Source organism: Pseudomonas sp. PDM02, assembly GCF_014852285.1.
Classification (GTDB): Bacteria; Pseudomonadota; Gammaproteobacteria; order Pseudomonadales; family Pseudomonadaceae; genus Aquipseudomonas; species Aquipseudomonas migulae.
Window position 1 is genome coordinate 519,045 of record NZ_JACVBL010000001.1, and the last position, 112,270, is coordinate 631,314.

Here is a 112,270-nt window from a genome sequence, read left to right on the forward strand (position 1 = left end):
CAGAATCTCACAGCCATAGCTTGCCGCGACTTTCAACGGGTCGAGCCAGGCGTACTCGGCTACCAATCCGCGGGACACGTCCGGCACCAGGTCCAGCGCGGCTTTCAGTACTTCGCGCGAGCTTGAAGTGATGGTCACCTTGTCGAGCAGGCCATGACGCACGGCCATTTCACGAATCGCCAGGACGGTGGTTGCGGCTCGGGTGCGTGAAGCGCTTTTGACTTCCAGTTGCCAGTGTTCGAAATCGCATTTCTCGAACAGCTCTTCCAGCGTAGGAATAGGGCACGGCTTGATCCAGCCCGGTCCACCCTTGCGCGCGTCGTAGGTCACCAGCTCGGCGGCCGTGTGCTCGACCACCTTGCCGCGTCGGTCGGTAGTGCGCTTGAGCGTCGGGTCGTGGATGACCATCAGCTCGCCGTCCATGGACAGGTGCAGGTCCAGTTCGCAACGGCGCACGCCGTGCTTGAGGCATTGCTGAAAGCTGTTCAGCGTGTTTTCCGGTGCTTCGCCCTTGGCGCCGCGATGGCCGTAGATGAGGGTCACGGTTCTTCCTTAAATTAATTGCCTGATTCGTTTTCGCGGGCCAGGCGTCGTTCCTGGGCCTGCTTTTGCAGAATGTAGCGGGCCAGCAGTTGGCGCTGGGCATCGGTCGGGCGTTCGAACTCGGTGCCGATGTCGAAGCCGCCGCCCTTGCGGTCGCAATGGGTGACGCGCGCCCGAAGCAACAGGCCGAGGGCTTGTGGCATCAACACCAGTTTCACCGACAAGTGAGTGCCTTCAGCGATAGCGGTCGGATTCTGGAAGTCGATGCCGCCTTCCGAGATGATCACTGGCTGCGGCTCGCCGATCTGCCCAAGCACGGTGATGGCGATCACCTGGCTGAGCAGATCGATGCGTTTGTTCTGGGATTTCAGGAACGCCGCGAGGGTGCGGTCGCGTTCGCTGATCTGGCGCAGCAGGTGTTGCGACTCGAATTCGCTCAGGTGCAATTCGCTGAGCAGGTTGAAGAGTGGGGAAGCATCCTGCAACACTTCCTGGCCTGCGGCTTCGGGAGCGGACAGGGGCCGAATTTCCAGTGCGATCGTGTCCTCGATACGGTAGTATTCGCGGCGATCTTCTTCATCTAATGTCGACATGGCGAACCCATGGTAGCGGCGGTGGTCTGAGTGTAAAGCTGGTTATCGACCCCCGCCACAAGGACGTTCCTTTTCCCTCCGAACAAGCCCCGACATGTTCAGACCTCTCTTCGTATTTATTGGCACGCGTTATACCCGTGCAAAGCGTCGCAATCATTTTGTGTCGTTCATTTCCCTGACTTCGATCATCGGTCTTGCCCTCGGCGTGATCGTGATGATCGTCGTGCTGTCGGTCATGAACGGCTTCGATCATGAGATGCGCACGCGCGTGTTGGGCATGGTGCCCCACGCGACCATCGAGTCCGGTGAGCCGATCAGCGACTGGCAAGGCCTCGCCGCCAAGGTCAAGCAGAACCCGCAAGTGACGGCCGTGGCGCCGTTTACCCAGATGCAGGGGTTGCTGACCAACAACGGCAAGGTCTCCAAGGTGCTGCTCAATGCCATCGACCCGGCGCTGGAACGTCAGGTGTCGATCATTGACAAGTTCATGCTGCAGGGCAAACTCGACGACCTCGCGCCCGGCAGTTTCGGCATCGTCATCGGCGACAAGGCGGCCGCCAAGCTCGGCGCGGCCATCGGCGACAAGCTGACCTTTGTGGCGCCGGAAGTCACCGTGACCCCGGCCGGCATGTTTCCGCGCATGAAACGCTTTACCGTGGTCGGCATCTTCCATGTTGGCGCCGGTGAAATCGACGGTTACCTGGGCGTCACCAATCTGCAGGATCTGGCGAAGCTGCACCGCTGGAAGCCGGATCAGGTGCAGGGCATCCGCCTGAAGTTCGACGACCTGTTCCAGGCACCACGCACCGCGTGGAACATCGCCCAGCAGCTCGGTGAAGACCATTTCTACGCCCGCGACTGGACCCGCACCCACGGCAATCTGTATCAGGCTATCCGCATGGAAAAAGCCATGATCGGTCTGCTGTTGCTGCTGATCGTTGCCGTGGCCGCGTTCAACATCATTTCCACGCTGGTGATGGTGGTGAACGACAAGAAGGGCGACATCGCCATTCTGCGTACCCTCGGCGCCACGCCGGGTTCGATCATGGCGATCTTCATGGTGCAGGGCACGGTCATCGGTGTGGTCGGTACGCTGATCGGCGCCGTGGTCGGGATCTTCGCCGCGCTGAACGTCAGCGCCGCGATCTCGGTGCTCGAAGGCCTGATTGGACACAAGTTCCTCAACGCCGACGTGTACTTCATCGATTACCTGCCGTCGCAAGTGCAGAGCCAGGATGTGTTGATGGTCTGCGCCGCCGCGTTGGTCCTGAGTTTCCTCGCCACCCTGTATCCAGCCTGGCGTGCCGCGCGCACCCAGCCTGCGGAGGCGCTACGTTATGAGTGAGTCGGGCATGAGTGATAAAGCAATCTTGAGCTGCCGCAACCTGGGCAAATCCTACGAGGAAGGCCCGGAATCGGTAGAAGTGTTGGCCGGTCTGCAACTGGAGCTGCATCCGGGTGAGCGCGTGGCGATTGTCGGCACCTCGGGTTCAGGCAAAAGTACTTTGCTCAACCTGCTGGGCGGTCTCGATACGCCGACCAAGGGCAGCGTCTGGCTCGACGGCGAAGAGCTGTCGGCACTCAGTGAGAAGAATCGCGGCCTGTTGCGCAATCGGTCGCTGGGTTTCGTTTACCAGTTCCACCATTTGCTGCCGGAATTCACCGCGCTGGAAAACGTCTGCATGCCGCTGCTGATCGGCAAGACCGCGATCCCGGAAGCGCGTCAGCGTGCGACGGCGTTGCTGGAGCGGGTAGGGCTGGGCCATCGCCTGGAACACAAGCCGGCGGAATTGTCCGGTGGCGAACGTCAACGCGTGGCCATCGCCCGCGCGCTGGTGAACAAGCCAGGGCTGGTGATGCTCGACGAGCCGACCGGCAACCTCGACTCCCACACCGCCCAGGGTATTCAGGATTTGATGCTGGAACTCAGCACCTCGATGCGCACGGCGTTCCTGGTGGTGACTCACGACATGAACCTGGCTCGCCAGATGGATCGCGTCCTGCACTTGCAGGAAGGTTGCCTGACGCCTATCTGATTGGCCGAAACCCGATGTCTGAAAAAACATCGGGTCTTTTTGTTTTTATACGGTGCCCCAGCGAATGTTCAGACCGTTATCGATCTTTATCGGCACGCGCTATACCCGCGCCAAGCGCCGCAATCGCTTTGTTTCGTTCATCTCGATGACCTCGATGATTGGCCTCGCCCTCGGTGTGCTGGCGATGATCGTGGTGTTGTCGGTCATGAACGGCTTCCAGCGCGAAATGAGCTCGCGCATCCTCGGCATGGTGCCTCACGCGACCATCGTCGGCGTGAACCCGATCGACGATTGGCAGCCGGTGGCCGACGCCGCGATGAAAAACCCGGAAGTGACCGCCGCCGTGCCGTTCACCGAGATGGAAGGCATGCTTTCCTATAAAGGCACGATGCAGCCGATTCAGGTCAGTGGTGTCGATCCGGCGCTGGAAGGCAAGGTCTCGATCGTTGCCCAGCACATCGTCCAGGGGCGTCTCGATGCCTTGAAACCGGGCGAGTTCGGTGTGGTGATCGGTGAGATCACGGCACGACGTTTCCGCTTGAATGTCGGCGACAAGATCACCCTGATCGTGCCGGAAGTCAGCACTGCACCGGGCGGGATCACCCCGCGCATGCAGCGGCTTAACGTGGTGGGCGTGTTCAAGGTCGGCGCAGAACTGGACGGCTCCATGGCGCTGATCCACGTTGCAGATGCCGCGCAGATGCAGCATTGGGAACCGAATCAGGTGCAGAGCGTGCGTCTGGCGGTGAAGGATTTGTACGCGGCGCCGAAGGTCTCCAGCGATATCGCTGGCGGCTTGGGCACGGCGTACAAGGCTGACGACTGGACTCACACCCAGGGCAGCCTGTTCAGCGCGATGAAGATGGAAAAAACCATGATCGGCCTGCTGTTGCTGATGATCGTTGCAGTGGCAGCGTTCAACATCATCGCGACCTTGATCATGGTGGTGAACGACAAGGGCGCGGACATCGCGATCCTGCGTACCATCGGTGCCACGCCACGGCAGATCATGGCGATCTTCATGGTCCAGGGCACGGTGATCGGCGTGGTCGGCACCTTGATCGGTGGCGTGCTCGGCGTGATTGCCGCGCTGAACGTCAGTGAGCTGGTGGGCTGGGTGGAGCGGGTCAGTGGGCAGCACATCTTCAGTTCCGATGTGTATTTCGTCAGCAACCTGCCTTCGGAGTTGCAGGGTGGGGATGTGCTGTTGATTTGCTCGGCCGGGTTTGTGTTGAGCTTCCTTGCCACGGTTTACCCGGCGTGGCGGGCGGCGAAGATCGAGCCGGCTCACGCGTTGCGGTATTCGTAAGCCGTTACACCGCTTTCGCGGGCAAGCCTCGCTCCTACACGATCGCGTAGGAGCGAGGCTTGCCCGCGAAGGGGCCGGACCTGCTGGCCTCAATCCCCCTTCGGCAACTCAATCACAAACCGCGTCCACCCATTCTCCGATTCGCAACGAATCTGCCCGCCATGGGCCCGAATGATCGACTGGGTAATCGCCAACCCCAACCCCGCATGTTCACTGCTGCCTTCCTGACGCGCCGGATCTGCGCGGTAGAAGCGATCAAACAAACGCGGCAGTAATGCCCCGTCAATGCCGTCGCCGCTGTTCTCGACCGTCAGACTCAAACCTTCAGGCCGCTCGATAATCCGCACCTGAACCTCGCCATCGGCCGGCGTGAATCGCAGCGCGTTATCCAGCAAATTCGAAAGTGCCCGACGCAACATGCTCCGGTCGCCCTCCAGGTGCGCGTTGCCTTCGCGACTCAACGTCACCTGGGCGTCTTCGGCCAATGGCGCAAAAAACTCCAGCAACACATCCGCTTCTTCCGCCAATTCCAGGGGTTCACGTTTGGGCATCAGCAACCCGTGATCAGCCTTGGCCAGGTACAACATGTCGTTGACCAGTTGCGCCATCCATTGCAGTTCTTCGAGGTTGCTGTGCAGTGCTTCGCGGTAATCCTCAAGGGGGCGTGGGCGGGTGAGGGTGACTTGGGTGTGGGTCAGCAAATTTGACAGGGGGGTGCGCAGTTCATGGGCAATGTCGGCAGAAAACGCCGAGAGTCGCTGAAATGAGTCGTCGAGGCGTCCGAGCATGGCGTTGAAGTTGTGGGCCATTTCCGCAAGTTCGGGCGGCATGTTCTCTTCGGGTAGTCGGGCGTTCAGCGACTGCGCGGAAACGCCACTGGCGATTGCACTCATGCGCCGTAACGGACGCAACCCGCTACGCGCCGCCCAGGCACCCAGCAGAGCGGTGGCCAGGGCCGACAAGCCGACGGTCAGCCAGATCAAGTGCTGCATGCGCTGCAGAAAGTGCTGGTGGTGGGTGATGTCCAGCAGCAGGGTCAATTGCGGTGAGTCAGGCTTGTCGACAAACAACGGCGCATTGAGGACGCGGTAGTCGGTGCCGTTGTCGTTCATGGTCGACAAACCCGGTCTCTGCGGAAGTTCATCGGGCAGGCTCGCGGCGCTGTCGTACCAGCGCTTGCCGTCGCTGCCGGAAATGCGCAGGGACAAATCAGCCTGGCGGTTTAATTCATCCGCCAGTCTGACTTCGCTTTCACTGGACTGAAGATCGTGAAGCGCTCGACGCAAACCAATGAGCTTGCCGTCCAGCAATTGCTGGTCCAGTTCAACGAAATGCGCCTCGCTGGCTCGACTGAACAACACGCCCGCGAACAACGAAACCACGGCGGTGCAAGCTGCAAACAGCAGCGCCAGACGGCTGCTCAATGAAAGTCGGCGCATCAGGCCGGGCGCTCTTCGAGGACGTAACCCATGCCGCGCACGGTATGGATCAATTTGTTTGGAAACTCGTCGTCGATTTTCAGGCGCAAACGGCGGATGGCGACTTCGATGACATTGGTGTCGCTGTCGAAATTCATGTCCCAGACCTGGGAAGCGATCAGCGATTTGGGCAGCACTTCGCCCTGACGGCGCAGGAGCATTTCGAGCAGGGCGAACTCCTTGGCGGTCAGGTCGATGCGTTGGCCACTGCGTTCGACGCGCCGGCGGATCAGATCCAGGCGCAAATCGGCCAGTTGCAGGCTGGTTTCCTGCGGCGTGGTGCTGCCGCGACGCAACAGGCTGCGAACCCGGGCCAGCAGTTCGGAGAAGGCGAACGGCTTGACCAGATAATCGTCGGCGCCCAGTTCGAGGCCGTGAACCCGGTCTTCCACCGCGTCTCGCGCGGTCAGAAACAGGACTGGCGTGTCGAGGCCTGCGCTGCGCACTGCCTGGAGGATTTGCCAGCCGTCGCGACCGGGCAACATCACATCGAGGATCAACAGCGCGTAGTCACCGCTCAATGCCAATTGCTGGCCAGTGTCGCCGTCGGCCACCAGTTCGGTGTTGAACCCGGCTTCGGTCAGGCCCTGACGCAGGTAATGGCCGGTTTTCGGTTGGTCTTCGACGATCAGCAGTTTCATGGGCGACTCGAGGCAAATGGAACGAACGCTTTATACCGTGGGCAGCGGTTGTGCAGGTCAACCTGACAAAGTTGTAATCTGGCTGTCAGGTTACGGGCAGTGGCAGCAGTTTAGTGTTTTCCACAGGCTGAACTTTATCTTGTTGGAGTACGACTATGTTTTTGCGCAAACCCCTGGTGCTGGCTGCATGTCTGCTGGTGCTGAGTTCGCCGGTGTGGGCATCGCCGGCGCACACCTACGACTTCGGGCAGCCGGCCCCGGCTGCCAAGGCGACCCGCAGCGTTGAGGTGGTGATGGGCGACATGTCGTTCACCCCAAAGACCATCGATATCAAGGCCGGTGAGACAGTTCGCTTTGTGCTGGTGAATAAAGGCCAGTTGCTGCACGAATTCAACCTCGGTGACGCGGCGATGCATGCAAAACATCAGCAGGAAATGATGAAGATGCAGCAGAGCGGCATGCTTACGCCTACAGGGATGAAGGAAATGGACCACGGCGCGATGGCGGGAATGGATCATGGTATGAAACACGATGACCCCAATAGCGTGCTGGTCGAGCCGGGCAAAACCGCCGAACTGACCTGGACCTTCACCAAGGCCACCAACCTGGAATTTGCCTGCAATATTCCAGGTCACTATCAGGCTGGCATGGTCGGTAAACTGACAGTCAGTCAGTAAGCACTCTAAGGCGCGAGCAAAGGCTGGTAGAATCCGCTGATTCTTCAGTCAGGTTTCCGCCATGCATCCCGCAGCCGAACACTCGCCGCTGGGTAAATCCAGCGAATACATCGCCACTTACACGCCGTCCTTGCTGTTTCCGATCCCGCGCACCGCGAAATGGGCCGAGTTGGGGCTGACGGCTGAAACCCTGCCGTATAAAGGCGTGGATTTCTGGAACTGCTTCGAGCTGTCGTGGCTGTTGCCGTCCGGTAAACCCGTGGTGGCGATCGGCGAATTCTGCATCCCGGCGGATTCGCCGAACATCATCGAATCCAAGTCGTTCAAGTTGTATTTGAACTCGTTGAATCAGACTCCGTTTGCCGATATCGCAAGCCTTGAAGCGACGCTGGTGAACGACCTGTCCGCTGCGGCAGGCAAGCCGGTCGGCGTGCGGGTTCGCCGCCTGAAAGACGTTGAAGCCGAAGGCGTCGTGGCGTTGCCGGGTGTGTGCATCGATGACCTGGACATCAGCGTCAGCAACTATGAGCATCCGCGTCCGGAGCTGCTGCGTTGTGATGATTCGCGCATCGTCGAGGAGAGCGTGCACAGCCATTTGCTCAAATCCAACTGCCCGGTGACCAGTCAGCCGGACTGGGGCAGCGTGGTGGTGGAATACCGTGGCGCGGCGCTGGATCACGCGAGTCTGCTGGAGTACATCGTGAGCTTCCGTCAGCACTCGGACTTCCATGAGCAATGCGTGGAGCGGATCTTCCTCGACCTGCAACGCTTGCTGAAGCCGGAGAAATTGACGGTGTACGCGCGGTATGTGCGTCGCGGCGGGTTGGACATCAACCCGTATCGCAGCACTGAAGACGTGCAACTGCCGAACCATCGCCTGGTCCGCCAATGAAGATCTAATGTGGGAGCGGGCTTGCTCGCGAATGCGTTGTGTCAATCAAGATAAATTTCGACTGAAACACCGCATTCGCGAGCAAGCCCGCTCCCACAGGGGGTGCATTGCAAATCCGGGCAATGAAAAAGCCCCGCTATCACTAGCGGGGCTTTTTTGTATCTGGCGGGTTCAGATCCCCATGCTGACCAGGGATTGCACAATGTTGCGCAAGGTGCCGGCAATGGCGGGGTGTTCAAGTTCAAAGCGTTCGACGGCCAGGTTTACGCCATCGGCGAGGCTGGAGTCCTGGGTTTTGGTTTCGAGTTCAAGCTCAAGTTCGATCTGTTGCATCAGCGCATGCAGGTCGGCGCGCTCTGCTTCGGTCAGCGGAGGATTCTGTTCCAATTGCTCGCGCAGGGCATTGAGCTGTTGTTGCAGTTCGCGGGCAGGCATGGCGTTCTTCCTTTTATCGATAGGCACTGGCATAGACCATGGCAGCGCGCCAAAGGTCTATGGCTGACCTTTAGATTAATCCACTCGCGCGCAACCTGCATGATCTCGATCAGGGCTTTTCACCCTTGAGCCGACGCAGGCTGATGTCGGCCAGGCAGGTGTCGAGTTCGCCGAGGTGATCGATCACCGAATGCACGCCCAGGCCGAACAATTGCACGGTGGCCTTGCCGCGCAGGTGTTCGCGTTCCTTTTGGCTCAAGGCTTGCCATTCGCTGGGCGCCAGCCCGCAGAGCGAGCCGCAGGAGGCCAGGCCGATGGTCCACAACCCGGCATTCAGGCCCGATTGCAGCAATCGCGGTTCGCCACTGACCAGCACGCAACCATCCAGTTGCCCGACATTCAGCGCCATCAAGGCTTGCCAGCATGCATTCGGCGCGGGCCACGGATTGATTGTTGCGGGGTGTTTCGACGGCTTGACCCAGTCGGGCAGGGCGGCGGCCAGCGAGAGGCTCAATGCGGGGGGAAGTTCGTCGAGCCAGGCACAGGGAATCTGCTGGCGCTGCAAACTGTGCAGGCTGTCCAGAGCGCCAGGCGTGACTTCGGCATGTTCGGCGCAATGGTCGCCGTGCTGGCGCGTGCGGGCGCCGAAGTCCACCAGGCAACCGCTGAGGCCAAACAGGACGGCGGTCAGGCTGGGGGCGGCGAGGGGCAAGGTTTCGGCGTGCGGCATGTCAACATCCCTGAAATAGCGTCAAGGCTATGCGCCGCCGGTGACAGTTGAGTGACATGGATGTGAATCGCTCACAGTCATGGCGAATCATCCGTAGGCCATCACGCACGATGCTGCCTAAAGCGGCTTTTCCGTCTTATACTCACCAGCTTAATGTTCGGGCCAAGACGCCCGCGCCAGTACAAACCAAGGAGTTTTTCTATGCGCTGGAGCAATCATCTAGCTCAGTTTTGTGTGTGCGCCAGTGTGTTGCTGGCTCCGTTCGCTGCCCAGGCAGCCACGGAAGAGGACCCTTGGGAAAGCATCAACCGTCCGATCTACAAGTTCAACGATGTGCTCGACACCTATGCGCTGAAGCCTCTGGCGCAGGGCTATCAGTTCGTGACCCCGCAATTTCTCGAAGACGGCATCCACAACATGTTCCGCAACGTCGGTGATGTCACCAACCTTGCCAACAACATCTTGCAGGCCAAACCGGGCGCTGCCGGCGTCGACACCGCACGCCTGATCTTCAACACCACCTTCGGCCTGCTGGGCTTCTTCGATGTAGGCACCAAGATGGGCCTCAATCGCAGCGACGAAGACTTCGGTCAGACGTTGGGCTATTGGGGTGTAGGAAGCGGCCCGTACGTGATGCTGCCGTTGCTGGGCCCAAGCACTCTGCGTGATGCGCCCGCCAAGTTTGTCGATGGCTACACCGGCCCATACCCGTACATCCACGACGTACCGGTGCGTAACTCGATCTTCGCCCTGAACGTCGTCGACACCCGCGCCAGCCTGCTGTCGGCCGAGAAGCTGATCAGCGGCGACAAGTACACCTTCATCCGCAATGCGTACTTGCAGAACCGCGAGTTCAAAGTCAAAGACGGTCAGGTCGAAGACGATTTTTGATCTCGACCGGTAAAAACGAAAAAGGCGGCCCGTTGGCCGCCTTTTTTGGTTTTGGATCCGGGTTATTTCATCTTCAAGATTGTAAGGCCGAGTTTCTGACTGGCGTCGTCCTGTTCTTTGACCCAGACCACTTCAGTGTCGGCTTCGAGCCCTTTGAGTGCCGCATGATCGGAGTCGATCCGCACGCTGAGCCGGTCGCCGACCTTGAACAGGCGCGGTGCCTCAACCTGCATGCCACTGCTGGAAAGGTCGATGCAGACGGCTGCAACTTCGTCCCCTTCATGAATCAGCGCGACATCGGCATCGACTCGCATGCGGATGAAATCACGCTTTTCGCTGTAGTCCCGTTCGGTTTGGCTCATGGGCTTCATCCTTCCATTGGGTTACGGTTTTATCAGTTCTTATAACTCTCGGTGATTTGACAAGTAAAGACGTCAAGCGACCATCGGCGTGAGCTTGAAACGCCCCGCGGATGGGAGTACCGTCTGCGCCTTAGAAGGGCACCTCTGGTGTGCCTGTCAGTAGGGTCGATGCCCGAAAGCGGTGCAACAGAGAGGCTAGAAAGCGAATCCAGTAGCGTGTGCGGGGTCAATTGCCCAGCCTGCTACGCCAACCTAATTCTGGCGCCGTTTGCCCACATGCCAAAAACCAGTGCCACGCTGCTGATAATCGATGATGACGAAGTAGTGCGCGCGAGCCTCGCCGCCTATTTGGAAGACAGTGGTTTCAGCGTCTTGCAGGCCAGCAATGGCCAGCAGGGTCTTCAGGTATTCGAGCAAGACAAGCCCGGCTTGGTCATCTGCGATCTGCGCATGCCGCAGATGGGCGGACTCGAACTCATTCGCCAGGTCACCGAGCGGTCACCGCAAACCCCTGTGATTGTGGTTTCGGGTGCCGGCGTGATGAACGACGCAGTCGAGGCCTTGCGCCTGGGCGCGGCGGATTACCTGATCAAGCCTCTCGAAGATCTGGCCGTGCTCGAGCACTCTGTGCGCCGGGCCCTGGATCGCGCGCGTCTGCTGCTGGAAAACCAGCGCTACCGTGAGAAGCTGGAAAAGGCCAATCGCGAGCTCGAAGCCAGCCTGAACCTGCTCCAGGAAGACCAGAATGCCGGTCGCCAGGTGCAGATGAACATGCTGCCGGTCAGCCCCTGGACCATTGACGAATTCAAGTTTGCACACCAGATCATCCCGTCTTTGTATCTGTCGGGTGATTTCGTCGACTACTTTCGGGTCGACGAGCGTCGGGTAGCGTTCTACCTGGCGGACGTTTCCGGTCATGGCGCTTCTTCAGCCTTCGTTACGGTGCTGCTGAAATTCATGACCACGCGCTTGCTGTTCGAATCCAAGCGCAACGGCACATTGCCGGAATTCAAGCCTTCAGAGGTCCTTGGTCATATCAACCGGGGCCTGATCAGTTGTAAGCTGGGTAAACACGTCACAATGGTTGGTGGAGTCATCGACGAGGAGACAGGTTTGTTGACCTATAGCATCGGTGGTCATTTGCCGTTGCCTGTGTTGTACACGCCAGACAGTGTTCGATATCTGGAAGGGCGTGGTCTGCCGGTGGGCCTCTTCAATGAAGCCACCTACGAAGATCACGTGCTGGAGCTGCCGCCGACGTTCAGCCTGACGCTGATGTCCGATGGCATTCTGGACCTTTTGCCAGAACCTACACTCAAAGAAAAAGAAGCGGCTTTGCCCCAGCGGGTCAAGGCAGCGGGCGGCACCCTGGATGGGCTGCGGCAGGTTTTTGGATTGGCCACGCTAGGGGAGATGCCGGATGATATCGCCCTGTTGGTGTTGAGCAGGAATCTTTAATGAGTACCGGTAGAATCCAGTTCGCCGAGCAGGACGGCACCTTCGTCTTGAAGTTCGTCGGTGAAGTTCGCCTGACCCTGTGTTCGGCGTTGGATGCGACTATTGAGCGGATCTTCACGGCGTTGAACTTCAACGCGATCGTGATCGACCTGACCGAAACCCGCAGCATCGACAGCACCACCCTTGGCCTGTTGGCCAAACTGTCGATCCTGTCGCGGCAGAAAGTCGGCCTGCTGCCGACCGTCGTCACCACCCACGAAGACATCACCCGTCTGTTGCAGTCCATGGGCTTCGAGCAGGTGTTCAACATCGTTGACCGCCCGATCCCGTGCCCTGAGTGCCTGACCGACTTGCCTGACCAGGACCAGTCGGAAGAAGTGGTGCGGATCAAAGTGCTGGAAGCGCACAAGATCCTCATGGGGCTGAATGATTCGAATCGTGAAGCGTTTCATGATCTGGTGAATGCGTTGGAGCGTCACTGATCCTTTGAAAGGGTAGGAAGCCTGTACTGGCCTCATCGCCAGCAAGCCGGCTCCTACAAGATCATCATCTGTGTAGGAGCCGGCTTGCTGGCGATGGCGGCCTGACAGCCCCCAACATCCCCAAAGGGGCACCAAACAAACGCACACAAAAAAGGGCGAACCCATCAAGGTTCGCCCTTTTTGCATTGCGCTGAACTAGATCACAGCTTGGCCTGCAACAGCGCCTCAAGCTTCTCCTGGTCCCGGGCAAACTGACGAATCCCTTCTGCCAGTTTCTCGGTCGCCATCGCATCTTCGTTGGACAACCAACGGAACTGCGCTTCATTCAGGCTCAAGCGCGCTTCACCGGTATGACCCGGCGCCAATTTACGCTCCAGCTTGCCAGTGTCCGCCGCCAGTTTATCGATCAAGTCCGGGCTGATGGTCAGACGGTCGCAACCGGCCAGTTGCTCGATCTGATTCAGGTTACGGAAGCTCGCGCCCATGACCACGGTCTTGTAGTCATTGGCCTTGTAGTAGTTGTAGATACGCGTCACCGACTGCACGCCCGGATCATCCGCGCCGGTGTAGTCGTTGCCGTTGGCCTTCTTGTACCAGTCGTAGATACGGCCCACGAACGGCGAAATCAGGAACACACCCGCATCGGCACACGCCGCCGCCTGGGCGAACGAGAACAGCAATGTCAGGTTGGTCTGGATGCCTTCTTTTTCCAGGATTTCGGCAGCGCGGATACCTTCCCAGGTGGAGGCGATCTTGATCAGCACGCGGTCGCGGCCGATGCCGGCCTTTTCATACAGCTCGATCAGACGGTGCGCACGCTTCAATACGGCGTCAGTGTCGAACGACAGACGCGCGTCCACTTCAGTGGAAATACGGCCCGGAATCACTTTCAGGATCTCTTGCCCTACCGCGACGCCAAAACGGTCGCTGGCCAGGCCCACATCGCCCTTGCAGTCGCTGACGCAAGCGTTCAACAACTCGGCATAGCCGGGAATGGCCGCGGCTTTGAGCAGCAGGGAAGGGTTGGTGGTAGCGTCCACCGGTTTAACGCGAGCGATTGCTTCGAAGTCGCCGGTGTCGGCAACCACGGTGGTCATCTGTTTGAGTTGTTCCAGCTTGGAAGTCATGGGCGTGCTCTGTCCTATGGGTCTAATGACATTACCCGAGCGCTGACAGCCACTCAAGGGCACATGTACGTATCGAAGGCCCCGGCGGCAACATCTGGAAAACGGATGTTTGAAAGGCGGGGCGCGGTGTCCGTAAATACGATGCCAAATCCGGGCGCAGGTTCAACGCGGGTGACCGTTAACGCCCTTCAAGCAGCTCCGCCGCCTGATCCAGCAACGCCAGAGGCTCCTTGGCCTTATGGATATCCACCGACAACAACTGCCGAAACTTGCGCGCCCCCGGAAACCCGGTGCCCAGCCCCAGCACATGCCGGGTGATGTGGTGCATCGAACCGCCTGCATCAATATGCGCCGCGATATAAGGCCGCAACTGCGCCAGCGCTTGCGCCCGAGTGATCACCGGCGCTGTGCTGCCGAACAGTTGCTGATCCACCTCAGCCATCACATAAGGATTGTGATATGCCTCACGACCGAGCATCACACCGTCGAAGGTCTGCAAATGCTCGTGACAGGCCTCCAGCGTCTTGATCCCGCCGTTGAGAATAATCTCCAGCTCCGGGAAATCCGCCTTCAACCGCGCCGCCACGTCATAACGCAGGGGAGGAATGTCGCGGTTCTCCTTCGGCGACAACCCCTCCAGAATCGCAATCCGCGCATGCACCGTAAAACTCGTGCACCCGGCGTCGCGAACCGTGCCGACGAAATCACACAGCTCTTCGTAACTGTCCCGCCCGTTAATCCCGATCCGGTGCTTCACCGTCACCGGAATCGACACCGCATCGCGCATCGCCTTCACACAATCAGCCACCAACTGCGGATGCCCCATCAGCACCGCGCCGATCATGTTGTTCTGCACCCGATCACTCGGGCAGCCGACATTCAGATTCACCTCGTCGTAACCGTGCTCCTGCGCCATGCGGGCGCAAGCGGCCAGGTCCAGCGGAACACTGCCGCCGAGTTGCAGGGCGAGGGGGTGTTCGGCTTCGTTGTGACGCAGGAAACGGTCGTGATCACCGTTGAGCAGCGCGCCGGTGGTGACCATTTCGGTGTAGAGGAGGGCGTTCTTGGAGAGCAGGCGCAGGAAGTATCTGCAATGCCTATCAGTCCAGTCCATCATAGGCGCCACGCTGAAACGTCGTGACGGCTCAGAACGATTGGGGCTAGTGATTACGGGCGCTTCAGGGTTTTCGAAGGTCATTGATACAGATCTTTTATACGACGGTTTTTACCCATTTCCATTGTCCTTCAAATTCGGTTGCTACAAGGTAGCAAGCGAAATCGGCAATGTAGCAACAGGAAATGGGCACGATCACATCACGCAAACACAAGGACATCTTGACGTCCTGCACGGCGTAGATGCGGATCAATCGGGACGGGAAGGCAGTTTATCAGGAAAGCCAAGCCTTCGACCGCGAGCAATTTTCCAAGGCTGAATCAAGCGCCGAGGAATGAAGCCGTCAGACCTTGGTAGCCAAATCTGCCCCTTGGCTGATAGCATCTGGCTATCAATCCCGATGCACCTTCAGGAAGGGAATCCATGCAAAAAAAGATTGTTGCTATAGCGTTGGCCACACTGGGTATTTTTGTCGGCATGCAAAATGCTGTTGCGGGTGACAACCTGTTCAAGAGCTACGCCTATGACACGCCTCTCGCGAATTACACCGAGGCTGCAGGTTTTTATGACTGCTCTGCTGATGTGGGGGCTACCGCCAGGTGTATTGATGATGTGGATTTCATTGATCAAAAATTCACGGCGAGTCTGGTTTTTAGTGATGACAAGCTGATTATTGTTTCGCTGTTTACACCCTACGATCGCGATGTATTCGCGCGTGCCATTGGCGCCCTTGCCAAGACGTTTGGTCTGGTGGCACTGACTGACGGGAAATCGGTGCTGGACCTCGTTGAACTCACGGGTAAAGCAAAAAGCAAAGATGAATACACAGCCACGCTCACGAATTATGAAAGTGTTGCGTTGAACGCCAACGAATTGACCTATTCCTTTTTTGAAGGAGTTACTTCGTTCAAAGGCGCTTCCAACGTGCATAGCTTGATGGCATCAGCGCCCGCCAACATTAGAGGGGCTGATTTGATAGTCACTGGCGAGGGCGATGAGTCCAGCATCATTATCAAGTTTTCTTTTCCGAAACTCGATGAGCACAAAATGGCTCAGCAGGCCAAGAAGCCTGTCGAGGCTTTCTGACGTCGATCCTTGTTATGTAAAAAACCTCGCCAAAGCGAGGTTTTTTCATTTCTGGAGTTCACTACCACCGACAAGCCCTGTCTGTGACCGCGAGCGGGCGACTCAGGTTGGCCTGACTTTACGTACGATTCAGAACGACGGCATCAGGCCGCTTGAACTTGATGCGTCTGCTCCACGCGATGGCGGGACGTTCGAACAATAGATAGGCCATGGCCGAGAATGCGATGCACGTTGCAATGATCAGGACGGCGGCCAGTGCATCCGAGAAAAGGCCGGTTGGCATGAAAGCCCGGTAAACGCGCATGAAGAAACCGGTCACAGGAGAATGGAACAAGTACAGGCTGTAGGAAATCAGGGCAATTTTCTGCACGGGGTAGCTGGATATAAAACCCAGCGTGGTGGAGCGATTAACCAGGAAGCAGAACAGTAAGCCCGTCAACCCGGCAGCAATGGTGAATGAGTTTTTAGTTGCAAGACCGATAACAAGCGCCAATGCACAGTAACCAATGGCGATGTAATGGCTTTGTTTAGTGCCGCTCAGGGTTTGAGCGCACAGCACCCCGGCCATGAAGCTGAACCAGAACGCAATAAATCCGCCTTTCCAGCCTATCGCATGAATTATCCCGGCGGGCCACAGCAGCGCCAGCAATGCGCTGCCCCAAATCCAGAGGTTGCGACGCTTGGGTGTTACACCCTCTCCAGCACGATCGGCTAACCACAGCAGCACCGCAAAAAAGATGTAGAACTGCACCTCGATACACAGGGTCCAGAACACCGTGATGATGTTTCTGATGCCAAGGAAATCTTGGAGAAACAGCACGTGGGCGAGTATGGCCGTCACGCCGGGGATTTCGATTCCGGGTTGCCCAAGCATGTGTTTTGCGGCGATCACGGCCACGCCCAGTGCAATGGCGGCGTAGTAGGGAGGGGCGAGGCGTACCAGGCGACGTGCCACAAAGTTTGTGGCGTTCACGTTATTCATTGGCACCCGGGATGTCGTGGTCGCCATGACAATGCCGCTTAGTACGAAAAATATAGGCACTCCCAAATGGCCTGCGTCAAAGACCATGTATTTCAACCAGCCTGGAATGGCTGCCAGCAGGGTTGGGATGTGATTTCCTTCGGATAAATGAAACAGAACCACCCAGAAGCATGCAAAACAGCGCAATGCGTCAACCAGGGCAAGACGATGTTTGTCGTCAACGGTGATTCCACTCATTCAATGCTTCCTTTCTCTCGCGGCGGATGTTGTTTTTTGTGCGGGCACTGAACGCAGAGCTTAGCAGCTGCAGCAGCCTGTCGAACTTGCGAACACCACCGTCCACAGCCTTTTTGGAGGGCTCGGGAAAAATCGGAATACCTGAACAAATGCTGTCGCTGCGTGAAGTTTCACGATGCTGCCGGGTTCGCAGCCTAGGATGGACACTGAAGATTGCATCACCCCACCTCCGGCCACAGGGAACCTGAAAAATGATCTCGAACTTCTTCAAAGTCTTGCTGATCGGTGGTGCGCTGCTGTTGAGCGCCTGTTCGGGCGTCAGCACCCATAACGACTATTCAGAAGACCTCGAGCCGTCCGCCGGCTTCGGTCCTGGCCCGACCAATAGCCACAGTCAGCTGAACTTCCATGGCAGTGCATTGGGCAGCAGCTTCGGTGAATACGGTTCGGGACTGTTGCACGACGACTGACCGGCAACGGCGCGGTAATCCTGCCGTTGCCTGTTCGCCCAGCTGTTACCTGAAATAAGCCTATTTAGTCTCGGGCGTGGCGATCCACTGGCCTAAAACTTTCTGGTAGTTGCCCGTCACTTTGGCCAGGTGCAGCCATTGATCGACGTACAACTTCCACGTCATGTCGTCTCGCGGCAATAAATAAGCTTTCTCACCGTACTGCATGTACTGGCCTGGATTCACCGCGCACAAACCGGGTTTGAGTTTTTGCTGATACAACGCCTCCGACGCATCGGTGATCATCACGTCCGCCTTCTTGTCCAGCAGCTCCTGGAAGATGGTCACGTTGTCGTGCAACCGCAACTGCGCCGCCGGTAAATACGCGTGGACGAAGGCTTCGTTGGTGCCACCCGCCGGTTCTACCAGGCGCACCGAAGGCCGGTTGATCTGTTCGACGGTCTGATACAGCGCCTGATCTTCGCAACGCACCAGCGGGACTTTGCCATCGACATCCAGCGTCGTGCTGAAGAAGGCCTTTTTCTGCCGCTCCAGCGTGACCGAGATCCCGCCCATGCCGATGTCGCATTTGCCCGCCAGCATGTCGGGCATCAGGGTTTTCCAGGTGGTCGGTACCCACTCGACCTTGACGCCAAGGCTGTCGGCCAGCGAGCGGGCCATGGCGATGTCGATGCCCGAGTATTCGCCGTTCTCGGCTTTGAACGTGTAGGGCTTGTAATCGCCCGTGGTGCACACGCGTAGTTGACCTTGCTCGATGACACTGTCCAGGTGCGATTGTTCGGCCTGGGCGCCAAACGATAGTGCGAGCAGGCTACCGAGCATTACTGTGCATTTATTGGTTTTCATGTGTACCCGACTTCCGTGATGGATTGGGGCTGAGAGTACTTAATTTTTCCCGCCGATGGTTATAAGTACTTCGGATTCTGCTGCCCGATTGGCTATTGCGCAGCGGCCTCCATTTCCGGACTCAGCGTTCCCAACCAGGCCACCAGCCCCACAATCAACACCGCGAGCGCCAACTCAACTACCATGCTGCGTCGCAACGCGTTGGCGGCAACTTCGTATTTCCCCTCCCGCAACGACCGCTCCAGAAACGGCCCAAGGTGAAACCGGTTCAACGCGGCGAGCACCAGCATCCCGGCAAACAACCCCACTTTGATAAACAGCAAAATCCCATAGGTACTTAGCAACACGTCATCAAACTTCGGCCCGACGATGAACAGGTAATTCACGACGCCCGTGACCGTGATGACGACCACGATCACCGCGCCCACCCCTTCAAATCGACTGACAGCCCGAGCCAGTAACGTGATGCGTTCTGCGGTTTGCAGCGCGTTGATTTTCGCCATCAGCGCAAACGCAACCAGCGCACCCAACCACGCGCCTGCCGCCAGCAGATGCAGAATATCCATCGCAAAATGCCAATAACGACGGCTGCCTTCGTCCATCGCGCCATGACCGCTCCAGGCCAGGGAGGCGAGGGCGATCGCGCCGCAAATCGACGCAACCAGCAAGCTGGCGCCGGGCAGGCGGTGGTTGACCATCAGCATCAAACCGGCCATCACCAGCACAACGACTCGAACCGACCAGGCCAACCCGAAATCCGTCTCGAACACCATCATCTGGACATGTGGTCGTAGCTCGGTGAAGTCCGACTCTCCGCTCATCGCACTCACCATCGTCAGCATGCCCGCCACGGACAACAGCACGCCGAACGCGGCCGTCCCCTGAAGGATCGACCGAAACGGCAGCACCGCCCCGGACACCCGTTCCCGGCCCGCAAGGCTGTAGAGCCCGAACAAACCCAGACCAAACAGCACCATCAAATCCACATACAACCCAAACCGCAGGGCAATGCTGACCCAGTCGCTCATCAATCACTTCACTTTGAACGTAACGTTGCCGGTGATCGGGTGAGTGTCCGAAGACACCGCGCGCCATTCGACTTTGTAGCTACCGGCGGGCAACGGCGAGAGCGGGGTGATGAGCATGGTTTTCGGGTCGCCGCCGCCGGTGACTTTGGCTTTCATCGGCATCGGGGAATGCGCCATGCCTGGCATTTCGGTCATGACCAGTTTCGCCCCGGAAAACTGGGTCATGAGGCTTTCGGAAAAGTGCAGTTCGATCGTGCTCGGTGCCGCGCCATCCGCACCTTCGGGCGGGGTGGATGAGAGCAGTTTCGGGTGCGCCTGAGCCAGTGTGCTCATGAGCAAGCCGATGACAACAGCGGTGGTTTTCATTGTGCGCATGCAAGGCCTCTTTACCGCTCGAAGCGGTTTTTTTTGATGGTGATGTGAGTGCGATCAGAACCACAGCCGAACGCCGAGAACGACGCGTGCTTCACTGCGATCCTCGCCATCGTCTTTGGCGAAATCGGCGGTTTTGCCGTAGGTGCGGTTCCAGGTCACGCCGATGTAGGGGGCGATTTCCCGGCGAATTTCATAGCGCAACCGCAGCCCGGCTTCGGTGTTGGCGAGCCCGGAACCAATGCCCCGCTGCGGATCGTTTTTGCCGTAGACATTCAGCTCGGCGGTCGGCTGCACAATCAGCCGGTTGGTCAGCAGGATGTCGTAGTCACCTTCCAGCCGCACCGCGCTCTGGCCGCCTTCGCCGATGAACGCCGTGGCTTCGGCTTCGAAGTTGTACAGCGCCATGCCTTGCACGCCGAACGCAGCCCAGGTTTGTGGGGCGCCGGGTTTGAAGTCCTGGCGCACGCCGCTCACCACATCCCACCACGGCGAGATCGCGTGGCCCCATAGCGCCTGGACTTCCGCGTCTTCGGTTTTGCCGTTGCTGCGCTCGCCTTCGGATCGCAGCCACAGGCGATCAATGTCACCGCCGATCCAGCCCGATAAATCCCAGGCCAGCGCGCTGCCGTCGTCGGCGTCCTGCCATTCGAGTTTGTCGGCGAGGAAGTAGTGATTGAGCGCGGAATCATGCACGTTATGGCCGCCGGGGCTGACGAACACGGCGGCTCGGTCGGCATCGGTCAGCGGCGGGATCGGCGTGCGGCTTTCAGTGGGCGCGGCGGGCTGCATCTGGCCGTCGTCCATGCTTTGCATCTGGCTATGGTCCATGCCCTTCATCTGGCCATGGTCCATGCCCGGCATCTGGCTGTGATCCATGTTCTGCATGTCGCCGGTGGCGGCGCTCGCCGAAGAAAGCGTCAGGCCCGTCGTGCAAACGGCGAGAAAAATCGATGTAAGTCTGGTCATGGGTAGCGCCTCATTCTTCCACGCGAACTTCACGGAACATGCCCATTTCCATGTGGTACAGGAGGTGGCAGTGATAGGCCCAGCGGCCGAGTGCGTCGGCGGTCACCCGATAGCTGCGTCGGGAGCCGGGAGGCATGTCGATGGTGTGTTTGCGCACCATGAACTCGCCGTTTTCGTCTTCGAGGTCGCTCCACATGCCGTGCAGGTGGATGGGATGGGTCATCATCGTGTCGTTGACCAGCACGATGCGCACGCGCTCGCCGTACTTGAGGCGCAGCGGTTCGGCATCGGAGAATTTCACGCCGTTGAACGACCACGCGAACTTTTCCATGTGGCCGGTGAGGTGCAGTTCGAGGGTGCGGCCCGGGTCGCGGCCGTCCGGGTCTTCGAAGGTGCTGCGCAGGTCGGAATAGGTCAGAACGCGGCGGCCGTTGTTGCGCAAGCCAAGGCCAGGATCGTCGAGTTTCGGCGAGGTGCTCATGGCTTGCATGTCCACCAGCGGGTTGTCGTTCTCCGTCGCGGGATGCGCTTGCATGCCACCCATCGCGCTGTGGTCCATGCCGGCCATGCTGCCGTGATCCATCCCGCCCATGCCCATGTCATCCATGGTCACCAACGGTCGCGGATCGAGTGCAGGCACAGGCGCGGGCAAACCCGCCTTCACCGCCAGCGTGCCGCGCGCATAACCGGTGCGATCCATCGACTGGGCGAACACGGTGTAAGCGTCCTGTGTCGGCTCGACAATCACATCAAACGTCTCCGCCACCGCGATGCGGAATTCATCGACGCTCACCGGTTTGACATGCAGCCCGTCCGCTGCGACCACCGTCATTTTCAGCCCTGGAATGCGCACGTCGAAGTAGGTCATGGCCGAACCGTTGATAAACCGCAGTCGCAGTTTTTCACCTGGCCGAAACACGCCCGTCCAGTTCGAGTCCGGCGCCTGGCCGTTCATTAAATAGGTGTAAGTGGCGCCGCTGACGTCGGCGAGGTCTGTGGGATTCATCTTCATTTCGGCCCACATCTTTCGATCGGCGACCGTGGCGGCCCAACCGTTTTTGCTGACGTCGTCGATGAAATCGCCCACGGTGCGCTTGTTGTAGTTGTAGTAGTCGGATTGTTTTTTCAGGGTGTTCATCAGGCTGGCCGCATCTTCGTCGGTCCAGTCGGTCAGCATCACCACGTGATCGCGGTCGTACTCAAAGGGCTCCGGCTCCTTGGCGTCGATCACCAGCGGGCCGTAAACGCCGGACTGCTCCTGAAGGCCCGAGTGGCTGTGATACCAGTAAGTGCCGTTCTGCCGGACCTGAAATTGATAGACGTACACGCCGCCCGGTTCGATGCCGTGAAAACTCAGGCCCGGCACGCCGTCCATGTTGGCCGGCAGCAAAATGCCGTGCCAGTGAATGGAGGTGGTTTCCTTGAGCCGGTTCTTCACCCGCAGCGTGACCGTGTCGCCTTCACGCCAGCGCAGCAGCGGGCCGGGAATGCCGCCGTTGATGGTCATCGCGGTGCGCGGATTGCCGGTGATGTTGACCGGGGTTTCGCCGATGAACAGCTCGAAATCGCTGCCCGTGAGCATCTGCGGTTCGCCAGCGCGGGTGAGCGCCCACACAGGCGTGCGCCATAACCCGAGGCCGCCGAGCAATCCGCCCGCGGCCAGCCCCTTTACGAAGGTGCGTCTTGAAGTGTTGGAGTGCATGCCGTTTTTATTCCCGGTCCGTCAGTTGGGAGACAACTTGACGACGAGGCTAACGGGCGATGCCTTTCAGCAGACTGAGGCGGGGATTACAGTTTTGACAGTTTCAACGTGGTGTTCAACGGTTGGTGGAAGGCTTGGCGGTCGACGCCACCGTCCTGCTACCGCAATTGATATACGAAGACTTTTTCAGCCAGCGCTGATCCGGGTAGTACGAAAACAACAGTTGCCCGTCTTTCATCGAGTCAATCAGCTTGTGCGCAATCGCCGGCCGTACCGCCGGGCAACCGAGGCTGCGGCCAATCCGCCCGTTCGCCCGCGCAAGCACCGGGCTGACATAAGGCGCGCCATGAATGACGATCGCCCGGTCGAAGGCGTTGTCGTTGAAGCCCGGTTCGAGTCCTTCCATGCGCAACGAATAACCGTTCTGCCCGACATAACTTGACTGCGTGCGATACAAGCCCAGGCTGGTGGCGAAGCTTTCGTTTTGATTGGAAAACTTGACCGCCATGTTCTCGCCGCTGTTGCGACCGTGGGCAACCAATTCGTGAAACAGTAATTTGCGCTGTTTAAGGTCAAACACCCAAAGGCGTTGTTCGGTGGAGGGCAGGGAGTAATCGATGACGGCAAGTCTTTGGACAGGTGCGGCACCTTGGGCCAAGCTGCATTGAGAGGCACGGACGGCCAGTGCAATCACCTTGGCGTTAGCGTTTGGAGCGGCTTTGACTAAAGCGGCTTCAAGTGAGTCGGCGTAGGCTGCCGTGACTGACGTTGAACTCAGCAGCAGGGCCGTAATTAGGAAGCCGAAGCGGTCTAGCGCCATATGCGTGTCTCATCATGATTGTTTCGAGTCTAGCAGCGAGAGCGCGGCTAGCCGGTGAATGCGGGAGATTAAGGATTATCCATGGGGCAGTTAACAAGGTTATTCGTCATAAGCCGTGTATTTTTTATGGGCTTTCTGATCAGCGGTGCAGCGATTGCGCAAACTTCGCCGATTGAGCAGTCATCTCCACCTATCAGCGCCAATGAGGCTGCAGCGGATGACATCGTCGGTCAGGCCATTCAAGGCATGCTGGCGCCGTTGGCTTCGGCGTTTCCGCCGCTGCTCACATCCCCCAGGCATCAACGGGTAGACGTCAACCGTGTTGTCATGGATTTCTATATGCATCGCAGCTATCGCGCAGCGTGGACACAAGACAGTGATGTCACCCAGTTGCTGAAAAGCCTGGGCAACACGCAAGTGGATGGTCTGGAGCCGGCAGATTTTCATATTGATGAATTGGCCAAGGCACGAGCGTCGATGCAAACCCCGGCACAGCGGGCGAGTTTCGATGTCGTCGCCACGCGCACATTCATCGCCGCGCTCCTGCAATTGCGGCGCGGCAAAGTCGACCCTTCGCGCCTGGACATGCATTGGAATTTCGACCCGGTCGGCGTCGATCCGCGTGAAGACGTGAACACCTTCTTCGCCGCCCTCGACAGCCATGACGTCGCCCGGGCATTCGCTCAAGCGCCACCGCAAGAAGCGGTTTATGGCAGCTTGCGCATGGGTTTGGCGCAACTGCGCAAGGTCCGGGATGCGGGTGGCTGGCCGAAGGTTGCCGAAGACAAGTCGCTCAAGCCCGGTATGGACGAACCTGCGGTCGCGCAGCTGCGAGCCCGTTTGGCGGCGGGTGGTTATCTGGCCCCACAGTTGAAACCACGTAGTGACTACGACGCTGTCGTCACCGCGGCGGTCAAAAAGTATCAAGCCGAACAATACCTGGGCGCGGACGGTGTCGCCGGGGCGGCGACGCTCGCGGCGTTGAATGTGTCGGTTGAGGCGCGGATCGACCAGGTTCGGGTGAACATGGAGCGTGCGCGTTGGTTGCTGTACAAACTTCAGGGCACTTTTGTCATCGTTGACATAGCTGGTTACAAAGTTGCGCTCTACCGCGACGGCAAGCCGATCTGGCGTTCTCGTGTGCAAGTCGGCAAACCATTTCGCAGTACGCCGGTGTTCCAGTCAGAGATTACTTACGTCACGTTCAACCCTACCTGGACCGTGCCCCCGACCATTCTGGTCAAGGACATGCTGCCCAAGATTCAGAAAAATCCCGGCTACCTTGCCGCCAACCGAATCAAGCCCATTGACCGTGAAGGGAACTTGCTCGACCCATCGACGGTCGATTGGTCCAACCCGCGCGGCGTTACGCTGCGACAGGATGCCGGGCCGGACAACTCGCTGGGCCAGGTCGTGATCCGGTTTCCCAATGAATACGCGATTTATCTGCACGACACGCCGCATCGCGAGTTGTTTGCTCAATCTCGCCGCGCCACCAGTTCAGGCTGCATCCGGGTCGAGAACCCGCTGCAGTTGGTGGAGCTGTTGTTCAACGATCCGGTGCATTGGAACAGCGCCGGGATCCAGGCGCAGTTGGCCAACGGCAAGACCGAAAACATCCGGCTTCCCGTCAAGGTGCCAGTGCTGTTGGCTTACTGGACGGTGGACCTGAGTAATGATGGTCGCGTGATGTTCAAGCCCGATGTCTACGGGTACGACTCTGCGGTTCTGCGGGGATTGAATCTGCGTTCGGAACTGCCTGCTCCGCAATGGCAGCAGGCAGGACTGCCTGCGCTGGCGGCCGGGCAAAAAAGCACTGGCGAATAGCAGGGAGCTGCAGTTGCAGAGGTCGGCTCCTGTTCATTCGGCGAGGCCAGTCCGCAGCGGCTGCAGCGACGCGGTTTGCGCCATGGTTGAAAACTACCACAATGAAAAAGACCCAAAGGAACAGGGACAGTGAAGATGGATGTTGTGCCAGAAAACACGGTACCCATTGCAGGTTTGCCTCGTGTGCATGACCTCGATGAGTGCCGCAACATTCAAAAAGGACCGGTGTTCATCATTGCCTCGGGAGCAACCGCCAAGGATTTTCCGCTGGAGAACTACGCAGACATTCCGATGATCACCATGAACGGGGCCATCTCGAAGTTCATCGGTACCGATATCAAGCCGTTCTTTTATGCCTGCACCGACATTGCCTTTTACCGGGAACAGCCCGAATTGCTGGCGGCGGGGATGCACCTCAGTGAGCGGGTTGCCGTGTGGGAAGAGCACATCCGGCGTTCGGCCGTCATGCCCGAAGGGGACCTGTACCTGCTGACCAAGGCGCCCAAACTTTCCTGGAGTGACCTGGTCTTCAGGGGTGATAAGGAACTCATCAGAAGTCGCAGGCTTGGAAACGGTCGCAACAGAACCCTGGGGTTCAGCAAGAACCTCAAACGCGGCTTTTTTGATGCGCGCACGGTGGCCTATCTGGCGCTGCAAATTGCCTACCACGCAGGTTTTAACAAGGTGTTTCTGGTGGGTGTCGACTTGAATCAGTCAGTGCGGCGTTTTTATGAAGAAGATGATGCCGACGCGTCACCGTGCATGCTCGATCAGCATTTTTTTACGAGAATTCTGCCCTCGTTCAAGATCCTGTCGAAGTACGTCGTGAATGATGATTTTCAGGTTTACAACTTGTCCGGTTCTTCAAGGATTCCTGGCGAACTTATTCCCCGGGTGACGTTGGATGAAGTCGACAGGATGCTCTAAGGATTGTCTGTGCTTCATGTATGTGGGTGCTCTTGAGGCACCCGTTTTTTTGCGCGGGCTTCAACCGGCGTCACCTAAGCTTTGAGGTATCGGAAATTCCTCCGGTGCTTGCAAGGAAGGTGTGGCATGACTTCATTAAAGTTCGGCGCGTCCATCCTGTTGGTCTGCCTGGCAGGCTGCGTAACCAGCAGCCATTACGAACCACCACCGGTGCCTGCGTCCGCGGTGACGCTGGATGATCAGCAAATCACCAGCACATTGGTGGGCAAGAAGTTCTATGGCACCACCAGGGAAGGTAGCCACCCTTACTCAATGAGTTTCGCCTCGAATGGAGTAGAAATCTTCGAAATGGCACCGAACAAACCGGAGAAGGAAAAATGGACGTTGAAAGATGGAGTTGTGTGTATTGAGCCGAAAGATTACCCAACCGAATGCGGCCAGTTGAAGACGGCCAATAACGAGTACTGGTTTGTCGATCCGAAGAGCGGCAGAGTTAATGCCCACTTGAAACTTACGCCTTGAGGCCGGGTTTCGCGCACGAATGGGCGTTTATTGTGCGCCCATTTTTCAGGCTCATGCCTTGCCCAGCTCTTCCTGCAAAAACGCCACCAAGGCACGTTGCAATCCAGTCAACGCGCCTTCCCGGCTGATCAGCGCCAATTCGGTCGGCGGCAGTTCGGGCAGATCGCTGCACACGTGGTGCTCGGGCAACACCGCCGAAGCGGGCAGCACCGACACGCCCAGCCCGGAGGCCACCGCCGCCTGAATACCCGTCAGGCTGTGGCTGCCAAACGCAACGCGCCAGGGCCGCTGCGCCACATCCAGCAGACGGATCGCCCGTTGCCGATAAATGCAGCCCTGTGGGAACAGGGCCAAGGGCAATACCCCGTTGGCCGAGTCGACCCCCGCACCCTTGACCCATACCAGCGTTTCCGGCCACGCCGCCCAGCAGGGGCCGCTGTCCGGTTCGCGTTTGACCAAGGCAATATCGAGGGTGCCCGCCGCGAGTTTTTGCTTGAGATCGGTGCTCATGCCGCTGACGGTTTCCAGGCGCGCTTCAGGCCTGGCCCGGTTGAAGCCGGCAAGGATCACGGCCATGCGCCGGGCATCGAAATCTTCCGGTACGCCGATGCGCAGGATTTCCAGGTCGAGGTCGCTGGCCAAGGCTTCCACCGCCTCCGAGGACAGGGCCAGCAAGCGCCGAGCGTAGTGAATCAGCATCTCGCCATGCTCGGTCACGCTGATGTTCTGCCCGGTTCGGTCACGCAACAGCAGCGCATGCCCGACCAGTTCTTCGAGTTTGCGCACCTGTTGGCTTACGGTGGATTGGGTCCGGTGCACGCGTTCGGCGGCGCGGGTGAAGCTGCCTTCGTCCGCCACGCAAACGAAGGTCTTGAGCAATTCGAGATCGAGCATGGCGGCCTCTTGATATTCGATTTGTCACTGACAGATCGTTATTAATTTAATTTCACACTATCACTGATCGCTCTTAACCTGAAGATCACCCTTCAGAGGAAACGAACATGACACTCACAATCACCCCGCGCCCCGAGTGGCTGACCTTCGATTGCTACGGCACGTTGATTCAGTGGGATGAGGGCTTGAAAGCCGTGGTGGCGGACATCTTGCGCGACAAGGGGGATCACAGCGTTGATGTCGATCGTCTGATCGAGGTGTACGACCGGCATGAGCACCGGCTGGAACAGATGCCGCCGCATCGCTCGTTCCGCGAGTTGAGCACTAGCGGATTGCATCTCGCCCTGGAAGAACTGGCGTTGGTGAGTGCCCCCGAAGACAGTCTGCGCCTGGCCGCGGCGATCCCGCGGATGCCGCCGTTTCCGGAAGTGATCGAGACGCTCGCCCGGCTCAAGGCGATGGGCTTCAAGCTGTGCATTGTGTCCAACACCGATGACGACATCATCGCCGGCAACGTTGCGCAACTGGGCGGGCACATCGATCGGGTCATCACGGCGCAGCAGGCCGGTGCTTACAAGCCGGATCCGCGACTGTTCGACTACGCTCACGAGCAGCTGGGCGTGACACGTGATCAAGTGGTGCACATCTGCGCCAGCCCGACGCTGGACCACACCGCCGCGCGGGACATGCACTTTCGCTGCGTGTGGGTCGATCGCGGCACCGGTCGGCAATTGCTGCCGGACTACCAGCCCGATGTGACAGTAAACACGCTGGATCAAGTCGTGCCCTTGTTCAAATCCCTTGGCTGGTAAACCCGGAGTCATTGCCATGGCACACACCCTTGCAGGCGGTTCCCGTCCCACCCGTTACACCGAGCTGAATCTGGATTCGCAGGCGGCCATCACCGCGCGCACGGAGCTGGCAGCGTGCTTCCAGCTCGCGGCACTGCACGGTCTGGAGGAGGGGATCTGCAACCACTTTTCCGCGATGGTGCCGGGCCGGGATGATCTGTTTTTTGTGAACCCCTACGGTTATGCCTTCGAAGAAGTCAGCGCTGAAAATCTTCTGGTCTGCGACTTTCACGGCAATGTCGTGGCCGGCGAAGGGCAGCCTGAAGCGACCGCGTTTTACATTCACGCCCGCCTGCACCAACAGCTGCCAAGGGTGAAAGTGGCGTTCCATACGCACATGCCTCACGCCACGGCGTTATGTTTGCTGCAAGGCCCACCGCTGTTGTGGCTGGGGCAGACGGCTCTGAAATTTTATGGTCGCACGGCGGTGGACGAGGACTACAACGGCCTGGCCCTCGATGAATCCGAAGGCGACCGGATCGCCAGTGTCATGGGCAATGCCGACATTCTGTTTCTGAAAAACCACGGTGTGATTGTTGCCGGACCGACCATTGCCGAGGCGTGGGACGATCTGTATTACCTCGAACGTGCCGCCCAGGTGCAACTGATGGCGATGGCGACCCAGCGCGATCTCAAGCCTGTGCCCGAGCCGATTGCCCGGCGCGCCTACGAACAAATGCGCCTGGGGGATGCCGAAAGCGCGCGGGCGCATTTGCACAGTGCGATGCGCAGACTGTCCAAAGGACGATTGCCCCTCACTATGGCGTAGACTAAGCTCGCAAAATATAAGGGTTTTGGGCCTTCGCCCATGCCTTACCCTTGCAGGATGAGCTTTGCCTAATCTCCAAAACGACCCGCACATCGCCACTGGCGTTGCTTTGAAACGGTTACCGCTGCGCAAGGCAGCGATGCTGTTCATTGCTGTGGTGTGCCTGTGCCTGTGCGGTTTGCTTTACCTGCAACTGGAGCAATCGCGCCGGCACGATCTGGCCGTGGCCGAAGTGGCGTCATCGAACCTGACGCGAGCCATGGCGCAGCAGGCCGAAGACACCTTCATGAAAGCCGACCTGGTGTTGACCAGTCTGGTTGACTGGATTCAGGCTGACGGCTACGGTCCGCCGCAGCGCCCACGTCTTCAGAAAACATTCGCCCAGCGGGTGCAGGCGCTGAATCAATTGCACGGGATCTTGCTGTTTGACCAGAAGGGCCAGTGGATCGTGACCTCTTTTGCGGATCTGCCGCGTGGTCGAGGCGTGGCGGACCGCGAATACTTTATGTATCACCAGCAGAACGTATCGTCCGTGGCGCACATCGGACCGGCCATTCGCAGTCGTGAGAATGGCGAGTGGATCATTCCGGTCTCCAAGCGCATCAACGATAAAAACGGCCATTTCCAGGGCGTGTTGCTGGCCGGCATCAAGATGTCCTACTTCGACCAGTTCTTCAAAAGCTTCAGTCTTGATGACAATGGCTCGATGTTTTTGGGGCTGACCGACGGGACGTTGCTGGCGCGCCGGCCGTTTGTCGAAGCGCAGATTGGCTCGTCGTTGGCCAATGGCGAGATCTTTCAGACGTTGCTGCCCAACGCGCCCTCCGGCAATGCAACGTTCCGTTCGGTGGTCGACGGCACCGTGCGGTTGTATGGCTACCGACAGCTCGACGCCTATCCGCTGGTGGTGTCGGCGGCATCGTCCAGGGATTCGATTCTCAAGGGTTGGTACGACACCGCGTTTCGATCCAGCGTCATTGTTGCCCTTGTCGTGCTGGGCATTGGCTTGTTCGGCTGGGTGTTCGTGCGCCAGGTTCGCCTCGGCGAGCAGGTCGAGGCGGATCTGCGCAAGGCCAAGGAGGCGCTGAAGCTCATCGCGACCCACGACAGCCTGACCGGCCTGGCCAATCGCCGACTGTTCGAGCAGGCGCTGGACATCGAGTTCGGCCGTGGCATCCGTCAGTCGAGTTCATTGAGCCTGATCATGCTCGATATCGATTACTTCAAGCGCTACAACGACGCTTATGGCCACGTGGCGGGGGACCATTGCCTGGCGCAAGTGGCACGGGCGGTGAAGAGTTGCTGCCATCGAAAAGCCGATCTGGCGGTGCGGTACGGTGGTGAGGAGTTCGCAGTGTTGCTGCCGGATACCGATATTCACGGTGCGATGGTCATTGCAGAGCATATCCGTCGCGCCGTCATGGCCAAAAACATCAGCCACAGCGGTTCGCCCAACGGTTTCGTCACGGTCAGCCTTGGCTGCTATTCGTTTGTGCCCACGCGGCTGGACAGCACCGAAGTGTTCATCGGGCGTGCGGACGCCGCCTTGTATCAGGCCAAGCATTCAGGGCGAAACCGTTCGGCGGTGCTGTCCATCGACGGCGGGATCGAGGAGTTGATGCGCTCGGATCGTTGAGGCGACTCAGGCGCGAGCGGTCTGTGCGGATTAGCGAAGGCTGTAATCGGCAAGTTTTTGTTCGAGCCGCTGACGCACCATCGGCCATTCATCATCGATGATGCTGAACCGCACCGAGTTGCGCTTGCGTCCGTCCGGCATGATCCGTTCGTGACGCACGATGCCTTCCTGTTGCGCGCCGAGCCTGAGGATTGCGTTGCGCGACTTCTGATTGTTCTCGTCGGTGGTGAACTGCACCCGCACGCAGTCCAGCACGTCGAAGGCGTACCGCAGCATCAGGTATTTGGCTTCGGTGTTGACGAAGGTTTTTTGCCAGCGGGCCGAGATCCAGCTGCTGCCGATTTCGAGCTTGCGATTGAGCCGGTCGATTTTCCAGAAGCGCGTCGAGCCGATGACCTCGCCGGTGTCCTTGAGCACGATGACGTAAGGCAGAACAGTGCCTGCATCCCGGCCGTCGAGGGCTTTTTTCAGGTAGCTGTGCACCGTGGTCGGGGAGGGCACGACGGTGACAGTCAGGTTCCACAGTTCGCCATCTTCGGCGGCGTGTACCAGCGCATTGGCATCGGCGTATTGCAGTGGGCGCAGGCAGATTCTGTTGCCTTCCAGCGGTGTTTCCATGATGTCGGTTTTCTCGGTTGATTTTTCGGTCGTGTGGCGATTGGCGAAATCAATTGTCGGTCGTACCGTTTTATCCCTTATACATGGCGGCCATCGGCGCAGAGACCTGCGGCCACTGCATAAGGATCGAGCAATGAGCGAGCCACGCCTGAGCAATCTTGCGTTGTACCTGCAACGCCTGGGCTTCGATGCGCCACCGGCGCCGACCCTGGACACCCTGCGTCAACTGCAACTGCGTCACACCGGCGCATTCCCGTTTGAAAACCTCACCACGCTGTCAGGCGAGCCAGTGCTCATCGATCTGCCGTCCATCGAGCAAAAAGTCCTGCACGATGGTCGTGGTGGTTACTGCTACGAACTCAACAATCTGTTTCTGGCGCTGCTTCAGGCGCTGGGCTTCAACGCTCGTGGTATCTCCGGCCGAGTGGTCATGGGCCAACCCGAAGGCGCGTGGACGGCGCGGACACACCGTTTGAGCCTGGTCATCCTGGATGACGTGCGCTACATCACCGATGTCGGCTTCGGCGGCATGGTGCCTACGGCACCGCTGCTGCTCGATACCCATGCCGAACAGCGCACGCCCCACGAACCCTATCGCATCGAGCAACATGCCGATGGCTACACCTTGCGCGCCAACGTTGCGGGTGAGTGGCGGGCGATGTACATCTTCGACCTGCAACGGCAGGAAGACATCGATTTCGCCGTCGGCAACTGGTACGTCTCGACCCACCCCGAATCGTCTTTTGCCAGGCAACTGATGGTGGCGCGAACGGGAGAAGGCTGGCGGCGCACGCTCAACAATGGCAGTTTTGCGATTCACCGGATGGGCGGCGAGAGCGAACGCCTGCAGGTGACGGATGTGGATGAGCTGGTCGGATTGCTGGGGCGCGAGTTCGGGATTCGGGTGCCGGAGCATGCAACGCTCAAACAAGTGCTTGCGCGGTTGATCGTGGCGGCGTAGCTCAAGGCTTCATCACGCGATGAATTTCACTGAGCACCTCCGATAGTTTTTTCTCCAGGCTTTTTAGCTCAGCGGCCGTTATCCCTTCTTTGAAATGTCCGGCATTTACAACAGCGGTGTTCGGGATGGTCGCTGCGCTCTTGCTTCCATCGTCGAGCAAGGCCTTGCGCAAGGTGTTGTTGATTACCGTCTGATAACCGAAACCTTCGCTCTCGGCAGCGAGGCGCGCCGCGTCTAACACGACATCGTCGAGCATGATGGTAATGCGGGTTTTGCCTTTGCTCGAGGCAACCGCTCCGCGTTTGGCGTTGCTGAAATCGTATTCGTCTTTCATGGTTCAAGCCTCCAGATATCGGCGCCGTTCATTTTTGGTAGCGACGCGCGCGGAAATGATTCGAACGAAATTCGGCTCGCGCCAGGTGTACGCAACGACCAACAATCGACCTTTGGCATCCAGCCCCATGATGATCCACCGCTGTTCATCGTGATGGTTGTCCTCCAGCGAGAGGGCTCTCTCGTCATAAAACACGGCCTCGGTCTCCGCGAGGCTGATCCCTTGGTGCTTTAATTTGTTAGCTGCGTTCTTTGCCTTGTGAAACTGAATCTCGAATGACTTCATTATGCATACTTTATATGTATAAGCGAGAGGCGTCCGTGCCGGCGGTCGCTTGGAATGCCAAAGACTAGCGGGCGGGGAAGAAGGCGCAGGAAGGATGTATTTCAAATGTTTTTTTGGAGGGGGAAACAGCGCAGGGAAAGGACTGCATGGACACATGTCCATAATCTGACTGATGAGTTGTATACAACTCTATAGACATTTGTCCTGAGTCTTGCATACAGTGTGCGCATAACAAAAACCAGGGAACCCCCCAACCATGAAAACGCCCCATGTTTCACACCAACGGCCTGAGGACGAAAACCTCGGTGTCGGCGCGAATATGGCTTACGGCCTGCAACACGTTCTGACCATGTACGGCGGCATTGTCGCGGTGCCTTTGATCATCGGCCAGGCGGCCGGGCTCTCGCCGGCGGACATCGGTTTGTTGATTGCTGCTTCATTGTTTGCGGGGGGCTTGGCAACATTGCTGCAGACCCTCGGTTTACCGTTTTTCGGTTGTCAGTTGCCGCTGGTGCAGGGCGTGTCCTTCTCGGGCGTCGCGACGATGGTGGCGATTGTCAGCAGTGGCGGGGAGGGCGGGTTTCAGTCGATTCTGGGGGCGGTGATTGCCGCGTCGTTGATCGGTTTACTGATCACGCCGGTGTTCTCGCGAATCACCAAGTTCTTCCCGCCGCTGGTGACGGGCATCGTGATCACCACCATCGGCCTGACGCTGATGCCGGTGGCCGCGCGCTGGGCCATGGGTGGCAACAGCCATGCGCCGGATTTCGGCAGCATGGCGAACATTGGCCTGGCGGCGGTAACGCTGGTGCTGGTGTTGTTGCTGAGCAAGATCGGCAGCGCGACCATCTCCCGGTTGTCGATTCTGCTGGCCATGGTCATCGGCACGCTCATCGCGGTATTCCTCGGCATGGCGGACTTCTCGTCCGTCACCCAGGGCCCGATGTTCGGCTTCCCTACGCCATTCCACTTCGGCATGCCGACCTTCCACTTCGCTGCGATCCTGTCGATGTGCATCGTGGTCATGGTGACGCTGGTCGAAACCTCGGCGGACATCCTCGCGGTTGGTGAAATCATCGACACCAAAGTCGACTCCAAGCGCCTGGGCAACGGTCTGCGCGCCGACATGCTGTCGAGCATGATCGCGCCGATCTTCGGTTCTTTCACCCAAAGTGCGTTCGCCCAGAACGTCGGGCTGGTGGCGGTGACCGGGATCAAGAGCCGTTTCGTGGTGGCCACCGGCGGCTTGTTTCTGGTGATCCTCGGCCTGCTGCCCTTCATGGGGCGGGTCATCGCAGCGGTGCCGACCTCCGTGCTCGGCGGCGCCGGGATCGTGCTGTTCGGCACCGTGGCGGCCAGCGGAATTCGCACGCTGTCCAAGGTCGACTACCGCAACAACGTCAATCTGATCATCGTCGCCACGTCCATCGGTTTCGGCATGATCCCCATTGCCGCGCCGAACTTTTACGACCACTTCCCAAGCTGGTTCGCCACGATCTTCCACTCGGGCATCAGCTCCTCGGCAATCATGGCCATCGTGCTGAACCTGGCCTTCAACCACCTCACTGCCGGCAACTCGGATCAGCAGTCGGTGTTTGCTGCCGGTACTGAGCGAGTCCTGCGCTATCAGGATCTGGCCGCGTTGCGCGAAGGGGATTACTTCAGCGAAGGCAAGTTGCATGACTGCGACGGGAAGGAAATCCCGGTGATAGAGACGGATCATGGGCATGGCGAGCCGAAGGCGGTGCATGTCAAAAGCAGTGAACATGTCTGAATGAAAAAGGCGCCCCCAGGGGCGCCTTTTTACATGACATGACCCCGTACTGTAGGAGCCGGCTTGCCGGCGATGGCGGCCTTGAGAACGATGCATTCTTCAAGGCCCTCATCGCCGGCAAGCCGGCTCCTACAGGTCAGAGTTCATCTTTTCCAACGCCCACAAAAAAGCCGCTGAACCTTTCGATTCAGCGGCTTTTCGATCTTGCTGTCTGGCTCTCGACCTGGACTCGAATAGATGTATAAGCATTTGTGATTAAAAATTAATTGTTCTTTTTTCTAGAATCTTGCATTGGCACCGCATGGCTTGCTCATCAACTTCCGGAAGTTGGATTTAGAGAGCCATCCACGGGCAAATTGCCATTATCTGAGCTATACACATCCTTCATGGACATCCCACCCGGAGGGACCTATAGATGGATAACGCTGCGCCAATACGTCTGCTACCAGGCATCTGCGGATTTCGCCCAGAGTCCTCACGTGTTTCATTCTTTGTCGTTGCGCTGTCGCTAGCAGCGTCGTCCGGGCTGGCAAATGCTTATGACATGAACCCTGTCGATGTTGATTGCTGGGGTTTAGAAGCGCTCTGCCCCGCAACCAAATTGACGTCCAACATGAAGCAGCCCGTTCATGAGACCTTAACGCTGCTGGCCTACGACTATTACACGCATCCGGAATTGGCGGCGGGGGGGCGGGCAAAAACGTCGGCGGACAATCTGCGCAAAAGCGGAATTTTCAGAGATCTGGTTTTGGGCAGTGAGTGGAATGACGATCCCGACTCGCTACTCCGACAAAACATCGTGAAGGCTGTGCAGTGGAATGCACTCTTCAAAAACGCCCAGGAACAGGCACGGTGTAAGAAGGATAGTAGCCAGGCTTCTTGCAAGAATGTTGCTATTACCGACACACCCATGATGTTGTACCGTAGCCACTTCGGCGACTTCCAATTCCTCCACGCCATGGCCTCCCAGCCATCTGAGTCTGCCCAGGAAACCAAAGACAAGATCATGGCGTGGGCGAAATTCACCTACACCCTTTCGATCTCCTCCAATGACTTCAGCAATGAGACCATCGACGGCCCCGTAATCTCATCGTTTTCCACAATTTCGGCCACGCTACTGAGACAAGGCTGGACTGTGGGGGCATTGTTTGATCCGGTTCCAGGAGGGGAGTGGGAGAGTTCGTATAATCCGCTGAAGCTGGGTAGGTTTAAACCGTCCAATGTTCCGAGGGCACAGGTTAAATATCCAGCACTGGTACAAGGGGCAAGCGTTAAACATATCGCTTTAGGTTCATTGTTACATATGGTTCAGGACTCCTATTCCGATGCCCATGTAGAACGAGTAGCGGGCTGTAATCCGCTAAGTAAACAGCGCTATGGAATAGTCTCTTTCAGGGATTATGTGGCTCAATCGAGTGCTGACCACGGGCTCGCCGACGTTCGCCCTGATTGGTTAAACGCCGGGGACTTGGAAAAAAACAATCCGGTTTGGGCCTCGGCGCAACTTATCCAGTACTCATTCAATAAAGTGGCGTGGGACAAGGGCGTAGAGCAGTTTCTCGACAAAGAGGTTTTTCCGCTGACGAACCCAAGCAATCCTTCCTCGACTGGTGATCGCAAATGCTATTTGGGCACCAGTTAGTGGTAGCGATCAAGCCAGTCGGGCCAACCCGACCATCGATTAGCCAGGTACTAGCCTTGCCGACGGTTATTACATGCAGAACTCGGACTGGACAAGTTTGTAGATCGGGTCTTCGAGCCGCTGGAACTTGCAATAGTAAAGGTGCTCGCGTTTGCGTCCGTTCATGCTCGTGTACTGTCTGGATTGCAAATAGGTAAATTCGGATTTCGGGAATTGCGATTGTAGTTCGGTAAGAAATGCATTGCAGAACTCCGGGCTGCTGGATTTCTTTGTCTGCCACTCGCCCAGTTTTTCGACTGTCACATTCAGGTCATAACCCTCGATGCCGTGGATCTTCCTCCGGCATGCAGGGAAGGTAGCGCAACTGCCGTATGTCACGGATTGGGCGCCAGCCTGGTCAAGGAACGGCTTGGCGTAGTAGATCGGGATGACGTACGAGACCAACTGGCTAGACCTTTTGTAGGCGACTGAGATGCCGATGACCGTGCCATTGCTGCCAAACACGGGGCCGCCACTGTTGCCCTCGTTCAGTGCCAGATTGGTTTGCCACCAAGGCTTGTAGACGCCATCGATCTCGGCCAATTCCGCTGTTTTCATGCCGTTGGGTATCATCGCCAGCTCCCACCCGGCATACCCCAGAGCCATCAAGGGGGCAGCCATCGGCGTCGGCACGGCCGTGCCGATCGCAACGCTCTGCCAGCTCTCGCCATTGTCGCGGGGAGGTAATTGCAGCAAGGCGATATCGTTGGCCCTGTCACGCGCGACCACTGTGGCCTCCACGCTGCTAGCCCCCCTGCTGCCGACCTTGACATCGATCGTTTCGGATTCGACCGTGACATTTCCCACCGGGCGGATGACGTGGTCGTTGGTGATGACCAGCCCCGATTCGGAGACGATGAAGCCCGATCCGCTGCTTTCACAATTGCCATCGCCATTGGCCAGGACGCAGGTGTAGTGGATGCGTATCGTGGCGTCCCTGTTGTTCTCGAACAGGCAGCTTTCTTCCATGGCGTGCGCGGTACCCAGGGAAAAGGCCGCCAACAGCAGCGTAGTCGCGAGTTGATTCATGCCGTCCATGCGTCGCTTCCTTCAGGGAGTGAGGTCCAGTCGAGAGAGAGGCTTATAGCCTGCCCGCATCAGCTCAGTTTCGCTGTACGCCCGACGGCAAACGCCGCCGCAAGACGCATTGGCCGCTGATTCGATTACGGTATGGAAGCGTCCTTTCGGGCCGTTTGCGGTGCTTTCGAGAAGCCGAACATGTGACCCAGATTTGTTGACGATATCGCCGGGCCGCAGGTCCTCCCAAAGGACTGCGGCGCTTACTTTGGCATCTGGCAGGCTACGAGTTGTGTAGTAGGCCCCTGTTTGCCAGGCGTAGGAGACAAAACCTGAACAGTCCAGGCCCGTCGCGCCGGGATAGACGCAATTGGAATTGCGGCATGTGCAGTCCGAGCCCGCCAGCCTGCCGTCATTGAGGTGCTGCTTGAAGGTGTCGAGTGAACTGGCGTAACCGCCCCAGCGGTAGGGGATGGCCGTGACTTCCTTCTCCAGCAGCGCATCCAGCCGGCTGGGGCGGTGCCAGGTATTGGCCGTGGGGTTACAGAGGTTGGGAACCCCGGCTCGGCTGTAATTATTGGCATGCATGACCCACTTCAGCTCCAGCGCCTCGCGCGCCTTTTTCAAGATGCTCTGGCGGCTGACCTGTTGCAGGGCGACCAGGCCGACAGCGCTGGTTCCGTTCAACTGCTCCAACTGCTTGAGTGTGTCCTGTTCCGAGGCGATCAGCGCCACATCGGTGGGCCGGGCAATGGCCACCGGCTTGGCGGTACCGACTTTGGAAAACACCACGGGCTTGACGGTGACTTTCCCATCCTTGGCGAATGAAAGGCCGACGACCACACCGTTGGTCAATCGCGCGAAGGGGCGGCGGATATTACACGCGTAGGCATCGGGCGGCATGTACGCCTCGGCGGTGGGCGTGCCTTGCGCATCGGTTGTGATCAGGCGCACAAAGCTCAGTTCTTCGGGCGCTTTCACGGTTTCCTGCGTCGCAATCAGCGCGCCGTCATTGGCGCTAGCCCAGAGCATGCGCACATCGACCAGGCGTCGCTGAGAGGAAACGCTCGTCTGCTTGAACCCTGTGGTGGACAGTGCGTTGCTGCCCACTGCAAGCGTGGGCTTTTCCAGTTTGAAATCAAAGGACGCTGCGGCCACCTGGCCTGGGTCGGTGAGCGCGCCCAACAGCTTGCTGTCGATATTGATGGGCACCTGTTTGCCGGCGAGGTTCTCGAGCGTGAGCTGGCTGTCTGACAGCACCACGAAGCGGGGGGCGCCCGACTCGGGGTCGTAGCCGGTGGACGTGCGCGAGCTGACCTTGGCCGGCGCTGAAACCAGGGCCACGTCGCCCAGCGCGCCGGCCACCACATAGCCGGACGTCGTCGCGATCAAATCGACAGGGTCGAGCAAGTCGGAGGGCAGCTTGATTTCCGTGGCTGCCTTTGTACCGACGATCAGGATCTTCTGGTTGACGCTGTCCAGAATGGCCAACTGGCCATCGGGGCCAGGGGCGATGGTGGCCGGCCCCCTGCATTCTTCGTTGGGAATGCGCTCAACACCGACCTGGCCGACGTCATTGCCTATTGGCAAGTCAAGCGGACCGGTGATTTGAGCTTGAGTGACGGTGGATGGAAGTATGGTGGCTAGCAATACAACCCCGCAGCAAAACCTGGCGAGCATAGAACCTCCCACTGGCTATAGCGTAAATGCCGTTTACTGCTGGCGTGTGCTGTCAGTAGGCTAGCACTGCTTCCGTTTTCCTCAAGGTGAGATATCAATATAACGGCATGTAGTTCCGAGCGATGTTCGATTGCATGGTAATGATAAATGTACGGGTCAATGACAAGCGGCGACGGTTCCGCTCTCTAGATGGGTGGGCGCGAGATGATGGGTGATTTGCTCGTAGTGTTCGCACGTATAGGCCGCCCGCAATTCGTGGAAGCCTTTGAGGTGGTGCTGATAGAGGAGGTGTCGGGCGGGGCGGACTTGAAGGGCGAAAACGGTTGGTGCTCACCGGAATCCGACGGAATGCCAAAACGAAAAAACCCGCCAAAAGGCGGGTTTTTTCGGGTGTTTCAGAGACCTTGGAAGCTTTCTCTGGAACCTTGTATGGCTCCACGACCTGGACTCGAACCAGGGACCCAGTGATTAACAGTCACTTGCTCTACCAACTGAGCTATCGCGGAATGGCGTGTATGTTACTGATTCAAAAAGAGAAGTCAAGCACCTGTTGGCAATTTGAGCGATTCGTCGGGACGGACGGCGGTTTATCGGTGATTGGCGGTTACCAGAATCGCACCAGAGGTCTACCATGGCCGCCCGGAAGTGGTGACACGCGCTGCCGGCCATTCGCCGAAAAGGTACGCGCCATGAATCACCCAACCCTCACACTTCGCCACAACGAGGTGTTCGCATGAGCATCGCTCAGATCAGCCTGCCCAAAGGCGTCGGTCCGCACGCCGAAAAACTGTTCGACGCAATCACTCAGGCCAGCACCGCTGACGAATTGAATCGCGCTGGCGGCAAGGCCGAAGGTTTTGTCCTGGGCCTGGAAAGCACCAAGGCCATCAAAAGCCAGGTCGCCGAGTCGCTGTACGTCGCTTATGACGATGCAGCCAGCCAACGCGCGACCGAACTGGCTTAACCGCCGAACGTAATGGTGGCGAGCATCAGTTTGGCGTACAGCAGTGTCGCGCCCAGTTGAACCAGCCACAGCGCCAGGCCGCCAAGAAAGACCCCCGCAGCCACTTGCAGCACCAGGTTGTTGCCGCGTTTGGCCGGGGTGCGGGGGATGAAGTCATTCAGCTCATCCAGGTCATCGCGCTCAGCGCGCAGGTCATCGTTTTTCATATCGGCTCACATCGAATTCAGTGGTGTACACAAACCTTGTAGGAGCCGGCTTGCTGGCGATTGCGTCCGTCCAGCCAATAAATAAGTTGACTGACCCACCGCTATCGCCAGCAAGCCGGCTCCTACAGGGTAGATGTGTGCAGTCTAGAGGGCTTGGTTGGCGGGTTGAGAATAATCTGCGGCCAATAAAAAACGGGAAGCCCAAGGGCTTCCCGTTTTGTTTAGCGCTTGAGGACTCAGATCACCGCAACGATGGCCTTGGTCACCACGTCGATGTTGCTCTGGTTCAGCGCGGCAACGCAGATGCGGCCGGTGTCCAGGGCGTAGATGCCGAACTCGCTGCGCAGACGGGTCACTTGCTCAACCGTCAGGCCGGAGTAGGAGAACATGCCGCGCTGACGACCGACAAAGCTGAAATCGCGCTGAGGAGCCTGTTTCGCCAGCAGGTCAACCATCTGGGTGCGCATGCCGCGAATCCGCAGGCGCATTTCGGCCAGTTCTTCTTCCCATTGGGCGCGCAGTTCCGGGCTGTTCAATACAGCGGCAACGATGCTTGCACCGTGGGTCGGCGGGTTGGAGTAGTTGGTGCGGATCACGCGCTTGACCTGCGACAGCACGCGCGCGCTTTCTTCTTTCGATTCGCTGACGATCGACAGGGCACCAACGCGCTCGCCGTACAGCGAGAACGATTTGGAGAACGAGCTGGAAACGAAGAAGGTCAGGCCCGACTCAGCGAACAGACGCACGGCTGCGGCGTCTTCGTCGATGCCATCGCCAAAGCCCTGGTAGGCCATGTCGAGGAACGGCACGTGACCTTTGGCTTTCACCACCTCCAGAACGTTTTTCCAGTCCGCCGGGCTCAGGTCAACACCGGTCGGGTTGTGGCAGCAGGCGTGCAGCACAACGATCGAGCCGGACGGCAGGGCGTTCAGGTCTTCCAGCAGGCCGGTACGGTTAACGTCGTGGGTCGCGGCGTCGTAGTAACGATAGTTCTGCACCGGGAAACCAGCGGTTTCGAACAGCGCGCGGTGGTTTTCCCAGCTCGGGTCGCTGATCGCCACGACGGCGTTCGGCAGCAGTTGCTTGAGGAAGTCGGCACCGATTTTCAGCGCGCCAGTACCGCCAACGGCCTGAGTGGTGATGACGCGGCCAGCAGCGATCAGCGGCGAGTCATTGCCAAACAGCAGTTTTTGCACGGCCTGGTCGTAGGCAGCGATGCCGTCGATCGGCAAGTAGCCACGGGAAGCGTGTTGAGCGACGCGAATCGTCTCGGCTTCGACAACGGCGCGCAGGAGTGGAATTCGCCCCTCCTCGTTGCAGTAAACACCGACCCCCAGGTTGACCTTGTTGGTACGGGTATCGGCGTTGAATGCTTCGTTGAGGCCCAGGATTGGATCGCGTGGTGCCATTTCGACAGCGGAGAACAGGCTCATTTTTGCGGCGGCTCTGAATGGAGTGTGGAGGGACGTGTCGCGCTCCAGCCGAATGCACTAGAGCGGTGCACAAACGGGGAGCTAGTATAGAGGTCATCCGCGATTGATGGCGACAGTCGATTCGGCTTTTACCGTAAGTTTTTCCGATTATTTTTCGACCGTTAGTCGATTGATCGCGTCAGAGGCTTCAAGGGATGTAGGACGTTTGCCTTGAAAGCGAGGGCAATCGACTCCACATTGAGCACAATCCAGTTTTTTCCTCGGGCGACGTCGGTCGTTTGCGGTCTTTCTCGTTCCTGTCCGGTTTGACCGCGTACGGGTGAACCCAGAGGTATTTCATGTCTGAATTCCAGCTAGTCACCCGCTTCGAGCCCGCCGGCGACCAGCCGGAAGCCATCCGCCTGATGGTCGAGGGCATCGAAGCCGGGCTGGCGCACCAGACGTTGCTCGGTGTGACCGGTTCGGGCAAGACGTTCAGCATCGCCAACGTTATCGCCCAGGTTCAGCGCCCGACGCTGGTGCTGGCGCCGAACAAGACCCTGGCCGCGCAGTTGTACGGCGAATTCAAGGCGTTTTTCCCTAACAACGCTGTCGAGTATTTCGTTTCCTACTACGACTACTACCAGCCTGAAGCGTATGTGCCGTCCTCGGACACCTTCATCGAGAAAGACGCCTCGATCAACGACCACATCGAACAGATGCGACTCTCGGCGACCAAAGCGCTGCTGGAGCGCAAGGACGCGATCATCGTCACCACGGTGTCGTGCATCTACGGTCTGGGCAGCCCGGAAACCTATTTGAAAATGGTGTTGCACGTGGATCGTGGCGACAAGCTCGATCAGCGCGCCTTGCTGCGCCGTCTCGCCGATCTGCAATACACCCGCAACGACATGGATTTCGCCCGCGCGACCTTCCGCGTGCGCGGTGATGTGATCGATATCCACCCGGCAGAATCCGATTTCGAAGCGATCCGTATCGAGCTGTTCGACGACGAGGTCGAGAGCCTGTCGGCCTTCGATCCGCTGACGGGCGAGGTGATTCGCAAGCTGCCGCGTTTCACCTTCTACCCGAAAAGCCACTACGTGACGCCGCGAGAAACCCTGCTCGACGCCATCGAGGGGATCAAGGTCGAATTGCAGGAGCGCCTGGAATACCTGCGTTCCAACAACAAACTGGTGGAGGCGCAGCGCCTCGAACAACGTACCCGTTTCGACCTGGAGATGATCCTCGAACTGGGTTACTGCAACGGCATCGAAAACTATTCCCGCTACCTCTCGGGTCGCGATCCAGGTCAAGCGCCGCCGACCTTGTTCGATTACCTGCCGGCCGACGCCTTGCTGGTGATCGACGAATCCCACGTCAGCGTGCCGCAAGTCGGCGCCATGTATAAGGGCGACCGCTCACGTAAGGAAACGCTGGTGGAATACGGTTTCCGCCTGCCGTCAGCGCTGGACAACCGGCCAATGCGCTTCGATGAGTTCGAAGGCATCAGCCCGCAAACGATTTTTGTCTCGGCCACGCCGGGCAACTACGAGGCGGAACACGCCGGGCGTGTCATTGATATGGTGGTGCGTCCGACCGGCCTGGTGGACCCGCAAATTGAAATCCGCCCGGCGTTGACTCAGGTCGACGATCTGCTTTCGGAAATCACCAAGCGCGCTGCAGTGGATGAGCGGGTATTGGTCACGACGCTGACCAAGCGCATGGCCGAAGACTTGACCGATTACCTGGCCGACCATGGCGTGCGCGTACGTTATCTGCACTCGGACATCGACACCGTGGAGCGCGTGGAAATCATCCGCGATTTGCGCCTCGGCACGTTTGATGTGCTGGTGGGGATCAACCTATTGCGTGAAGGCCTGGACATGCCGGAAGTGTCCTTGGTGGCGATTCTCGATGCGGACAAGGAAGGCTTCCTGCGTTCCGAGCGCTCGCTGATCCAGACCATCGGTCGCGCGGCGCGTAACCTCAACGGTCGGGCGATTCTGTATGCGGATCGCATCACCGGTTCCATGGAGCGGGCGATCGGTGAAACCGAGCGTCGTCGCGACAAGCAGATCGCCTTCAACCTGGCCAACGGCATTACGCCGAAGGGTGTGTTCAAGGACGTCGCCGACATCATGGAAGGCGCCACCGTGCCGGGCTCACGCAGCAAGAAGCGCAAAGGCATGGCCAAGGCTGCCGAGGAAAACGCCAGGTACGAAGCGGAATTGCGTTCGCCGGGGGAAGTCGCCAAGCGGATCAAGGCGCTGGAAGAGAAGATGTACCAGCTGGCTCGCGACCTGGAATTCGAAGCGGCGGCGCAGATGCGCGACGAGATTGCCAAGCTGCGGGAGCGGTTGATCGCGGTTTGAGATTTGTGGCGAGTATGCGGGCCTCTTCGCGGGCAAGCCTCGCTCCTACAGGTTTTGCATCGTTCACAACATGGATGGTCGATGCAAAACCTGTAGGAGCGAGGCTTGCCCGCGAAGGCCGCACCACCGATTTAATGTGCTTCTCCAGCCTTCAACCCCGCCGGCAACTGCTTGGTCAACAACACCGCAATCATGCTGATCCCCAGCGCAATCCCGACAAAGTGAAACGCATCGTTGTAAGCCATGATCGACGCCTGCTGATGCGCAATTTCACTGAGCTTGCCCAGCGCCGCCGCTTCACTGCCTAACCGGTCCGTCAGCGACGCCATGCGCTCGGCGACCTGCGGGTTGCTCGGCACAATCGATTCGCGCAAATAATCAAAGTAGGTCTTGGTTCGCGCATCCAGCAACGTGGCGAGGAGGGCGATGCCAATGGCGCCGCCGAGGTTGCGCAGGATGTTGAACAGGCTCGACGCCGAGCCAGCGTCCTGCGGCAGGATATACGCGGTGGCGATCAGCGAGATGGTCACCATGATCAGGGGCTGGCCGAGTGCGCGGATGATCTGGATCTGGTTGAACTGCGGTCCGGCGAAATCCGGGTTCAGCACCCCCGAGGAAAAACTCGCCAGGCCGAACAAGCCGAAGCCCAAGGTGCACAGCCATTTCGGCGAGATGACCTTCATCAGCTTCGGCACCAGCGGAATCAGGAACAGCTGCGGCACGCCCATCCACATGATCACTTCGCCGATCTGCAGGGCGTTGTAGTTCTGGATCTGCGCCAGGTACAGCGGCAACAGAAAGATCGAACCGTACAACCCGACCCCCATTCCCAGGCTGGAAATACTCGACAAGCCGAAATTGCGATTGCCCAGGATCCCAAGGTTGATCAGCGGATTGGGTTTGGAAAACTGCACGATCACAAAGGTGATCAGGCTGATCAGCGCGATGCTGCCCAGGGTCACGATCAGGTTTGATTCCAGCCAGTCTTTGCGATGGCCTTCCTCCAGAAAAACCTGCAAACAACCGAGGCCGATACCGAGCGTAAGAATCCCCATGTAGTCGGTGCTTTTCAGCAGTTCCCAGTGCGCTTCTTTTTTCTCCAGGCCATACATCAGGCCGGCGATCATGATCAGGCCCGGCGGAATGTTGATGTAGAAGATGTATTCCCAGCCCCAGTTTTCCGTCAGCCAGCCGCCGAGCGTCGGGCCGATGGAGGGCGCGAACGTTGCGGTCATGGCGAACATGGCCATGCCTTTGGCGCGATGGTGTTCGGGAAGCTTGATCAGCGTCAGGGTGAACGCCAGCGGGATCAGCGCGCCGCCGGTGAAGCCTTGCAGCGCGCGGAAAATGATCATGCTTTCCAGGCTCCACGCCATCGAGCAGAGCAGGGACGAGGCAAGAAATCCAAGCGAAACCCACACCGCCAGACGGCGTGCGGACAGCAGCTGCACCAGCCACGCCGTCAGCGGAATCATGATGATTTCCGCGACCAGGTACGACGTGGAAATCCATGAGCCTTCTTCCAGCGTCGCCGACAGCGCGCCTTGAATGTCCTTGAGCGACGAGTTGGTGATCTGGATATCGAGCACCGCCATGAAGGCGCCGAGCATCACGCTCATCACGGCGATCCAGTCCCGCCGGGTCGGTTCGCCGGCCGGGCGGATCAGTTGATCACCGGCCATCGTCAGGGGTGTCTTTGATGTTCACTTTGGCGGTGACCGACATGCCCGGACGAATCTTGCCGTGCAGCGGGTTGTCCGCGGCGAAGGTCAGTTTTACCGGAATCCGTTGTACGACTTTGGTGAAGTTGCCCGTGGCATTGTCCGGCGGCAGCAGGCTGAACTGTGCGCCCGAGGCGGCGAACAGGCTGTCGACCCGGGCTTCGATTGGCGTGTCGCCGTAGGCGTCGAAGGTCAGTTCGGCTTTCTGGCCGGGCTGCATGTGGCCGATCTGGGTTTCTTTGAAGTTGGCCTGAATCCAGATGTCCTGATCCGGGACGATCGACAGCAAATAAGCGCCGGCCTGCACGTATTGGCCTTCGCGGGCGGCACGCTGGCCGATCATGCCGCTGATGGGCGCGTGGATTTCGCTGCGGGTCAGGTTCAATTCAGCCTGGGCCAGATCGGTCTTGGCGTTGGCGATCATCGCGTCGAGGCGCTTGATCTCGGCGCTGAGGGAGTTGACTTGCTGGCGCTGACTTTGTGCGTCTGCCTGGGCCTTGGTCACCTGCGAGCGGGCGATGTGGGTATCGGCGGAAAGGGTGGTCACGCGCTCTTCCGACACGTAGCCGGGTTTGCGCAGGGTTTGCGCGCGGGACAGGTCAATCTGCGAGCGACCGAGGCTGGCCTGGCTGGATGCGACTTGCGCTTCGCTGGAGGCGATCAGGCTGGCTTGCTGCGTCAGTTTGCTCTGGGCTTGCAGGCGTTCGGCCTGGCGGGTGGCGAGGGCGGCGTTGGCGCGGTCGACAGCGAGGTGGAAGTCATCGCCTTCGAGCTTGATCAGCAACTGGCCCTTTTCGACGTGCTGGTTGTCCTGCACCAGCACCTGATCGATGCGTGCGCCCAACTGGCTCGACACACGGGTGATCTCGCCCTGGACATAGGCGTTATCGGTGCTTTCATAAAACCGTCCCTTGAAGAACCACTGGGCAAACAAGGCCCCGGCAATCAGCAGGACGATCAGCAGGAAAATAGACAGGCGACGCTTGAGTTGGGCAGGCATGGGGCAAACTGTAGTCGAGAAATTGTAAGGAAAGTTATCAGCAGGCGAATTTGTCATACAGTCGATAGTGGGTAAATGCCATCGGCTGATAATCCACCATTCATCCCGGCCCAGGCCCGTTGTAGACGCAAACTTGGCTTAAATGCCCTGCTCACTGGAGCCGGGCGGGCAACGCCTGTTACCATTCGCCCTTTGTTTTATCTTCATTTCGAGACTTGCCATGACCACCGTCCGCACGCGCATCGCGCCATCGCCTACCGGGGACCCCCACGTAGGTACCGCTTACATCGCTTTGTTCAACTACTGCTTTGCCAAGCAGCACGGCGGTGAGTTCATCCTGCGGATCGAAGACACCGATCAGTTGCGTTCGACCCGCGAGTCCGAACAGCAGATTTTCGACGCCCTGCGCTGGTTGGGCATCGACTGGAGCGAAGGCCCGGACGTCGGCGGCCCGCACGGTCCTTACCGTCAAAGCGAGCGCGGCGATATCTATCAGAAGTATTGCCAGCAATTGGTCGAGATGGGCCATGCCTTCCCGTGCTTCTGCACCGCTGAAGAGCTGGACCAGATGCGCGCCGAGCAAATGGCTCGCGGCGAAACCCCGCGGTACGACGGTCGTGCACTGCTGCTGTCCAAGGAAGAAGTTGCACGTCGCCTGGCCGCTGGCGAACCGCACGTGATTCGTATGAAGGTGCCGAGCGAAGGCGTGTGCGTGGTGCCGGACATGCTGCGTGGCGACGTCGAGATCCCGTGGGATCGCATGGACATGCAAGTCCTGATGAAGACCGACGGCCTGCCGACGTACTTCCTGGCCAACGTGGTCGATGACCACCTGATGGGCATCACCCACGTGCTGCGTGGCGAAGAATGGCTGCCTTCGGCACCGAAACTGATTCTTCTGTACGAATACTTCGGCTGGGAACAACCGGAGCTGTGCTACATGCCGCTGCTGCGTAACCCGGACAAGAGCAAGCTGTCCAAGCGCAAGAACCCGACCTCGGTGACGTTCTACGAGCGCATGGGCTTCATGCCGGAAGCGATGCTCAACTACCTGGGGCGCATGGGCTGGTCGATGCCGGACGAGCGCGAGAAGTTCTCGCTGCAGGAAATGGTCGACAACTTCGACCTGAACCGCGTCTCCCTCGGTGGGCCGATTTTCGACATCGAGAAACTGTCGTGGCTCAACGGCCAGTGGCTGCGTGACCTGCCGGTGGAAGAGTTCGCCAGCCGCTTGCAGACCTGGGCGCTGAACCCCGAGTACATGATGAAGATCGCGCCGCACGTGCAGGGCCGCGTTGAAACCTTCAGCCAGGTCGCACCGCTGGCCGGGTTCTTCTTCGCCGGTGGCGTGAACCCGGATGCCAAGCTGTTTGAATCGAAGAAATTGTCGGGTGATCAGGTTCGTCAGTTGATGCAGTTGATTCTGTGGAAGCTGGAAAGCCTGCGTCAGTGGGAGAAGGACAGCATCACCGCGACCATTCAAGCGGTGGTCGAGTCCCTGGAATTGAAGCTGCGTGACGCCATGCCGCTGATGTTCGCAGCGATCACTGGTCAGGCGAGTTCGGTGTCGGTGCTGGATGCGATGGAAATCCTCGGCCCGGACCTGACGCGTTTCCGTCTGCGCCAGGCCATCGACCTGCTCGGTGGCGTGTCGAAGAAGGAAAACAAGGAGTGGGAAAAACTCCTGGGCAACATCGCCTGATGAACACCGTCCTGTAGGAGCGTTGCTTGCTCGCGAAGAACGATGACGCGGTGTGCCAGACACACCGAGGCGTCCCGTTCACCGGCAAGCCTGGCTCCTACAGATCGATGTATACCCCGGATTTACGGGGGGAGGGCGGTAAGTGATTGTTATGTCGGCAAAAAACTTTGGAAATTGTTAAAAATAAATTTGACACGTTTCCGAAGCGCCATTAAGATTCGCCCCGTCCTCAGCGATGAGGGGCTATAGCTCAGCTGGGAGAGCGCTTGCATGGCATGCAAGAGGTCGACGGTTCGATCCCGTCTAGCTCCACCAATTTACACTTCAAGGTCTGGCCACACCGGCCTTGAAGCGATCAACACTCAGCGTTGATCTGTTGTATAGAAGGGTTTGCGTCCCCTTCGTCTAGTGGCCTAGGACACCGCCCTTTCACGGCGGTAACAGGGGTTCGAGTCCCCTAGGGGACGCCAGTTTTACAGAAGCGATGTCGCAAGATGCCGCTCCGCCGCGAGGCGAAAAATCCGGGGCTATAGCTCAGCTGGGAGAGCGCTTGCATGGCATGCAAGAGGTCGACGGTTCGATCCCGTCTAGCTCCACCAATTTTACAGTTCAAGGTCTGGCCACACCGGCCTTGAATCGATCAGCTCTCAGCACTGATCAGTTGTATAGAAGGTTTTGCGTCCCCTTCGTCTAGTGGCCTAGGACACCGCCCTTTCACGGCGGTAACAGGGGTTCGAGTCCCCTAGGGGACGCCACGATTACCCGCTCTGCGGGATTTTATAAGGGTCATTCAATTATTGAATGGCCCTTTTGTTTGTCTGGCGTTTGGCCAAATCCCCCATTTCTCTCAAACTGTTCTTCAGACCAGCGGTCACATCTACGACTTGCGGAAAATTATTATGAGAATAATATTCTAGTCGTAATATTCGGAGGCAACGATGAACGATAAAAAAGCTCAAACCCGCGAACGCATTCTCAAGGCCGCCAGCGCAGCACTGATTCAGCGTGGCCCGGCCGAACCGAGCGTGGGCGAAGTGATGGGCGCAGCCGGCCTGACGGTTGGCGGCTTCTATGCGCACTTCGAAAGCAAGGACGCGATGATGCTGGAAGCGTTCAAGCAACTGCTCGGTCACCGCCGTAGCTTGATCGCCGACATGGACGCCGAGTTGACCGGCGAAGAGCGTCGCGCGTTGGTGGCGGCGTTTTACCTGTCACGCAAACACCGGGATTCCTCTGAATCCGCGTGCCCGATCCCGGCCTCCGTCGGCGAGCTGGGACGCCTGCCGGACGCATTTCGGGTGGCGCTGAATGAACACGTGGAAATGATGGTCGCGCAGTTGGCGGCCAGCCCGGAAGACGCCGACAAAGCCTTGGCCGACATGGCCTTGATGGTCGGTGGATTGGCTCTGGCACGGGCGCTGGGGCCGGGAGAGTTGTCTGATCGATTGCTGCGTGCCGCCAAGTCGGCGGTGCTATGACCTGAAGGCAATGGCCTGAGGAGTGAGAGCGATGAGCGCGTTAAAGTGGGTTCGTGGCGTTAATGGCACCTTGGGCTGGTTTGCACCGAAACTGGTCGCGAGCAAAATGCGACTGGCGTTCATGACGCCGCGGGATCTGCCGCCGCGTGATTGGGAATTGCCGTTACTGGCGAAATCCGAGCGCATCACACTCCGTTTCGGCCTCTCGGCGTTGCGCTGGGGGCAAGGCCCGGCGGTATTGCTGATGCACGGTTGGGAAGGTCGGCCAACGCAGTTTGCCAGCCTGATCACCGCGCTGGTTGACGCCGGCTACACCGTAGTCGCCCTGGACGGTCCGGCTCACGGTCGCTCGCCGGGCAACGAAGCCAACGTCGTGCTGTTCGCCCGGGCCATGCTTGAGGCCGCTGCCGAGTTACCGCCGCTGCAAGCGGTCATCGGTCACTCGATGGGCGGTGCCAGCGCCATGCTCGCCGTTCAGTTGGGCTTGCGCACCGAAACCCTGGTGACCATCGGCGCTCCGGCGCGGATTCTAGGGGTTCTGCGCGGTTTCGCCCGCTACGTGCGGCTACCGCCAAAAGCCCGTTCGGCGTTCATTCGCCAAGTCGAAAAAGATGTCGGCATGCGCGCGGCTGCATTGGATGTCTCGCGTTATCAGCTCGACATGCCTGGCCTGATCGTTCATGCCGAAGACGACAACTTCGTCCCGGTCAAGGAATCCCAACTGATCCACGAGGCCTGGTTCGACAGTCGCTTACTGCGGCTGGAGGAGGGCGGTCATCAACGGGTGCTTGCCGACCCGCGGGTGATTGATGGCGTGTTATCACTGCTGGCCGGTCGCAGCCTGCAATCGCGCCAATCGGCCTGAGCATCCGTTACACTGCCTCGGTCGACATCATTTGACCGGGAGTGGGGCATGGGCTGGGATCGGGCAACGCCATTTATCATTGATCTTGCGGTGGACGCCGAGGACATCGATGGGTTGGGTCACGCGAATAACGCGGTGTACGTGACCTGGCTCGAACGCTGCGCCTGGCGCCACTCGCAGCGGCTCGGCCTCGATCTGGTCGAGTACCGGCGGCTGGATCGGGCGATGGCGGTGGTGCGGCACGAGATCGATTACCTGGCGGCGGCCTATGAAGGCGATGAGTTGCAATTGGCGACCTGGATCGTCGATTGGGACCAGCGCCTGAAAATGACTCGGCACTTCCAGCTCAAGCGCCCGAGCGACAACACCACGTTACTGCGCGCGCAAACCACGTTTGTCTGCATTGAGCTGTCCACGGGCAAACCCAAGCGCATGCCGGCGGAGTTCATCGAAGGTTACGGCCCGGCGTTGCAAGTCGCGATTTAATTGAACCCTTCGCGGGCAAGCCTCGCTCCTACAGGGTTTTGCGTCATTCGCCCATCATGCGAACGATACAAAACCTGTAGGAGCGAGGCTTGCCCGCGAAAGCGTCCGGTCTGACGAAATACCTTCTAACCGCCGAAACCAGTAAACTGCCGCACGTTTTTCGTCGAGTGTGTTTTTCATGCAAATTGCTTTGGCGCCCATGGAGGGGTTGGTCGACAACATCCTGCGGGACGTGCTGACCCGTGTGGGCGGTATCGATTGGTGCGTGACCGAGTTCATCCGGATCAACGATCAGCTGCTCACCCCTGCCTATTTCCACAAGTTCGGTCCTGAACTGCTGACGGATGCGCGCACCGCGTCCGGCGTGCCATTGCGCGTGCAGCTGTTGGGTTCCGACCCGGTGTGCCTGGCGGAAAACGCCGCGCTGGCCTGTGAGCTGGGTTCCGAAGTCATCGACCTGAACTTCGGCTGCCCGGCCAAGACCGTCAATAAATCCCGTGGCGGCGCGGTACTGCTCAAAGAGCCCGAGCTGCTGAACCAGATCGTCGAGCATGTCCGTCGCGCCGTTCCGGCGCACATTCCGGTCACCGCGAAAATGCGTCTCGGCTTCGACAGCCCTGACGGTTCGCTGGTCTGCGCCACGGCCCTGGCCGAAGGCGGCGCGGAGCACATCGTGGTGCATGCGCGGACCAAGATGGACGGCTACAAGCCGCCGGCGCATTGGGAGTGGATCCCTCGCGTGCAGGAAGTGGTCAAGGTGCCGGTATTCGCCAACGGTGATATCTGGAGCGTCGAAGACTGGCGCCGCTGCCGCGAAATCAGCGGCGTGGAAGACATCATGCTCGGTCGCGGGCTGGTGTCGCGTCCGGACCTGGCCCGGCAGATCGCCGCCGCCCGTGCCGGTGAAGAGGTGGTCGAGATGACCTGGGCCGAGCTACTGCCGTTGATTCAGGACTTCTGGCTGCAAGCCAAAGCCCAGATGACGCCACGCCAATCGCCCGGTCGCCTGAAGCAGTGGCTGGCGATGCTGACCCGCAATTATCCCGAGGCGGTTGAGCTGTTCACCCTGCTTCGCCGTGAAACCGAACTGGATCAGGTTTCGCGTTTGCTGGGGTTGCAGGTAGCCGAAGCGGCCTGAAAAAAATCTCGAAATAATCTCTTGAAATGCAATCAGCGGTCCCTATCTAAGGATTACGCGATGCCGAATTCGGGTCGCGGAGACAAAAAACTTGCTGATTGTTTTCAGGAGATTTGAACCATGACTACTGCATTTTCCCTGGCCCCACTGTTCCGTTCCTCGGTAGGCTTCGACCGTTTCAACGACCTGTTCGAAACCGCCCTGCGCAACGAGCCAGGCAGCACCTATCCACCTTACAACGTGGAAAAACACGGTGACGATCAATACCGCATCGTTGTAGCGGCCGCCGGTTTCCAGGAAGAAGACCTGGACCTGCAAGTCGAGAAAGGTGTGCTGACCATCAGTGGCGGCAAACGCGACGCAACTGAAGGCGTGACCTTCCTGCATCAAGGCATCGCCCAGCGCGCGTTCAAACTGTCGTTCCGCCTGGCGGACCATATCGAGATCAAGGCCGCCGACCTGAGCAACGGTCTGTTGAGCATCGACCTGCTGCGTGTCATTCCGGAAGAGGCGAAAGCCAAACGCATCCCAATCAACGGGACGCAAAAACCCGCTCTGCAGCACTAAGGCGGGGCAATGAAAAAGGGCGCCAATGGCGCCCTTTTTTGTGCCCGCACTTCCTGTAGGAGCGAGCCGGCTCCGGGCGGCGTTCCGACGATGGACCTGAGAGCGCTGCGGGGTTTCAGGATTCCCGCGTCATCGTTGACGTCCATCGCGAGCAGGCTCGCTCCTACAGGGTGCGGGTTATTTCAGGAGTTTCTGGAATGCCTCCACCGGCAACGGCTGGCTGTGCAGATAGCCCTGATAAAAATGGCAGCCCAGCCCCTGCAAAAACTCTAACTGTTCCGGCGTCTCCACCCCTTCGGCAATCACTTTCAACTCCAGGCTGCGGGCCATGGCGACGATGGCGCGGATGATCTCGGCGTCGTTCGGGTCGGTAGTCGCATCGCGAATGAACGACTGGTCGATTTTCAGGGTGTCGACCGGCAATCGCTTGAGGTAAGTCAGCGAGGAATAACCGGTGCCAAAGTCGTCCATGGCGAAGCTGATGCCGAGTTTTTTCAGGCGGCGCATTTTGCTGATGGTGTCTTCCAGATTCTGGATGACGATGCCTTCGGTGATCTCCAGTTTCAGCAGCGAGCAGGGCAGGCCGTGGGTGGCGAGGCTGAGCTCGATGCGCTCGACGAAGTCGTTCTGGCGGAATTGTCGTGGGCTGATGTTCACGCACAGGCTGAAGTCGAGCGGGTCGATCAGGCCCTTGGCGATCAGCTGTTTAAAGGCGTCGCAGGCTTCGTCGACGATCCAGGTGCCGACTTCCAGAATCAGTCCGCTGTCTTCCAGGACCTTGATGAATTCAGTCGGCGATTGCGCGCCCAATTCCGGATGGTTCCAGCGCACCAGCGCTTCGGCGCCGACGATGCGATTGTCGCGGGCGTCCACCTGCGGCTGGTAATGCACGTCGAATTCTCCCCGGGAAAGGGCCAGGCGCAGGTCGGTTTCCATGCGCAGGCGTTCACTGGCGGCCTTCTGCATGGTGTTGTGATACATCTGGGTGGTGTTGCGCCCCGAATCCTTGGCCCGATACAGCGCGATGTCGGCGCGTTTGAGCAGGTCGGTCGGGGTCGAGCCATGATCGGGAATCAGCGCGATACCGATACTCGGTGTCACTTGCAGGCGCTGGCCGTCGAGGAACATCGGTTCCGACAGCAGTTCGCGCAAGGTGTCCGCCAGTTCGCGGACCTGCTCGCTGACTTCATTGCGCGAACCTTCCAGGCCGCTGAGCAGCACCACGAATTCGTCACCGCCCAACCGTGCCACGGTGTCTTCCATGCGCACGCTGGCTTCGAGGCGCGCAGTGATGATCTTCAGCACCGTGTCGCCCACCGGGTGGCCGAGCGAATCGTTGATGTGCTTGAAGTGGTCGAGGTCCAGAAACATCAGGGCGCCGCGCAGGTTGTGGCGTTTGAGCAGGGCGATCTGCTGGCTCAGGCGATCCATCAACAGCGCGCGGTTGGGCAGGTTGGTCAGCGGGTCGTGGTAGGCCAGGTGGCGGATCTGTGCTTCGGCGTTTTTCAACAGGCTGACGTCCCGCGCGGTCAGCAGCAGGCACGCGGTTTCATTGAGGGTGATCGGTTCTACCGAGACTTCGACGGTCAGCAAGTCGCCATGCTTGTTGCGCCCAAGCATTTCCTGGTGATGCACGCGGCCCTTGATCTGCAGCTCGGCCAGCAGCGCCGAGCGTTGTTTTTCTTCGGCCCAGATGCCGACCTGGTACACCGTGCGGCCGACGACTTCATCGGCGCGGTAGCCGGTCAGGCGGCAGAAACCGTCGTTGACCTCCAGATAGCGCCCGGTGTCGCGTTCGGTGATGGTGATGGCGTCGGGGCTGGAGTGGAAGGCCTTGGCGAACTTCTCCTCGCTGGCCTTGAGCGCCGCTTCCGAGCGTTGTTGCTGGGTGATATCACGCAGAGTGGTAACGATGCACGGCTGGTCGCCGACACTGATCTGGCGGCTGGAAATCACGCAGGTCAGCGACTGGCCGTCCTTGTGCTGGACGATGATGGCGACGTTGTTCAGGCCTTGTTCGCGGATGACTTGTTCGATCCGGCGCAGGCTTTTCGCCGAGGCGTCCCACAGGCCGATTTCGTCGGCGCTGCGACCAATCACCTCGGCGGTACTCCAGCCGAAGGTCTGGGTGAAACTGGAGTTGATCTCGATGAACTGGCCGGTGTCCTGGCGGGTAACGCAGATCGGGTCCGGGCTGACCTGGAACAGGGTGGCAAACTTCTCTTCGGAGGCGACCAGCTTCTGTTCGCGTTCGACCTGATCGGTAATGTCCAGCAAGGTCCCCGCCATGCGTAGCGGTGCGCCGTTTTCATCGCGGTAGAGGCGGGCGCGGCTTTCCAGGTAACGCGAAGTGCCGTCCTCCAGCTGCACGCGGTAGGTCAACTGATAGTTGCCGGCCGGGCCTTCGCGCAGGCTGCGATAGGCATCGCGCATGCTGTCGCGCTCCTCGCCGGGCACGCCTTCGAAAAACTCGTCGAAGGATTCATGGAACGGTATGGGGTCCAGTCCGTGCAACTGCGCGGCGCGGGCCGAGCCATACAACATGCCGCTGGGAATGTGCCAGTCCCAGGTGCCGAGTTGCGCCGAGTCCAGCGCCAGATCGAGGCGCTCCTGGCTGTCTTTCAAGGCGAGTTCGGCAGCCTTGCGTTCAGTGGTGTCGAGGAAAGTGCTGAGCAGGTAGGGCTGGCCCTCGAGTTCGACCTTTTGCGCGCTGAGAATGCCATCGTGGACCTGGCCATTACTGGCGCGGAACTGCACCTCCATGCTGACCAGCTCACCTTTGGCCTTGGTCGCCTTGACCAGTTTCTCCCGTTGCTCCGGGTGTACCCACAGGCCCAGTTCCAGCGTGGTGCGGCCAATCGCGTTTTGCACCGGCCAGCCGAACAGGCTTTCGAAATACTGGTTGGCTTCGGTGATCAGGCCGTCTTCCTGGCGAGTCAGCAGCACCATGTTCGGGCACAGGTGAAACAGCGTCGCGAAGCGTTTTTCCGAGCTGCTCAGCGCCTGTTCACGCTGACGCTGGTGGGTGATCTCGCGGATTACCCCGATCATGCGTGGTCGCCCGTGTTTGTCCGGCAGCAGGCTGCCGTTGATCTCCAGCCAGTGCAGGCTGCCGTCGGGCCAGCGAATGCGGTGATGCATCGCCTGTTCCAGTGGCGCGCCGGCGATTACCGCGTGGAAGGCACGGAGGGTTTTCGCTCGATCCTCCGGGGGCAACAGGTCGAGGTATTCCAGATCCGCCGGCAACGGTTGCCGGGGGTCGAAACCGAACAGCGCCTGCGTACCCCGCGACCAACTGATCTGCCCGCGTTCGATGTCCCAATACCAGGCGCCCAAACGTGCGCCGTTGAGGGCGGCCAGCAGCTGCGGCGCACTCTCCCAGCTCTGCTCGGATCGTTTCGGGTCAAGCGCCTGAATACGTGGCATCGGCGGAATACGGTCAACAGATTTCGGCATTGGCAGGCCTTGGGCTGAATGGGGCGTTAGGCGCAGGTATTTGAGGCTCTATAGGAGTAGCACAAATTAGCCTTGAGTCCCTGGCAGATCGAGTTGTGCATCCAACAAGGCCATAAAAGCCCGTGCTGCGTTCGACAGCGTCCGTTCGGTGTGCAAGATATAGCCTAGCTGGCGAGTCAGTTGTATGCCGGGCAAAGGTATTCGCGCAACCTGATCGTCAAGCATTGTGCGCGGCAACACGCTCCAGGCCAGGCCGATCGACACCATCATCTTGATGGTTTCCAGATAATTCGTGCTCATGGCGATGTTCGGCGTCAAGCCTTGGGCTTCGAACAGGCGCCGGACGATATGGTGAGTAAAGGTGTTGCCGCCGGGAAATACCGCCGGATGCAGGGCGATGTCCGCCAGGCTGACCGCGCCATTGCTGATCAGTGAATGCTCCGGCGCGGCCACGAAATCCAGCGGGTCGTCCCACACCGGCGTGGCCTTGACCAGGGCATGAGGCTCGGGCGCGAGGGTGATGACGGCCAGCTCGGCGCGACCGTGGAGGATTTCTTCGTAGGCCACTTCCGAATCGAGGAACTGAATATCCAGCGCCACTTGTGGGTAGCGTCGGGTGAATTCCCTTAACAAGGGCGGTAAACGGTGCAGGCCGATGTGGTGACTGGTGGCCAGCGTCAGGCGGCCGGTCACTTCGCCAGTCAGGTTAGTCAGGGCGCGGCGGGTGTCGTCCAGCACGTTCAGAATCTGATAAGCCCGTGGCAGCAGGGCGCGTCCGGCTTCGGTCAGGCCGACTTCGCGACCCAGCCGATCAAACAGTCGCACCTTTAATTGCTGCTCCAGCCCTGCGATCCGTTTGCTGATCGCCGGTTGCGTCAGGTGCAGCCGTTCGCCGGCACCGGAGAAGCTTCCTGTCTCGGCAATGGCAATAAAGGCATTAAGGTTGGCCAGATCCATCGTCGTATTCCAGTTGGTTATCCAAAGCATAAAAAATATGAATTTGAGTTATTTAATGTAACCCCCTAGGATCGACCTCACAAGCCAAAGGGTTATTGAAATTCTCAAGACCCAGGGCATAGAAACACGCTGATGAGGACCGTCTGATGGCCGGCAAAACGCTTTACGACAAGCTTTGGGATTCCCATGAAGTGAAACGGCGCGACGATGGGTCGTCGCTGATCTATATCGACCGCCACATCATCCATGAAGTGACTTCGCCCCAAGCTTTCGAAGGCCTGCGCCTGGCCGGGCGCAAGCCTTGGCGCGTCGACTCGATCATCGCCACGCCGGATCACAACGTACCGACCACTCCGGATCGCAAGGGCGGCATCGAAGCGATTACCGACCAGGTCTCGCGTTTGCAGGTTCAGACCCTCGATGACTACTGCGATGAATATGGCATCACCGAATTCAAAATGAATGACGTGCGCCAGGGCATCGTTCACGTGATCGGTCCGGAGCAGGGCGCAACCTTGCCGGGCATGACCGTGGTCTGCGGCGACTCGCACACCTCGACCCACGGTGCATTTGGCGCCCTGGCCCATGGCATCGGCACTTCCGAGGTCGAGCACGTGTTCGCCACGCAGTGCCTGGTCGCCAAGAAAATGAAGAATATGCTGGTGTCGGTCGAAGGCAAACTGCCGTTCGGCGTGACCGCCAAGGACATCGTGCTCGCGGTCATCGGCAAGATCGGCACCGCCGGCGGTAATGGCCATGCCATCGAGTTTGCCGGCAGCGCCATTCGCGACTTGTCTATCGAAGGCCGCATGACCATCTGCAACATGTCCATCGAGGCTGGCGCTCGCGTAGGTCTGGTGGCGGCGGATGAAAAAACCGTGGCGTATGTGAAAGGCCGTCCGTTTGCCCCGAAAGGCGCGGAATGGGACCTCGCTGTCGAAGCCTGGAAAGACCTGGTTTCCGACGCTGATGCGGTGTTCGACACCGTCGTCGAGCTCGACGCCACTCAGATCAAGCCTCAAGTCAGCTGGGGCACTTCGCCCGAGATGGTGTTGGCGGTCGATCAGAACGTGCCGGACCCGGCGAAGGAAATGGACCTGGTCAAACGCGGTTCCATCGAGCGCGCCCTGAAGTACATGGGTTTGACCGCCAATCAGGCGATCACCGACATTCAGCTGGACCGCGTGTTCATTGGCTCCTGCACCAACTCGCGGATCGAAGACCTGCGCGCTGCGGCGGTGATCGCCAAGGGCCGCAAAGTGGCTTCGACCATCAAGCAAGCCATCGTGGTGCCGGGCTCGGGCCTGGTGAAGGCGCAAGCCGAGGCCGAAGGCCTGGACAAGATTTTCCTCGAAGCCGGTTTCGAGTGGCGTGAACCAGGTTGCTCGATGTGCCTGGCGATGAACCCGGACCGTTTGGAGTCGGGCGAGCATTGCGCATCGACCTCCAACCGCAACTTCGAAGGGCGTCAGGGCGCCGGTGGCCGTACGCACCTGGTCAGCCCGGCCATGGCCGCGGCGGCTGCCGTCAACGGTCGTTTCATCGACGTTCGCGAACTGATCTGAGGAACCGCACATGAGAGCTTTTACCCAACACACCGGTTTGGTTGCGCCATTGGATCGTGCCAACGTCGACACCGACCAGATCATTCCGAAGCAGTTCTTGAAGTCGATCAAGCGCACCGGTTTTGGCCCGAACCTGTTTGACGAATGGCGCTACCTGGACGTGGGTTATGCCTACCAGGACAACTCCAAGCGTCCGCTGAACAAGGATTTCGTCCTCAACGCCGAGCGTTACCAGGGCGCCAGCGTATTGTTGGCCCGCGAAAACTTCGGTTGCGGCTCCAGCCGCGAGCACGCGCCGTGGGCGCTGGAAGAGTACGGTTTCCGCAGCATCATTGCGCCGAGCTATGCCGACATCTTCTACAACAACAGCTTCAAGAACGGCTTGCTGCCGATCATCTTGAGCGACGCTGAAGTGGATGAACTGTTCCAGCAAGTCGAGGCGAATCCTGGCTACGAGTTGAAGATCGACCTGCAAGCCCAGACCGTGACCCGGCCTGACGGCAAGGTCTACAGCTTCGAGCTCGACGAGTTCCGCAAGCATTGCCTGGTCAACGGCCTCGATGACATCGGCCTGACTTTGCAGGATCACGAGGCAATTGCATCGTTTGAAGCCAAGCATCGTGCGAGCCAGCCTTGGTTGTTTCGCGACGTTTGATTTGAAATTGATGTAGTCAGGGCTGGCCTCATCGCGGGCAAGCCTCGCTCCTACAGGTATTGCGCTGTCCTTGTAGGAGCGAGGCTTGCCCGCGAAGAGGCCCGAAAAAACACCCCAAGACTCACCCGAAAAAGGAAGTCCACATGACCAGCACCGCCCAGCACAGCCAGGTAGTCCAAAAGCAATTCGGCGAACAGGCCTCGGCCTACCTGAGCAGCGCCGTCCACGCTCAAGGCACTGAATTTGCGCTGCTACAGGCTGAGCTGGCCGGGCAGGGCGATGCTCGCGTGCTGGACCTCGGTTGCGGCGCTGGTCACGTGAGTTTTCACGTGGCGTCGCTGGTCAAGGAAGTGGTGGCTTACGACCTGTCGCAGCAAATGCTCGACGTGGTCGCCGGTGCTGCCGCTGATCGTGGGTTGGGCAACGTGTCCACGGTCCTGGGTGCCGCTGAGCGGTTGCCATTCGCCGATGGCGAATTCGACTTCGTCTTCAGCCGTTATTCGGCGCACCATTGGAGCGACCTCGGCCTGGCCCTGCGCGAAGTCCGGCGGGTGTTGAAGCCGGGCGGCGTGGCGGCGTTCATCGACGTGTTGTCACCGGGCAGCCCGTTGTTCGACACTTACCTGCAAAGTGTCGAAGTGCTGCGCGACACCAGCCATGTGCGCGATTATTCCGCCGGCGAGTGGCTGCGTCAGGTCAGCGAGGCGGGGTTGCACACTCGCAGCACCACGCGTCAACGCCTGCGTCTGGAGTACACCAGTTGGGTCGAGCGCATGCGCACACCACAAGTGATGCGCGCCGCGATCCTCGAGTTGCAGCAGTCGATGGGCAACGAAGTACGCGAATATTTTGAGATTGAGGCCGATGGTTCGTTCAGTACCGATGTACTGGTACTGATGGCTGAACGATAAGCTCGGAAACATAAGCGCCGAGCGATAGAATTTTTCCGGGCGTGCCCAAGGGCACACCGACTGATGACATGAGGAAAGCATGAGCAAGCAGATTCTGATTCTCCCAGGTGACGGTATTGGCCCGGAAATCATGGCCGAAGCGGTCAAGGTGCTGGAACTGGCCAACGACAAGTACAGCCTGGGCTTCGAACTGAGCCACGACGTGATCGGTGGCGCCGCCATCGACAAGCACGGCGTGCCACTGGCCGACGAAACCCTGGAGCGTGCTCGCGCCGCCGATGCTGTTTTGCTGGGCGCCGTGGGCGGCCCGAAATGGGACACCATCGAGCGTGACATCCGTCCTGAGCGTGGTCTGCTGAAGATTCGTGCGCAACTGGGCCTGTTCGGCAACCTGCGTCCGGCGATCCTGTACCCGCAACTGGCCGAAGCTTCCAGCCTGAAAGCCGAAATCGTTTCCGGCCTGGACATCCTGATCGTTCGCGAGCTGACCGGCGGCATCTACTTCGGCGCGCCGCGTGGCACCCGCACCCTGGAAAATGGCGAGCGTCAGTCCTATGACACGCTGCCGTACAGCGAAAGCGAAATCCGCCGCATCGCCCGTGTCGGTTTCGACATGGCCATGGTGCGCGGCAAGAAGCTGTGCTCGGTGGACAAGGCCAACGTGTTGGCTTCCAGCCAGCTGTGGCGTGAAATCGTCGAAGAAGTGGCCAAGGATTACCCGGAAGTCGAACTGAGCCACATGTACGTCGACAACGCCGCCATGCAACTGGTGCGCGCACCGAAGCAGTTCGACGTGATCGTCACCGACAACATGTTCGGCGATATCCTGTCTGACCAGGCGTCGATGCTCACCGGTTCCATCGGCATGCTGCCGTCGGCATCGCTGGATACCCACAACAAGGGCATGTACGAGCCTTGCCACGGTTCGGCGCCGGACATCGCGGGCAAAGGCATTGCCAACCCGCTGGCGACCATTTTGTCGGTGTCGATGATGTTGCGTTACAGCTTCAACCAGTCGGATGCAGCGGATGCCATCGAGAAAGCCGTGAGCCTGGTGCTGGATCAGGGCCTGCGGACGGGCGACATCTGGTCGACCGGTTGCACTAAAGTCGGTACGCAGGAAATGGGTGACGCAGTAGTCGCCGCGCTGCGGAATCTGTAATCTCTCGGGCCCGCTGCCACTTTCCACTTCGAAAGCAGCGGCCCACTTTTCAAGAAGGTGTAGTTGCGATGAAACGTGTAGGTCTGATCGGTTGGCGCGGTATGGTCGGTTCCGTGCTCATGCAGCGGATGCTGGAAGAGCAGGATTTCGATCTTATCGAGCCGGTGTTTTTCACCACTTCCAATGTCGGTGGCCAAGGCCCGTCCGTGGGCAAGGACATTGCTCCGCTCAAGGACGCTTACAGCATTGAAGAGCTGAAAACCCTCGACGTGATTCTGACCTGCCAGGGTGGCGACTACACCAGCGAAGTCTTCCCGAAGCTGCGCGAAGCCGGCTGGCAGGGTTACTGGATCGACGCCGCTTCCAGCCTGCGCATGCAGGATGACGCGGTCATCGTGCTGGACCCGGTCAACCGCAAGGTCATCGACCAGCAGCTCGACGCGGGCACCAAGAACTACATCGGCGGCAACTGCACCGTCAGCCTGATGCTGATGGGTCTGGGCGGTCTGTTCGAAGCCGGTCTGGTCGAGTGGATGAGCGCCATGACTTATCAGGCAGCCTCCGGTGGCGGCGCGCAGCATATGCGTGAACTGATCAAGCAAATGGGCGTGACCCACGGCGCTGTCGCCGATCAACTGGCCGACCCGGCCAGCGCCATCCTCGACATCGACCGCCGTGTGGCCGAAGCCATGCGCAGCGACGCGTACCCGACCGAAAACTTCGGCGTACCGCTGGCCGGCAGCCTGATCCCGTGGATCGACAAGGAACTGCCGAACGGTCAGAGCCGCGAAGAGTGGAAGGCCCAGGCCGAGACCAACAAGATCCTCGGTCGCTTCAAGAGCCCGATCCCGGTCGATGGCATCTGCGTGCGTGTCGGCGCCATGCGCTGCCACAGCCAGGCACTGACCATCAAGCTGAACAAAGACGTGCCGATCGCCGACATCGAAGGGTTGATCAGCCAGCACAACCCTTGGGTCAAGCTGGTGCCGAACAACCGCGACATCAGCATGCAGGAGCTGAGCCCGACCAAGGTTACCGGCACCCTGAATGTTCCGGTTGGCCGTCTGCGCAAGCTGAACATGGGTTCGCAGTTCGTCGGCGCGTTCACCGTCGGCGACCAGCTGTTGTGGGGCGCGGCCGAGCCGCTGCGTCGCATGCTGCGGATTCTGCTTGAGCGTTGATCGATTGAAGCAATGAAAGAACCCGTGCCTTGAAAGGGGCGCGGGTTTTTTTATGGGTGTTGTGTCGTCAGAAAGGGCCTCTTCGCGGGCAAGCCTCGCTCCTACAGGTGCGGCGCGATCCCATGTAGGAGCGAGGCTTGCCCGCGAAGAGGCCGGTACAGCCACCGCAAACCCTTGGCAGAATTGCCTGCACGCCACCCACCCGGTAAAGTGCCGCTCCCCCCGTTTCGCCAGAGGTACAACCATGAGCCAGTCCTTTGATATTGCCGTGATCGGCGCCACCGGTACTGTCGGCGAAACGCTCGTGCAGATTCTCGAAGAGCGCGACTTTCCGGTCGGTAACCTGCACCTGCTGGCCAGCAGCGAGTCCGCCGGTCATTCGGTGCCGTTTCGCGGCAAGAACGTGCGGGTGCGGGAGGTCGATGAGTTCGACTTCAGCAAAGTACAGCTGGTGTTCTTCGCCGCAGGTCCTGCGGTGACCTTGAGTTTCGCCTCGCGCGCCACGGCGGCCGGTTGCTCACTGATCGATCTGTCCGGCGCCTTGCCCGCCGATCAGGCGCCGCAGGTGGTGCCGGAAGCCAATGCTCAGGTTCTGGCCGGTCTGAAAAAGCCATTCCAGGTCAGCAGCCCAAGCCCGTCGGCCACTACCTTGGCCGTGGTGCTCGCACCCTTGCTCGGTCTGCTCGATCTGCAGCGCGTCAATGTGACCGCCAGCCTGGCCGTTTCTGCCCAGGGCCGCGAAGCCGTCACGGAACTGGCCCGGCAAACCGCCGAGCTGCTCAATGTGCGTCCGCTGGAGCCGAGTTTTTTCGATCGGCAGATGGCCTTCAACCTGCTGGCGCAAGTCGGCAAGCCGGATGAAAACGGCCATACGCTGCTGGAAAAGCGTCTGGTGCGTGAGCTGCGTCAGGTCATGGCCTTGCCTTCATTAAAGATTTCCGTCACTTGCATTCAAGCCCCGGTGTTTTTTGGCGATAGCTTTAACGTGACCCTGCAGTCTGCAAGCGCTGTGGACCTGGTAAAAGTCAACGCGGCGCTGGAAGACGCTCCGGGTATCGAACTGGTGGAAGCCGGCGATTACCCGACGCCGGTCGGCGATGCGGTAGGGCAGGATGTGGTCTACGTCGGTCGGGTTCGCGCTGGAATCGACGACCCGTCGGAACTTAATGTGTGGCTGACGTCAGATAACGTACGCAAAGGCGCGGCGCTCAATGCTGTGCAGGTGGCTGAATTGTTGATAAAAGACCTGCTGTAAAAGATACTTGGCAACAATTTGCAGAATGATTCTGGTCGGGCGTCATGCTCGACCGGATTGCTGAAGGCAAGCCACCCTGCGAGGCTTTCCGGGGCATGAAAGAAATGATCGCGCGCGACGACCCTTCGCCGCCGCGCGCAATGCCTTACGGCAGCGACTATCAACACCTTCTCGCTGGCCGAGGAATGTTCAAACAAAGGATGAGGCTATGGTTCAAGTTCGCAAACTGGTGTTAGCAATAGCGGCCGCCTCGGCGCTGTCCTCCGGTATGGCGCATGCGCTCGGGCTCGGGGAATTGACCCTGAAGTCGTCGCTGAACCAGCCGCTGGTGGCGGAAATCGAATTGCTCGACGTCAAGGAACTCACGGCTGCCGAATTGGTGCCGAGCCTGGCGTCGCCCGAAGATTTCGCCAAGGCCGGTGTCGACCGTCAGGCATTCCTCAATGACCTGAGCTTCACCCCGGTGCTCAACGCCAGTGGCAAAAGCATCTTGCGCGTGACCTCCAGCAAGCCGCTGTCCGAACCGATGGTGAAATTCCTGGTTCAGGTGATGTGGCCCAACGGTCGCCTGCTGCGCGATTACAGCGTGCTGCTCGATCCGTCCAAATTCTCGCCGCAAACCGCTGAAGCGGCTGCGCAGCCGGCACCGACCCAGACTGTCGCTGCACCGGTGACCGGCGCTACCAAACCGACCCAATACACCACCACGCCGCGCGATACCCTCTGGGAAATCGCTGCGAAGGCGCGCAATGGCGGCTCGGTTCAGCAAACCATGCTGGCCATCCAGGCGCTGAACCCGGATGCCTTCATCAACGGCAACATCAACCTGCTGAAAACCGGTCAGGTGCTGCGCCTGCCGGATCAGACGCAAGTCGCCAGCGTGCCGCAACCCAAAGCCATTGCCGAAGTCGCTGCGCAGAACACTGCGTGGCGTCAGGGGCGTCGCTATGTGGCGAAGCCTGGAGCAGGGCAGCAGCAACTCGACGCGACCAAGCGCCCTCGCGCTGAAGGCGCTCCTGTGCAGCCCGCCAAGGACAAACTGAGCCTGGTGTCTGCCGAGTCCGGCAAGGCCGGTGGCAAAGGTGCTGCAGGTGATGCGAAGGCCTTGAGCAACAAGCTGGCCCTGGCCCAGGAAAGCCTCGACACGACCCGTCGTGACAACGCTGAACTGAAAAGCCGCATGACCGATCTGCAAAGTCAGCTGGACAAGCTGCAACGCCTGATCGAGTTGAAGAACAATCAACTGGCCAAGATGCAGGCCGAAGGTGCTGCGGGTGCGCCGGCTGCTGCTGTCGCGGCGGCCCCGGCGATCTCGGCCGAATTGACGCCGAGCCCTGCGCCCGCAACGCCAGCCCCGGTGGCGGCCGCTCCTGAGGCGGCACCAGCTCCGGCTGAAACGCCTGTCGAGCCAGCGCCGGCCGCGTCTGACGATCAGAAATTCAACGAGCTGCTGACCAATCCGGTGCTGCTGGGTCTGGTCGGCGGCGGGGCAGTGGTGCTGCTGCTGTTGCTGCTGTTGCTGGCCCGTCGCCGCAAAGCCCAGCAGGAAGCCGAGAAACACCTGCGGATGGCCCGTGCCTTGTCCGAGGAGCAGGATTTCTCCGCTGATCTGGATTTGCCTGAAAGCAGCTTCGAAGGTCTGGAAGTGCCGCCGCCAAGCGTGAAGCTCGCGACCGCGCCAGCTCCTGCGCCCGCGCCAACCCCGGCTCCCGCTCCCGCTCCGGTCATTGAGCCAGTGGTGGTCATGCCGCCGATCGCCGCGCCACTGGTCGCGCCTGCCGCTGATCGTGATGACGACGTGCTGGCCAAGGCGCAGTCGCACATGGCCGCCGGTCGCCTGAACCAGGCGGCTGCGTTGCTGGAAGATGGCATCAAGCAAGAGCCTCAGCGCAGTGACCTGCGTCTGAAGCTGATGGAAGTCTACGGTCAGCAGGGCGACCGCGATGCGTTCGTGGCCCAGGAGCGTCAGCTCGTGGCCAACGGCGAAAACTTCGCCCGTGTCGAAGAGCTGAAAAGCCGCTTCCCGGCCATGGCGGTCGTCGTGGCGGGTGGTCTGGCTGCTGCGGCCGTCGCCGCCGAACTGGACGCCGAATACGTCAAGGACCTGTTGATGGACGAGTCCGAAGAGCCGGCGCCGGCACTGGCCGATGACGACTTCGACAGCGCGTTTGATCTGAGTCTGGATGATCTGGAAAACGTCGTTCCTGTGGTGGCTGCGCCTGAGCCGACGCCTGAGCCAGAACCAGAGGCTTTGGCCGAACTGGATGAATTCCCGCTGGACGACGACCTGAGCTTTGAGTCGGTGTTGCAGCAACAGACTGAAATCAAGGAAAACCTCGACGACCTGTCGGACTTCGATCTGGACATGGACCTCGGTGCCGATCCGTCGCCAGGGATCCTCGATGAAGACGAATTCCTGTTGAGCCTGGATGACGACGTCAAGGACTTGCCTGCCGTTGAAGTACCTGCCGCCGCTCCTGAGGTCGCGCTGGATGATCTGGAGCTGCCGGCGGATTTCGATCTGTCGCTGGCCGATGAAATGGACGCTCCGGATGCATTTGCCGCTGAGCTGGATGACGTCAACGCCGAGCTGGATCGTCTGTCGCAGAGCATTGGCGAACCGACCTTCACTGCCGAAGACGCATTGGCTTCCGCCGCTGACGAACCGGAATTCGATTTCCTCTCCGGCACCGACGAAGTCGCCACCAAGCTCGATTTGGCCCAGGCCTACATCGACATGGGCGACGCCGATGGCGCGCGGGACATCCTCAATGAGGTGGTCAGCGAAGGTGACGCGGGTCAGAAGAGCGAAGCCAAGGAAATGCTTTCGCGTCTGGCTTGAGTGATCGGTAAGGCATGAACAAAACGGCAGCCCATTGAGGCTGCCGTTTTTGTTTTATCGATAATGCGATGGAGTCTGTTGAGGTGTCTTCGCGGGCAAGCCTCGCTCCTACTGGATTCCACAACTCCTGTAGGAGCGAGGCTTGCCCGCGAAGCTTTTTGGTTCAGGCCAGCAAATCCTCATAAAACGCACCAAACGGCCGGGTAGGGTGGGCGATCTGGATTTCCAGAATCCATAACCCCACATTCGGACATTCCTCGAAATTCCCCAGATCTCCGGCACGATAAATCGCATGGGGGAAATCACTGACCCGGTGCCCCTTGATTTCCAGGTTCAGCTTCCAGCCCATCGCCGTCGCCTGTTCGTCGGCGTAGCGATACAGCTCGGGACCGGCCACCTGCCGGGTGCGCCAGTAATCGTGAACCTGATCGAACAAAGTCTTCGCGGCCGCCGCGCAGGCCTTCATCTCGGAATCGTCGCCGACGACGAACGTTGCGCCGGAGTCGCCTTCATGGCGATCCCAGACCACGCCGAGGTCGATAAAGAAAATGTCGTTCTCGGCCAGTACCGGATCGCCTTCGGAGCGTTGCTTGAAGGTTTTCAGAGTGTTTTCGCCAAAGCGGATCTTTGACGGGTGCCAGATGCGGTCCATCCCGAGTTCGTTCAATACGTCGAGGCTCATGGCCAGCGCCTCGGATTCACGCATGCCGGGTTTGATGCGTCGGGCCATTTCGTCGATCGCTTCCCACGTCTTGCGTTTGGCGTGCAGCATGCCTTCCAGGCTGTACGCCAGGCCGACGGCTTCTTTGAGAGGTGCATTCATCATCAGGTCTCGGTGGTGTTCTGTTTTTTTCGTTGTGTAGTTATCTATATAGCGAAGTCTGTATGGACACTGCAACGGCACAAACGACACACGCCTCTGGCGTCCCGGTCCGGCGGCCTTATAATGCCCGCCTTTGCGTAGATCAGCAGGCTGTCACTCCTTGGCAAATATAGATAACCCGGCCGCCGAAATGGCGGCCGACGGCTTTTTCCGCATCGCGTTGGGCGTTGAATACAAAGGCTCTCGCTATCGCGGCTGGCAGCGTCAGGCCTCCGGCGTGCTCACGGTGCAGGAAACCCTGGAAAACGCCTTGTCCAAGGTTGCCGACTCACCCGTGTCGCTGCTGTGCGCCGGGCGCACGGACGCCGGCGTGCATGCCTGCGGGCAGGTGGTGCATTTCGACACGCAGGTCGAGCGGTCGATGAAAGCCTGGGTCATGGGTGCCAACATCAACTTGCCCCACGACGTCAGCGTCAGTTGGGCCAAGGTCATGCCGGCGCATTTTCATGCACGGTTCAAGGCCATCGCCCGGCGCTATCGCTACGTGATCTACAACGATCAGATCCGCCCGGCGCACCTGAACGAAGAAATTACCTGGAATCACCGTCCGCTCGACGTCGAGCGCATGGCTGAGGCTGCGCAATACCTGGTCGGCACCCACGATTTCAGCGCTTTTCGCGCTGGCCAGTGCCAGGCCAAATCGCCGGTCAAAGAGCTGCATCACCTGCGCGTCACGCGTCACGGCAAGATGATCGTGCTGGATATCCGCGCCAGCGCCTTCCTGCACCACATGGTGCGTAACATTGCCGGTGTATTGATGACCATCGGCGCCGGCGAGCGTCCGGTGGAGTGGATGAAGGAAGTGCTGGAGAGCCGCATTCGCCGTTCCGGCGGGGTGACGGCGCATCCATTCGGCCTGTATCTGGTGCAGGTCGAGTACCGCGACGAGTTCGAATTGCCTGAACGTTACATTGGCCCACACTTCCTGACCGGTTTCACCGAACTTGACGGCTGACGCCCTCGAACGCATTTGTTACCATCCGGGACTTTCTCGGATTTACCCTGAGGTTTTATCGACATGTCAGCCGTTCGCAGCAAGATTTGCGGGATTACCCGCATAGAAGATGCGTTGGCGGCGGTCGAGGCCGGGGCTGATGCCATCGGGTTTGTGTTTTACGCCAAGAGCCCGCGGGCCGTGACGTTCCAGCAGGCCCGCGACATCATCAAGGCGCTGCCGCCGTTCGTGACGACCGTGGGTTTGTTCGTCAACGCCAGCCGTTGCGAGTTGGGAGAGTTGCTCGACGCCGTGCCGCTGGACCTGTTGCAGTTCCATGGCGACGAAACCGCTGCCGACTGTGAAGGCTGGCATCGGCCGTACATCAAGGCGCTGCGGGTCAAGGCCGGCGACGATATCGCGGCGGCATGCAATGCGTTTCCAAGTGCCAGCGGTATCCTGCTCGACGCCTACGTTGAAGGCGTCCCTGGCGGAACCGGCGAAGCGTTCGACTGGTCTCTGATACCGCAAGGCTTGAGCAAGCCGATCATCCTGGCGGGCGGTTTGACGCCGGACAACGTCGCAGAAGCGATTGCCCGGGTTCGGCCTTACGCCGTGGACGTCAGTGGGGGAGTAGAGGCGAGCAAGGGCATCAAGGATCACGCAAAGATTCAGGCATTCATTAACGCAGTACGCAGCAGCAAGTAGTTGATGTGACGGCTGGCAGACTGCCGCCGTCCCAAAATGCACTGCGCTGCACAAAGCAGGCACGGCTGAGGATTGATGGGTTGTACGCAGGTCACGCTTCACTGACCCGGCCACCCACCGATCATCGCCACACACATGAATTTAGCTCAAGGGCATACGCGGGGCTGCGAACCAGAGCGTTCGGGCCGCCGGTACTGGAGAAAGAAAGCATGAGCAACTGGTTAGTAGACAAACTGATCCCTTCGATCATGCGTTCCGAGGTCAAGAAGAGCTCGGTGCCTGAAGGTCTGTGGCACAAATGCCCGTCTTGCGAGGCTGTGCTGTATCGTCCGGAGCTGGAAAAGACCCTGGATGTTTGCCCGAAGTGCAACCACCACATGCGTATCGGCGCCCGCGCCCGTATCGACATCTTCCTCGACGCCGAAGGCCGCAGCGAGCTGGGTGCGGACCTGGAGCCAGTCGACCGTCTGAAATTCCGTGACGGCAAGAAGTACAAGGACCGCCTGACCGCTGCGCAAAAGCAGACTGGCGAGAAAGACGCGCTGATCTCCATGAGTGGCACCCTGCTGGGCATGCCGGTGGTGGTTTCGGCCTTCGAATTCTCCTTCATGGGCGGTTCCATGGGTGCGATCGTCGGTGAGCGCTTCGTACGCGCCGCCAACTACGCCCTGGAAAACAAATGCCCGATGATCTGCTTCGCCGCTTCCGGTGGTGCGCGGATGCAGGAAGCCCTGATTTCCCTGATGCAAATGGCCAAGACCTCTGCGGTACTGGCGCGTCTGCGTGAAGAAGGCATCCCGTTCATCTCCGTGCTGACCGATCCGGTCTACGGCGGCGTCTCCGCCAGCCTGGCGATGCTTGGCGACGTGATCGTCGGCGAGCCGAAAGCCCTGATCGGCTTCGCCGGTCCGCGCGTAATCGAGCAGACCGTTCGCGAAAAACTGCCGGAAGGCTTCCAGCGCAGCGAATTCCTGCTGGAACACGGTGCGATCGACATGATCATTCACCGTCAGGAACTGCGTCCGCGCCTGGGTAACCTGCTGGCGCAACTGACCGGCAAGCCGACGCCGAAATTCGTCGCCGCGCCAATCGAGCCGATCGTCGTTCCGCCGGTGCCTGCAAACATATGACCCAACGCACCCTTGGCGAGTGGCTCGCCTACCTTGAGCAGTTGCACCCTTCGGCCATCGACATGGGCCTTGAGCGCTCGCAACAGGTAGCGTCCCGCATGGGGCTGGGCAAGCCGGCGCCTCGGGTGATCACGGTCACCGGCACCAACGGCAAGGGCTCCACCTGCGCATTCGTGGCTTCATTGCTGCGGGCGCAGGGTCTGAAGGTTGGTGTCTACAATTCTCCGCACCTGCTGCGTTACAACGAGCGGGTGCAGGTCAACGGCGTCGAAGCGACGGATGCCGAGCTGTGCGAAGCCTTTGCTGCGGTGGAGGCGGGGCGTGGCGAAACTTCCCTGACTTACTTCGAAATGGGCACCCTGGCGGCGTTCTGGCTGTTTCAACGGTCAGCGCTGGATGCCGTGGTGCTGGAAGTCGGTCTGGGCGGGCGACTGGACACGGTCAACGTGGTGGATGCCGACATGGCGCTGGTGACCAGCATCGGCGTGGATCACGCGGATTATCTGGGCGACACCCGTGAGTCAGTGGCCTATGAAAAGGCCGGCATCTTCCGCCAGGGCGCGCCTGCGCTCTGTGGCGACCTGAATCCTCCTCAACCTCTGCTGGACAAGGCGCGCGAGCTGGCTTGCCCGTTTTTCCTGCGGGGACGCGATTTTGACCTCGGTGTCACCGATCACAACTGGCAATGGCGCGGTCTTGACGCTCAAGGGCGTGTAGTCGAGTTGCATGATCTGCCGTTGCTCGATCTGCCGATGGAAAACGCCGCGCTGGCGTTGCAGGCGTACCTGTTGCTTGGTTTGCCTTGGGTCGATGCGCAGATTATTGATGCACTGAAAGCCACGCGAGTGGTCGGTCGCCTCGACCGCCGCCAGTTCGACTGGCAGGGCAAGCGTCTGAACCTGTTGCTGGATGTGGGGCATAACCCTCACGCCGCCGAATACCTGGCCCGTCGTTTGGCGAGCCGACCGCCGGCCGGCAAGCGTCTGGCGGTGTTTGGATTGCTGGCGGACAAGGATCTGGATGGTGTTGTCGGCGAATTGAATGCTAGTGTCCAGCACTGGGCTGTTGCGCCGCTGGATTCGCCGCGGGCACGACCGGTCGCCGATTTGCACGGGGTGCTGTACAACCTCGGTGCTTCAGTCGCGTCCTATGACAGCGTGGCCGCCGCCCTGGAAGGGCAGTGTGCGCTGGCGACGAGCGACGACGAAATTCTGTTGTTCGGATCATTTTATTGTGTTGCTGAGGCCCTTGAATGGCTGGCCCGGCGCTCCACGGAGGAAGCGGCAAATGGCATTGCTGGATAAGGCTTACAAACAGCGCATGGTCGGCGCCCTGGTGCTGGTGGCGCTGGCGGTGATTTTCCTGCCGATGCTGTTTTCCCGTCAGGATGAGCAGCGTCAGGTGACGGTCGAAGCGCCAGCCGCCCCGCAAGCGCCTTCGGTGCCGCAGGTGCAGGTTGAGCCGGTGGCGGTGCCTGAGCCGCAAGTCTTGCCGCAGGAGCCTGTGCCGAGTGATGACGACATCGCGCAGCAGGAAGAGCCCGTAATGCCGATCGCGCCGACTGCGCCCGTCGCGCCTGCGCCTGTCGCAAAACCGGTAACGCCGCCTCCGGCACCGGCTCCGGTCAACAAGCCGACGACTGCGCCGAGCCAGCCGATTACCGCCGCACCGGGTAAGCCGGATACTACTCAAAGCCGCGTCGACGCCAATGGCTTGTCGGTCAGCTGGTCGGTGCAACTGGCCAGCCTGTCGAGCCGTGCCAGTGCAGAAAACCTGCAAAAAACCCTGCGCAGCCAAGGCTACAACGCCTACATTCGCACGGCTGACGGCAAGAATCGGGTGTTCGTAGGGCCGTTGATCGAGCGTGCGGAAGCCGATCGTCTGCGTGACTTGTTGAACCGCCAGCAGAACCTCAAGGGTTTTGTGGTGCGCTTCCAGCCTGAGCGCGGTTGAAAACTATCGACCCGATTTGAAATGCACTGACAATCGCAGCTTACCGATAAGCATGGGCTCTGCTAAAATGCGCCGCCTTATCCGTCTGTAGGCTGCACTGTGCCATTTACCTGGGTTGACTGGGCGATCGTTGCAATCGTCGCCATCTCCGCATTGATCAGTCTGAGCCGCGGCTTCGTCAAAGAAGCATTATCGCTGGTGACCTGGATCATCGCAGGAGTCGTCGCCTGGATGTTCGGTGGTGCATTGTCCGAATACCTCGCCGGATACATCGAAACGCCATCGGCACGTGTGATCACGGGCTGCGCAATAATGTTTGTCGCCACGCTGATCGTAGGCGCAATGATCAATTATCTTATCGGCGAATTGGTTCGCGTCACCGGGTTGTCCGGGACCGATCGATTCCTCGGCATGGCCTTCGGCGCCGCGCGTGGCGTGTTGCTGGTGGTCGTGGCGGTCGGGCTGTTGAGCCTGGGGCCGGTACAGCAGGACGGGTGGTGGCAACAGTCGCAACTCGTGCCAAAATTTCTATTGGTCGCAGACTGGTCCAAAAACCTGATTCTCGGGTGGAGCAGTCAGTGGCTTGCCAGCGGTATCAGCGTACCCGCTGAAATACCGTTCAAGGAGCACCTCTTGCCGACGGCCAAAACGCCTCAGTGAGTTGTGTTCAGTTCAGATCCATTAAGTAGGGGTTGCGTCGCATGTGTGGCATCGTCGGTATCGTCGGTAAGTCGAACGTCAATCAGGCGCTGTATGACGCGCTAACCGTCCTCCAGCACCGCGGCCAGGACGCTGCCGGTATCGTGACCAGCCATGACGGCCGGTTATTCCTGCGCAAGGACAATGGCCTGGTGCGTGACGTGTTCCATCAGCGTCACATGCAGCGTCTGGTCGGTCACATGGGCATTGGCCATGTGCGTTACCCGACCGCGGGCAGCTCGACCTCGGCCGAAGCTCAACCGTTCTACGTCAACTCGCCTTACGGCATCACCCTGGCGCACAACGGTAACCTGACCAACGTTGAACAGCTGGCCAAGGAGATTTACGAATCTGACCTGCGCCACGTCAACACCAATTCCGATTCGGAAGTGCTGCTCAACGTGTTCGCGCACGAACTGGCCCAGCGTGGCAAGTTGCAGCCTACCGAAGAAGACGTGTTCGCTGCCGTCACTGACGTGCACAACCGTTGCGTCGGTGGTTACGCTGTCGTGGCGATGGTGACCGGTTACGGCATCGTCGGTTTCCGCGATCCGCACGGCATCCGTCCGATCGTTTTCGGTCAGCGTCACACCGACGAAGGCGTCGAGTACATGATCGCCTCCGAAAGCGTGTCCCTGGACGTGCTCGGTTTCACCCTGATCCGCGACCTGGCACCGGGCGAAGCGGTCTACATCACTGAAGACGGCAAGCTGCACACCCGTCAGTGCGCGACCAACCCGTCCCTGACTCCGTGCATCTTCGAACACGTCTACCTGGCGCGTCCGGACTCGATCATCGACGGTGTCTCGGTTTATAAGGCCCGTCTGCGCATGGGTGAGAAGCTCGCCGAGAAGATCCTGCGCGAGCGTCCGGATCACGACATCGACGTGGTCATCCCGATTCCGGACACCAGCCGTACCGCTGCTCTGGAGCTGGCGAACCACCTGGGCGTCAAGTTCCGCGAAGGCTTCGTGAAGAACCGCTATATCGGCCGGACCTTCATCATGCCGGGCCAGGCCGCACGGAAAAAATCCGTACGCCAGAAGCTCAACGCCATCGAACTGGAATTCCGCGGCAAGAACGTGATGCTGGTGGATGACTCGATCGTTCGCGGCACCACTTGCAAGCAAATCATCCAGATGGCCCGCGAAGCTGGCGCCAAAAACGTCTACTTCTGCTCCGCGGCACCGGCCGTTCGCTACCCGAACGTCTACGGCATCGACATGCCGAGCGCCCACGAGCTGATCGCCCATAACCGTTCGACCCAGGACGTCGCGGATCTGATCGGCGCAGACTGGCTGATCTATCAGGACTTGCCTGACTTGATCGAAGCGGTCGGTGGCGGCAAGATCAAGATCGACAAGTTCGATTGCGCGGTGTTCGACGGCCAGTACGTGACCGGCGACGTCGACGAGGCTTACCTGAACAAGATCGAGCAGGCACGCAACGATGCCTCCAAGGTCAAGACGCAGGCAGTCAGCGCGATCATTGATCTGTACAACAACTGAGTAAACGCGCGGCCTGTAGGAGCGAGGCTTGCCCGCGAAGCTTTTGGTGTTCCCAAAGGCCCCTTCGCGGGCAAGCCATGCTCCTACAGGCCGTTTTTGTATCTATTAGCGAGTAGGGCAAGGAGTGACAGCATGAGTCAGGATTGGGATGCCGGTCGGCTGGACAGCGACCTCGAAGGCGTAGCGTTCGATACCCTGGCCGTACGCGCCGGTCAGCACCGCACGCCGGAAGGCGAACACGGTGATCCGATGTTCTTCACTTCCAGCTATGTATTCCGTACCGCCGCCGACGCGGCCGCACGTTTTGCCGGGGAAGTGCCAGGCAACGTTTACTCGCGTTACACCAACCCGACCGTGCGCGCGTTCGAAGAGCGCATTGCCGCGCTGGAAAGCGCCGAGCAAGCCGTGGCCACCGCCACTGGCATGGCCGCCATCATGGCGGTGGTGATGAGCCTGTGCAGCGCCGGCGATCATGTGCTGGTCTCGCGCAGCGTGTTCGGTTCGACCATCAGCCTGTTCGAGAAGTACTTCAAGCGCTTCGGCATCGAAGTCGATTACGTGCCTCTGGCGGACCTGTCCGGCTGGGACGCGGCGATCAAGGCCAACACCAAATTGCTGTTCGTCGAGTCGCCGTCCAATCCGCTGGCCGAGCTGGTGGACATCGCCGAACTGGCGAAAATCGCTCACGCCAAAGGCGCGATGCTGGTGGTCGACAACTGCTTCTGCACGCCTGCGCTGCAGCAGCCGCTGAAGATGGGCGCGGACATCGTTGTGCACTCGGCGACCAAGTTCATCGACGGCCAGGGCCGTTGCATGGGCGGTGTAGTGGCCGGTCGCAGCGAGCAGATGAAAGAAGTGGTCGGCTTCCTGCGTACCGCCGGGCCAACCTTGAGCCCGTTCAACGCGTGGATCTTCCTCAAAGGCCTGGAAACCCTGAACCTGCGCATGAAGGCGCACTGCGCCAATGCCCAGCAACTGGCCGAGTGGCTGGAGCAGCAGGACGGTATCGAGAAAGTCCATTACGCCGGCCTGAAAAGCCATCCGCAACACGCGTTGGCACAGCGTCAGCAGAAAGGTTTCGGCGCTGTGGTTAGTTTCGAGGTCAAGGGCGGCAAAGAGGGCGCGTGGCGCTTTATCGATGCAACCCGATTGATTTCGATCACCGCCAACCTTGGCGACAGCAAGACCACCATCACCCACCCGAGCACCACCTCCCACGGCCGTCTGGCGCCGCAAGAGCGTGAAGCAGCGGGCATTCGTGACAGCCTGATCCGCATTGCGGTTGGTCTGGAAGACGTGGCCGACCTGCAGGCTGATCTGGCGCGCGGGTTGGCTGCCTTGTGATCGAGTTGTCCACGCCGACTACCAGTTCCAATGGCCGCGTCGCACTGGTGACCGGTGCTGCGCGGGGCATTGGTCTGGGGATTGCGGCCTGGCTGATCAGCGAAGGCTGGCAGGTGGTGCTGACGGACCTGGATCGGGTGCGCGGTTCGAAAGTGGCGAAGGTGCTGGGCGACAACGCCTGGTTCATCGCCATGGACGTCTCGAACGAAGGGCAGGTGGCGTTGGGTGTTGCCGAAGTGCTGGGGCAGTTCGGGCGTCTGGATGCGCTGGTGTGCAACGCGGCAGTGGCCGATCCGCACAACATCACCCTGGAAAGCCTCGATCTGGCTTACTGGAATCGGGTACTGGCGGTAAACCTCAGCGGGCCGATGCTGTTGGCCAAGCACTGTGCGCCGTACCTGCGTGCTCACAGCGGTGCGATCGTTAACCTGGCCTCGACCCGCGCCGGGCAGTCGGAACCCGACACGGAGGCCTATGCGGCGAGCAAGGGCGGTCTGCTGGCCTTGACTCACGCCTTGGCGATCAGCCTCGGGCCGGAAATTCGCGTCAACGCCGTCAGCCCTGGCTGGATCGATGCGCGAGACCCTGGGGTGCGGCGTGCCGAACCCCTCACAGAAGCCGACCATGCGCAGCATCCGGCGGGCAGGGTAGGGACGGTCGAGGACGTGGCGGCGATGGTTGCCTGGTTGCTGTCGAAGAATGCGGGTTTCGTCACGGGCCAGGAGTTTGTGGTCGATGGCGGCATGACCAAGAAGATGATTTACAGCGAATAGCAGTGCGGAGGCGGTCTTCTGCATTGATGCCGAATGTGCCGGCCTCTTCGCGAGCAGGCTCGCTCCCACATTAAAAACGCGGTCCACTGTGGGAGCGAGCCTGCTCGCGAAGCGGTCTGACGGTCGTGCACATCCCCAGGGATGACACGATTTTGTCTTTTTCAGAAAAACTTCAATCCTGCTATTGACTTAGCTTCGTTAGGTGCGTAAATTTCGCGGCCTCAGAGAAGCAAAGGGTGATTAGCTCAGCTGGGAGAGCGTCTGCCTTACAAGCAGAATGTCGGCGGTTCGATCCCGTCATCACCCACCACTTCTTGAGACTCTTGCGAAAGCAGGAGGGAAGCTGAAAAGCCTCCACCGACGCGCAGCGGTAGTTCAGTCGGTTAGAATACCGGCCTGTCACGCCGGGGGTCGCGGGTTCGAGTCCCGTCCGCTGCGCCATATTTTCCGAGTCAGGTTTATCCCTGATTTGAGATTGAAAGAGAGATTGAAAAGTCTCGCAGCTTCAATCAGACGAGTTAGGACGCAAGTCCAAAGCGATACGCAGCGGTAGTTCAGTCGGTTAGAATACCGGCCTGTCACGCCGGGGGTCGCGGGTTCGAGTCCCGTCCGCTGCGCCATATCTGCCTCAAGGCCCACTGAACGCCTTGGAGCTACGAAGAAGCCTCTGGTGATCTTCGAGTCGATAGCAAAGACCCTGGTCGAAAGACCGGGGTTTTTTGTGTCTGAAATTTGGCTTTTATGCCGCTTCACGCTTACCCATATGACCTTTCTGCGCGTCCGTTGCATAAAGGACTTCCTTCGTAGCTCTGACATTAATTAGAATCACTCTCATTTACGATAACTCCTTGGTACAGGGCTTCTTGAGATGAGTGATGCAGCGATGCCGAAGGAGCAAACCCTCCACGACCTGTACCGCGATCACCGTGGCTGGCTGGAAGGCTGGTTGAGAAGGCGCATGGGCAACGGCTGTGATGCGGCGGATTTGAGTCAGGATACGTTCTTGCGTGTGCTCGCCAGCTCTCAGCGCATCGCTGACTTGCAAGAGCCCCGTGCCTATCTGCTGACCGTCGGCAAACGCCTGCTGAGCAATTTCTACCAGCGTCGCAGCCTTGAGCAAGCCTATCTGGCTGCGTTGGCGTCGATGCCTGAAGACTGTGCGCCATCACCCGAACAGCGCTGGTTGCTGCTGGAAACCCTGCAAGCACTGGATGAGCTGCTCGACGGACTGCCAAGGGCGGTGCGCCGGGCGTTTCTCTGGAGTCAGCTCGAAGGCTTGAACTACCAGCAAATCGCCGAGCGCCTGCGGGTGTCGGAGCGCACGATCAAACGTTACATGGCGCAAGCCTACGAGCATTGCCTGTTGGTGGAACTGTGAACAGTCAGTCTTCTTCCGATCCCCGTCAGGCCGTCCGGGCTGCCGCGCAATGGCTTGCGTTGCTCGAGTCTGGTGGCGCCAATGAGCAGGACCGCGCGAACTTGCAGCGTTGGCGCGACACCTGCGCCAGTCACGAGCAGGCCTGGCAGAAGGCCCAGGCCTTGCGTCAGCGTTTCGCCGATCTGCCGTCGGCGCTGGCGCTGAGCAGCCTGGACCGTCCTGATCCGGGCCGACGCGCAGTGCTGAAGCGCGCATTGGGCGCCGTGGCGTTGGTGCCGACGGCTTGGCTGATCAGTCGACAATTGCCTCTGGACGTCTGGCGTGCCGACCTGCACACCGCCACTGGCGAGCGCAAAAAGGTGCAGCTCGCCGATGGCAGTTCCTTGCAGCTCAATACCGCCAGTGCCGTCGATGTGGATGTGCAGAACCGCCGCGTGAAGCTGATAGAAGGCGAGCTGTCGCTGAAGGTGCCGGGCACTGCGCCGCTGACGATCCAGACGAAGTTCGGCAACGTTATCCTCAGCCAGAGCGAAGTCTGCGTGCGCCAGGAGGCATGGGGCTGTCGGGTGTCGGTGTTCAACGGTAGCGTGCAGTTGCAGCCCCTGCATGGGGCGGCACTGGCATTGCGCGAGGGGCAGCAGGTCAGCCTTGAAGCGGCGGGTGTCGGCGCGATCACGCCATTCGATGCGCTTGCACCAGGTTGGCGTGAAGGCGTGCTGATGGCGAAGAACCAGCCGCTGGGGGATTTCCTGCGCGAACTCGGCACTTACCGACCGGGCGTTCTGCGCTGGGAGCCTGAACTGGAAAGCCTGCGTGTCACCGGCAGTTTCCGTCTCGACGACACGGATCGCGTCCTCGCGCTGCTTGCGGCCAGTCTGCCGCTGGAGGTGCATTCCCGAACCCGCTACTGGGTCACGTTGCTGCCGCGCAAAAATAGTGTGTAAAGCCTGTCCCCTTTTTTCGACTCGCTTGTCATTCAAGGCATGTGAACGAATCAAGAGAGCAAATTCAATGCCTGCACCTTGTTATCCGCGTCTGCGTCCGTTGTTGCACCTGAGCCTGTTGTTGGGCCTGAGTGCCAGTCCATTGTTCATAACCGCAAGCTGGGCCGAAGATACTGCCCGACGCAATTATCAGGTGCCTGCCGGCAGCCTGAGTGATGCGCTGACCCGTTTCGCCGGGTTGTCCGGGGTCAATCTCTCGGTTGACCCGGCGCTGGTCAGCGGTCGCAACAGTACCGGCCTGTCTGGCGATTACGCGGTCGAGGAGGGCTTTGCGCGACTGTTGCAGGGTTCCGGTCTGCAGTTGCAAGCGGTGGGCGAGCAGGCGTACATCCTGACCCCGGCGCCAGAAGGCAGCAGCCTGCAACTGGCCCCGACCTCGATTCTTGGTGCCACCGGCGGGGCGGACGGCGAGGTGTATGCTGGCGGTCAGGTTGCGCGTCGCGGCTCGCAAGGTTTGCTGGGCTCGAAAGACTTCATGGAAACGCCGTTCAGCATGACCACCTACACCAGCGAGGCGGTCAAGAACTTGCAGGCGCGTACCCTGGGCGAGCTGATCGCCAGCGATCCTTCCGTTCGCGCCACCAACCCGGCCGGTGGGCGCTATGAGCAATTCACCATTCGCGGGTTCAGCCTGTTCAACAGTGATGTCGCCTACAACGGCCTCTACGGCGTTTTGCCGACCTATACGATCGACATGGAGATGGCCGACCGCGTCGACATTCTCAAAGGCCCGAGCCAGCTCATCAACGGCATCTCGCCGCGAGGTGCCGTGGGTGGTGGGATCAACGTGGTGCCCAAACGCGCGACCGACAAGCCGATCACTTCGTTTACCGGCAACTACGCGTCTGACAGCCAGACCGGCGGTGCCGTGGATATCGGCAGGCGCTTTGGTGAAGACAACAAGTTCGGCATTCGTTTCAACGGCGTAAAACAGTCCGGCGATACTGAATGGGATCACCAGAATGTCGACCGCGAGATGGCCGTACTGGGGCTGGATTTTCGCGGTGAGCGTCTGCGACTTTCGACCGACCTGGGGCGCACCGAGCGCGATACCGACGCCCCGCAGGAGCGCGTGCAAGTCGGCGCCACCGCACAGGTTCCGCATGCCAGCGATGTCCGCCACAACTATGCGCAGCCCTGGAGCAAGGCGAGTACCAACGACACGTTCGGCACGGTGAACGGTGAGTTCGATGTCAGCGATAACGTGATGCTGTACGGCGGTGTGGGCGCGCGCGAAAGCAATCATGACTTCCTCCGTCATGCTGTTGCGGTCACCAATAACCGGGGCGACTTTAGCGTTCAACCCCGTGACTTCACCCGAGACGAAAGTGTCCGGACGGCTACCGCCGGGGTGCGCAACTGGTTCCATACCGGGCCCGTGAGTCACGAGGTCAACCTGGCGGCCAGCTACTTCTACATGGACTTCGAAAATGGCGGCGCCCGTTATGCCACGGCCAACAGCAACCTCTATAGCCCGGTGGTAACACCGACACCTGTCAGGCCCACTCGACTCGATTCGAAGGTCTACACCGAGAACCGCTTCAGCGGTCTGGCGCTGTCCGACACGCTGGGGTTCTTCGATGATCGCCTGTTGCTGACCCTCGGCGCCCGCTGGCAGCGGGTGAAGGTTGATGACTGGACTGACAATGTCAAAGGCGACACGGCCTACGATGAAGAAAAGGTTTCGCCGTCGGGCGGCGTCCTGTTCAAGTCTACCGACAAGCTGTCGCTGTACGCCAACTACATGGAAGGCTTGAGCCAGGGCAAGATCGCACCATCGACTTCGGTGAACGAGGACGAAATCTTCCCGCCGTTCATCAGCCGCCAGGTCGAGGTCGGCGCCAAATATGACGCAGGTGCGTTTGCCGTCACCGCCGCGGTGTTCCGGATCAAGCAGCCGGCCTATGAAACCAACGCCACGACCCGCGTCTTCGGTCCGAACGGCAAGCGCCAAAACGAAGGTGTGGAACTGAGTGTGTTCGGTGAGCCGCTCAAGGGTTTCCGTCTGCTCGGCGGTGTCATGTACATCGACAGCGAGTTGACTGATACCGCCAACGGCACCTTCGACGGTAACCGTGCGCCAGCGACGCCGGAATACAACGTCAACCTCGGCGCCGAGTGGGATGTGCCGACCTTGCAGGGGCTGACGCTGACCAGTCGCGGCATCTATTCCAGCTCGCAGTATCTGGACCAGTCCAACGTCAAGGAAATCGATTCGTGGGAGCGTTTTGATGTAGGCGCCCGCTACGCGTTCAAGGTCGAGGAAAAGAACATCACCTTGCGCGCCAACATCGAGAACGTGGCGGGCAAGCGTTACTGGAGTTCGGCCGGTGCTTCGGATGACAGCGAGCCGGGATTGACGCTGTCGACGCCGCGCACGTACCTGCTTTCGGCGACTGTCGATTTCTGAATCGAACCTGTGGGAGCGAGCACGCTCGCTCCCACAAAGTAGTGCGGTGTTGCTCAGTAGCCGAACTTGTCTCGCAATCCGTAGTACCAGGCGCCCAGCGCCGCAAACGGTGTGCGCAGCAATTGCCCGCCCGGGAAAGGGTAGTGCGGCAAGTCGGCAAACGCGTCAAAACGCTCAGCCTGACCGCGCAACGCTTCGGCCAACACTTTGCCCGCCAGGTGCGTGTACGTCACGCCGTGACCACTGCAACCCTGGGAGTAGTAGATGTTGTCGCCCAAGCGTCCGACCTGCGGAAGACGCGACAGGGTCAGCAGGAAATTGCCGGTCCAGGCGTAATCAATCTTCACGTCCTTGAGCTGCGGGAAAGCCTTGAGCATCTTCGGTCGGATGATCGCTTCAATATTCGCCGGGTCCCGCGCGCCGTACACCACGCCACCGCCGAAAACCAGGCGCTTGTCGCCGGTCAGACGGTAATAGTCGAGCAGGTAGTTGCAGTCTTCGACACAGTAATCCTGCGGCAACAGGCTCTTGGCCAACGCTTCGCCCAATGGCTCGGTGGTAATCACCTGCGTTCCACACGGCATCGACTTGGCTGCCAATTCCGGCACCAGATTACCGAGGTACGCGTTGCCCGCCACGATGATGAACCTGGCCCTGACCCTGCCTTGAGGCGTGTGCACTATCGGGGTTGCGCCGCGCTCGATGCGCACCGCCGGCGACTGCTCATAGATAGTGCCGCCCAACGACTCGACCGCCGCGGCTTCGCCGAGTACCAGGTTCAGCGGATGAATGTGCCCGCCGCTCATGTCGAGCATGCCGCCAACGTATTGCTCGCAGTTCACTACTTCACGAATGCGGCGTTGATCCAGCAGCTCAAGCTGCGTGTGACCAAAACGCTCCCACAGACGCTTTTGCGATTCCAGATGGCCCATCTGCTTGCCGGTGAGCGCGGCGAACACACCGCCGTCCTTCAGGTCGCACTGAATATTATATTTGGCGACCCGCTCACGAATGATCCGCCCACCCTCGAACGCCATCTGCCCCAACAACTGCGCCTGCTTGGGGCCAACGCTGCGCTCGATCACATCGATGTCGCGGCTATAACTGTTAACGATCTGGCCACCGTTACGACCCGATGCGCCGAAACCCACCTTGGCGGCTTCCAGCACCGTGACCTTGAAACCGTTTTCCAACAGAAACAGGGCAGAGGACAGACCTGTGTAACCGGCACCGATCACACAGACATCAGTCTCTACATCACCCTGCAAGGCCGGGCGCGGCGGAACCGCATTGGCCGATGCGGCGTAGTAGGACTCTGGGTAGGGTGTGTTCGCCATCCTGCTGCCTCTGTTTAATATATTTTACGAGTGCATCGATCCTACCCGAGTTAAAAATCGACCGCCAGCCACCGCAAAATCTTCCTTGCAGCCGCGAAATTAAATATTTTGCATATTCATAGGGTTAGCTCGAAAAAAGGTGTTGACACCCCTCCGGAATTCCGTAGAATGCCGCCTCACAGCAGGCACGTAGCTCAGTTGGTTAGAGCACCACCTTGACATGGTGGGGGTCGTTGGTTCGAGTCCAATCGCGCCTACCAAACAAAATCCGCTCTGCTGGGCGGTCTAGAAGGGCTCACCGAAAGGTGGGCCATTTTTTGTTGTCTGCGATTTGAAAAACTCCCAGCTCAGAACGCCAATTCGGCACTTGCCTCCAGGTACTCGATCTTCTTTTCGTCGTGCCCCTCCTGATAGTGCTTCGTCATCCTCTCGTTCGCATGCCCCATCAACGCCTGAATGTACTCCTGTGGGAAGCTTGCTGCTCGTACAGCCATCTGAAGTGCGGATCTCGTGAAAAGAGGGGAGGCTCGCCGGCTGGCATATGGTCGTAGGCGCGCGCTGCATCCGGGGCCTTGCTGAGCTCCTTGGTCAGGTAGTGCGGGGTTGCCGACGCCCGGTGGTCCTTTGCGTCGATCTGTTCTCGGCGCCGCGCCTTGGGCTTGTAGTGGATCAGGCGTGGCGGCACCAGTGGCGACCGCTCCGTGAGCTGGAGCAGGCCAGGCAGCCTCTGAGGCTGGAGGGGAGGGGAGGCACACATTTTTCAGGGGTGTGCCTTGGCCGGAGATTGGTATGGATTCCTGTGGCTACGTTGGACTTGTAGCCTGTCTGGCGCTTTCCAATACCCTTTTTTTAGTAAGCTTCGAAATCGGCAACTCGATGAAGGCAAAGCTCCACCAAGAAAACAACATAATCAAAGAGCAAGTAATTATTAGTGTAAGCGTCAGGTTTAAATCAAAGTGATTTTTTGCGCTCAGCATGTACCAAATCACTATCGGATGGATGAGGTATGTGGAGTACGAAAAATCACCTAATTTCGTAAGTATTGAAAGTTTAGGAAGAAATCTTTCTTGCGATATGATCGCGATCACGATTATTGCGCTCGGAATCCCAAGCCGCATTGGGTCATGAGTGTCGGTGTCTGGCATTAATGCTACTGCTGCAATCGATATTGCTACCAGAGGAATGGCAGCCATCGGGTTGATTCGTTTAAGTAACCCAAGCTGGTAAATGATGGATATCATTATCCCCAGCAAGAATTCATATACTATTGGGGCCCCGTAGAATAAGAACGATCCACCCATTTTTGGCAATATGTAAGTCGATATGATAACCCCGAAAAATATCGCAGGAGCTAGAAGAGCGCGGGGCAGGAAAAGAGATAAAAAGAATATCGCATAAAAAAGCACTTCGTAATTTAGCGTCCATCCTACTGTGAGGATCGGATATATTCCTATGCCAGACGGATTTGGGGTGGGAATGAAAAAAAGACTTTTTAGCAGGGATATGCTATCGACGCCCAATAAGGGCATTATGGATGGAGCCCAGTAAATCGTCGCAGCGGTAATAAGGGTGAAAATCCAGTATGCCGGTACTATTCGAGCGGCTCTTTGTATGAAAAATTCTCCAGGTGTCAACGGTCTCTGGGAGGCAGAAGTAAAAATGACAAAGCCACTGATTACGAAAAAAATATCAACCCCGATAGATCCGTATAGCGCGATGATATTTGATACTTCATTACTTTTTCCATAACCGAAAATCTGAATGTAGTGGTGGAATACTACAATCCATGCGGCGAGAGCTCTAAGAATCTGAACTGAATTTAGCATTACGATTTCATTCGAAAAAATTGAGTATACCGATAAGCGATCAAGTCCGCCTCTTCTCTGGTGGTCCCCCACGCTCAATCGTCTGCTGCGGACGCCTGGGCTGCTGGAACAGACCGAGTGGGCGGCGAAGTCGGCGGCGTGGTTCTGGAATTCGAGAAGCCGGAACGTGCCGGCCGATGCCGGAATTTGAGGCGCAGCGGCGAACGAAGCCGGGGAGCGCGAAAAAGGAACAATCCCTCAACAGTCAATCAACAAAGCGATTCAAGATGGTGTCTAGTCCTGAATAAGGTTTACACCTGTTTCAGGGCTGGACACTGCGATTTGCAAAGCCCTCGCCGCGCTACATCATCAGGTCGGCTCTAGCCTTCATGTAAGCCGTGGGCTTACATTTGTCGGAAGACCAAAAGCCAGGACCTGGAGCCGCCGATGGTTACTGAGCGACTTGATTAAAAGTTTTTCGGATGTCGGTGCCGAGTATTTCGGTGATCTTTTGATAGCCTTCAAAGTTCGGATGGACTGCGTTATCCCAGAAATAGCTTTGGCTGTTTGGAAGCTTCCTGAACTCGGAGCCCAAGTCGATTATTTTGCAGTCGCATCCCTCGCCATTCCACGCAAGTAACAATCTGTTCACTTCTTCATTGTGTGCATCATGTTCGTCAAGCCGAGGAAGCAGGGTAGAGATGATGACCTGTCCGCCTTTTTCGTTCAGTGCCTTCGCAATCTCTTTCAGGTTTTCAATCGTTTTCGGTGGCGCCCAAAAATTCCAATCGTTTGTTCCTGCAAGCACAAAGTAATAATCGGATGGTTTGATTTTGTCCAGGCGGTCAATGACTTGCTGGGTATTGTTGCCCCCTTCACCGGCATGTCCATAACCAACCACATCGGTGTGAGGCCCTACAAACTGCACTCCAGGCAACTCTGGGGCGAGTAGGCAACGGAAATAACGGCCGTAGCTCCACCAGGTAATCGAGTCGCCTACCATCGTCAGGGTTTTAGCGTTTTTCACGGGTTCTGTTTTAAGGGCGTAAAACTCGTAGATCCCGGTTTTTTTCGGAGCTTTTCCGGATTCCCACTCAACGTTCCCGACATAAGAAACTCCGTCAATCAGGAAGGCCTCACCCACACGGAATCTCGCAGATGATTTGCCGGAATCCATTTCATAAAGAGTGTCAAAGTCGAACACTGCATTCTTGCCAGTGATGTCGCCGGTCTCCGGCGAGAATTTGATCGCGTCGGATTTCAGCCTTTTCGTCTCAAAAGACCCAATCAGGGTTTTCCCGACGATGGTCGTGGGTTGCATCTCGCAGGCTGCTTGCGCTGTAGAGGCGCACAGCATGAGGAAAAATATTATTTTGCGCATTGGAGCGATCAGATTCATGCCGAATGATGAGCGGGAGTCTACAAGGAGAATGATCGGGTGTCTGTCACATGGCCATCATTGCAAACAAGCGCAGCGCCGGCCTGAGTGAGGATCTTCTTTGCACCTGCTTGCAGCTCGCGAATGACTTTGTTTTCTGTTCTTCGTTTGCGTCTCCCGCGTGGGGGAGGGGGCAATCCCCGATTTTATGGGCTACTACTGACAGGCTGATCCAACTCAAACCTGACTGGAGTATCTCGATGCTTGCCCACTGGTTTTTTGCGGCGATTCATCTCTTGGCTTACGCCCTGGGTTTCTGGGCCGTACTGACCCGCGGCAGCGCTTTTCGGCGGTTGGCCGCGGGGCTGGGTGAGGCGCGCAGCGTCTTGATTGCAGATAATCTGTGGGGCATTTCAGCGGTCATTCTGCTGGTCACCGGTGGGATGCGAGCCTTTGCCGGGTACGAAAAGGGCACTGACTACTATCTTCACCAGCCATTGTTTCATCTGAAGATGACACTTTTCGTACTGATTCTGCTACTTGAAATCGCGCCGATGATCACCCTGATCAAATGGCGGATTGCGCAGGCGCGTGGCGCAGCCATTGATGCCAGTCGTGCGAAGCTGTTCGCGCGGATCAGTCATATCGAAGCGCTGCTGGTGATGTTGATGGTCGTGGCGGCCACGGGCATGGCGCGGGGAGTGACGTTTGGCTAGCCGGGTACGAATGCATACTTCCCCAGGCTTAATCCGAAACGTCCGACAGCCATGACGTGAGACATGCCGGTAGTATCGGCTTCACGTTCGGGGGTGGGGGATGCAGGAGTGATCGCTGTGCGTGAATCTTTAGCCAGCCGTGGTTCGGGGACGAACAGGCTGGCTACTGACTGCAGCAGGATTCAGGATTGCGGCTTGTCCGGGGCGGTCAGGCCTGCCTGAATGCGCTGATAGATTTCTTCGCGGTGTACCGCAACGTCTTTCGGGGCGTTGATGCCAATTCTGACTTGCTGGCCGCTTACGCCCAGAATGGTGATCGTAATGTCATCGCCAATATTTATGCTTTCACCGACTTTGCGGGTGAGTATCAGCATGGTCTTCTCCTTGATTGCTTTGTAGGGCACCTGATTCGGACAGTGCAGAGGTCGGTGGTATCTATAGATTAGTGCGAAGTTTCACGGTTTGGGTGCCTCTTTCTGACGCGCAGATGCTGCATTGATTCCCAAGGCGTAACTATACAGAGGCCGCGTCCATGATTCTCGTTGTTTTGCGCCCATTTTGCGGCACTCGAGAAGTATTCATGGGTGTTAAAATCTCCGCTTTCAGCATTCAGAGGGAAGCGTTGTGCGCAAAATGGCTTTGGTAATCGCAGTACTGGCATTGGCGGGATGCGGTGAGGATAAGCGCGCTGATGCGCCAAAGCCGCAGCCAGCCGTGGCGGCAGCGCCAACGGCGGTATCTGCGCCGCAGTGGGATCTGGAAGTGCGAGGTGAAATAACCCAGGCTGTCAGCGACCTGAGTGGCTGGCTGATCGAGCACAGTTTCGTTTCCAGCGTGGTCAAGGAAAATGGCAAGACCCGCATCCTGATGGGGCCATTCAATTCCAAAGCCGAAGCTGAAGCCAAGCAGGAAGAAGTGCGTGCGGCGCTGACCCGGGCGAAAAAACAGAACATCGAACTGCTGGTCATCGAGCATCCGGTGACTCAGTAAGGCGTCATCGGTCGCCCAAGCGCCTAGGCGCCCACACGATTGAAAACGAAAAAGGCCTGGGGCATTCAACCCCAGGCCTTTTTGTTTTCAACAAGCGCTTAACCGCACGCTTTCATGTCCACCGGCCCGACAAACTCGTTGCCGCGCCCCATCACGCACGCCACGCTCTGATTGCGCTGACGTTCCCAGGCTTGTACCGGATAGGTTTTGTTCCATGCTTCGTACAGTTGCCGATCCTGTTTCGACAGGCGCAAACCGTACTGCTTGCTCATGTAAAAGTACGTCCGGGCGATCATTCCGCGAATGGAAGGGCGGGGCATGACCTTTTTGGCCTTGAAGTCGACCTGGGTCAGGCATGAACCGTATTGACCCGATTGCTCCGGCAACCAGCCAAAACTGAAATTGCTGCGATCACCATTCACTTCGCCGATGCTCGGCACCAGATTATGCAAGTCAGCCTCGGCCTTCTGGTAAGTCGGGTCGTAGCGCGTGCAGTTCTTGCGTCCGCCTTCCTGCCAGCACTGACGCTGATGGCCGATCTGCCAGGCGGGGACGATGTGTTCCCACTCGATGCGTGAAGCGCGCTTGGCATTTTTGCGTGGCACATAACCGCAGGCCGACAGGTCCACCTTGTTGCCGGTGTATTTACAGCCGCAATAGAACTCGGTGGATTGCGGGGCGTACAGCTTCCAGGCGACTTTCTTGGCTTCGTTGAAGGTGCGCGGGGCGTCAGCTTGCGCGCCCATCGCGAAGAGCAAAAACAGCAAAGCAAAAAAACGGACACTCATTGACTCAATCTTCCTTCGGCACAACCCAGAAAATCTGCACACCGCCATCGTCGCGGTAGGCGAGGGTGACGTTGTCGTTTTCGTCGATTTCTTCGAGTAGTTGCTCCCACTCATCCACTGGCTCGTCCGGAAGTCGGAAGATCAGGGCCGCCTTGGCTTTCTGGGCGGTGGGGGAGTTGATGATTTTCTGAACGCGCATACCCATGCGTACATAGGCATCAGGAGAGGCAGAGGTGGTGGCCACGGAATTGTCCTTATTAAGCTGTACGTGCATACAGTATTTAACTGTAGGCATTTTCGCAACTGCTTAAAATTCAAGAAAATCCTCTGACAGCAGTTTTTCCCGATTGGTGTAGGACGAAGGAGATTTTTTTATCAGATAGGAGGCCACTCGCCGCAGTGGGCGAGTGGTGAAAGCGGTGCCCGACCGGAACCGGTCGGGCGAGGGCGAATCAGTATTCCCAGAACATCCGTTGCAGCTCTTTGCTGTCGTTGGTCTTGGTCAGCGCGACCATGGCCAGGATGCGAGCCTTCTGTGGGTTCAGGTCATGGGCCACAACCCAGTCGTACTTGTCGTCAGGTTGTTCGGCGTTACGCAATACGAAGCCACCGGCGTTGACGTGGGAGGAGCGAATGATTTGCACGCCATCCTTGCGCAGGGCTTGCAGGGCTGGAACCACGCGCGAAGACACCGAACCGTTGCCGGTGCCCGCGTGGATGATGGCTTTGGCGCCGGATTGAGCCAGCGCTTTGTAGGCGGTATCACTCACGTTGCCGTAGGAATAGGCGATTTCGACGTCAGGCAGGCTCTTGATGTTCTTGATGTCGAACTCCGAGTCCATGGTGTGACGCTTGGCCGGAAGGCGGAACCAGTAGGATTTGCCTTCGACCACCATGCCGAGAGGACCCCAGGCACTTTTAAACGCCTCGGTCTTGATGTTGATCATCTTGCTGACGTCGCGACCCGACTGGATTTCATCGTTCATGGTCACCAGTACGCCTTTGCCGCGCGCGTCTTTGCTGCCGGCTACGGCCACAGCGTTGTACAGGTTCAGCATGCCGTCTGCGGACATCGCGGTGCCTGGGCGCATGGAGCCCACGACGATGATCGGCTTGTCGGTTTTTTCCACCAGGTTCAGGAAGTAGGCAGTTTCTTCCAGGGTGTCGGTGCCGTGGGTGATGACGATGCCATCGACGTCTTTGCTGTCAGCCAGTTCGGCCACGCGGCGACCCAGTTGCAGCAGGTTGTCGTTGGTAATGCTTTCGGAGGCGATCTGCATGACCTGTTCGCCGCGAACATTGGCCAATTGGCTCAGTTCCGGAACGCCGGCGATCAACTGTTCGATGCCGACTTTCGCCGCTTGATACGTCGCGCTGTTGGCGGCGCTGGCGCCCGCGCCGGCAATGGTGCCGCCGGTGGCCAGGATCACCACGTTCGCCAGTTTCTGTTTGGTTTCGACTTCTTTCGCCTGAAGGGCTGTCGGAAGGAGTAGCAGGAGGGCCAAGGCGCCCGGAACAAAAGTCTTGAAAGCAGATGTCATTATTTTTCTCTCTAGTAGTGAGACGGTGCGGATGCAAGTTCATCTAGATGCGCCCCGGACAGATCTGAATGTCTGGGGTGAATGAGAGGGAGCAGGATCTGTACCAGTCATACCTGGAAATAAAAAATAGCTTTAACCCAATGATTTGTATCAATTATTCGGGCTGTGTTGAGCGAGGTTTAAACGTCCTGTTGTCCGGTTTTCCGAATATGTTTGTCATTTGCGTTCGGCTCTCCGAAAAGGGCTACGGCTTCTGTTGAACAGGTCTTCTTGCCAGGCGGCAAATCATTGCTAAAGAAACCCGCGCGCAGGTCGATGCCTCTTTGAAGGATCTTTTTTTTCAGGAGTTCACATGTCGTTTTCGATAGGCTTTCCCAATGCAGGCGCAATCACCATCGGTGGCAAATCCACCGCAACGATCAAAGCCTTGAGCGAATCAACTTCCGAGGCTTCGACACTGGCGTTGGGTACCGAGGAGGAGGGTGGCGCCACCAAGGTCCGGACCGGCGGCGCGGTGATCGAAACGAAAACGGAGAGCGATAGCGAAAGCGGCAGCGACCAAAGCGTCGTGGTGAAGATGTTGCTCAAGCGTATGCAGGAGCTGCAGCAGCAACTGCGTGAACAACAGCAGCAATTGGCGGCGGCTCAAGTGGCGAATTACCCGACACCGGAAGCCAAGACCGATGTCGTCATGTCGATTCAGGGGCAAATTGCCAACACCAGCGGGGCGCTGGCGGAAGTCACAGGCAATCTGGTCAAGGAACTGGCCAAGAGCTCCGGCTCGGGCGGTGTGATCAGCACCACGGCATAAGCGGTTTTGTTACCGCAAGCACAAACCGTGTTTTTCGGCCGTTGACAAATAGCGGCAGGGTTCGCATAGTTCGGTCTACGCAAACGTTTGCGCGGCACTGCCGATGGCTTGTTCCATCGGTTTACGCGGTGAAACTTATGCCAGCGCAAGCGTTGCTCAGAATAATCATAAGATCGGAGTGAACCCATGAAGCTGCCATTTGCTGGACGTCTTCTCGCTGTCGCTATGCTGGCTGCCGCATCCGCCGCGTTGCCTGTCTCCTCGGCCTTCGCCGACACTGAAAAACCCAAAGTCGCACTGGTCATGAAATCTCTGGCCAATGAATTCTTCCTGACCATGGAAGACGGCGCCAAGGCCTACCAGAAAGATCACTCCGCCGATTTCGACCTGATCTCCAACGGCATCAAGGACGAAACGGACACTGCGGGCCAGACACGTATCGTCGAGCAAATGATTCTGGCCAAGGTCAATGCACTGGTGATCGCACCTGCTGACTCGAAGGCCATGGTCCCGGTGATCAAGAAAGCCATCGATGCCGGTATCACCGTGGTCAACATCGATAACCAGCTGGATCCAGCGGTCGTCAAAAGCAAAAACATCAATGTTCCGTTCGTAGGTCCCGACAACCGCAAGGGTGCGCGTCTGGTGGGTGAGTACCTGGCCAAGCAACTGAAGGCCGGTGACGAAGTCGGCATCATCGAAGGTGTGTCCACCACCACCAACGCCCAGGCTCGCACTGCAGGTTTCAAGGATGCGATGGAAGCGGCGCAGATCAAGGTCGTGTCCCTGCAATCCGGTGATTGGGAAATCGATAAAGGCAACAAGGTCGCCGCGTCGATCCTCAGCGAATACCCGCAAGTCAAAGCCCTGTTGGCCGGCAACGACAGCATGGCCGTCGGCGCAGTGTCTGCCGTGCGTGCCGCGGGCAAGGCCGGCAAGGTGCAAGTGGTCGGCTACGACAACATCAACGCCATCAAGCCGATGCTCAAGGATGGCCGTGTCCTGGCCACCGCTGACCAGTTCGCTGCCAGGCAAGCCGTGTTCGGCATCGAGACGGCGCTGAAGATCGTCAAGGGTGAGAAAGTCGACAGCGGCACCAACGGCGTAATCGAAACTCCGGTAGAGCTGGTTACCAAGTAGTCCTTCTGGCGACACAACGGTGCTCGCCCGTCCGGGCGAGCGCATGGAGAGTTTTTATGTCTGTTTGCGCTCCGAACGCTGTCCTCTCGGTCAGCGGTATCGGCAAGACCTACGCGCAGCCTGTCCTCACCGGTATCGACCTGACGCTGATACGCGGCGAAGTGTTGGCGCTGACCGGCGAGAACGGCGCCGGCAAAAGCACGCTGTCGAAGATCATTGGTGGATTGGTCACGCCGACCACCGGCCAGATGCAATTCCAGGGGCAGGATTACCGCCCCGGCAGCCGTACCCAGGCTGAAGACCTGGGCATTCGCATGGTCATGCAGGAACTCAATCTGTTGCCGACCCTGTCGGTGGCGGAAAACCTGTTTCTCGATAACCTGCCCAGCAATGGCGGCTGGATCAGTCGCAAGCAATTGCGCAAGGCCGCGATCGAAGCCATGGCTCAGGTCGGGCTCGATGCAATCGACCCGGACACCCTCGTCGGCGAACTGGGCATCGGTCACCAGCAAATGGTCGAGATCGCCCGCAACCTGATCGGCGATTGCCATGTGCTGATCCTCGACGAACCGACCGCGATGCTGACGGCCCGTGAAGTCGAAATGCTGTTCGAGCAAATCACGCGCCTGCAAGCTCGTGGCGTGTCGATCATCTATATCTCCCATCGCCTCGAAGAGCTGGCGCGGGTGGCTCAGCGCATTGCGGTGTTGCGCGACGGCAATCTGGTTTGTGTCGAGCCGATGGCCAACTACAACAGTGAGCAATTGGTGACCTTGATGGTTGGCCGTGAGCTCGGTGAACACATCGACATGGGGCCGCGCAACATCGGCGCGCCGGCGTTGACGGTCAAGGGGCTGACTCGTTCCGACAAGGTGCGCGACGTCTCCTTTGAAGTGCGCGCCGGGGAAATCTACGGGATCTCCGGCTTGATCGGGGCAGGGCGCACCGAGTTGCTACGCCTGATCTTTGGCGCCGACACAGCGGACAGCGGCACGGTTGCGCTGGGTTCGCCGGCACAGGTCGTGAGCATTCGTTCGCCGGCGGACGCGGTCGGTCATGGCATTGCCCTGATCACCGAAGACCGCAAGGGTGAGGGCTTGCTGCTGACGCAATCGATCAGCGCGAATATTGCCCTGGGTAACATGCCGGAGATTTCCCGCGGGGGTTTTGTCAACAACGGTGACGAGATGTCGTTGGCCCAGCGTCAGATCGACGCCATGCGCATCCGCAGTTCCAGCCCGACGCAATTGGTCTCGGAGCTGTCCGGCGGCAATCAGCAGAAGGTCGTGATCGGCCGTTGGCTGGAACGCGATTGTTCGGTGTTGCTGTTCGATGAGCCGACTCGCGGCATCGACGTCGGCGCCAAATTCGACATCTATGCACTGCTCGGTGAGCTGACTCGTCAGGGCAAGGCGCTGGTGGTGGTGTCCAGCGACCTGCGTGAATTGATGCTGATCTGCGACCGCATCGGCGTGCTGTCGGCGGGGCGCCTGATCGAGACATTCGAGCGCGACAGCTGGACCCAGGATGACTTGCTTGCCGCTGCTTTTGCCGGCTATCAAAAACGTGATGCGCTGCTCAACGAAGCAGCGCCTAGGGATCTTCCATGAAAACTGCAGCATCTGCCGGTAAACGTAGTGGCAATTTTTACGGCCTCGGCACTTATCTGGGCCTGGCCGGTGCCTTGCTGGCGATGGTCGCGCTGTTCTCGGTCCTGAGCAGCCATTTTCTGTCTTACGACACGTTCAGCACCCTGGCCAACCAGATTCCGGACTTGATGGTGCTGGCGGTCGGCATGACGTTCGTGTTGATCATCGGCGGCATCGACCTGTCGGTGGGCTCGGTGCTGGCACTCGCGGCGTCGACGGTCAGCGTGGCGATTCTCGGCTGGGGCTGGAGCGTATTGCCGGCAGCATTGCTCGGTATGGCGGCCGCCGCATTGGCGGGGACGATCACCGGTTCGATCACCGTGGCGTGGCGGATTCCTTCGTTCATCGTCTCCCTCGGCGTGCTGGAAATGGCGCGTGGTGTGGCGTATCAGATGACCGGCTCGCGCACCGCCTATATCGGTGATGCCTTTGCCTGGCTGTCCAACCCGATCGCCTTTGGCATTTCGCCGTCGTTCATCATTGCCTTGCTTATCATCTTCATTGCCCAGGCCGTGTTGACCCGCACGGTGTTCGGGCGCTACCTGATCGGTATCGGCACCAACGAAGAAGCCGTGCGTCTGGCAGGGATCAATCCGAAACCCTACAAGATTCTGGTGTTCAGTCTGATGGGGCTGCTGGCCGGTATCGCCGCGCTGTTCCAGATTTCCCGCCTGGAGGCGGCGGACCCGAATGCCGGCTCCGGCCTGGAGCTGCAAGTGATTGCTGCGGTGGTCATCGGCGGCACCAGCCTGATGGGCGGGCGCGGTTCGGTCATCAGCACGTTTTTCGGGGTGTTGATCATCTCGGTACTGGCGGCCGGTCTGGCGCAGATCGGCGCAACCGAGCCGACCAAACGCATCATCACCGGCGCGGTCATCGTGGTGGCGGTGGTGCTTGATACCTATCGCAGTCAGCGCGCAAGCCGGCGGACCTGAGTCATGGCAACAATCAAGGATGTGGCAGCGCTCGCGGGGATTTCCTACACCACGGTTTCCCATGTGGTGAACAAGACCCGGCCCGTCAGCGAAGAAGTGCGGATCAAGGTCGAAGCGGCAATCAAAAGTCTCGACTACGTGCCCAGCGCCGTGGCCCGGTCATTAAAAGCCAAGACCACCGCGACCATCGGTCTGCTGGTGCCCAACAGTCTCAACCCATACTTCGCCGAACTGGCGCGGGGCATCGAGGATTACTGCGAGCGTAATGGCTATTGCGTGATTCTCTGCAACTCCGATGACAACCCGGACAAGCAACGCAGCTACCTGCGCGTGTTGCTGGAAAAGCGCATTGACGGGCTGATCGTAGCGTCGGCCGGTGGGGACGCCGTGCTGGCAGAAGGTCTGGCGGGCGTGCGCACGCCGATGGTGATTGTCGACCGTGGGCTGGAAGGGGTTGATGCGGACCTGGTGCGCATCGATCACGAGTACGGCGCTTATCTGGCGACCCGCCATCTTCTGGAATTGGGGCATCGGGACATCGCCACCATTGGCGGGCCGGCCAGTACCAGCGTCGCGCAGATGCGTCTGGCAGGTTATTGCCGCGCCTTGAAAGAGGCGGGCGTCGAAGTGCCTCGCGAACGCATGCTGGAAAGCGACTTCACCAGTACCGGCGGTTACAGCGCGGCTGCGATCCTCCTGGAAAAAAATCCTCCCAGCGCCATCTTCGCCGGTAACGACATGATCGGCATCGGCGTGTTGCGCGCCGCCGCCGAGCGCAATATTCGTGTGCCGAGCGAACTGTCGGTGATTGGCTTCGACGATATCCAGATGAGCCGTTATGTCTACCCGGCGCTGACCACCGTGGGGCAGTCGATCCTGCAGCTCGGCGAGATGGCGGCCGAAGTGCTGTTGCGCAGGATCGCCACACCGGCCATGGCCACCGATCAACGGATCGTGACGCCCAGTATTGTCCTGCGCGAATCGACTGCGCCGCTGGCCGGTGTGTTTGCCCACTTCCGTTAAACAGAAAGCACCGTTGAAATTGCATTTATGAGTAGTGATGTATGCCAGCAAAAGTAGTGGTGATAGGCAGCCTGAACATGGACCTGGTGACCCGCGCGTCACGGTTGCCCCGTGGCGGTGAAACGCTGATTGGTGAGTCGTTTGCCACGGTCTCCGGTGGCAAGGGTGCCAATCAGGCGGTTGCTGCGGCGCGACTGGGTGCGCAGGTGTCGATGGTCGGTTGCGTGGGCAGCGACGCCTATGGCGAGGAACTGCGCGGAGCGCTGTTGGCCGACCGTATCGATTGTCAGGCGGTCAGCACTGTCGATGGTGCCAGCGGTGTGGCGTTGATTGTGGTCGATGACAACAGCCAGAACGCGATCGTGATTGTCGCCGGTGCCAATGGTGCACTGACGCCGGCAGTGATTGACCGCTTCGATGCGGTGTTGCAAGCGGCGGATGTGATCATCTGTCAGCTCGAAGTGCCGGATGCCACGGTCGGCCATGCGCTCACGCGCGGTCGTGAACTGGGGAAAACCGTGATTCTCAACCCGGCGCCCGCCAGCCAACCGTTGCCGGCAGACTGGTATGCGGCCATCGACTATCTGATCCCTAACGAGAGCGAGGCCTCGGCCCTTAGCGGTTTGCCGGTGGATTCACTGGAAACCGCCGAAGTCGCAGCGACCCGATTGATCGCCATGGGGGCCGGCAAGGTGATCATCACCCTCGGTGCCCAAGGCTCGCTGTTTGCCAATGGAAGCAGCTTCGAACACTTTCCGGCGCCGAAGGTAAAGGCGGTCGATACCACGGCGGCGGGCGATACCTTTGTCGGCGGTTTTGCTGCCGCACTGGCCGCCGGCAAAAACGAGGCGCAAGCGATCCGTTTCGGTCAGGTCGCTGCGGCGCTGTCAGTGACCCGTGCCGGCGCGCAACCCTCGATCCCCACTTTGTCCGACGTACAGGCCTTTAAAGCACCATGAAAAAAACACCGTTGCTCAACATCGCGCTGTCGCGACTGATTGCTTCCCTGGGGCATGGCGACATGGTCGTGATTGGCGATGCCGGCCTGCCGGTTCCGCCGGGTGTCGAGCTGATCGACCTGGCCTTGACCCACGGCGTTCCGGATTTCATCAGTACGTTGAAGGTTGTGCTCAGCGAAATGCAGGTCGAAAGCCACGTCTTGGCCCAGGAGATTCTGGACAAGCAGCCGTCGGCGCTGGTGACGCTGGATGAGCTGAATGCCGAAGGTTCGCTGGGTCGGCGTGAGCTGCTCAGTCATGACCAATTCAAAGTCCTGAGCCGACAGGCGCGGGCAATTGTTCGTACAGGCGAATGTCAGCCGTACTGCAACGTCGTGCTGGTGGCCGGGGTCACGTTTTGATTCGTTTTCGTCTGTCTGCTTTTCCACGCACAAGGAGTGCGCTATGTACCGCTATGCTCAGAAACTGCACCATCTGCTCCGGAGTCTGCTGCTTTTGTCCCTGATTACCGCAACAAGCGCCCAGGCGGCGGACAAGATCGACTTGATCATCGACACCGACCCGGGTGCCGACGACGTGGTCGCTTTGCTGTTTGCGCTGGCGTCACCAGAAGAACTGAACATCCGCGCGTTGACCACCGTCGCCGGCAACGTGCGCCTGGACAAGACCTCGCGTAATGCGCGGCTGGCCCGCGAGTGGGCGGGGCGCGAGGATGTGCCGGTTTATGCCGGTGCGCCGAAACCGCTGATGCGTACGCCGATTTATGCCGAGAACATTCATGGTAAAGAAGGCCTGTCGGGCGTCACCGTGCATGAGCCAAAGCAAGGTTTGGCAAAGGGTAATGCAGTCAATTACCTGATCGACACCTTGAAAACCGCCAAACCCCACAGCATCACCATCGCTATGCTCGGTCCACAGACCAACCTGGCGCTGGCGCTGATCCAGGAGCCCGAAATCGTTCAGGGCATCAAGGAAGTGGTGATCATGGGTGGCGCCCACTTTAACGGTGGCAACATCACCCCGGTGGCCGAGTTCAACCTGTTCGCCGACCCGCAGGCTGCTGAAGTGGTGCTGAAAAGTGGCGTCAAACTGACCTATCTGCCACTGGACGTGACCCACAAGATCCTCACCAGCGAAGCGCGCCTGAAGCAGATCGCCGCACTGAACAACAATGCCAGCAAGCTGGTGGGCGATATTCTCAACGAGTACGTCAAAGGCGACATGGAGCACTACGGTCTTCCGGGTGGCCCGGTACATGACGCGACGGTCATTGCCTACCTGCTCAAGCCGGAGCTGTTCACCGGCCGTTCGGTCAATGTGGTGGTTGATAGCCGCGAAGGCCCGACCTTCGGTCAAACCATCGTCGACTGGTATGACGGCTTGAAAGCGCCGAAAAACGCTTTCTGGGTCGAAAGCGGTGATGCCCAGGGTTTCTTCGACCTGCTGACCCAGCGTCTGGCTCGTCTGAAGTAAGTTGTACACCCGCAGGTGCCAGCCTGCGGGGTTACTCCCTTTCGTTGTATTCAGCACCCTTGTAGTCGGCCGGGTACTTCTCGAATACCTGCGCGATGAAGGTTTGCGCCGCTTCAGTCCCCAGCTCCTTGACCAATAGATCGATACCAATGATTGCCAGCTCTTCCGGACTGCCCGGGCTGTAAGAGCTGTGGCCTTGCGGCCACTTGGCTTTGATGTCGGCGTCGATGCTTACGGTGGTCATGATGGCGCTCGTGAATTCGGGAAAGTCTGGGGGTGAGTTAAGCATTTTGCAGAGTGTTTGGCACTCCGACTTAGGCATGAGGGAAAGGCTATGCGACACTTGGGTTTTGATGATTTTTCAAGGACCGTGCTGTGCAGATTGATTTGAACTCTCCTGACGGCTTGACCCTTGAGGCGGTGCGCCAGCTGCTGGCCTCTGCCAGTGATGATGAGCACACCCAATTGCGGGTGACCAAGGGCGGCATCGCTTACATTTCATCGGGTGTCGTGGGCGGCACGGACATCGGCGGGCTGCTGTTTCGTCTGGAGACGTGGGCCAAGGGCTCGGGGTATGTGGGATTGGTCGCGGCCAGTGACGAGGTGTGGGTCATGCAGATCTTCAATGCGCTGAAAGAGAACTGGCCATCACCACCATTCGATTACATCGATATTTATTGAGTGCAGGTCATATTCAGTCACGATTGCGGGGTGAATGACCGGGAGTGCTCAGGCAAACTCGCCGCTTGTCCGGGTCGAGGGCAGGGCGCTGGCGCTGCCTGTGAAACCAAACGCCAGATTGGCGGTCGCACGATCTCAGCTTAACTATTGAAAAAAGGAGGCTTCATGCCTTGGAAGCTCGCGTCATTGGGTACTTTGTTGGCCGCTAGTCTGCTGGCAGGTTGCAGCAGCACATCTACCGAATCGGCAACAGACCCTGTCACGACGACGGATACCGGCCACAGTCGATGCGAAGCAAAGGCTGCCGAATTCACCATTGGCAAAAAGGCTTCGCCCGCGCTGCTGGAACAGGCGCGTGTTCGCGCAGGTGCGCAGAATGCCCGTATCCTCAAGCCTGACGATATGGTGACGCTGGAGTACCGCTCCGACCGCTTGAACCTGAACACCGATGCCAACCTGGTGATCACACGCATCAACTGCGGCTGATAGCGTCCGGCTTTTGCTTCACCCATAAAAAACCCCGTCACATGGACGGGGTTTTTTTAGTGCGCCAAGAAATTACTCTGGGCGAACTTGAGCAGCTTGCATACCCTTTTGGCCTTTCTCAGCCACGAAGGAAACAGTCTGGCCTTCTTTCAGGCTTTTGAAACCGTCGCTTTCGATAGCTTTGAAGTGTACGAACAGGTCGTCACCGCCACCTTGAGGAGTGATGAAGCCGAAGCCTTTTTCATCGTTGAACCATTTAACGGTGCCGGTTTGGCGATTAGACATGGTGTATCTCCAAGAAACATATATTTTCAGTAGTACTGTGCTGCTCAGGCCAACTGGGCACACCGGGGTATCATAGTCGAAATGTTCGCTTTGGGAGCCCCCCGGACGTGCTGTTTGCCCTACAGTCGCGCTTTCTTTGTTGCCTGATGTGGCTGAAAGCCCCGATTTAAAAGGCTTTCAGCCGAAAGTAAAGACGATAAAAAAACCTGTAAAACCTGCATAAATTGTCGAAAAAGGCGGTTTTCAGATGCCTTTTGCCGGCACCAAACCCTTTTTTGACGCCTTGTCGGGCTTATTTTTTCTGCGGATTATTGGCCTTGCACTTGGAAATCTGGGTCAGGGCCTGTTGTTTCAGGGCGTCACTGGCCTGGTTGTCCATCAACGACTGAATGTCGCTGGCCGGGTATGACTTGATTGCATCGGCACCACAAGCGCAGTGGGCTTTTGCAGCCGCAGCGCCGATCTGGGGGGTTGCCGCTTGAGTGCACTGAGCCATGTATTTCTCGCGCTCGCCCTTCGGCCAATCGGCATGGGCGGCCAACGGCAGCAACAGGACGATGGGGGCGACTACTGCGAACAAACGATTCAGACGCATGCTGGGATGCTCCTTGTGGGTCAATGTCTTGTTATCTGAGGGGTAAAGCGGGGTTCAAGTTCAGCACTCTGGCATAAAAAGGACTGATTTGCCCCAGCAGAAAACCTCGGCACCGCGACGACCGTTCATCTGTGCTAGCATGCCTGGCTCGGGTATTTGCAAGCTCCGCAGACCTTCAGTCACGGTGGCGGCAGATGTTCGAATAACCCTGATTTGAATCCCAGTCACTCTGGTTCGGTTTTCCGGTTGGCCGCAAGGCTCCTGCCGCTGTAAGGCAGGCGTTCGTCATTGAATGGCCTGGACCGGATCTTGTACTGGCTCATCCCAACCCACGTGACCTTTGGTAGGGGTCACCACTAGGAGAGGAGGCGCCATGCCAACTATTACTCTTCCCGACGGCAGTCAACGTTCATTCGATCACCCGGTTTCCGTAGCCGAGGTCGCCGCATCCATTGGTGCAGGTCTGGCCAAGGCCACCGTGGCCGGCAAGGTCGATGGCAAGCTGGTCGACGCCAGCGACATCATCAGCGCCGACGCTACGCTGCAAATCATTACGCCAAAGGATGAAGAGGGGCTGGAGATCATTCGCCACTCTTGCGCCCACCTGGTTGGCCATGCGGTCAAGCAGCTGTATCCGACCGCCAAAATGGTCATCGGCCCGGTCATCGACGAAGGCTTCTATTACGACATCGCCTTCGAGCGTCCTTTCACTCCGGACGACCTGGCCGCCATCGAACAGCGCATGCAACAGCTGATCGAAAAAGATTACGACGTGATCAAGAAAGTCACTCCGCGCGCCGAAGTGATCGAAGTGTTCAAGGCCCGTGGCGAAGACTACAAGCTGCGCCTGGTCGAGGATATGCCGAACGAACAGGCCATGGGCCTGTACTATCACGAAGAATACGTCGACATGTGCCGCGGTCCGCACGTGCCGAACACCCGCTTCCTGAAATCCTTCAAGCTGACCAAATTGTCCGGCGCCTACTGGCGTGGCGATGCCAAGAACGAGCAATTGCAGCGCGTCTACGGCACCGCATGGGCGGACAAGAAGCAGCTGGCGGCTTACATCCAGCGCATCGAAGAAGCTGAAAAGCGCGATCACCGCAAGATCGGCAAGCGCCTGGGCCTGTTCCACACCCAGGAAGAGTCGCCGGGCATGGTGTTCTGGCACCCGAACGGCTGGACGCTGTATCAGGTACTCGAGCAGTACATGCGCAAGGTTCAGCGCGACAACGGCTACCTGGAGATCAAGACTCCACAAGTCGTTGACCGCAGCCTGTGGGAGAAATCCGGGCACTGGGCCAACTACGCCGACAACATGTTCACTACTCAGTCGGAAAACCGCGACTACGCCATCAAGCCAATGAACTGCCCTTGCCACGTGCAAGTGTTCAACCAGGGCCTGAAAAGCTACCGCGAGTTGCCGATGCGCCTGGCCGAGTTCGGTGCCTGCCACCGTAACGAGCCATCGGGTGCGCTGCACGGCATCATGCGTGTACGTGCGTTCACTCAGGACGACGCCCACATCTTCTGCACCGAAGAGCAGATGCAGGCCGAATCCGCTGCGTTCATCAAGCTGACCATGGACGTCTACGCCGACTTCGGCTTCAAAGACGTCGAGATGAAGCTGTCCACTCGTCCGGAAAAACGCGTCGGTTCCGACGAGCTGTGGGACCGCGCCGAAGCTGCATTGGCTGCAGCCCTTGATAGTGCTGGCCTGCCGTACGATCTGCAGCCGGGCGAGGGTGCGTTCTACGGTCCGAAGATCGAGTTCTCGCTGAAAGATTGCCTTGGTCGCGTCTGGCAGTGTGGTACCCTGCAGCTCGATTTTAACCTGCCTGTCCGTCTGGGAGCCGAATACGTCTCCGAAGACAACAGTCGCAAGCATCCGGTGATGTTGCACCGGGCGATCCTCGGATCCTTCGAACGTTTCGTCGGAATCCTGATCGAGCACTACGAGGGTGCATTCCCTGCGTGGCTGGCTCCGACCCAGGCAGTGATCATGAACATCACTGACAAACAGGCCGAATTTGCCGCCGAGGTTGAAAAAACTCTCAACGAAAGCGGATTTCGTGCCAAGTCTGACTTGAGAAATGAAAAGATCGGCTTTAAAATCCGCGAGCATACTTTGCTCAAGGTTCCCTATCTCTTGGTTATCGGAGATCGGGAAGTCGAGATGCAGACTGTCGCTGTGCGTACTCGTGAAGGTGCTGACCTGGGCTCGATGCCCGTCGCCCAGTTCGCTGAGTTTCTCGCGCAAGCGGTTTCCCGGCGTGGTCGCCCAGATTCGGAGTAATTATTATTAAGCGTGAAATGAGACAAGATAAACGAGCTGCACCGAAAGCCCCGATCAACGAGAATATCTCGGCACGCGAGGTTCGGTTAATTGGGGCTGAAGGTGAACAGCTTGGGATTGTGTCAATTGAAGACGCGCTTCTTAAGGCTGAAGAGGCCAAGCTGGATTTGGTGGAGATTTCCGCCGATGCAGTACCCCCTGTTTGCAAACTGATGGACTACGGCAAATCGATCTTCGAGAAGAAGAAGCAGATTGCCGCGGCCAAGAAAAACCAGAAGCAGATTCAGGTTAAAGAAATCAAGTTTCGTCCAGGGACGGAGGAAGGGGATTACCAGGTAAAACTGCGCAACCTGGTACGTTTCCTGAGTGATGGGGACAGGGCCAAGGTATCCTTGCGATTCCGCGGCCGTGAGATGGCCCACCAGGAGCTGGGGATGGAACTCCTCAAGCGAGTTGAAGGTGACTTGCTCGAGTACGGTTCGGTCGAACAGCATCCTAAGATGGAAGGACGCCAGCTGATCATGGTCATCGCCCCGAAAAAGAAGAAGTAATCAACAGGGCACGGCAGGCCTTCTGATTATGTTTATCAACTGAATGCGGAGTATCCGAACATGCCAAAAATGAAAACGAAAAGTGGTGCTGCTAAGCGGTTTCTGAAAACTGCTAACGGTATCAAGCACAAGCACGCTTTCAAGAGCCACATCCTGACTAAAATGTCGACCAAGCGTAAGCGTCAACTGCGCGGTAGCAGCTTGCTGCATCCGTCTGACGTGGCAAAAGTCGAGCGCATGCTGCGCCTTCGTTAATTTTAGTCAAGAATAGAGGAAGTAACTCATGGCTCGTGTAAAGCGTGGCGTCATTGCCCGTAAACGTCACAAAAAAATTCTGAAACTTGCTAAAGGCTACTACGGCGCTCGCTCGCGCGTATTCCGTGTTGCCAAGCAAGCGGTAATCAAGGCAGGCCAATACGCCTACCGTGACCGTCGTCAGAAAAAACGTCAGTTCCGCGCTCTGTGGATCGCTCGTATCAACGCTGGTGCACGTATCAACGGTCTGTCCTACAGCCGTTTCATCGCCGGCCTGAAAAAAGCGTCCATCGAGATCGACCGTAAGGTTCTGGCTGATCTGGCAGTGAACGAAAAAGCGGCGTTTGCTGCGATTGTCGAGAAAGCTAAAGCCACCTTGGCTTAAGTACCCCCGACAGTCACCCGGCCTCACCTCTGTGGGGCCAGGTGTTAAACGTCATAAATAGGGGAAGAGCCTTCAAGCTCTTCCCCTATTTTGTATCTGGAGTCTGTACATGGAAAACCTGGATGCGCTCGTCTCTCAAGCACTAGAGGCTGTGCAAAGCGCTGAAGATATCAATGCCCTGGAGCAAATCCGGGTTCACTACCTTGGCAAAAAGGGCGAATTGACTCAGGTGATGAAGACCCTGGGGAATTTGCCGGCAGAAGAGCGTCCGCAAGTCGGCGCCCTGATCAACGTTGCCAAGGAGCGTGTCACAGAGGTTCTCAATGCCCGCAAGGCACTGTTTGAGGAGGCCGACCTGGCCGCCAAACTGTCTGCCGAGTCCATTGACGTGACCCTGCCTGGCCGTGGCCAGACCTCGGGTGGTCTGCATCCGGTTACTCGCACTCTGGAACGTATCGAACAGTTCTTCACCCACATCGGCTACGGCATCGCCGAAGGCCCTGAGGTCGAAGACGATTACCACAACTTCGAAGCGCTCAACATCCCAGGCCATCACCCGGCCCGGTCGATGCATGACACCTTCTATTTCAATGCCAACATGTTGTTGCGCACCCATACCTCGCCGGTACAGGTCCGCACCATGGAATCGAAACAGCCACCGATCCGCATCGTCTGCCCAGGCCGTGTGTACCGTAGCGACTCTGATATCACCCACTCGCCGATGTTCCACCAGGTCGAAGGCCTGCTGGTCGATCGCGATATCAACTTCGCCGACCTGAAAGGGACCATCGAAGAATTCCTGCGCGTGTTCTTCGAAAAAGAACTGGCCGTGCGTTTCCGTCCTTCGTACTTCCCGTTCACCGAGCCATCCGCTGAAGTCGACATGGAATGCGTGATGTGCAGCGGCAAAGGCTGCCGTGTCTGCAAACAGACTGGCTGGCTGGAAGTGATGGGCTGCGGCATGGTTCACCCGAACGTGCTGCGCATGTCCGGGATCGACCCGGAAGAGTTTTCGGGCTTTGCCTTCGGCATGGGCGTTGAGCGTCTGGCCATGCTGCGTTACGGCGTGAACGACTTGCGTCTGTTCTTCGACAACGACTTGCGGTTCCTCGCGCAATTTCGCTAGTCGTAACGAATTCTTAGGAGAGCAGGATGAAATTCAGTGAACAATGGCTGCGTGGCTGGGTTAGCCCGCAGGTAAGTCGCGACGAGCTGGTTGCCCGTCTGTCGATGGCCGGTCTTGAGGTCGATAGCGTTACGCCGGCCGCCGGTGAATTCAGCGGTGTGGTGGTGGGCGAGGTGCTGAGCACCGAGCAGCACCCGGACGCTGACAAGTTGCGTGTTTGCCAGGTCAGCAATGGCTCGGAGACTTTTCAGGTAGTGTGCGGTGCGCCAAACGTGCGTCCGGGCCTGAAGATTCCGTTCGCCATGATCGGTGCCGAACTGCCGGGCGACTTCAAAATCAAGAAAGCCAAGCTGCGTGGCGTTGAGTCCAACGGCATGCTGTGCTCGCAAGCTGAACTGCAAGTGGGCGAAGGCAACGATGGCCTGATGGAGTTGCCGGTCGATGCGCCGGTCGGTCAGGACATTCGTGAATACCTGAACCTGGATGACGCCAGCATCGAGGTCGACCTGACCCCGAACCGCGGCGACTGCCTGTCCCTGGCCGGTCTGGCCCGTGAAGTCGGCGCGCTGTACGCCGCTGAAGTCACCCGCCCGCTCGTGGCGACCGTTCCAGCCGTGCACGATGAAGTGCGTTCGGTTGAGGTGCTGGCCCCAGCCGCTTGCCCGCGTTACCTGGGTCGAGTGATCCGCAACGTCGACCTGTCCAAGCCTACGCCGCTGTGGATGGTCGAGCGCCTGCGTCGCGCCGATGTGCGCAGCATTGATGCGGCCGTCGACATCACTAACTACGTGATGCTGGAGCTGGGTCAACCGCTGCACGCATTCGATCTCGCTGAAATCAATGGCGGCATTCGCGTACGTATGGCCGAAGAAGGCGAGAAGTTGGTGCTGCTCGACGGTCAGGAAGTCAGCCTGCGTAGCGATACGCTGGTGATTGCCGACCACACCCGCGCCCTGGCAATCGCCGGCGTAATGGGTGGCGAGCACAGCGGTGTCAATACCGCGACCACTCGTGACATTTTCCTTGAAAGTGCGTTCTTCGATCAGATCGCCGTGGCTGGCAAGGCTCGTTCCTATGGCCTGCACACCGACGCCTCGCACCGCTACGAGCGTGGCGTGGACTGGCAACTGGCCCGTGAAGCCATGGAGCGCGCCACTGGCCTGCTGCTGGACATCACTGGCGGCGAAGCCGGCCCGATCATCGAGACCGTCAGCGAACAGCACCTGCCTTCGATTGCGCCGGTTACTCTGCGTGCGCAACGCATCACTCAGATGCTGGGTATGGAAATGGATTCGGCCGAAGTCGAGCGTCTGCTCAGCGGCTTGGGTCTGAAGATTTCTGCCGATGGGGCAGGGCAGTGGCGCGTTGAAGTGCCAAGCCACCGCTTCGACATCAGCCTCGAAGTCGACCTGATCGAAGAGCTGGCCCGTCTGTACGGTTACAACCGTCTGCCGGTTCGGTATCCGCAAGCCCGTCTGGCGCCGCAAGCCAAGGCTGAAGCGCGTAGCGATCTGCCTGAACTGCGTCGCCTGCTGGTGGCTCGCGGTTATCAGGAAGCGATCACCTACAGCTTCATCGATCCGAAACAATTCGAGTTGTTTAATCCGGGTGTCGAGCCGCTGCTGCTGGCTAACCCGATTTCCAACGACATGGCGGCCATGCGCTCGTCCCTGTGGCCTGGTCTGGTCAAGGCGCTTCAGCACAACCTGAACCGTCAACAGGATCGCGTGCGTCTGTTCGAAAGCGGTCTGCGTTTTGTCGGTCAGCTGGAAGGCTTGAAGCAAGAGCCGATGCTGGCGGGTGTCGTTTGCGGTACTCGTCTTCCGGAAGGCTGGGCGCAAGGCCGCGACGTCGTGGATTTCTTCGACGTGAAAGCTGACGTGGAAGCGGTTCTGGGCTTCGCCGGTGCACTGGATTCGTTCACGTTCGTACCGGGCAAACACCCTGCGTTGCACCCGGGTCAAACCGCACGCATCGAGCGCGAAGGCCGTTTGGTAGGTTTCGTTGGCGCAATCCACCCTGAATTGTCGAAAACCCTCGGTCTCGACCGTCCGGTCTTCGTTTTCGAGCTGGTTCTGGCCGAAGTGGCGTTGGGTAAAATGCCTAAATTCCAGGAGTTGTCGCGCTTTCCTGAAGTGCGTCGTGACCTTGCGCTGATCGCCGAAAAAGACGTCGCGGCCAGTGCTGTACTGGACGTAATCCGTGAAAATGCAGGGGAATGGCTGACGGACCTCAGGCTATTTGACGTGTATCAGGGTAAAGGCATTGATCCTGATAGAAAAAGCCTTGCAGTCGGCTTGACCTGGCAGCATCCATCGCGCACTCTTAATGACGATGAGGTGAATACCACGACGCAAAACATCCTCACCTCGCTCGAACAAAGGTTGAACGCCACGTTAAGGAAGTGACGTATGGGGGCTCTGACGAAAGCTGAAATGGCGGAACGTCTGTATGAAGAGCTGGGCCTGAATAAACGGGAGGCCAAGGAATTGGTCGAACTGTTTTTTGAAGAAATCAGGCACGCTCTTGAAGACAACGAACAAGTCAAATTGTCCGGTTTCGGCAATTTCGACCTTCGGGACAAACGCCAGCGGCCTGGCCGCAATCCGAAAACGGGTGAAGAAATCCCGATCACGGCTCGCCGTGTGGTCACCTTTCGTCCAGGGCAGAAGTTGAAGGCCCGAGTTGAGGCTTATGCTGGAACCAAGTCATAACGACGAGCTACCCGTCATCCCAGGCAAACGCTACTTCACCATTGGTGAAGTCAGCGAGCTGTGTGCGGTAAAACCGCACGTGCTGCGCTATTGGGAGCAGGAGTTTCCTCAACTCAACCCCGTCAAACGGCGCGGAAACCGCCGGTATTATCAGCGACAAGACGTGCTGATGATCCGGCAGATCCGCGCGCTTCTTTACGATCAAGGGTTCACCATCGGCGGCGCACGCTTGCGTTTGTCCGGCGATGAAGCCAAAGACGACACCACTCAATACAAACAGATGATTCGGCAGATGATCGCCGAATTGGAAGATGTGCTGGTGGTCCTCAAGAAATAAATTCATGCGTTTGAATACTTCCAGTTTTCAAAAGCTTGCGATATATTCTTGAGCGTTCTTCGAGATGAAGGACGAGTTTCACGCCTAGTCGGGGCGTAGCGCAGTCCGGTAGCGCACTAGCATGGGGTGCTAGGGGTCGAGTGTTCGAATCACTCCGTCCCGACCATATTCCCTGAGTAAAATCAGACACTTAAGCCGATCAGTTAGATCGGCTTTTTTGTGTCTGCGCAAAACTACCCGGTGATTTCGCTGATGTTCAGGTCCGGAATTTCCTCAGCCCAAACGACTCCCTCGTGGTCCCGCTGGTAGTTTTTGGTCATGCCCTCGTTCGCATGCCCCGCAATTTTCTGCCCATCCTTTCCGGTTTTCTTCTACAGGTGCAGTGACAGTGCTGCATTGGTTGCAGGGTTTGGCATGGCAATAGAATTCCTCGCCCGCCATTCACCGGCAGAATGTGAGTCGTAAGGTTTTGGCTTGCAGTCGGACGAATTCGGCAGGGACGCTGACGGTGGGTATCAGGGTATAGCTGATATACGAAGAAGGCCTGCTCGAATAAGGTCCAGTAGTTCGCCCTGCCAGCTGTTTCAGAGAAATGCTGAGTGGCCGCAACTGGTCAGGGTGGGCTTACTTCTTGGTCGCGGATCCTTGTAGCAGTACATGTAGGCGAACCAGGCGAGGGCGATCATGGCGAAACCTCGCGCCGAGCCCACTGCACATACGGGCCGTCTTCAGTGTCGAAATGCCGAGCAAGAACCACTCATATGCCGGAGGCATTTCGGGCTTCCATCCGAGGCAGTGAGCCTCACCATCAACCCAGTAAGGGTGGGCGTCCAAGTCGAACTCCCACGATTGTCATTCCTGCTTACGTAGACGCAAAATCAGCGGCTCAAGCGCGGGGCGCTTGTTTTTCCATTCTTCTTTGGTAATGCCGAGCAGTACCACGTCAATTCGGCTTCCGTTTTTCAGAATGTTCTTGCGTCTAACTCCTTCAAGTTCAAAGCCAAACTTCTGGTGCATTTTTATTACGGCAGAATTAGTTTCCAATACCTCGCAATTGAGCTTTTCCAGGCATGCGTCATTGAATGCATAGTCAAGCATCCAAAACTCTACAATGCTTCCTATGCCTTTTCCTTGATGTTCAGTGTCTAGATAGAACGCCCAATCGGCGGTTTGTTGAACTGCATTTATGGCGTTGAGTGAAACGACACCGATGGACTGCTCATTCCTCATGGCCACGAACACCGCTTGGCGCTTGTTTCCTTTCAAAGAACGCAACCAATCCTCGTGCTCCTCTTCGGTGATTTCGTGGGAGGTGTACATGTTATTTCGGACATCCTCCTGGTTTCGGAGAGTGCGCACATGTGCTTGAACAGAGGGGCTGGCGTCAACTAAAGGAATAAACTGCACCGGATTACCTCGCGGGGACCAGAAAACTTAAAAGGCTAACAGCTTCATAGAGAAAATACCTTTTCAAGCGACTTGGTTTGCAGAGTCACTCCGGAGCCGTCAGTACCGCAAGCGTCACTTTGGTGATTTTACAGAGGACCGCATCAAGTCCGATGACTTGATGCGGTGGTTCACTACTAGATCCGAAACTGGCTAATCAAACGACCTAGGCGATTACCTAACTCACTGAGACTTCTGGAGGTTAGTGCACCATCTTTGGCGTCCCCGGCGACCACATCAGCCGCCAGGGAGATGTGAGTCATACTACGGTTTACTTCCTCGGCCACAGCGGTCTGCTCTTCGGACGCGCTGGCGATCTGAGCGTTCATGTCGTTAATTGTATAAATCAGTTGGCTGATGGCATCCAGCGACAATCCCGCCTGGTTTGCCAATTCCCCTGTTGTTCGGCCTGTTTCGCTGGAGCGGCCCATCGTGATCATGGCATCTAGGGTGCCTTTTTGAAGCAGGCTGATCATCCCATGGATTTCCTGGGTACTCTTTTGCGTACGGCTGGCCAGGGCTCGAACTTCGTCGGCGACCACTGCAAAACCACGACCCGCATCGCCAGCCCTTGCTGCTTCAATGGCGGCGTTCAAAGCCAATAGATTGGTTTGCTCCGCAATAGAGCGAATGACGTCAACTACACCGGCAATCAACTGCACGTCCTTGTTCAAGCTGTCCAGAGACGAGCTACTTTGTCCTATTTCCTCAATCAACGAATGAATGCTTTCGATGCTTTTGTTGACGACATCTTTTGCCTGCCCACCAACGTCGCTGGTTTCTCGTGCTGCTTGCGAAGCACCTTGGGCACTGACGGAAACCTGATGCGCAGCCGTGGACATTTCATGAATGGCTGTCGCCACTTGATCAGTCTCTTGGCGCTGACGATCCATGGCCTGCTCTGAGCGCTGTGCCTGGGCCGACATATCTTCGACCAGTGCCGTCAGTTGCCCGGTCATCTCCACTATTTGACGCACAAGGTTATGAATTTTTTCCACAAACAAGTTGAACGAGTGAGCCAAATCGCCCAGCTCATCGTTGCTCGAAACTGGCAGGCGGTGTGTCAGGTCGCCATCTCCAGCGGCGATGTCGTCCAGGTTCTTCTTGATGGCCAGTAAAGGTTTCACAATGCTGTTTCCTAGCCAAATGCCAATCAGCGCCACAAGGAGCAGCACGCAAACGGCGAGGAAAAGGATATACGCGGTGTACTGGCCGATTCGCTCATAGCGCTCACTGGCGATGGCCTGTACCTGAACTTCAAGATCGTCCAGATTCACTTGCGTGCCCACGATCAAGTCCCACTTCTCCAGATAAACGGTGTAACCGAGCTTGGGCGTAGGTTTCGGGCTGACGGGGGTTTGCCAGTCGTACCGGAAAAAATGTGTACCCGTCTTGGCCGCTTCAACCAGCCCTCGAATCACATACACGCCGTTGGCATCTTTGCTATCAACAAAGCTCTTGCCGATATCGGTGTTCAGGTTGGCGGAGAACACTCGAACAGACGAAGAGTCATAGCCGTAAAAATAGTTTTGTTTAGCAAAACTCAGCGTTCGCAGAATCTTCACAGCCTGATCCCGAGCGTCGGAATCCCCATTTTTGGAAGCGTCGTATATCGGCTGAATCGACGCTTGGGCAATTTCCATATAGTGCTTCAGTGAAGTTTTTCGCTCATTGATCAAGAGGTCGCGCGTCTGCTCAACCTCCTCGGATGCCAGCTTTTGCAAAACCCAAAAAGTAATGCCGCTGATCACTGCAGCCAGCAAAAGGCCAGGGATGATCGTCAGAAGGATGACTTTGCTACGAAGACTTAGCGTCACGATGAGTTTCGCCTCACTCAAGAGATTTTATTTTTATCCACCCATTTTTATCTCGGCCAAGGCTGGCTCGACGACGCATAAAAGGAGGGAAGCTTTTGGGGGGGGAGCGGTTGAGCCTGGAGAGATTTAAGACCTTCTTTTGTTAAAAACACTATTAATGATCGATCGATCAATAGTAGTCTACGCTCAGCTCAAACGGCTTGTCGATGGCCGGTGAGGACGATGGCTGAGTCACCTTCAAGCCAGGTGCTGATATTGGAGATGAGCAGGCGCGATGCAGAAAGGTGTTTGCCGGCAATGAGGTATCTCGCTCAATTGCGCGCCATTGACTCAAGAGGGGACGTTGACTACGCCGCGCATCTTTTGCGCAGGACGCAACGTCACGTTGCGTCCTGCCCATATTCTCTCGAGGGGGAGTGCCGCCTATTTTGTTGACCTGACAAACAGTAAAGCGAGTGACCTTTCATTGGAAAGTCACCGCTGTCGAACTTCAGGAGTCTATGGCATGGGCGTTTCTACAAGTGGTACAGCAACGACGATACAAAAAGCTTCAATGACCAGAGGGCTGGTGCTTCTGTTTGCGTTTTGTTGCGGTGCCATCGTGGCCAACATCTATTACGCACAACCGATCATCAGCTTGATTGCCCCGGATATCGGTATGTCGAGTGGCCACGCGAGCCTTATTGTTTCGCTGACTCAGATTGGTTATGCCCTCGGATTGTTTTTCCTGGTGCCTTTGGCGGACCTGGTCGAAAACCGCCGACTGATGATAGCGACGATCGTGATTACGATCTTCAGTCTGGTCGCCGCTGGTTTAGCCAGGCAGCCGAGCGTATTTCTTGTCGTATCGGCACTCATCGGTTTCAGCTCGGTCTCCGTGCAAATGCTTATTCCATTGGCCGCGCATCTGGCACCGGAAGAGTCTCGCGGCCGAGTGGTTGGCGGGATCATGGGAGGCTTGCTGCTGGGGATTTTGCTTGCGCGGCCGCTGTCGAGCCTGATTGCTGATCATTTGGGCTGGCGGGCAGTGTTTATCGGGGCTGCTGCCTTGATGCTCATCATCTCCATAGTGA

108 protein-coding genes, 10 tRNA genes and 1 pseudogene (2 of these 119 only partly in view) are annotated in these 112,270 nt (G+C 58.6%); 76 read left to right on the forward strand and 43 right to left on the reverse strand.

Translation table 11 applies throughout. The features are described 5' to 3' along the window. Window positions 1-543, reverse strand: the 5' portion of a protein-coding gene (locus IB245_RS02260; protein ID WP_008028453.1) for a glycerophosphodiester phosphodiesterase. The gene continues 180 nt to the left of window position 1, outside the view; the window shows 543 of its 723 coding nt (coding positions 1-543); its start codon is at window positions 541-543; its stop codon lies off the left edge, out of view. A 14-nt stretch (window positions 544-557) separates the two neighbouring features. Then, entirely contained in the window at window positions 558-1,136 is a 579-nt protein-coding gene (locus IB245_RS02265) for a PilZ domain-containing protein (RefSeq protein ID WP_008037701.1), read from the reverse strand. A 94-nt stretch (window positions 1,137-1,230) separates the two neighbouring features. On the opposite strand from IB245_RS02265, the gene IB245_RS02270 reads away from it, so the two are divergent. From IB245_RS02270 to IB245_RS02280, 3 genes are all read left to right on the forward strand, one after another. Beyond that, window positions 1,231-2,481 (forward strand): lipoprotein-releasing ABC transporter permease subunit, encoded by a 1,251-nt coding sequence (locus IB245_RS02270; RefSeq protein ID WP_008028449.1) that lies wholly within the window; start codon window positions 1,231-1,233, stop codon window positions 2,479-2,481. 7 nt (window positions 2,482-2,488) lie between these two features. Continuing rightward, entirely contained in the window at window positions 2,489-3,172 is a 684-nt protein-coding gene (gene lolD / locus IB245_RS02275) for a lipoprotein-releasing ABC transporter ATP-binding protein LolD (protein ID WP_167362922.1), read from the forward strand. A 64-nt stretch (window positions 3,173-3,236) separates the two neighbouring features. Beyond that, window positions 3,237-4,481, forward strand: a complete 1,245-nt coding sequence (locus IB245_RS02280; RefSeq protein ID WP_008037700.1) for a lipoprotein-releasing ABC transporter permease subunit — start codon at window positions 3,237-3,239, stop codon at window positions 4,479-4,481. A gap of 89 nt (window positions 4,482-4,570) precedes the next feature. Here the strand turns inward: IB245_RS02280 and IB245_RS02285 are convergent, their stop codons facing one another. Further along, complete coding sequence (locus IB245_RS02285; RefSeq protein ID WP_192226299.1) at window positions 4,571-5,920, reverse strand: heavy metal sensor histidine kinase; 1,350 nt, start codon at window positions 5,918-5,920, stop codon at window positions 4,571-4,573. After that, window positions 5,920-6,600 carry a heavy metal response regulator transcription factor gene (locus IB245_RS02290; RefSeq protein ID WP_008028443.1) on the reverse strand — a complete coding sequence of 227 codons (681 nt, stop codon included), beginning with the start codon at window positions 6,598-6,600 and terminating at the stop codon, window positions 5,920-5,922. Before IB245_RS02290 ends, IB245_RS02285 begins: the two co-directional genes overlap by 1 nt. 155 nt (window positions 6,601-6,755) lie before the next feature. Here IB245_RS02290 and IB245_RS02295 point away from each other — a divergent pair, with 155 nt between their 5' ends. Together IB245_RS02295 and queF are read left to right on the forward strand one after the other, a co-directional pair. Then, the gene (locus tag IB245_RS02295; RefSeq protein ID WP_008037698.1) at window positions 6,756-7,277 is read left to right on the forward strand and encodes a plastocyanin/azurin family copper-binding protein; all 522 of its coding nucleotides are present in this window, start codon (window positions 6,756-6,758) and stop codon (window positions 7,275-7,277) included. A gap of 61 nt (window positions 7,278-7,338) precedes the next feature. Further along, window positions 7,339-8,169 carry an NADPH-dependent 7-cyano-7-deazaguanine reductase QueF gene (gene queF, locus IB245_RS02300; RefSeq protein WP_008028439.1) on the forward strand — a complete coding sequence of 277 codons (831 nt, stop codon included), beginning with the start codon at window positions 7,339-7,341 and terminating at the stop codon, window positions 8,167-8,169. A 171-nt stretch (window positions 8,170-8,340) separates the two neighbouring features. On the opposite strand, the gene IB245_RS02305 is transcribed toward queF, so the two are convergent. Together IB245_RS02305 and IB245_RS02310 are read right to left on the reverse strand one after the other, a co-directional pair. Then, window positions 8,341-8,604 carry a DUF4404 family protein gene (locus tag IB245_RS02305; RefSeq protein WP_008028435.1) on the reverse strand — a complete coding sequence of 88 codons (264 nt, stop codon included), beginning with the start codon at window positions 8,602-8,604 and terminating at the stop codon, window positions 8,341-8,343. Window positions 8,605-8,713: 109 nt separating this feature from the next. Continuing rightward, window positions 8,714-9,334: an HAD family phosphatase gene (locus IB245_RS02310; RefSeq protein ID WP_192226301.1), complete on the reverse strand. Its 621-nt coding sequence runs from the start codon at window positions 9,332-9,334 to the stop codon at window positions 8,714-8,716. A gap of 201 nt (window positions 9,335-9,535) precedes the next feature. Here IB245_RS02310 and IB245_RS02315 point away from each other — a divergent pair, with 201 nt between their 5' ends. After that, entirely contained in the window at window positions 9,536-10,225 is a 690-nt protein-coding gene (locus IB245_RS02315) for a VacJ family lipoprotein (RefSeq protein WP_192226303.1), read from the forward strand. A 62-nt stretch (window positions 10,226-10,287) separates the two neighbouring features. Here IB245_RS02315 and IB245_RS02320 read toward each other — a convergent pair whose 3' ends face one another. Next, window positions 10,288-10,587 carry a PilZ domain-containing protein gene (locus IB245_RS02320; RefSeq protein ID WP_192226305.1) on the reverse strand — a complete coding sequence of 100 codons (300 nt, stop codon included), beginning with the start codon at window positions 10,585-10,587 and terminating at the stop codon, window positions 10,288-10,290. Window positions 10,588-10,863: 276 nt separating this feature from the next. On the opposite strand from IB245_RS02320, the gene rssB reads away from it, so the two are divergent. Both rssB and rssC read left to right on the forward strand, forming a co-directional pair. Beyond that, window positions 10,864-12,045: a two-component system response regulator RssB gene (gene rssB, locus IB245_RS02325; protein ID WP_032832382.1), complete on the forward strand. Its 1,182-nt coding sequence runs from the start codon at window positions 10,864-10,866 to the stop codon at window positions 12,043-12,045. Continuing rightward, window positions 12,045-12,527: an anti-sigma factor antagonist RssC gene (gene rssC / locus IB245_RS02330; RefSeq protein WP_007935262.1), complete on the forward strand. Its 483-nt coding sequence runs from the start codon at window positions 12,045-12,047 to the stop codon at window positions 12,525-12,527. The genes rssB and rssC overlap by 1 nt, the downstream gene beginning before the upstream one ends. A 200-nt stretch (window positions 12,528-12,727) precedes the next feature. On the opposite strand, the gene tal is transcribed toward rssC, so the two are convergent. Next, the gene (tal, locus tag IB245_RS02335) at window positions 12,728-13,654 is read right to left on the reverse strand and encodes a transaldolase (RefSeq protein WP_008028427.1); all 927 of its coding nucleotides are present in this window, start codon (window positions 13,652-13,654) and stop codon (window positions 12,728-12,730) included. 178 nt (window positions 13,655-13,832) lie between these two features. Then, entirely contained in the window at window positions 13,833-14,852 is a 1,020-nt protein-coding gene (gene dusA / locus IB245_RS02340) for a tRNA dihydrouridine(20/20a) synthase DusA (RefSeq protein ID WP_192226307.1), read from the reverse strand. Between the two features lie 339 nt (window positions 14,853-15,191). Between dusA and IB245_RS02345 the strand changes: the two genes are divergently transcribed. Continuing rightward, a complete protein-coding gene (locus IB245_RS02345; protein ID WP_192226309.1) occupies window positions 15,192-15,854 on the forward strand; it encodes a hypothetical protein in 663 nt (220 codons plus the stop codon). A 118-nt stretch (window positions 15,855-15,972) separates the two neighbouring features. Here IB245_RS02345 and IB245_RS02350 read toward each other — a convergent pair whose 3' ends face one another. Continuing rightward, window positions 15,973-17,073, reverse strand: coding sequence for an acyltransferase family protein (locus tag IB245_RS02350; protein WP_192226311.1), 1,101 nt, complete (start codon window positions 17,071-17,073; stop codon window positions 15,973-15,975). A gap of 251 nt (window positions 17,074-17,324) precedes the next feature. Here IB245_RS02350 and IB245_RS02355 point away from each other — a divergent pair, with 251 nt between their 5' ends. Next, a complete protein-coding gene (locus IB245_RS02355; RefSeq protein WP_008037677.1) occupies window positions 17,325-17,543 on the forward strand; it encodes a hypothetical protein in 219 nt (72 codons plus the stop codon). Window positions 17,544-17,603: 60 nt separating this feature from the next. Here the strand turns inward: IB245_RS02355 and IB245_RS02360 are convergent, their stop codons facing one another. From IB245_RS02360 to IB245_RS02385, 6 genes are all read right to left on the reverse strand, one after another. Then, window positions 17,604-18,389, reverse strand: coding sequence for a transporter substrate-binding domain-containing protein (locus IB245_RS02360; RefSeq protein WP_192226313.1), 786 nt, complete (start codon window positions 18,387-18,389; stop codon window positions 17,604-17,606). Window positions 18,390-18,481: 92 nt separating this feature from the next. After that, the gene (copD, locus tag IB245_RS02365; protein WP_192226314.1) at window positions 18,482-19,417 is read right to left on the reverse strand and encodes a copper homeostasis membrane protein CopD; all 936 of its coding nucleotides are present in this window, start codon (window positions 19,415-19,417) and stop codon (window positions 18,482-18,484) included. A gap of 3 nt (window positions 19,418-19,420) precedes the next feature. Continuing rightward, a complete protein-coding gene (gene copC, locus IB245_RS02370; protein WP_192226316.1) occupies window positions 19,421-19,792 on the reverse strand; it encodes a copper homeostasis periplasmic binding protein CopC in 372 nt (123 codons plus the stop codon). 54 nt (window positions 19,793-19,846) lie between these two features. Next, window positions 19,847-20,758: a copper resistance protein B gene (locus IB245_RS02375; protein WP_192226318.1), complete on the reverse strand. Its 912-nt coding sequence runs from the start codon at window positions 20,756-20,758 to the stop codon at window positions 19,847-19,849. A gap of 10 nt (window positions 20,759-20,768) precedes the next feature. After that, window positions 20,769-22,460 carry a copper resistance system multicopper oxidase gene (locus IB245_RS02380; protein ID WP_192226320.1) on the reverse strand — a complete coding sequence of 564 codons (1,692 nt, stop codon included), beginning with the start codon at window positions 22,458-22,460 and terminating at the stop codon, window positions 20,769-20,771. 115 nt (window positions 22,461-22,575) lie between these two features. Further along, window positions 22,576-23,280, reverse strand: a complete 705-nt coding sequence (locus IB245_RS02385) for a murein L,D-transpeptidase catalytic domain family protein (RefSeq protein ID WP_008037670.1) — start codon at window positions 23,278-23,280, stop codon at window positions 22,576-22,578. Between the two features lie 81 nt (window positions 23,281-23,361). Here IB245_RS02385 and IB245_RS02390 point away from each other — a divergent pair, with 81 nt between their 5' ends. The 3 genes from IB245_RS02390 (at window position 23,362) to IB245_RS02400 (ending at window position 26,556) form a co-directional block, all read left to right on the forward strand. After that, window positions 23,362-25,107: a L,D-transpeptidase family protein gene (locus tag IB245_RS02390; RefSeq protein WP_192226323.1), complete on the forward strand. Its 1,746-nt coding sequence runs from the start codon at window positions 23,362-23,364 to the stop codon at window positions 25,105-25,107. Window positions 25,108-25,242: 135 nt separating this feature from the next. Further along, window positions 25,243-26,034, forward strand: coding sequence for a lipopolysaccharide biosynthesis protein (locus IB245_RS02395; protein ID WP_192226581.1), 792 nt, complete (start codon window positions 25,243-25,245; stop codon window positions 26,032-26,034). 126 nt (window positions 26,035-26,160) lie between these two features. Further along, complete coding sequence (locus IB245_RS02400; RefSeq protein ID WP_008037667.1) at window positions 26,161-26,556, forward strand: hypothetical protein; 396 nt, start codon at window positions 26,161-26,163, stop codon at window positions 26,554-26,556. Window positions 26,557-26,607: 51 nt separating this feature from the next. On the opposite strand, the gene IB245_RS02405 is transcribed toward IB245_RS02400, so the two are convergent. After that, on the reverse strand, window positions 26,608-27,450 hold the full coding sequence (locus tag IB245_RS02405) for a LysR substrate-binding domain-containing protein (RefSeq protein ID WP_192226325.1): 843 nt from the start codon (window positions 27,448-27,450) through the stop codon (window positions 26,608-26,610). Between the two features lie 107 nt (window positions 27,451-27,557). Here IB245_RS02405 and IB245_RS02410 point away from each other — a divergent pair, with 107 nt between their 5' ends. From IB245_RS02410 to IB245_RS02420, 3 genes are all read left to right on the forward strand, one after another. After that, the gene (locus IB245_RS02410; protein ID WP_192226327.1) at window positions 27,558-28,262 is read left to right on the forward strand and encodes a haloacid dehalogenase type II; all 705 of its coding nucleotides are present in this window, start codon (window positions 27,558-27,560) and stop codon (window positions 28,260-28,262) included. Between the two features lie 16 nt (window positions 28,263-28,278). Next, window positions 28,279-29,070, forward strand: a complete 792-nt coding sequence (locus tag IB245_RS02415) for an aldolase (RefSeq protein WP_192226329.1) — start codon at window positions 28,279-28,281, stop codon at window positions 29,068-29,070. A gap of 64 nt (window positions 29,071-29,134) precedes the next feature. Beyond that, complete coding sequence (locus IB245_RS02420) at window positions 29,135-30,706, forward strand: GGDEF domain-containing protein (RefSeq protein ID WP_008037663.1); 1,572 nt, start codon at window positions 29,135-29,137, stop codon at window positions 30,704-30,706. Between the two features lie 30 nt (window positions 30,707-30,736). Here the strand turns inward: IB245_RS02420 and IB245_RS02425 are convergent, their stop codons facing one another. Then, window positions 30,737-31,324, reverse strand: coding sequence for a GNAT family N-acetyltransferase (locus IB245_RS02425; RefSeq protein ID WP_192226331.1), 588 nt, complete (start codon window positions 31,322-31,324; stop codon window positions 30,737-30,739). Between the two features lie 133 nt (window positions 31,325-31,457). Between IB245_RS02425 and IB245_RS02430 the strand changes: the two genes are divergently transcribed. After that, complete coding sequence (locus IB245_RS02430; RefSeq protein ID WP_192226332.1) at window positions 31,458-32,285, forward strand: arylamine N-acetyltransferase family protein; 828 nt, start codon at window positions 31,458-31,460, stop codon at window positions 32,283-32,285. 1 nt (window position 32,286) lies between these two features. Here the strand turns inward: IB245_RS02430 and IB245_RS02435 are convergent, their stop codons facing one another. Both IB245_RS02435 and IB245_RS02440 read right to left on the reverse strand, forming a co-directional pair. Continuing rightward, window positions 32,287-32,619 (reverse strand): BrnA antitoxin family protein, encoded by a 333-nt coding sequence (locus IB245_RS02435; RefSeq protein WP_008037660.1) that lies wholly within the window; start codon window positions 32,617-32,619, stop codon window positions 32,287-32,289. Window positions 32,620-32,622: 3 nt separating this feature from the next. Next, the gene (locus tag IB245_RS02440) at window positions 32,623-32,904 is read right to left on the reverse strand and encodes a BrnT family toxin (RefSeq protein ID WP_008037659.1); all 282 of its coding nucleotides are present in this window, start codon (window positions 32,902-32,904) and stop codon (window positions 32,623-32,625) included. A gap of 256 nt (window positions 32,905-33,160) precedes the next feature. Here IB245_RS02440 and IB245_RS02445 point away from each other — a divergent pair, with 256 nt between their 5' ends. Both IB245_RS02445 and IB245_RS02450 read left to right on the forward strand, forming a co-directional pair. Then, window positions 33,161-34,678, forward strand: coding sequence for a nucleobase:cation symporter-2 family protein (locus tag IB245_RS02445; protein ID WP_192226334.1), 1,518 nt, complete (start codon window positions 33,161-33,163; stop codon window positions 34,676-34,678). 415 nt (window positions 34,679-35,093) lie between these two features. Continuing rightward, complete coding sequence (locus IB245_RS02450) at window positions 35,094-36,320, forward strand: hypothetical protein (protein WP_192226336.1); 1,227 nt, start codon at window positions 35,094-35,096, stop codon at window positions 36,318-36,320. 69 nt (window positions 36,321-36,389) lie between these two features. Here the strand turns inward: IB245_RS02450 and IB245_RS02455 are convergent, their stop codons facing one another. The 4 genes and pseudogenes from IB245_RS02455 to IB245_RS02465 form a co-directional block, all read right to left on the reverse strand. Beyond that, window positions 36,390-37,397: a S1C family serine protease gene (locus IB245_RS02455; RefSeq protein ID WP_192226338.1), complete on the reverse strand. Its 1,008-nt coding sequence runs from the start codon at window positions 37,395-37,397 to the stop codon at window positions 36,390-36,392. Between the two features lie 12 nt (window positions 37,398-37,409). Further along, complete coding sequence (locus IB245_RS02460; protein ID WP_192226339.1) at window positions 37,410-39,056, reverse strand: C40 family peptidase; 1,647 nt, start codon at window positions 39,054-39,056, stop codon at window positions 37,410-37,412. A gap of 195 nt (window positions 39,057-39,251) precedes the next feature. Then, a pseudogene (locus tag IB245_RS29000) lies at window positions 39,252-39,362 on the reverse strand (integrase); the annotation flags it as partial. A 124-nt stretch (window positions 39,363-39,486) separates the two neighbouring features. Then, window positions 39,487-39,562, reverse strand: a tRNA-Asn gene (locus IB245_RS02465). Between the two features lie 227 nt (window positions 39,563-39,789). Here IB245_RS02465 and IB245_RS02470 point away from each other — a divergent pair. Next, window positions 39,790-40,020: a hypothetical protein gene (locus IB245_RS02470; protein ID WP_008007186.1), complete on the forward strand. Its 231-nt coding sequence runs from the start codon at window positions 39,790-39,792 to the stop codon at window positions 40,018-40,020. Here the strand turns inward: IB245_RS02470 and IB245_RS02475 are convergent. After that, complete coding sequence (locus tag IB245_RS02475) at window positions 40,017-40,226, reverse strand: hypothetical protein (RefSeq protein ID WP_192226340.1); 210 nt, start codon at window positions 40,224-40,226, stop codon at window positions 40,017-40,019. The genes IB245_RS02470 and IB245_RS02475 overlap by 4 nt on opposite strands. 236 nt (window positions 40,227-40,462) lie before the next feature. Beyond that, complete coding sequence (locus IB245_RS02480; RefSeq protein ID WP_008028323.1) at window positions 40,463-41,659, reverse strand: amino acid aminotransferase; 1,197 nt, start codon at window positions 41,657-41,659, stop codon at window positions 40,463-40,465. Between the two features lie 338 nt (window positions 41,660-41,997). Here IB245_RS02480 and uvrB point away from each other — a divergent pair, with 338 nt between their 5' ends. Then, window positions 41,998-44,013 carry an excinuclease ABC subunit UvrB gene (gene uvrB, locus IB245_RS02485; RefSeq protein ID WP_008028321.1) on the forward strand — a complete coding sequence of 672 codons (2,016 nt, stop codon included), beginning with the start codon at window positions 41,998-42,000 and terminating at the stop codon, window positions 44,011-44,013. 131 nt (window positions 44,014-44,144) lie between these two features. Here uvrB and IB245_RS02490 read toward each other — a convergent pair whose 3' ends face one another. Together IB245_RS02490 and IB245_RS02495 are read right to left on the reverse strand one after the other, a co-directional pair. Further along, the gene (locus IB245_RS02490) at window positions 44,145-45,635 is read right to left on the reverse strand and encodes an MDR family MFS transporter (protein ID WP_192226583.1); all 1,491 of its coding nucleotides are present in this window, start codon (window positions 45,633-45,635) and stop codon (window positions 44,145-44,147) included. Window positions 45,636-45,684: 49 nt separating this feature from the next. Then, window positions 45,685-46,734 (reverse strand): HlyD family secretion protein, encoded by a 1,050-nt coding sequence (locus IB245_RS02495; protein ID WP_008028317.1) that lies wholly within the window; start codon window positions 46,732-46,734, stop codon window positions 45,685-45,687. Window positions 46,735-46,954: 220 nt separating this feature from the next. Here IB245_RS02495 and gltX point away from each other — a divergent pair, with 220 nt between their 5' ends. From gltX to IB245_RS02545, 10 genes are all read left to right on the forward strand, one after another. Continuing rightward, window positions 46,955-48,436, forward strand: a complete 1,482-nt coding sequence (gene gltX / locus IB245_RS02500) for a glutamate--tRNA ligase (RefSeq protein ID WP_192226342.1) — start codon at window positions 46,955-46,957, stop codon at window positions 48,434-48,436. Between the two features lie 239 nt (window positions 48,437-48,675). Next, window positions 48,676-48,751: transfer RNA gene (locus tag IB245_RS02505), tRNA-Ala, on the forward strand. A gap of 79 nt (window positions 48,752-48,830) precedes the next feature. Further along, window positions 48,831-48,906, forward strand: a tRNA-Glu gene (locus tag IB245_RS02510). A 53-nt stretch (window positions 48,907-48,959) separates the two neighbouring features. Next, window positions 48,960-49,035 (forward strand) — tRNA-Ala (locus tag IB245_RS02515). Between the two features lie 80 nt (window positions 49,036-49,115). Beyond that, window positions 49,116-49,191: transfer RNA gene (locus IB245_RS02520), tRNA-Glu, on the forward strand. Between the two features lie 183 nt (window positions 49,192-49,374). Further along, the gene (locus IB245_RS02525) at window positions 49,375-49,914 is read left to right on the forward strand and encodes a TetR/AcrR family transcriptional regulator (RefSeq protein WP_192226344.1); all 540 of its coding nucleotides are present in this window, start codon (window positions 49,375-49,377) and stop codon (window positions 49,912-49,914) included. 31 nt (window positions 49,915-49,945) lie between these two features. Further along, complete coding sequence (locus IB245_RS02530) at window positions 49,946-50,779, forward strand: alpha/beta fold hydrolase (protein WP_192226346.1); 834 nt, start codon at window positions 49,946-49,948, stop codon at window positions 50,777-50,779. 48 nt (window positions 50,780-50,827) lie between these two features. After that, on the forward strand, window positions 50,828-51,265 hold the full coding sequence (locus IB245_RS02535) for an acyl-CoA thioesterase (RefSeq protein WP_008037643.1): 438 nt from the start codon (window positions 50,828-50,830) through the stop codon (window positions 51,263-51,265). 178 nt (window positions 51,266-51,443) lie between these two features. Then, a complete protein-coding gene (locus tag IB245_RS02540) occupies window positions 51,444-52,403 on the forward strand; it encodes a tRNA dihydrouridine synthase (RefSeq protein ID WP_192226348.1) in 960 nt (319 codons plus the stop codon). Between the two features lie 120 nt (window positions 52,404-52,523). After that, window positions 52,524-52,970 (forward strand): Hsp20 family protein, encoded by a 447-nt coding sequence (locus tag IB245_RS02545; protein WP_008028306.1) that lies wholly within the window; start codon window positions 52,524-52,526, stop codon window positions 52,968-52,970. A gap of 177 nt (window positions 52,971-53,147) precedes the next feature. Here IB245_RS02545 and IB245_RS02550 read toward each other — a convergent pair whose 3' ends face one another. Next, complete coding sequence (locus IB245_RS02550; RefSeq protein ID WP_008028304.1) at window positions 53,148-56,426, reverse strand: PAS domain S-box protein; 3,279 nt, start codon at window positions 56,424-56,426, stop codon at window positions 53,148-53,150. A gap of 66 nt (window positions 56,427-56,492) precedes the next feature. Then, entirely contained in the window at window positions 56,493-57,383 is an 891-nt protein-coding gene (locus IB245_RS02555) for a LysR family transcriptional regulator (protein WP_008028303.1), read from the reverse strand. Between the two features lie 146 nt (window positions 57,384-57,529). Here IB245_RS02555 and leuC point away from each other — a divergent pair, with 146 nt between their 5' ends. The 7 genes from leuC to IB245_RS02590 all read left to right on the forward strand — a co-directional run bounded on the left by leuC (window position 57,530) and on the right by IB245_RS02590 (window position 66,954). Beyond that, window positions 57,530-58,948, forward strand: a complete 1,419-nt coding sequence (gene leuC, locus IB245_RS02560; protein WP_008028300.1) for a 3-isopropylmalate dehydratase large subunit — start codon at window positions 57,530-57,532, stop codon at window positions 58,946-58,948. A gap of 10 nt (window positions 58,949-58,958) precedes the next feature. Continuing rightward, the gene (gene leuD, locus IB245_RS02565) at window positions 58,959-59,603 is read left to right on the forward strand and encodes a 3-isopropylmalate dehydratase small subunit (RefSeq protein ID WP_192226350.1); all 645 of its coding nucleotides are present in this window, start codon (window positions 58,959-58,961) and stop codon (window positions 59,601-59,603) included. Between the two features lie 143 nt (window positions 59,604-59,746). Next, window positions 59,747-60,514 (forward strand): class I SAM-dependent methyltransferase, encoded by a 768-nt coding sequence (locus IB245_RS02570; RefSeq protein ID WP_192226352.1) that lies wholly within the window; start codon window positions 59,747-59,749, stop codon window positions 60,512-60,514. Window positions 60,515-60,593: 79 nt separating this feature from the next. After that, on the forward strand, window positions 60,594-61,676 hold the full coding sequence (gene leuB / locus IB245_RS02575) for a 3-isopropylmalate dehydrogenase (protein ID WP_192226354.1): 1,083 nt from the start codon (window positions 60,594-60,596) through the stop codon (window positions 61,674-61,676). Between the two features lie 68 nt (window positions 61,677-61,744). Then, window positions 61,745-62,857 carry an aspartate-semialdehyde dehydrogenase gene (gene asd, locus IB245_RS02580; protein WP_008037636.1) on the forward strand — a complete coding sequence of 371 codons (1,113 nt, stop codon included), beginning with the start codon at window positions 61,745-61,747 and terminating at the stop codon, window positions 62,855-62,857. A gap of 244 nt (window positions 62,858-63,101) precedes the next feature. Then, window positions 63,102-64,112 carry an aspartate-semialdehyde dehydrogenase gene (locus IB245_RS02585; protein ID WP_192226356.1) on the forward strand — a complete coding sequence of 337 codons (1,011 nt, stop codon included), beginning with the start codon at window positions 63,102-63,104 and terminating at the stop codon, window positions 64,110-64,112. Window positions 64,113-64,320: 208 nt separating this feature from the next. Then, a complete protein-coding gene (locus tag IB245_RS02590) occupies window positions 64,321-66,954 on the forward strand; it encodes a FimV family protein (protein ID WP_192226358.1) in 2,634 nt (877 codons plus the stop codon). 163 nt (window positions 66,955-67,117) lie between these two features. Here IB245_RS02590 and IB245_RS02595 read toward each other — a convergent pair whose 3' ends face one another. After that, complete coding sequence (locus tag IB245_RS02595) at window positions 67,118-67,777, reverse strand: M24 family metallopeptidase (RefSeq protein ID WP_192226360.1); 660 nt, start codon at window positions 67,775-67,777, stop codon at window positions 67,118-67,120. A 190-nt stretch (window positions 67,778-67,967) separates the two neighbouring features. On the opposite strand from IB245_RS02595, the gene truA reads away from it, so the two are divergent. The 15 genes from truA (at window position 67,968) to IB245_RS02670 (ending at window position 81,678) form a co-directional block, all read left to right on the forward strand. Continuing rightward, the gene (gene truA, locus IB245_RS02600; protein WP_032828713.1) at window positions 67,968-68,792 is read left to right on the forward strand and encodes a tRNA pseudouridine(38-40) synthase TruA; all 825 of its coding nucleotides are present in this window, start codon (window positions 67,968-67,970) and stop codon (window positions 68,790-68,792) included. Window positions 68,793-68,855: 63 nt separating this feature from the next. Next, window positions 68,856-69,479, forward strand: a complete 624-nt coding sequence (locus IB245_RS02605; protein WP_192226362.1) for a phosphoribosylanthranilate isomerase — start codon at window positions 68,856-68,858, stop codon at window positions 69,477-69,479. 209 nt (window positions 69,480-69,688) lie between these two features. Continuing rightward, the gene (accD, locus tag IB245_RS02610) at window positions 69,689-70,609 is read left to right on the forward strand and encodes an acetyl-CoA carboxylase, carboxyltransferase subunit beta (protein ID WP_008028281.1); all 921 of its coding nucleotides are present in this window, start codon (window positions 69,689-69,691) and stop codon (window positions 70,607-70,609) included. Then, window positions 70,606-71,913 carry a bifunctional tetrahydrofolate synthase/dihydrofolate synthase gene (folC, locus tag IB245_RS02615; RefSeq protein ID WP_192226364.1) on the forward strand — a complete coding sequence of 436 codons (1,308 nt, stop codon included), beginning with the start codon at window positions 70,606-70,608 and terminating at the stop codon, window positions 71,911-71,913. Before accD ends, folC begins: the two co-directional genes overlap by 4 nt. Continuing rightward, window positions 71,897-72,562, forward strand: a complete 666-nt coding sequence (locus IB245_RS02620; RefSeq protein WP_192226366.1) for an SPOR domain-containing protein — start codon at window positions 71,897-71,899, stop codon at window positions 72,560-72,562. The genes folC and IB245_RS02620 overlap by 17 nt, the downstream gene beginning before the upstream one ends. 99 nt (window positions 72,563-72,661) lie before the next feature. Next, a complete protein-coding gene (locus IB245_RS02625) occupies window positions 72,662-73,222 on the forward strand; it encodes a CvpA family protein (protein ID WP_008028275.1) in 561 nt (186 codons plus the stop codon). A gap of 41 nt (window positions 73,223-73,263) precedes the next feature. Then, complete coding sequence (purF, locus tag IB245_RS02630; protein ID WP_007935163.1) at window positions 73,264-74,769, forward strand: amidophosphoribosyltransferase; 1,506 nt, start codon at window positions 73,264-73,266, stop codon at window positions 74,767-74,769. A gap of 132 nt (window positions 74,770-74,901) precedes the next feature. Then, entirely contained in the window at window positions 74,902-76,113 is a 1,212-nt protein-coding gene (locus IB245_RS02635) for an O-succinylhomoserine sulfhydrylase (protein WP_008037621.1), read from the forward strand. Next, on the forward strand, window positions 76,110-76,886 hold the full coding sequence (locus tag IB245_RS02640; protein ID WP_008037619.1) for an SDR family oxidoreductase: 777 nt from the start codon (window positions 76,110-76,112) through the stop codon (window positions 76,884-76,886). Before IB245_RS02635 ends, IB245_RS02640 begins: the two co-directional genes overlap by 4 nt. Window positions 76,887-77,120: 234 nt before the next feature. Continuing rightward, window positions 77,121-77,196: transfer RNA gene (locus IB245_RS02645), tRNA-Val, on the forward strand. Between the two features lie 54 nt (window positions 77,197-77,250). After that, a tRNA-Asp gene (locus IB245_RS02650) sits at window positions 77,251-77,327 on the forward strand. A gap of 102 nt (window positions 77,328-77,429) precedes the next feature. Continuing rightward, window positions 77,430-77,506 (forward strand) — tRNA-Asp (locus tag IB245_RS02655). A gap of 248 nt (window positions 77,507-77,754) precedes the next feature. Further along, a complete protein-coding gene (locus IB245_RS02660) occupies window positions 77,755-78,264 on the forward strand; it encodes a sigma-70 family RNA polymerase sigma factor (protein WP_008037616.1) in 510 nt (169 codons plus the stop codon). Further along, entirely contained in the window at window positions 78,261-79,208 is a 948-nt protein-coding gene (locus IB245_RS02665) for a FecR domain-containing protein (protein WP_192226368.1), read from the forward strand. Before IB245_RS02660 ends, IB245_RS02665 begins: the two co-directional genes overlap by 4 nt. Window positions 79,209-79,275: 67 nt before the next feature. Continuing rightward, window positions 79,276-81,678, forward strand: a complete 2,403-nt coding sequence (locus IB245_RS02670; protein WP_192226370.1) for a TonB-dependent receptor — start codon at window positions 79,276-79,278, stop codon at window positions 81,676-81,678. Window positions 81,679-81,731: 53 nt separating this feature from the next. Here the strand turns inward: IB245_RS02670 and IB245_RS02675 are convergent, their stop codons facing one another. After that, the gene (locus tag IB245_RS02675; protein ID WP_192226372.1) at window positions 81,732-83,015 is read right to left on the reverse strand and encodes an NAD(P)/FAD-dependent oxidoreductase; all 1,284 of its coding nucleotides are present in this window, start codon (window positions 83,013-83,015) and stop codon (window positions 81,732-81,734) included. 183 nt (window positions 83,016-83,198) lie between these two features. On the opposite strand from IB245_RS02675, the gene IB245_RS02680 reads away from it, so the two are divergent. Continuing rightward, window positions 83,199-83,275, forward strand: a tRNA-Val gene (locus IB245_RS02680). A gap of 543 nt (window positions 83,276-83,818) precedes the next feature. Here IB245_RS02680 and IB245_RS02685 read toward each other — a convergent pair. Together IB245_RS02685 and IB245_RS02690 are read right to left on the reverse strand one after the other, a co-directional pair. After that, on the reverse strand, window positions 83,819-84,841 hold the full coding sequence (locus IB245_RS02685) for an acyltransferase family protein (RefSeq protein WP_192226374.1): 1,023 nt from the start codon (window positions 84,839-84,841) through the stop codon (window positions 83,819-83,821). A 430-nt stretch (window positions 84,842-85,271) separates the two neighbouring features. Beyond that, on the reverse strand, window positions 85,272-86,219 hold the full coding sequence (locus IB245_RS02690) for an SGNH/GDSL hydrolase family protein (RefSeq protein WP_192226376.1): 948 nt from the start codon (window positions 86,217-86,219) through the stop codon (window positions 85,272-85,274). A gap of 239 nt (window positions 86,220-86,458) precedes the next feature. Here IB245_RS02690 and IB245_RS02695 point away from each other — a divergent pair, with 239 nt between their 5' ends. Then, complete coding sequence (locus tag IB245_RS02695) at window positions 86,459-86,914, forward strand: DUF2214 family protein (protein ID WP_192226585.1); 456 nt, start codon at window positions 86,459-86,461, stop codon at window positions 86,912-86,914. A 182-nt stretch (window positions 86,915-87,096) separates the two neighbouring features. On the opposite strand, the gene csrA is transcribed toward IB245_RS02695, so the two are convergent. Continuing rightward, entirely contained in the window at window positions 87,097-87,288 is a 192-nt protein-coding gene (csrA, locus tag IB245_RS02700) for a carbon storage regulator CsrA (protein ID WP_008028241.1), read from the reverse strand. Window positions 87,289-87,538: 250 nt separating this feature from the next. Here csrA and IB245_RS02705 point away from each other — a divergent pair, with 250 nt between their 5' ends. Further along, window positions 87,539-87,904: an SPOR domain-containing protein gene (locus tag IB245_RS02705; RefSeq protein WP_192226378.1), complete on the forward strand. Its 366-nt coding sequence runs from the start codon at window positions 87,539-87,541 to the stop codon at window positions 87,902-87,904. 98 nt (window positions 87,905-88,002) lie between these two features. Here IB245_RS02705 and IB245_RS02710 read toward each other — a convergent pair whose 3' ends face one another. The 3 genes from IB245_RS02710 to IB245_RS02720 form a co-directional block, all read right to left on the reverse strand. Further along, a complete protein-coding gene (locus IB245_RS02710; protein ID WP_008028239.1) occupies window positions 88,003-88,692 on the reverse strand; it encodes an endonuclease in 690 nt (229 codons plus the stop codon). A gap of 4 nt (window positions 88,693-88,696) precedes the next feature. Further along, window positions 88,697-88,987, reverse strand: a complete 291-nt coding sequence (locus tag IB245_RS02715) for a DUF1654 domain-containing protein (protein ID WP_008037577.1) — start codon at window positions 88,985-88,987, stop codon at window positions 88,697-88,699. A gap of 157 nt (window positions 88,988-89,144) precedes the next feature. After that, the gene (locus IB245_RS02720) at window positions 89,145-90,233 is read right to left on the reverse strand and encodes an asparaginase (protein ID WP_008037575.1); all 1,089 of its coding nucleotides are present in this window, start codon (window positions 90,231-90,233) and stop codon (window positions 89,145-89,147) included. Window positions 90,234-90,585: 352 nt separating this feature from the next. Here IB245_RS02720 and IB245_RS02725 point away from each other — a divergent pair, with 352 nt between their 5' ends. The 8 genes from IB245_RS02725 (at window position 90,586) to IB245_RS02760 (ending at window position 98,223) form a co-directional block, all read left to right on the forward strand. Beyond that, entirely contained in the window at window positions 90,586-91,044 is a 459-nt protein-coding gene (locus tag IB245_RS02725; protein WP_008037574.1) for a hypothetical protein, read from the forward strand. Window positions 91,045-91,230: 186 nt separating this feature from the next. After that, on the forward strand, window positions 91,231-92,184 hold the full coding sequence (locus tag IB245_RS02730; RefSeq protein ID WP_008028234.1) for a sugar ABC transporter substrate-binding protein: 954 nt from the start codon (window positions 91,231-91,233) through the stop codon (window positions 92,182-92,184). A gap of 56 nt (window positions 92,185-92,240) precedes the next feature. Continuing rightward, on the forward strand, window positions 92,241-93,794 hold the full coding sequence (locus IB245_RS02735; RefSeq protein WP_008037573.1) for a sugar ABC transporter ATP-binding protein: 1,554 nt from the start codon (window positions 92,241-92,243) through the stop codon (window positions 93,792-93,794). Then, a complete protein-coding gene (locus tag IB245_RS02740; RefSeq protein ID WP_008037572.1) occupies window positions 93,791-94,768 on the forward strand; it encodes an ABC transporter permease in 978 nt (325 codons plus the stop codon). The genes IB245_RS02735 and IB245_RS02740 overlap by 4 nt, the downstream gene beginning before the upstream one ends. A 3-nt stretch (window positions 94,769-94,771) precedes the next feature. After that, window positions 94,772-95,791, forward strand: coding sequence for a LacI family DNA-binding transcriptional regulator (locus tag IB245_RS02745; RefSeq protein ID WP_192226380.1), 1,020 nt, complete (start codon window positions 94,772-94,774; stop codon window positions 95,789-95,791). Window positions 95,792-95,832: 41 nt separating this feature from the next. Further along, complete coding sequence (gene rbsK / locus IB245_RS02750) at window positions 95,833-96,750, forward strand: ribokinase (protein ID WP_192226382.1); 918 nt, start codon at window positions 95,833-95,835, stop codon at window positions 96,748-96,750. Beyond that, the gene (gene rbsD / locus IB245_RS02755; protein ID WP_192226384.1) at window positions 96,747-97,151 is read left to right on the forward strand and encodes a D-ribose pyranase; all 405 of its coding nucleotides are present in this window, start codon (window positions 96,747-96,749) and stop codon (window positions 97,149-97,151) included. The genes rbsK and rbsD overlap by 4 nt, the downstream gene beginning before the upstream one ends. A gap of 43 nt (window positions 97,152-97,194) precedes the next feature. Further along, on the forward strand, window positions 97,195-98,223 hold the full coding sequence (locus tag IB245_RS02760) for a nucleoside hydrolase (protein ID WP_192226386.1): 1,029 nt from the start codon (window positions 97,195-97,197) through the stop codon (window positions 98,221-98,223). Window positions 98,224-98,254: 31 nt separating this feature from the next. On the opposite strand, the gene IB245_RS02765 is transcribed toward IB245_RS02760, so the two are convergent. Further along, a complete protein-coding gene (locus IB245_RS02765) occupies window positions 98,255-98,467 on the reverse strand; it encodes a hypothetical protein (RefSeq protein ID WP_008023978.1) in 213 nt (70 codons plus the stop codon). A gap of 131 nt (window positions 98,468-98,598) precedes the next feature. Between IB245_RS02765 and IB245_RS02770 the strand changes: the two genes are divergently transcribed. Further along, the gene (locus IB245_RS02770) at window positions 98,599-98,904 is read left to right on the forward strand and encodes a hypothetical protein (RefSeq protein WP_008023976.1); all 306 of its coding nucleotides are present in this window, start codon (window positions 98,599-98,601) and stop codon (window positions 98,902-98,904) included. Between the two features lie 165 nt (window positions 98,905-99,069). Then, window positions 99,070-99,390 carry an I78 family peptidase inhibitor gene (locus tag IB245_RS02775; protein WP_008037562.1) on the forward strand — a complete coding sequence of 107 codons (321 nt, stop codon included), beginning with the start codon at window positions 99,070-99,072 and terminating at the stop codon, window positions 99,388-99,390. A gap of 72 nt (window positions 99,391-99,462) precedes the next feature. Here the strand turns inward: IB245_RS02775 and IB245_RS02780 are convergent, their stop codons facing one another. Beyond that, window positions 99,463-99,675 (reverse strand): cold-shock protein, encoded by a 213-nt coding sequence (locus IB245_RS02780; RefSeq protein WP_003179963.1) that lies wholly within the window; start codon window positions 99,673-99,675, stop codon window positions 99,463-99,465. A gap of 292 nt (window positions 99,676-99,967) precedes the next feature. Continuing rightward, on the reverse strand, window positions 99,968-100,270 hold the full coding sequence (locus tag IB245_RS02785) for a hypothetical protein (RefSeq protein ID WP_192226388.1): 303 nt from the start codon (window positions 100,268-100,270) through the stop codon (window positions 99,968-99,970). A gap of 373 nt (window positions 100,271-100,643) precedes the next feature. On the opposite strand from IB245_RS02785, the gene thrS reads away from it, so the two are divergent. From thrS to IB245_RS02830, 9 genes are all read left to right on the forward strand, one after another. Then, window positions 100,644-102,566 (forward strand): threonine--tRNA ligase, encoded by a 1,923-nt coding sequence (gene thrS / locus IB245_RS02790; protein ID WP_192226390.1) that lies wholly within the window; start codon window positions 100,644-100,646, stop codon window positions 102,564-102,566. Further along, window positions 102,566-103,117 carry a translation initiation factor IF-3 gene (infC, locus tag IB245_RS02795; protein WP_172435341.1) on the forward strand — a complete coding sequence of 184 codons (552 nt, stop codon included), beginning with the start codon at window positions 102,566-102,568 and terminating at the stop codon, window positions 103,115-103,117. Before thrS ends, infC begins: the two co-directional genes overlap by 1 nt. A gap of 60 nt (window positions 103,118-103,177) precedes the next feature. Continuing rightward, a complete protein-coding gene (rpmI, locus tag IB245_RS02800; RefSeq protein WP_002553160.1) occupies window positions 103,178-103,372 on the forward strand; it encodes a 50S ribosomal protein L35 in 195 nt (64 codons plus the stop codon). 28 nt (window positions 103,373-103,400) lie between these two features. Continuing rightward, entirely contained in the window at window positions 103,401-103,757 is a 357-nt protein-coding gene (gene rplT, locus IB245_RS02805) for a 50S ribosomal protein L20 (protein WP_007905879.1), read from the forward strand. A 109-nt stretch (window positions 103,758-103,866) separates the two neighbouring features. Continuing rightward, window positions 103,867-104,883, forward strand: coding sequence for a phenylalanine--tRNA ligase subunit alpha (gene pheS / locus IB245_RS02810; protein ID WP_007905876.1), 1,017 nt, complete (start codon window positions 103,867-103,869; stop codon window positions 104,881-104,883). Window positions 104,884-104,909: 26 nt separating this feature from the next. Next, on the forward strand, window positions 104,910-107,291 hold the full coding sequence (pheT, locus tag IB245_RS02815; RefSeq protein ID WP_192226392.1) for a phenylalanine--tRNA ligase subunit beta: 2,382 nt from the start codon (window positions 104,910-104,912) through the stop codon (window positions 107,289-107,291). Between the two features lie 3 nt (window positions 107,292-107,294). Then, window positions 107,295-107,597, forward strand: coding sequence for an integration host factor subunit alpha (ihfA, locus tag IB245_RS02820; RefSeq protein ID WP_002553164.1), 303 nt, complete (start codon window positions 107,295-107,297; stop codon window positions 107,595-107,597). Further along, window positions 107,578-107,934 (forward strand): MerR family transcriptional regulator, encoded by a 357-nt coding sequence (locus tag IB245_RS02825; protein ID WP_003179985.1) that lies wholly within the window; start codon window positions 107,578-107,580, stop codon window positions 107,932-107,934. Before ihfA ends, IB245_RS02825 begins: the two co-directional genes overlap by 20 nt. 89 nt (window positions 107,935-108,023) lie before the next feature. Continuing rightward, window positions 108,024-108,100 (forward strand) — tRNA-Pro (locus tag IB245_RS02830). Window positions 108,101-108,786: 686 nt separating this feature from the next. Here the strand turns inward: IB245_RS02830 and pseH are convergent. Together pseH and IB245_RS02840 are read right to left on the reverse strand one after the other, a co-directional pair. Continuing rightward, window positions 108,787-109,341: a UDP-4-amino-4,6-dideoxy-N-acetyl-beta-L-altrosamine N-acetyltransferase gene (gene pseH, locus IB245_RS02835; RefSeq protein ID WP_192226394.1), complete on the reverse strand. Its 555-nt coding sequence runs from the start codon at window positions 109,339-109,341 to the stop codon at window positions 108,787-108,789. 176 nt (window positions 109,342-109,517) lie between these two features. Then, window positions 109,518-111,197, reverse strand: a complete 1,680-nt coding sequence (locus tag IB245_RS02840; RefSeq protein WP_192226587.1) for a methyl-accepting chemotaxis protein — start codon at window positions 111,195-111,197, stop codon at window positions 109,518-109,520. A 505-nt stretch (window positions 111,198-111,702) separates the two neighbouring features. On the opposite strand from IB245_RS02840, the gene IB245_RS02845 reads away from it, so the two are divergent. Continuing rightward, window positions 111,703-112,270, forward strand: the 5' portion of a protein-coding gene (locus IB245_RS02845; RefSeq protein ID WP_008037521.1) for an MFS transporter. The gene runs 644 nt beyond the window's last position; 568 of the gene's 1,212 nt are visible here — the first part of the coding sequence; it begins with the start codon at window positions 111,703-111,705; its stop codon lies off the right edge, out of view.

Coding starts and splice junctions, on each gene's coding strand:
- IB245_RS02285 (WP_192226299.1), bottom strand. CDS start 5,920: ATGCGCCGACTTTCATTGAGCAGCCGTCTGGCGCTGCTGTTTGCAGCT.
- IB245_RS02530 (WP_192226346.1), top strand. CDS start 49,946: ATGAGCGCGTTAAAGTGGGTTCGTGGCGTTAATGGCACCTTGGGCTGG.
- leuD (WP_192226350.1), top strand. CDS start 58,959: ATGAGAGCTTTTACCCAACACACCGGTTTGGTTGCGCCATTGGATCGT.
- IB245_RS02740 (WP_008037572.1), top strand. CDS start 93,791: ATGAAAACTGCAGCATCTGCCGGTAAACGTAGTGGCAATTTTTACGGC.
- IB245_RS02725 (WP_008037574.1), top strand. CDS start 90,586: ATGTCGTTTTCGATAGGCTTTCCCAATGCAGGCGCAATCACCATCGGT.
- IB245_RS02425 (WP_192226331.1), bottom strand. CDS start 31,324: ATGGAAACACCGCTGGAAGGCAACAGAATCTGCCTGCGCCCACTGCAA.
- IB245_RS02585 (WP_192226356.1), top strand. CDS start 63,102: ATGAGCCAGTCCTTTGATATTGCCGTGATCGGCGCCACCGGTACTGTC.
- IB245_RS02590 (WP_192226358.1), top strand. CDS start 64,321: ATGGTTCAAGTTCGCAAACTGGTGTTAGCAATAGCGGCCGCCTCGGCG.
- rssB (WP_032832382.1), top strand. CDS start 10,864: ATGCCAAAAACCAGTGCCACGCTGCTGATAATCGATGATGACGAAGTA.
- IB245_RS02595 (WP_192226360.1), bottom strand. CDS start 67,777: ATGAATGCACCTCTCAAAGAAGCCGTCGGCCTGGCGTACAGCCTGGAA.
- rplT (WP_007905879.1), top strand. CDS start 103,401: ATGGCTCGTGTAAAGCGTGGCGTCATTGCCCGTAAACGTCACAAAAAA.
- IB245_RS02550 (WP_008028304.1), bottom strand. CDS start 56,426: ATGCCGAAATCTGTTGACCGTATTCCGCCGATGCCACGTATTCAGGCG.
- rbsD (WP_192226384.1), top strand. CDS start 96,747: ATGAAAAAAACACCGTTGCTCAACATCGCGCTGTCGCGACTGATTGCT.
- IB245_RS02620 (WP_192226366.1), top strand. CDS start 71,897: ATGGCATTGCTGGATAAGGCTTACAAACAGCGCATGGTCGGCGCCCTG.
- leuC (WP_008028300.1), top strand. CDS start 57,530: ATGGCCGGCAAAACGCTTTACGACAAGCTTTGGGATTCCCATGAAGTG.
- IB245_RS02400 (WP_008037667.1), top strand. CDS start 26,161: ATGACTTCATTAAAGTTCGGCGCGTCCATCCTGTTGGTCTGCCTGGCA.
- IB245_RS02710 (WP_008028239.1), bottom strand. CDS start 88,692: ATGAGTGTCCGTTTTTTTGCTTTGCTGTTTTTGCTCTTCGCGATGGGC.
- IB245_RS02825 (WP_003179985.1), top strand. CDS start 107,578: ATGCTGGAACCAAGTCATAACGACGAGCTACCCGTCATCCCAGGCAAA.
- IB245_RS02440 (WP_008037659.1), bottom strand. CDS start 32,904: ATGAAGTCATTCGAGATTCAGTTTCACAAGGCAAAGAACGCAGCTAAC.
- IB245_RS02315 (WP_192226303.1), top strand. CDS start 9,536: ATGCGCTGGAGCAATCATCTAGCTCAGTTTTGTGTGTGCGCCAGTGTG.
- IB245_RS02720 (WP_008037575.1), bottom strand. CDS start 90,233: ATGACATCTGCTTTCAAGACTTTTGTTCCGGGCGCCTTGGCCCTCCTG.
- rpmI (WP_002553160.1), top strand. CDS start 103,178: ATGCCAAAAATGAAAACGAAAAGTGGTGCTGCTAAGCGGTTTCTGAAA.
- IB245_RS02470 (WP_008007186.1), top strand. CDS start 39,790: ATGAGCATCGCTCAGATCAGCCTGCCCAAAGGCGTCGGTCCGCACGCC.
- IB245_RS02780 (WP_003179963.1), bottom strand. CDS start 99,675: ATGTCTAATCGCCAAACCGGCACCGTTAAATGGTTCAACGATGAAAAA.
- IB245_RS02695 (WP_192226585.1), top strand. CDS start 86,459: ATGCTTGCCCACTGGTTTTTTGCGGCGATTCATCTCTTGGCTTACGCC.
- IB245_RS02785 (WP_192226388.1), bottom strand. CDS start 100,270: ATGCGTCTGAATCGTTTGTTCGCAGTAGTCGCCCCCATCGTCCTGTTG.
- IB245_RS02290 (WP_008028443.1), bottom strand. CDS start 6,600: ATGAAACTGCTGATCGTCGAAGACCAACCGAAAACCGGCCATTACCTG.
- IB245_RS02475 (WP_192226340.1), bottom strand. CDS start 40,226: ATGAAAAACGATGACCTGCGCGCTGAGCGCGATGACCTGGATGAGCTG.
- IB245_RS02495 (WP_008028317.1), bottom strand. CDS start 46,734: ATGCCTGCCCAACTCAAGCGTCGCCTGTCTATTTTCCTGCTGATCGTC.
- IB245_RS02380 (WP_192226320.1), bottom strand. CDS start 22,460: ATGCACTCCAACACTTCAAGACGCACCTTCGTAAAGGGGCTGGCCGCG.
- dusA (WP_192226307.1), bottom strand. CDS start 14,852: ATGACCTTCGAAAACCCTGAAGCGCCCGTAATCACTAGCCCCAATCGT.
- IB245_RS02570 (WP_192226352.1), top strand. CDS start 59,747: ATGACCAGCACCGCCCAGCACAGCCAGGTAGTCCAAAAGCAATTCGGC.
- IB245_RS02445 (WP_192226334.1), top strand. CDS start 33,161: ATGAAAACGCCCCATGTTTCACACCAACGGCCTGAGGACGAAAACCTC.
- IB245_RS02295 (WP_008037698.1), top strand. CDS start 6,756: ATGTTTTTGCGCAAACCCCTGGTGCTGGCTGCATGTCTGCTGGTGCTG.
- IB245_RS02360 (WP_192226313.1), bottom strand. CDS start 18,389: ATGAAAACCAATAAATGCACAGTAATGCTCGGTAGCCTGCTCGCACTA.
- IB245_RS02430 (WP_192226332.1), top strand. CDS start 31,458: ATGAGCGAGCCACGCCTGAGCAATCTTGCGTTGTACCTGCAACGCCTG.
- IB245_RS02310 (WP_192226301.1), bottom strand. CDS start 9,334: ATGCCGCACGCCGAAACCTTGCCCCTCGCCGCCCCCAGCCTGACCGCC.
- IB245_RS02685 (WP_192226374.1), bottom strand. CDS start 84,841: ATGCTAAATTCAGTTCAGATTCTTAGAGCTCTCGCCGCATGGATTGTA.
- lolD (WP_167362922.1), top strand. CDS start 2,489: ATGAGTGATAAAGCAATCTTGAGCTGCCGCAACCTGGGCAAATCCTAC.
- IB245_RS02350 (WP_192226311.1), bottom strand. CDS start 17,073: ATGAGTGGAATCACCGTTGACGACAAACATCGTCTTGCCCTGGTTGAC.
- folC (WP_192226364.1), top strand. CDS start 70,606: ATGACCCAACGCACCCTTGGCGAGTGGCTCGCCTACCTTGAGCAGTTG.
- IB245_RS02675 (WP_192226372.1), bottom strand. CDS start 83,015: ATGGCGAACACACCCTACCCAGAGTCCTACTACGCCGCATCGGCCAAT.
- IB245_RS02345 (WP_192226309.1), top strand. CDS start 15,192: ATGCAAAAAAAGATTGTTGCTATAGCGTTGGCCACACTGGGTATTTTT.
- copC (WP_192226316.1), bottom strand. CDS start 19,792: ATGCGCACAATGAAAACCACCGCTGTTGTCATCGGCTTGCTCATGAGC.
- IB245_RS02735 (WP_008037573.1), top strand. CDS start 92,241: ATGTCTGTTTGCGCTCCGAACGCTGTCCTCTCGGTCAGCGGTATCGGC.
- pheS (WP_007905876.1), top strand. CDS start 103,867: ATGGAAAACCTGGATGCGCTCGTCTCTCAAGCACTAGAGGCTGTGCAA.
- rssC (WP_007935262.1), top strand. CDS start 12,045: ATGAGTACCGGTAGAATCCAGTTCGCCGAGCAGGACGGCACCTTCGTC.
- pheT (WP_192226392.1), top strand. CDS start 104,910: ATGAAATTCAGTGAACAATGGCTGCGTGGCTGGGTTAGCCCGCAGGTA.
- IB245_RS02525 (WP_192226344.1), top strand. CDS start 49,375: ATGAACGATAAAAAAGCTCAAACCCGCGAACGCATTCTCAAGGCCGCC.
- copD (WP_192226314.1), bottom strand. CDS start 19,417: ATGAGCGACTGGGTCAGCATTGCCCTGCGGTTTGGGTTGTATGTGGAT.
- IB245_RS02765 (WP_008023978.1), bottom strand. CDS start 98,467: ATGACCACCGTAAGCATCGACGCCGACATCAAAGCCAAGTGGCCGCAA.
- asd (WP_008037636.1), top strand. CDS start 61,745: ATGAAACGTGTAGGTCTGATCGGTTGGCGCGGTATGGTCGGTTCCGTG.
- IB245_RS02480 (WP_008028323.1), bottom strand. CDS start 41,659: ATGAGCCTGTTCTCCGCTGTCGAAATGGCACCACGCGATCCAATCCTG.
- queF (WP_008028439.1), top strand. CDS start 7,339: ATGCATCCCGCAGCCGAACACTCGCCGCTGGGTAAATCCAGCGAATAC.
- IB245_RS02760 (WP_192226386.1), top strand. CDS start 97,195: ATGTACCGCTATGCTCAGAAACTGCACCATCTGCTCCGGAGTCTGCTG.
- IB245_RS02410 (WP_192226327.1), top strand. CDS start 27,558: ATGACACTCACAATCACCCCGCGCCCCGAGTGGCTGACCTTCGATTGC.
- IB245_RS02605 (WP_192226362.1), top strand. CDS start 68,856: ATGTCAGCCGTTCGCAGCAAGATTTGCGGGATTACCCGCATAGAAGAT.
- IB245_RS02385 (WP_008037670.1), bottom strand. CDS start 23,280: ATGGCGCTAGACCGCTTCGGCTTCCTAATTACGGCCCTGCTGCTGAGT.
- IB245_RS02460 (WP_192226339.1), bottom strand. CDS start 39,056: ATGCTCGCCAGGTTTTGCTGCGGGGTTGTATTGCTAGCCACCATACTT.
- IB245_RS02690 (WP_192226376.1), bottom strand. CDS start 86,219: ATGAATCTGATCGCTCCAATGCGCAAAATAATATTTTTCCTCATGCTG.
- truA (WP_032828713.1), top strand. CDS start 67,968: ATGGCGGCCGACGGCTTTTTCCGCATCGCGTTGGGCGTTGAATACAAA.
- IB245_RS02265 (WP_008037701.1), bottom strand. CDS start 1,136: ATGTCGACATTAGATGAAGAAGATCGCCGCGAATACTACCGTATCGAG.
- IB245_RS02415 (WP_192226329.1), top strand. CDS start 28,279: ATGGCACACACCCTTGCAGGCGGTTCCCGTCCCACCCGTTACACCGAG.
- IB245_RS02450 (WP_192226336.1), top strand. CDS start 35,094: ATGGATAACGCTGCGCCAATACGTCTGCTACCAGGCATCTGCGGATTT.
- ihfA (WP_002553164.1), top strand. CDS start 107,295: ATGGGGGCTCTGACGAAAGCTGAAATGGCGGAACGTCTGTATGAAGAG.
- IB245_RS02730 (WP_008028234.1), top strand. CDS start 91,231: ATGAAGCTGCCATTTGCTGGACGTCTTCTCGCTGTCGCTATGCTGGCT.
- IB245_RS02435 (WP_008037660.1), bottom strand. CDS start 32,619: ATGAAAGACGAATACGATTTCAGCAACGCCAAACGCGGAGCGGTTGCC.
- csrA (WP_008028241.1), bottom strand. CDS start 87,288: ATGCTGATACTCACCCGCAAAGTCGGTGAAAGCATAAATATTGGCGAT.
- IB245_RS02320 (WP_192226305.1), bottom strand. CDS start 10,587: ATGAGCCAAACCGAACGGGACTACAGCGAAAAGCGTGATTTCATCCGC.
- purF (WP_007935163.1), top strand. CDS start 73,264: ATGTGTGGCATCGTCGGTATCGTCGGTAAGTCGAACGTCAATCAGGCG.
- rbsK (WP_192226382.1), top strand. CDS start 95,833: ATGCCAGCAAAAGTAGTGGTGATAGGCAGCCTGAACATGGACCTGGTG.
- uvrB (WP_008028321.1), top strand. CDS start 41,998: ATGTCTGAATTCCAGCTAGTCACCCGCTTCGAGCCCGCCGGCGACCAG.
- IB245_RS02775 (WP_008037562.1), top strand. CDS start 99,070: ATGCCTTGGAAGCTCGCGTCATTGGGTACTTTGTTGGCCGCTAGTCTG.
- IB245_RS02540 (WP_192226348.1), top strand. CDS start 51,444: ATGCAAATTGCTTTGGCGCCCATGGAGGGGTTGGTCGACAACATCCTG.
- IB245_RS02660 (WP_008037616.1), top strand. CDS start 77,755: ATGAGTGATGCAGCGATGCCGAAGGAGCAAACCCTCCACGACCTGTAC.
- thrS (WP_192226390.1), top strand. CDS start 100,644: ATGCCAACTATTACTCTTCCCGACGGCAGTCAACGTTCATTCGATCAC.
- IB245_RS02390 (WP_192226323.1), top strand. CDS start 23,362: ATGGGGCAGTTAACAAGGTTATTCGTCATAAGCCGTGTATTTTTTATG.
- IB245_RS02395 (WP_192226581.1), top strand. CDS start 25,243: ATGGATGTTGTGCCAGAAAACACGGTACCCATTGCAGGTTTGCCTCGT.
- IB245_RS02355 (WP_008037677.1), top strand. CDS start 17,325: ATGATCTCGAACTTCTTCAAAGTCTTGCTGATCGGTGGTGCGCTGCTG.
- IB245_RS02555 (WP_008028303.1), bottom strand. CDS start 57,383: ATGGATCTGGCCAACCTTAATGCCTTTATTGCCATTGCCGAGACAGGA.
- IB245_RS02635 (WP_008037621.1), top strand. CDS start 74,902: ATGAGTCAGGATTGGGATGCCGGTCGGCTGGACAGCGACCTCGAAGGC.
- IB245_RS02455 (WP_192226338.1), bottom strand. CDS start 37,397: ATGGACGGCATGAATCAACTCGCGACTACGCTGCTGTTGGCGGCCTTT.
- leuB (WP_192226354.1), top strand. CDS start 60,594: ATGAGCAAGCAGATTCTGATTCTCCCAGGTGACGGTATTGGCCCGGAA.
- IB245_RS02375 (WP_192226318.1), bottom strand. CDS start 20,758: ATGACCAGACTTACATCGATTTTTCTCGCCGTTTGCACGACGGGCCTG.
- IB245_RS02715 (WP_008037577.1), bottom strand. CDS start 88,987: ATGCCTACAGTTAAATACTGTATGCACGTACAGCTTAATAAGGACAAT.
- IB245_RS02280 (WP_008037700.1), top strand. CDS start 3,237: ATGTTCAGACCGTTATCGATCTTTATCGGCACGCGCTATACCCGCGCC.
- IB245_RS02670 (WP_192226370.1), top strand. CDS start 79,276: ATGCCTGCACCTTGTTATCCGCGTCTGCGTCCGTTGTTGCACCTGAGC.
- gltX (WP_192226342.1), top strand. CDS start 46,955: ATGACCACCGTCCGCACGCGCATCGCGCCATCGCCTACCGGGGACCCC.
- IB245_RS02405 (WP_192226325.1), bottom strand. CDS start 27,450: ATGCTCGATCTCGAATTGCTCAAGACCTTCGTTTGCGTGGCGGACGAA.
- tal (WP_008028427.1), bottom strand. CDS start 13,654: ATGACTTCCAAGCTGGAACAACTCAAACAGATGACCACCGTGGTTGCC.
- IB245_RS02545 (WP_008028306.1), top strand. CDS start 52,524: ATGACTACTGCATTTTCCCTGGCCCCACTGTTCCGTTCCTCGGTAGGC.
- IB245_RS02305 (WP_008028435.1), bottom strand. CDS start 8,604: ATGCCTGCCCGCGAACTGCAACAACAGCTCAATGCCCTGCGCGAGCAA.
- IB245_RS02745 (WP_192226380.1), top strand. CDS start 94,772: ATGGCAACAATCAAGGATGTGGCAGCGCTCGCGGGGATTTCCTACACC.
- IB245_RS02270 (WP_008028449.1), top strand. CDS start 1,231: ATGTTCAGACCTCTCTTCGTATTTATTGGCACGCGTTATACCCGTGCA.
- IB245_RS02535 (WP_008037643.1), top strand. CDS start 50,828: ATGGGCTGGGATCGGGCAACGCCATTTATCATTGATCTTGCGGTGGAC.
- accD (WP_008028281.1), top strand. CDS start 69,689: ATGAGCAACTGGTTAGTAGACAAACTGATCCCTTCGATCATGCGTTCC.